Source organism: Cytobacillus purgationiresistens (assembly GCF_030813235.1).
In the GTDB taxonomy this organism is placed as follows: domain Bacteria; phylum Bacillota; class Bacilli; order Bacillales; family Cytobacillaceae; genus Cytobacillus; species Cytobacillus purgationiresistens.
This window is the reverse complement of record NZ_JAUSUB010000007.1, coordinates 115,344-230,686: the sequence shown is the minus strand read 5'-3', so window position 1 is coordinate 230,686 and position 115,343 is coordinate 115,344. Positions and strand designations below refer to the sequence as shown.

The 115,343-nt window shown below is 39.2% G+C and carries 110 protein-coding genes, 1 pseudogene and 1 other annotated feature (2 of these 112 cut by a window edge); of the genes and pseudogenes, 108 read left to right on the top strand and 3 right to left on the bottom strand.

The features are described 5' to 3' along the window. The 33 genes from murG to J2S17_RS10605 all read left to right on the top strand — a co-directional run. A protein-coding gene (gene murG, locus J2S17_RS10765; protein ID WP_307474647.1) for an undecaprenyldiphospho-muramoylpentapeptide beta-N-acetylglucosaminyltransferase crosses the window boundary here: on the top strand, positions 1-1,064 show its 3' portion. It extends 40 nt beyond the left edge of the window; only the last 1,064 of its 1,104 coding nucleotides appear in the window; its start codon lies off the left edge, out of view; it ends in the stop codon at positions 1,062-1,064. Between the two features lie 56 nt (positions 1,065-1,120). Next, positions 1,121-2,029, top strand: a complete 909-nt coding sequence (murB, locus tag J2S17_RS10760) for a UDP-N-acetylmuramate dehydrogenase (RefSeq protein WP_307474645.1) — start codon at positions 1,121-1,123, stop codon at positions 2,027-2,029. Positions 2,030-2,232: 203 nt separating this feature from the next. Further along, on the top strand, positions 2,233-3,024 hold the full coding sequence (locus J2S17_RS10755; protein ID WP_307474643.1) for a cell division protein FtsQ/DivIB: 792 nt from the start codon (positions 2,233-2,235) through the stop codon (positions 3,022-3,024). After that, the gene (locus J2S17_RS10750) at positions 2,996-3,703 is read left to right on the top strand and encodes a DUF881 domain-containing protein (RefSeq protein ID WP_307474641.1); all 708 of its coding nucleotides are present in this window, start codon (positions 2,996-2,998) and stop codon (positions 3,701-3,703) included. The genes J2S17_RS10755 and J2S17_RS10750 overlap by 29 nt, the downstream gene beginning before the upstream one ends. 107 nt (positions 3,704-3,810) lie before the next feature. Next, entirely contained in the window at positions 3,811-4,506 is a 696-nt protein-coding gene (locus tag J2S17_RS10745; protein ID WP_307474687.1) for a DUF881 domain-containing protein, read from the top strand. Further along, positions 4,506-4,874, top strand: a complete 369-nt coding sequence (locus tag J2S17_RS10740; RefSeq protein WP_307474639.1) for a small basic family protein — start codon at positions 4,506-4,508, stop codon at positions 4,872-4,874. Before J2S17_RS10745 ends, J2S17_RS10740 begins: the two co-directional genes overlap by 1 nt. Positions 4,875-5,017: 143 nt before the next feature. Next, a complete protein-coding gene (gene ftsA / locus J2S17_RS10735) occupies positions 5,018-6,301 on the top strand; it encodes a cell division protein FtsA (protein ID WP_307474637.1) in 1,284 nt (427 codons plus the stop codon). A gap of 190 nt (positions 6,302-6,491) precedes the next feature. After that, a complete protein-coding gene (ftsZ, locus tag J2S17_RS10730; RefSeq protein ID WP_307474635.1) occupies positions 6,492-7,652 on the top strand; it encodes a cell division protein FtsZ in 1,161 nt (386 codons plus the stop codon). Between the two features lie 345 nt (positions 7,653-7,997). Continuing rightward, positions 7,998-8,918 carry a sigma-E processing peptidase SpoIIGA gene (gene spoIIGA / locus J2S17_RS10725; protein ID WP_307474633.1) on the top strand — a complete coding sequence of 307 codons (921 nt, stop codon included), beginning with the start codon at positions 7,998-8,000 and terminating at the stop codon, positions 8,916-8,918. A gap of 254 nt (positions 8,919-9,172) precedes the next feature. After that, positions 9,173-9,892 (top strand): RNA polymerase sporulation sigma factor SigE, encoded by a 720-nt coding sequence (gene sigE, locus J2S17_RS10720; protein ID WP_307474631.1) that lies wholly within the window; start codon positions 9,173-9,175, stop codon positions 9,890-9,892. A 178-nt stretch (positions 9,893-10,070) separates the two neighbouring features. Then, positions 10,071-10,850, top strand: a complete 780-nt coding sequence (gene sigG / locus J2S17_RS10715; protein WP_307474629.1) for an RNA polymerase sporulation sigma factor SigG — start codon at positions 10,071-10,073, stop codon at positions 10,848-10,850. Between the two features lie 149 nt (positions 10,851-10,999). Beyond that, entirely contained in the window at positions 11,000-11,275 is a 276-nt protein-coding gene (locus J2S17_RS10710) for a YlmC/YmxH family sporulation protein (protein WP_307474627.1), read from the top strand. Positions 11,276-11,336: 61 nt separating this feature from the next. Then, complete coding sequence (gene pgeF, locus J2S17_RS10705; RefSeq protein ID WP_307474626.1) at positions 11,337-12,161, top strand: peptidoglycan editing factor PgeF; 825 nt, start codon at positions 11,337-11,339, stop codon at positions 12,159-12,161. Next, positions 12,162-12,839 (top strand): YggS family pyridoxal phosphate-dependent enzyme, encoded by a 678-nt coding sequence (locus J2S17_RS10700; RefSeq protein WP_307474624.1) that lies wholly within the window; start codon positions 12,162-12,164, stop codon positions 12,837-12,839. A gap of 16 nt (positions 12,840-12,855) precedes the next feature. Beyond that, positions 12,856-13,302, top strand: a complete 447-nt coding sequence (locus J2S17_RS10695; protein ID WP_307474623.1) for a cell division protein SepF — start codon at positions 12,856-12,858, stop codon at positions 13,300-13,302. Between the two features lie 6 nt (positions 13,303-13,308). Next, positions 13,309-13,572, top strand: a complete 264-nt coding sequence (locus J2S17_RS10690) for a YggT family protein (RefSeq protein ID WP_307474621.1) — start codon at positions 13,309-13,311, stop codon at positions 13,570-13,572. 66 nt (positions 13,573-13,638) lie between these two features. After that, on the top strand, positions 13,639-14,415 hold the full coding sequence (locus J2S17_RS10685) for a YlmH family RNA-binding protein (RefSeq protein ID WP_307474619.1): 777 nt from the start codon (positions 13,639-13,641) through the stop codon (positions 14,413-14,415). Positions 14,416-14,505: 90 nt separating this feature from the next. After that, positions 14,506-15,024, top strand: a complete 519-nt coding sequence (locus tag J2S17_RS10680) for a DivIVA domain-containing protein (RefSeq protein ID WP_307474617.1) — start codon at positions 14,506-14,508, stop codon at positions 15,022-15,024. Positions 15,025-15,069: 45 nt separating this feature from the next. Next, positions 15,070-15,332 (top strand) — a binding site (T-box leader). A gap of 199 nt (positions 15,333-15,531) precedes the next feature. Next, a complete protein-coding gene (gene ileS, locus J2S17_RS10675; RefSeq protein WP_307474615.1) occupies positions 15,532-18,303 on the top strand; it encodes an isoleucine--tRNA ligase in 2,772 nt (923 codons plus the stop codon). A gap of 295 nt (positions 18,304-18,598) precedes the next feature. Further along, a complete protein-coding gene (locus J2S17_RS10670) occupies positions 18,599-18,886 on the top strand; it encodes a hypothetical protein (RefSeq protein WP_307474613.1) in 288 nt (95 codons plus the stop codon). 77 nt (positions 18,887-18,963) lie between these two features. Further along, entirely contained in the window at positions 18,964-19,458 is a 495-nt protein-coding gene (gene lspA, locus J2S17_RS10665) for a signal peptidase II (RefSeq protein WP_307474612.1), read from the top strand. Beyond that, positions 19,430-20,335, top strand: a complete 906-nt coding sequence (locus J2S17_RS10660) for an RluA family pseudouridine synthase (RefSeq protein WP_307474611.1) — start codon at positions 19,430-19,432, stop codon at positions 20,333-20,335. Before lspA ends, J2S17_RS10660 begins: the two co-directional genes overlap by 29 nt. Before the next feature lie 194 nt (positions 20,336-20,529). Next, positions 20,530-21,072: a bifunctional pyr operon transcriptional regulator/uracil phosphoribosyltransferase PyrR gene (gene pyrR / locus J2S17_RS10655; RefSeq protein WP_307474685.1), complete on the top strand. Its 543-nt coding sequence runs from the start codon at positions 20,530-20,532 to the stop codon at positions 21,070-21,072. A 140-nt stretch (positions 21,073-21,212) separates the two neighbouring features. After that, positions 21,213-22,487, top strand: a complete 1,275-nt coding sequence (locus tag J2S17_RS10650) for a solute carrier family 23 protein (protein WP_307474609.1) — start codon at positions 21,213-21,215, stop codon at positions 22,485-22,487. Positions 22,488-22,822: 335 nt separating this feature from the next. Then, the gene (locus J2S17_RS10645) at positions 22,823-23,761 is read left to right on the top strand and encodes an aspartate carbamoyltransferase catalytic subunit (RefSeq protein ID WP_307474607.1); all 939 of its coding nucleotides are present in this window, start codon (positions 22,823-22,825) and stop codon (positions 23,759-23,761) included. Then, positions 23,724-25,010, top strand: coding sequence for a dihydroorotase (gene pyrC, locus J2S17_RS10640; protein ID WP_307474606.1), 1,287 nt, complete (start codon positions 23,724-23,726; stop codon positions 25,008-25,010). Before J2S17_RS10645 ends, pyrC begins: the two co-directional genes overlap by 38 nt. Further along, positions 25,007-26,113, top strand: a complete 1,107-nt coding sequence (locus J2S17_RS10635) for a carbamoyl phosphate synthase small subunit (protein ID WP_307474604.1) — start codon at positions 25,007-25,009, stop codon at positions 26,111-26,113. Before pyrC ends, J2S17_RS10635 begins: the two co-directional genes overlap by 4 nt. Next, positions 26,092-29,304: a carbamoyl-phosphate synthase large subunit gene (gene carB, locus J2S17_RS10630; RefSeq protein ID WP_307474602.1), complete on the top strand. Its 3,213-nt coding sequence runs from the start codon at positions 26,092-26,094 to the stop codon at positions 29,302-29,304. Before J2S17_RS10635 ends, carB begins: the two co-directional genes overlap by 22 nt. Further along, positions 29,301-30,080, top strand: coding sequence for a dihydroorotate dehydrogenase electron transfer subunit (locus J2S17_RS10625; RefSeq protein ID WP_307474600.1), 780 nt, complete (start codon positions 29,301-29,303; stop codon positions 30,078-30,080). Before carB ends, J2S17_RS10625 begins: the two co-directional genes overlap by 4 nt. Next, entirely contained in the window at positions 30,077-31,021 is a 945-nt protein-coding gene (locus J2S17_RS10620; protein ID WP_307474598.1) for a dihydroorotate dehydrogenase, read from the top strand. The genes J2S17_RS10625 and J2S17_RS10620 overlap by 4 nt, the downstream gene beginning before the upstream one ends. Further along, positions 30,993-31,709 carry an orotidine-5'-phosphate decarboxylase gene (gene pyrF, locus J2S17_RS10615; RefSeq protein WP_307474596.1) on the top strand — a complete coding sequence of 239 codons (717 nt, stop codon included), beginning with the start codon at positions 30,993-30,995 and terminating at the stop codon, positions 31,707-31,709. Before J2S17_RS10620 ends, pyrF begins: the two co-directional genes overlap by 29 nt. Continuing rightward, positions 31,706-32,338 carry an orotate phosphoribosyltransferase gene (gene pyrE / locus J2S17_RS10610; protein ID WP_307474594.1) on the top strand — a complete coding sequence of 211 codons (633 nt, stop codon included), beginning with the start codon at positions 31,706-31,708 and terminating at the stop codon, positions 32,336-32,338. Before pyrF ends, pyrE begins: the two co-directional genes overlap by 4 nt. Before the next feature lie 84 nt (positions 32,339-32,422). Continuing rightward, the gene (locus tag J2S17_RS10605; protein WP_307474683.1) at positions 32,423-33,328 is read left to right on the top strand and encodes a nuclease-related domain-containing protein; all 906 of its coding nucleotides are present in this window, start codon (positions 32,423-32,425) and stop codon (positions 33,326-33,328) included. A gap of 456 nt (positions 33,329-33,784) precedes the next feature. On the opposite strand, the gene J2S17_RS10600 is transcribed toward J2S17_RS10605, so the two are convergent. Continuing rightward, complete coding sequence (locus J2S17_RS10600) at positions 33,785-34,183, bottom strand: hypothetical protein (protein ID WP_307474592.1); 399 nt, start codon at positions 34,181-34,183, stop codon at positions 33,785-33,787. Positions 34,184-34,291: 108 nt separating this feature from the next. Continuing rightward, complete coding sequence (locus J2S17_RS10595; RefSeq protein WP_307474590.1) at positions 34,292-36,004, bottom strand: Rqc2 family fibronectin-binding protein; 1,713 nt, start codon at positions 36,002-36,004, stop codon at positions 34,292-34,294. A gap of 207 nt (positions 36,005-36,211) precedes the next feature. Here J2S17_RS10595 and J2S17_RS10590 point away from each other — a divergent pair, with 207 nt between their 5' ends. From J2S17_RS10590 to spoVM, 20 genes are all read left to right on the top strand, one after another. Continuing rightward, on the top strand, positions 36,212-38,890 hold the full coding sequence (locus J2S17_RS10590; protein ID WP_307474587.1) for a cation-translocating P-type ATPase: 2,679 nt from the start codon (positions 36,212-36,214) through the stop codon (positions 38,888-38,890). A gap of 229 nt (positions 38,891-39,119) precedes the next feature. Next, a complete protein-coding gene (locus J2S17_RS10585; protein ID WP_307474681.1) occupies positions 39,120-39,992 on the top strand; it encodes a YicC/YloC family endoribonuclease in 873 nt (290 codons plus the stop codon). A 60-nt stretch (positions 39,993-40,052) separates the two neighbouring features. Then, positions 40,053-40,316, top strand: a complete 264-nt coding sequence (remA, locus tag J2S17_RS10580; RefSeq protein ID WP_066197016.1) for an extracellular matrix/biofilm regulator RemA — start codon at positions 40,053-40,055, stop codon at positions 40,314-40,316. Positions 40,317-40,325: 9 nt separating this feature from the next. Next, positions 40,326-40,940, top strand: coding sequence for a guanylate kinase (gene gmk / locus J2S17_RS10575; protein WP_307474585.1), 615 nt, complete (start codon positions 40,326-40,328; stop codon positions 40,938-40,940). Position 40,941: 1 nt separating this feature from the next. Beyond that, entirely contained in the window at positions 40,942-41,157 is a 216-nt protein-coding gene (rpoZ, locus tag J2S17_RS10570) for a DNA-directed RNA polymerase subunit omega (RefSeq protein WP_307474583.1), read from the top strand. Positions 41,158-41,350: 193 nt separating this feature from the next. Next, entirely contained in the window at positions 41,351-42,562 is a 1,212-nt protein-coding gene (gene coaBC / locus J2S17_RS10565; protein WP_307474581.1) for a bifunctional phosphopantothenoylcysteine decarboxylase/phosphopantothenate--cysteine ligase CoaBC, read from the top strand. Further along, entirely contained in the window at positions 42,559-44,973 is a 2,415-nt protein-coding gene (priA, locus tag J2S17_RS10560; RefSeq protein WP_307474578.1) for a primosomal protein N', read from the top strand. Before coaBC ends, priA begins: the two co-directional genes overlap by 4 nt. Positions 44,974-45,094: 121 nt before the next feature. Further along, positions 45,095-45,580: a peptide deformylase gene (gene def / locus J2S17_RS10555; protein ID WP_307474576.1), complete on the top strand. Its 486-nt coding sequence runs from the start codon at positions 45,095-45,097 to the stop codon at positions 45,578-45,580. Continuing rightward, entirely contained in the window at positions 45,577-46,527 is a 951-nt protein-coding gene (gene fmt / locus J2S17_RS10550; protein WP_307474574.1) for a methionyl-tRNA formyltransferase, read from the top strand. The genes def and fmt overlap by 4 nt, the downstream gene beginning before the upstream one ends. Beyond that, positions 46,524-47,879 (top strand): 16S rRNA (cytosine(967)-C(5))-methyltransferase RsmB, encoded by a 1,356-nt coding sequence (gene rsmB, locus J2S17_RS10545; RefSeq protein ID WP_307474571.1) that lies wholly within the window; start codon positions 46,524-46,526, stop codon positions 47,877-47,879. The genes fmt and rsmB overlap by 4 nt, the downstream gene beginning before the upstream one ends. Next, positions 47,880-48,962 carry a dual-specificity RNA methyltransferase RlmN gene (gene rlmN, locus J2S17_RS10540; RefSeq protein ID WP_307474570.1) on the top strand — a complete coding sequence of 361 codons (1,083 nt, stop codon included), beginning with the start codon at positions 47,880-47,882 and terminating at the stop codon, positions 48,960-48,962. Positions 48,963-48,966: 4 nt separating this feature from the next. Continuing rightward, positions 48,967-49,716, top strand: coding sequence for a Stp1/IreP family PP2C-type Ser/Thr phosphatase (locus tag J2S17_RS10535; protein WP_307474568.1), 750 nt, complete (start codon positions 48,967-48,969; stop codon positions 49,714-49,716). Between the two features lie 9 nt (positions 49,717-49,725). After that, positions 49,726-51,708: a Stk1 family PASTA domain-containing Ser/Thr kinase gene (gene pknB / locus J2S17_RS10530; RefSeq protein WP_307474566.1), complete on the top strand. Its 1,983-nt coding sequence runs from the start codon at positions 49,726-49,728 to the stop codon at positions 51,706-51,708. Between the two features lie 18 nt (positions 51,709-51,726). Continuing rightward, positions 51,727-52,611 (top strand): ribosome small subunit-dependent GTPase A, encoded by an 885-nt coding sequence (rsgA, locus tag J2S17_RS10525; RefSeq protein WP_307474564.1) that lies wholly within the window; start codon positions 51,727-51,729, stop codon positions 52,609-52,611. A 2-nt stretch (positions 52,612-52,613) separates the two neighbouring features. Continuing rightward, positions 52,614-53,258: a ribulose-phosphate 3-epimerase gene (gene rpe / locus J2S17_RS10520; protein WP_307474563.1), complete on the top strand. Its 645-nt coding sequence runs from the start codon at positions 52,614-52,616 to the stop codon at positions 53,256-53,258. 515 nt (positions 53,259-53,773) lie between these two features. Next, complete coding sequence (locus J2S17_RS10515; RefSeq protein WP_307474561.1) at positions 53,774-53,965, top strand: hypothetical protein; 192 nt, start codon at positions 53,774-53,776, stop codon at positions 53,963-53,965. Between the two features lie 26 nt (positions 53,966-53,991). Continuing rightward, positions 53,992-54,333, top strand: a complete 342-nt coding sequence (locus J2S17_RS10510; RefSeq protein ID WP_307474559.1) for a hypothetical protein — start codon at positions 53,992-53,994, stop codon at positions 54,331-54,333. A 21-nt stretch (positions 54,334-54,354) separates the two neighbouring features. Beyond that, positions 54,355-54,774, top strand: coding sequence for a hypothetical protein (locus J2S17_RS10505; protein WP_307474557.1), 420 nt, complete (start codon positions 54,355-54,357; stop codon positions 54,772-54,774). Between the two features lie 97 nt (positions 54,775-54,871). Next, positions 54,872-55,519, top strand: a complete 648-nt coding sequence (locus tag J2S17_RS10500; RefSeq protein WP_307474555.1) for a thiamine diphosphokinase — start codon at positions 54,872-54,874, stop codon at positions 55,517-55,519. Between the two features lie 97 nt (positions 55,520-55,616). Continuing rightward, a complete protein-coding gene (gene spoVM, locus J2S17_RS10495; protein WP_019381739.1) occupies positions 55,617-55,697 on the top strand; it encodes a stage V sporulation protein SpoVM in 81 nt (26 codons plus the stop codon). Positions 55,698-55,926: 229 nt separating this feature from the next. On the opposite strand, the gene rpmB is transcribed toward spoVM, so the two are convergent. Continuing rightward, positions 55,927-56,115 carry a 50S ribosomal protein L28 gene (gene rpmB, locus J2S17_RS10490; protein WP_307474553.1) on the bottom strand — a complete coding sequence of 63 codons (189 nt, stop codon included), beginning with the start codon at positions 56,113-56,115 and terminating at the stop codon, positions 55,927-55,929. Positions 56,116-56,509: 394 nt separating this feature from the next. Here rpmB and J2S17_RS10485 point away from each other — a divergent pair, with 394 nt between their 5' ends. The 55 genes and pseudogenes from J2S17_RS10485 to J2S17_RS10220 all read left to right on the top strand — a co-directional run. Then, entirely contained in the window at positions 56,510-56,872 is a 363-nt protein-coding gene (locus J2S17_RS10485; protein WP_307474551.1) for an Asp23/Gls24 family envelope stress response protein, read from the top strand. A gap of 16 nt (positions 56,873-56,888) precedes the next feature. Beyond that, the gene (locus tag J2S17_RS10480) at positions 56,889-58,571 is read left to right on the top strand and encodes a DAK2 domain-containing protein (RefSeq protein WP_307474549.1); all 1,683 of its coding nucleotides are present in this window, start codon (positions 56,889-56,891) and stop codon (positions 58,569-58,571) included. Positions 58,572-58,769: 198 nt separating this feature from the next. Then, complete coding sequence (recG, locus tag J2S17_RS10475) at positions 58,770-60,815, top strand: ATP-dependent DNA helicase RecG (protein ID WP_370874994.1); 2,046 nt, start codon at positions 58,770-58,772, stop codon at positions 60,813-60,815. Positions 60,816-60,955: 140 nt separating this feature from the next. Then, positions 60,956-61,522 (top strand): transcription factor FapR, encoded by a 567-nt coding sequence (gene fapR, locus J2S17_RS10470; protein ID WP_307474548.1) that lies wholly within the window; start codon positions 60,956-60,958, stop codon positions 61,520-61,522. A gap of 78 nt (positions 61,523-61,600) precedes the next feature. Further along, entirely contained in the window at positions 61,601-62,581 is a 981-nt protein-coding gene (gene plsX, locus J2S17_RS10465; protein WP_307474546.1) for a phosphate acyltransferase PlsX, read from the top strand. A gap of 44 nt (positions 62,582-62,625) precedes the next feature. Beyond that, entirely contained in the window at positions 62,626-63,573 is a 948-nt protein-coding gene (gene fabD, locus J2S17_RS10460; protein WP_307474544.1) for an ACP S-malonyltransferase, read from the top strand. Continuing rightward, on the top strand, positions 63,570-64,313 hold the full coding sequence (gene fabG, locus J2S17_RS10455) for a 3-oxoacyl-[acyl-carrier-protein] reductase (RefSeq protein ID WP_307474542.1): 744 nt from the start codon (positions 63,570-63,572) through the stop codon (positions 64,311-64,313). The genes fabD and fabG overlap by 4 nt, the downstream gene beginning before the upstream one ends. 58 nt (positions 64,314-64,371) lie before the next feature. After that, the gene (locus tag J2S17_RS10450; RefSeq protein ID WP_307474540.1) at positions 64,372-64,602 is read left to right on the top strand and encodes an acyl carrier protein; all 231 of its coding nucleotides are present in this window, start codon (positions 64,372-64,374) and stop codon (positions 64,600-64,602) included. Positions 64,603-64,926: 324 nt separating this feature from the next. Continuing rightward, positions 64,927-65,670: a ribonuclease III gene (gene rnc, locus J2S17_RS10445; protein WP_307474539.1), complete on the top strand. Its 744-nt coding sequence runs from the start codon at positions 64,927-64,929 to the stop codon at positions 65,668-65,670. A gap of 45 nt (positions 65,671-65,715) precedes the next feature. Further along, complete coding sequence (smc, locus tag J2S17_RS10440) at positions 65,716-69,282, top strand: chromosome segregation protein SMC (protein WP_307474537.1); 3,567 nt, start codon at positions 65,716-65,718, stop codon at positions 69,280-69,282. Positions 69,283-69,365: 83 nt separating this feature from the next. Beyond that, positions 69,366-70,355 carry a signal recognition particle-docking protein FtsY gene (gene ftsY / locus J2S17_RS10435; protein ID WP_307474535.1) on the top strand — a complete coding sequence of 330 codons (990 nt, stop codon included), beginning with the start codon at positions 69,366-69,368 and terminating at the stop codon, positions 70,353-70,355. Between the two features lie 235 nt (positions 70,356-70,590). Then, positions 70,591-72,972: a DUF8725 domain-containing protein gene (locus J2S17_RS10430; RefSeq protein ID WP_307474533.1), complete on the top strand. Its 2,382-nt coding sequence runs from the start codon at positions 70,591-70,593 to the stop codon at positions 72,970-72,972. Further along, positions 72,969-73,904, top strand: coding sequence for an ABC transporter ATP-binding protein (locus J2S17_RS10425; protein ID WP_307474531.1), 936 nt, complete (start codon positions 72,969-72,971; stop codon positions 73,902-73,904). The genes J2S17_RS10430 and J2S17_RS10425 overlap by 4 nt, the downstream gene beginning before the upstream one ends. Then, the gene (locus tag J2S17_RS10420; RefSeq protein ID WP_307474529.1) at positions 73,901-74,755 is read left to right on the top strand and encodes an ABC transporter permease; all 855 of its coding nucleotides are present in this window, start codon (positions 73,901-73,903) and stop codon (positions 74,753-74,755) included. Before J2S17_RS10425 ends, J2S17_RS10420 begins: the two co-directional genes overlap by 4 nt. A gap of 29 nt (positions 74,756-74,784) precedes the next feature. After that, entirely contained in the window at positions 74,785-76,344 is a 1,560-nt protein-coding gene (locus tag J2S17_RS10415) for a DUF8809 domain-containing protein (RefSeq protein WP_307474527.1), read from the top strand. A gap of 4 nt (positions 76,345-76,348) precedes the next feature. Next, the gene (locus J2S17_RS10410; protein WP_307474525.1) at positions 76,349-77,350 is read left to right on the top strand and encodes an AAA family ATPase; all 1,002 of its coding nucleotides are present in this window, start codon (positions 76,349-76,351) and stop codon (positions 77,348-77,350) included. Then, complete coding sequence (locus J2S17_RS10405) at positions 77,347-78,213, top strand: DUF58 domain-containing protein (RefSeq protein ID WP_307474523.1); 867 nt, start codon at positions 77,347-77,349, stop codon at positions 78,211-78,213. Before J2S17_RS10410 ends, J2S17_RS10405 begins: the two co-directional genes overlap by 4 nt. 91 nt (positions 78,214-78,304) lie before the next feature. Next, positions 78,305-80,071, top strand: coding sequence for a vWA domain-containing protein (locus tag J2S17_RS10400; RefSeq protein WP_307474521.1), 1,767 nt, complete (start codon positions 78,305-78,307; stop codon positions 80,069-80,071). Further along, positions 80,055-82,817 carry a VWA domain-containing protein gene (locus J2S17_RS10395; protein ID WP_307474520.1) on the top strand — a complete coding sequence of 921 codons (2,763 nt, stop codon included), beginning with the start codon at positions 80,055-80,057 and terminating at the stop codon, positions 82,815-82,817. The genes J2S17_RS10400 and J2S17_RS10395 overlap by 17 nt, the downstream gene beginning before the upstream one ends. Positions 82,818-82,959: 142 nt before the next feature. Beyond that, positions 82,960-83,289, top strand: coding sequence for a putative DNA-binding protein (locus J2S17_RS10390; protein ID WP_307474518.1), 330 nt, complete (start codon positions 82,960-82,962; stop codon positions 83,287-83,289). 14 nt (positions 83,290-83,303) lie between these two features. Beyond that, positions 83,304-84,656 (top strand): signal recognition particle protein, encoded by a 1,353-nt coding sequence (gene ffh / locus J2S17_RS10385; RefSeq protein ID WP_307474516.1) that lies wholly within the window; start codon positions 83,304-83,306, stop codon positions 84,654-84,656. A 108-nt stretch (positions 84,657-84,764) separates the two neighbouring features. Further along, complete coding sequence (gene rpsP / locus J2S17_RS10380; protein WP_307474514.1) at positions 84,765-85,037, top strand: 30S ribosomal protein S16; 273 nt, start codon at positions 84,765-84,767, stop codon at positions 85,035-85,037. An 11-nt stretch (positions 85,038-85,048) separates the two neighbouring features. Beyond that, positions 85,049-85,276, top strand: a complete 228-nt coding sequence (locus tag J2S17_RS10375; RefSeq protein WP_307474512.1) for a KH domain-containing protein — start codon at positions 85,049-85,051, stop codon at positions 85,274-85,276. A gap of 433 nt (positions 85,277-85,709) precedes the next feature. Then, the gene (locus J2S17_RS10370; RefSeq protein ID WP_307474664.1) at positions 85,710-86,096 is read left to right on the top strand and encodes a YlqD family protein; all 387 of its coding nucleotides are present in this window, start codon (positions 85,710-85,712) and stop codon (positions 86,094-86,096) included. A gap of 12 nt (positions 86,097-86,108) precedes the next feature. Next, complete coding sequence (gene rimM, locus J2S17_RS10365) at positions 86,109-86,627, top strand: ribosome maturation factor RimM (protein WP_307474511.1); 519 nt, start codon at positions 86,109-86,111, stop codon at positions 86,625-86,627. Next, the gene (trmD, locus tag J2S17_RS10360) at positions 86,627-87,364 is read left to right on the top strand and encodes a tRNA (guanosine(37)-N1)-methyltransferase TrmD (RefSeq protein ID WP_307474663.1); all 738 of its coding nucleotides are present in this window, start codon (positions 86,627-86,629) and stop codon (positions 87,362-87,364) included. Before rimM ends, trmD begins: the two co-directional genes overlap by 1 nt. A 136-nt stretch (positions 87,365-87,500) precedes the next feature. Then, a complete protein-coding gene (rplS, locus tag J2S17_RS10355) occupies positions 87,501-87,845 on the top strand; it encodes a 50S ribosomal protein L19 (RefSeq protein WP_307474509.1) in 345 nt (114 codons plus the stop codon). A gap of 377 nt (positions 87,846-88,222) precedes the next feature. Beyond that, positions 88,223-88,774 carry a signal peptidase I gene (gene lepB, locus J2S17_RS10350; protein WP_307474506.1) on the top strand — a complete coding sequence of 184 codons (552 nt, stop codon included), beginning with the start codon at positions 88,223-88,225 and terminating at the stop codon, positions 88,772-88,774. A 604-nt stretch (positions 88,775-89,378) separates the two neighbouring features. Beyond that, positions 89,379-90,257, top strand: a complete 879-nt coding sequence (ylqF, locus tag J2S17_RS10345; RefSeq protein WP_307474504.1) for a ribosome biogenesis GTPase YlqF — start codon at positions 89,379-89,381, stop codon at positions 90,255-90,257. Positions 90,258-90,327: 70 nt separating this feature from the next. Then, positions 90,328-91,095 carry a ribonuclease HII gene (gene rnhB / locus J2S17_RS10340; protein WP_307474502.1) on the top strand — a complete coding sequence of 256 codons (768 nt, stop codon included), beginning with the start codon at positions 90,328-90,330 and terminating at the stop codon, positions 91,093-91,095. Between the two features lie 29 nt (positions 91,096-91,124). Next, positions 91,125-92,975: a TP0910 N-terminal domain-containing protein gene (locus tag J2S17_RS10335; RefSeq protein ID WP_307474500.1), complete on the top strand. Its 1,851-nt coding sequence runs from the start codon at positions 91,125-91,127 to the stop codon at positions 92,973-92,975. Then, entirely contained in the window at positions 92,972-93,253 is a 282-nt protein-coding gene (locus J2S17_RS10330) for an EscU/YscU/HrcU family type III secretion system export apparatus switch protein (RefSeq protein WP_307474498.1), read from the top strand. Before J2S17_RS10335 ends, J2S17_RS10330 begins: the two co-directional genes overlap by 4 nt. Before the next feature lie 245 nt (positions 93,254-93,498). Further along, the gene (sucC, locus tag J2S17_RS10325; protein WP_307474496.1) at positions 93,499-94,659 is read left to right on the top strand and encodes an ADP-forming succinate--CoA ligase subunit beta; all 1,161 of its coding nucleotides are present in this window, start codon (positions 93,499-93,501) and stop codon (positions 94,657-94,659) included. Positions 94,660-94,833: 174 nt separating this feature from the next. Continuing rightward, a complete protein-coding gene (gene sucD, locus J2S17_RS10320) occupies positions 94,834-95,736 on the top strand; it encodes a succinate--CoA ligase subunit alpha (RefSeq protein ID WP_307474494.1) in 903 nt (300 codons plus the stop codon). A gap of 334 nt (positions 95,737-96,070) precedes the next feature. Continuing rightward, complete coding sequence (gene dprA, locus J2S17_RS10315; protein WP_307474493.1) at positions 96,071-96,943, top strand: DNA-processing protein DprA; 873 nt, start codon at positions 96,071-96,073, stop codon at positions 96,941-96,943. 383 nt (positions 96,944-97,326) lie between these two features. Further along, positions 97,327-99,402, top strand: a complete 2,076-nt coding sequence (topA, locus tag J2S17_RS10310; protein ID WP_307474491.1) for a type I DNA topoisomerase — start codon at positions 97,327-97,329, stop codon at positions 99,400-99,402. 452 nt (positions 99,403-99,854) lie between these two features. Continuing rightward, on the top strand, positions 99,855-101,162 hold the full coding sequence (trmFO, locus tag J2S17_RS10305; RefSeq protein WP_307474489.1) for an FADH(2)-oxidizing methylenetetrahydrofolate--tRNA-(uracil(54)-C(5))-methyltransferase TrmFO: 1,308 nt from the start codon (positions 99,855-99,857) through the stop codon (positions 101,160-101,162). Positions 101,163-101,226: 64 nt separating this feature from the next. Further along, complete coding sequence (gene xerC, locus J2S17_RS10300; RefSeq protein WP_307474488.1) at positions 101,227-102,129, top strand: tyrosine recombinase XerC; 903 nt, start codon at positions 101,227-101,229, stop codon at positions 102,127-102,129. A gap of 170 nt (positions 102,130-102,299) precedes the next feature. Continuing rightward, on the top strand, positions 102,300-102,842 hold the full coding sequence (gene hslV, locus J2S17_RS10295; protein WP_307474486.1) for an ATP-dependent protease subunit HslV: 543 nt from the start codon (positions 102,300-102,302) through the stop codon (positions 102,840-102,842). Between the two features lie 16 nt (positions 102,843-102,858). Beyond that, the gene (hslU, locus tag J2S17_RS10290; protein WP_307474484.1) at positions 102,859-104,265 is read left to right on the top strand and encodes an ATP-dependent protease ATPase subunit HslU; all 1,407 of its coding nucleotides are present in this window, start codon (positions 102,859-102,861) and stop codon (positions 104,263-104,265) included. A gap of 127 nt (positions 104,266-104,392) precedes the next feature. Then, positions 104,393-105,172 (top strand): GTP-sensing pleiotropic transcriptional regulator CodY, encoded by a 780-nt coding sequence (gene codY, locus J2S17_RS10285; protein ID WP_307474482.1) that lies wholly within the window; start codon positions 104,393-104,395, stop codon positions 105,170-105,172. Positions 105,173-105,637: 465 nt separating this feature from the next. After that, positions 105,638-106,033 carry a flagellar basal body rod protein FlgB gene (gene flgB / locus J2S17_RS10280; RefSeq protein WP_307474480.1) on the top strand — a complete coding sequence of 132 codons (396 nt, stop codon included), beginning with the start codon at positions 105,638-105,640 and terminating at the stop codon, positions 106,031-106,033. Between the two features lies 1 nt (position 106,034). Then, positions 106,035-106,478 (top strand): flagellar basal body rod protein FlgC, encoded by a 444-nt coding sequence (gene flgC, locus J2S17_RS10275; protein WP_307474478.1) that lies wholly within the window; start codon positions 106,035-106,037, stop codon positions 106,476-106,478. 11 nt (positions 106,479-106,489) lie between these two features. Next, complete coding sequence (fliE, locus tag J2S17_RS10270; protein WP_307474476.1) at positions 106,490-106,798, top strand: flagellar hook-basal body complex protein FliE; 309 nt, start codon at positions 106,490-106,492, stop codon at positions 106,796-106,798. Between the two features lie 207 nt (positions 106,799-107,005). Continuing rightward, on the top strand, positions 107,006-108,598 hold the full coding sequence (gene fliF / locus J2S17_RS10265; protein ID WP_307474474.1) for a flagellar basal-body MS-ring/collar protein FliF: 1,593 nt from the start codon (positions 107,006-107,008) through the stop codon (positions 108,596-108,598). A 13-nt stretch (positions 108,599-108,611) separates the two neighbouring features. Next, positions 108,612-109,628 (top strand): flagellar motor switch protein FliG, encoded by a 1,017-nt coding sequence (gene fliG, locus J2S17_RS10260; protein ID WP_307474472.1) that lies wholly within the window; start codon positions 108,612-108,614, stop codon positions 109,626-109,628. Further along, positions 109,621-110,418 carry a flagellar assembly protein FliH gene (gene fliH / locus J2S17_RS10255; RefSeq protein ID WP_307474470.1) on the top strand — a complete coding sequence of 266 codons (798 nt, stop codon included), beginning with the start codon at positions 109,621-109,623 and terminating at the stop codon, positions 110,416-110,418. The genes fliG and fliH overlap by 8 nt, the downstream gene beginning before the upstream one ends. Then, on the top strand, positions 110,387-111,703 hold the full coding sequence (gene fliI / locus J2S17_RS10250) for a flagellar protein export ATPase FliI (RefSeq protein WP_307474468.1): 1,317 nt from the start codon (positions 110,387-110,389) through the stop codon (positions 111,701-111,703). Before fliH ends, fliI begins: the two co-directional genes overlap by 32 nt. Positions 111,704-111,707: 4 nt before the next feature. Further along, positions 111,708-112,151, top strand: a complete 444-nt coding sequence (fliJ, locus tag J2S17_RS10245) for a flagellar export protein FliJ (protein WP_307474466.1) — start codon at positions 111,708-111,710, stop codon at positions 112,149-112,151. A gap of 12 nt (positions 112,152-112,163) precedes the next feature. Then, positions 112,164-112,775 carry a MotE family protein gene (locus tag J2S17_RS10240; RefSeq protein WP_307474464.1) on the top strand — a complete coding sequence of 204 codons (612 nt, stop codon included), beginning with the start codon at positions 112,164-112,166 and terminating at the stop codon, positions 112,773-112,775. Positions 112,776-112,801: 26 nt separating this feature from the next. After that, on the top strand, positions 112,802-114,097 hold the full coding sequence (locus tag J2S17_RS10235) for a flagellar hook-length control protein FliK (protein ID WP_307474462.1): 1,296 nt from the start codon (positions 112,802-112,804) through the stop codon (positions 114,095-114,097). 11 nt (positions 114,098-114,108) lie between these two features. Further along, positions 114,109-114,753 carry a flagellar hook assembly protein FlgD gene (gene flgD / locus J2S17_RS10230; protein WP_307474460.1) on the top strand — a complete coding sequence of 215 codons (645 nt, stop codon included), beginning with the start codon at positions 114,109-114,111 and terminating at the stop codon, positions 114,751-114,753. A gap of 11 nt (positions 114,754-114,764) precedes the next feature. Then, entirely contained in the window at positions 114,765-115,163 is a 399-nt protein-coding gene (locus J2S17_RS10225; protein WP_307474458.1) for a TIGR02530 family flagellar biosynthesis protein, read from the top strand. Between the two features lie 69 nt (positions 115,164-115,232). Next, positions 115,233-115,304: pseudogene (locus tag J2S17_RS28845) on the top strand (hypothetical protein); the annotation flags it as partial. Then, a protein-coding gene (locus J2S17_RS10220) for a flagellar hook protein FlgE (RefSeq protein WP_370874993.1) crosses the window boundary here: on the top strand, positions 115,305-115,343 show its 5' end (the start). The gene runs 1,413 nt beyond the window's last position; 39 of the gene's 1,452 nt are visible here — the first part of the coding sequence; the start codon lies at positions 115,305-115,307; its stop codon lies beyond the right edge, outside the window.

Here is a 115,343-nt window from a genome sequence, read left to right as displayed (position 1 = left end):
TTTATCCAGCTCTTGCCCTAATTAGAGAGATACAAAAAAATGACAAAAATGCTGAATTTTTATACATAGGTACTGAAAATGGGCTTGAAAGCAGCATTGTTCCAAGAGAGAACATTCCGTTTAGCTCCATTCATATTACTGGTTTCAAGAGAAAACTTTCCTTTGAAAACGTGAAGACAATCATGAGGTTTTTAAAAGGTGTAAAAGATAGCAAAAGATTATTAAAGGAATTTGATGCGGATATAGTTATTGGCACTGGCGGCTATGTATGCGGTCCTGTGGTATATGCTGCTGCAAAGCTCGGCATCCCAACAATTATTCATGAGCAAAACAGTGTTCCTGGGCTTACAAATAAATTTTTAAGCCGATATGTTGATCGAATTGCCGTTTGCTTTGAAGAGGCAGCAAACTTTTTCCCGAAAGATAAAGTCGTTATGACTGGCAATCCAAGGGCAACTGAAGTACTTGGACAGAATGCGGTAAAAGGAAAACTTTCTGCCGGTTTAGATCCAGCGAAGAAATCAGTTCTTATTTTTGGAGGAAGCCGTGGTGCAAAACCGATTAATAACGCGGTTTTACAAACACTTTCTCAACTGTCATCAAAGCCATATGAGATTTTATATGTGACTGGAGAAGTTCATTATGAAGGGGTTAAAAAAGAAGCGGAACTTGCTGGTAATCCAGAAAATATAGTCATTAAGCCATTCATCCACAATATGCCCGAGGTGTTGGCAGGAACAGATCTTGCAGTGACTCGTGCTGGGGCAACTACATTAGCTGAACTAACTTCACTTGGGATACCAAGTATATTAATCCCTAGTCCCTACGTGACAAATAACCATCAAGAAAAAAATGCAAGAGCATTGAGCGATCATGGTGCTGCAAAAATTTTATTAGAGAAAGATTTAACCGGCAGTAAATTAGTGGGTGCAATTGATCGTATTATGACAAATGATGATATCGTAAAAGAAATGAAAGTTGCTGCAAAGAAAATAGGGGTACCAGATTCAGCAGACAGAATGTATACAATGATGAAGGACCTAGTTTCAAAAAAGAATAAGTAGCCCGCCAATAAAAAATTGCATAATATAAGAGAATAGACAGAGAAAGGGCGGTATGTATGACAGAATTAATCAATCAACTAAAGGATTTAAATATAGGGATCGTCAAGGAAGGTGAGCCTCTAGCCAATCATACAACAATGAAAATCGGTGGACCAGCTGATATATTTATTGAACCTTCATCGGTTGAAGGCTTACAAAAAACGATGGAGCTCCTTGTGGATAATCAAGTAGAATGGACTGCAATCGGAAGAGGTTCTAATTTGCTCGTATCTGATGATGGAATTGCGGGAGCTGTGATTAAGCTTGGACGCGGTTTAAACGAGATGGAGCTGGACGATGGACAACTGCGTGTTGGCGGAGGATATCCGCTTGTTGCACTTGCAACTCAAATTAGCCGCAAGGGATTCTCTGGTTTAGAATTTGCCAGCGGGATTCCTGGTTCTGTTGGTGGAGCAGTCTACATGAATGCTGGTGCACATGGATCAGATATTTCAAAGGTGCTGACAAAAGCATACATCTTGTTTCCTAATGGAAAAATGGAATGGCTTGATCACGAAGAGATGGATTTTTCTTATCGCACTTCTGTTTTACAAAAGAAACGGCCGGGCATCGTGGTAGAAGCCATCTTTAAATTGACAGAAGGCGATAAAGATCTTATTTCCGCGGAAATGCAAAAAAATAAGGATTATCGTAAAACTACGCAGCCATATAATTCGCCATGTGCGGGGAGTATATTTAGAAACCCATTACCTGAATATGCGGGACAATTAATCGAATCTGCTGGACTTAAAGGTCATTCGATAGGCGGAGCACAAATTTCAGAAATGCATGGAAACTTCATTGTTAACACAGGAAATGCAACGGCTACAGATGTAGTGGCACTAATTGAGCATGCCAAAGATACTGTTTTTGCAAAATATGATGTGAAAATTGAAACGGAAGTAGAAATAATAGGTCGAAAGTAATGATTAAAACGCATCCGTCATTCCAGTTATTGTGATATAATCATTCATTAGATATACTAATTGGAATTCGTAAAATAGGATGATAGACATAGATGCACCAAACATTTACTTTCCGCTTGGTTTACTTAAATGGCTAATAATTTTTATTGTGGACAGGCTTTTTAGGATAAAGAAATGACCGTGCTTGGTTAGAGGTGATGAGGTTGGAAAAGAGCAAAGTTGTCTCCTTAGAGGATCGTATTCCCAAACTTAAGCAGCAAAGAAAAAAGAAAGCAAATAAGAGGCTTATTTTTCTTCTTTTATTATTTTTTATTTTAATTGTTTTTGTGATATACTTCCAATCGCCTTTAAGTAATATCAAAAAAATAGAGATTCTTGGGAACAATATCTACAGTAAGGAAGAAATAATAAAAATAAGCGGAATAAATGACAGTACGAATATTTGGAAGGTGGATAAGAAGGAAGTAATCAATCAACTGAAAGGGCTTCCTGAAATGCAATCTGCTGAAGTGAAAATTCAATTTCCCAATACTGTCAGTTTAGAGGTTAGTGAATATAAACGAATGGCCTATATTATGAAGGATAAAGGTTATCTTCCCGTTTTGGAGAATGGAAAAGTTTTAGATAATCAAGCAAATGAGGAGATTCCTGCAAATGCACCCATTCTAATTGGTTTTTCTGAAGGGAATCCGCTAGAAACAATGATTCAAGAGCTTGAAAGTTTGCCTGAAGAGGTACAGAATTCCATATCTGAAATTCACCATACGCCAAAGAAAACGGATAAATATCATATTACTCTCTATATGAACGACGGTTTTGAAGTCATTGCTTCTTTAAGAAGTTTTGCTGAGAAAATGACACACTATCCCTCTATCATTGCACAGCTTGATGGAAATCAAAAAGGTGTCATAGATTTGGAAGTAGGCTCTTACTTCAAGCCATATAAAGATGAAGGAGCTGAAAAAGATGAAGAGGGATCAGAAGATGTGGAGTAACCGTGTTTTTTTCTCTCTAGTCTTTATCGGCCTTGGTTTCATTATTGCTTACTCCTATCAAATGGCCAATGAGGAGAATGAGGTTGGGCAGATTACGAGCAATCAATGGGAAAGAGATTTAGCCTTGCGAAACCAGTTAGTTGAGGTGGAAGAGAAAAACCGAGAGCTACAAAATGAATTACATGACAAACAAGAAGACATTCAAGATATTGAAAAGAACCTCGCTCAAGAAGAACAGGTTTATTATAACTTAGCGGAAGATACAGAGAAATACAGGATGTATCTAGGCAAAGTGAAGGTAAAGGGCCAAGGTGTACAAGTCACCTTGGAAGATAGTGATTATAAGCCAGATGAGGACAATGTAAATCAATATATTGTCCACGAGCATCATGTGTTTAATGTTATAAATGAACTATATATTTCCGGAGCTTCTGCAATCTCTATTAATGGTCAAAGGCTGACACATAATTCCTATATTGTTTGTAATGGTCCTGTTATAGAAGTGGACGGTTTTCAACACCCAGCGCCATTTGTTATTTCTGCTATTGGTGATGCGGATGTGATGGCATCGGCACTCAATCTTACGGGTGGAGTGAAAGAATTTTTAGTGAATGATAATGTCCAATTCTCATTGGAAATCAAACCTGAAATTGTAATGGAGCCACTGTTAGGCAGTTAGAGCTGCTTAGCCATATGGATTATGTTCATTATGACCCCTTAAAGAAGTGCTATCGAGGAAAGTAAGGTGGGAATGTGAGCAGAAAACAAATCAGTTTTACTTTTATTATGATAATTATTGGTTTAATGATTGCTATTCAATTCAAAGCAGTGAAAGAACCAATTGTCCGTGATACACGTGATACATGGCAGCTGAGGGAAGACTTGCAAAAAGAAAAGGACTTAGAGCTTAAACTGCTGCGTGAGATTCGCTCAAATGAAGAAAAAATCGTTCAGTATGAAACAGAAAGAAAACATAGCAAAGAAAAAATATTGCGTGATACTTTGGATGAGCTGAAAATGGAAGCTGGGTTAAGTGAAGTCACTGGAGACGGGATAATTATTACCATTACTCCTGTATATGAAAAGTTGCTTCTAGGGCATGCGATTACATCTGTAACACCTGATCTAATAAAGAGACTGCTTAATGAAATTAATCGATATGGAGCACAGTATGTTTCAATTGCTGGTCATCGGGTGATTAATACAACCGTTATCCGTGAGATTAATGATGAAACAAAGATTGATGGTTATCCGTTAAGCCAATTACCGCTAGAAGTCAAAGTGATAGCAGAAAATAATAAAGCTGCAGAATTATTATATAAACGTATGCAAGTGTCTAAATCAGCAGAAGACTTTTTTATTGATAACCTTAGGATTGAAGTGATGAGGCCGGATGAACAAATAACGATTCCTGCCTATGAAGACACAATTCGAATTTTGCATATGAAACCTGTAAAGCCAAAGAATGGAGGCGATTCTTAATGTGGCTTCCTGTATTAGGGTTAATCATTGGGCTTTTCTTTGGCTTTATGACTGATATTAAAATTCCAGAGGAATACTCTAATTATCTATCAATCGCCGTACTTGCCGCTCTTGACACATTATTTGGAGGAATACGTGCTCACCTGCAAGATATATACGATGAGAAAGTATTTGTATCCGGATTCTTTTTTAATATTATTCTAGCAGCAGGTCTTGCTTTTCTAGGGGTACATCTTGGTGTAGACTTATATTTAGCTGCTGTATTTGCATTCGGTGTCAGGTTATTTCAAAATATAGCCGTCATTAGAAGAATATTATTGTCAAAATGGACAAGTAAGAGAGAAAAAATAGAAAAAATTGATATTTAAAAAAGGGAATACTTTATTTTTGACGAATAATTTTATTAATATCAAAAAAAAATTATGTTTACTAATACTTCAAAAATGGGAATGAAGAATTATCGTCTGTTTGTTGTTCAAAAGTCTGATTCGCATAAGGGAGGTGCCAAAGAATGAACAGCAATGAAATATATGTCGGCCTCGACATCGGTACATCCAGTGTAAAAGTAATCATTGGTGAAATGTCCAATGACTCCTTAAACATTATTGGTGTAGGCAATGTGCAGTCTGAAGGCTTGCGAAAAGGCTCCATTGTTGATATAGATGAAACCGTTCATTCTATTAAGAGAGCAATTGAACAAGCTGAAAGAATGATTGGCATGGAGATCAAGAGAGTAATTGTCGGCATTACTGGCAACCATGTCATGCTCCAGCCATCACATGGTGTTGTAGCTGTTTCCAGTGATAATAGGGAAATTACAGATGAAGATGTTGCTAGAGTAATAGATGCAGCACAAGTTGTCTCAATTCCTCCCGAAAGAGATATTATTGACGTCATACCAAAGCAATTTATTGTTGATGGTCTAGATGAAATAAATGACCCGAGAGGCATGATTGGGGTTAGGCTTGAAATGGAAGGCACAATCATTACAGGCTCAAAAACTTTATTACATAATACTTTACGTTGCGTGGAGCGTGCAGGTTTAGAAATTATGGATATTACCTTACAGCCATTGGCTGCCGGGGCTTTCGCATTATCTAAGGATGAGAAGAACCTCGGTGTTGCATTAATAGATATTGGTGGTGGTTCAACGACAATTGCAGTCTTTGAACAAGGGGTTTTAAAAGAAACAACTGTTTTACCAGTAGGTGGGGATCATATTACGAAGGATCTATCTATCGGGCTGAGAACATCTACTGAAGATGCTGAAAAGATTAAAGTGAAATATGGTTACGCGTATTATGATCATGCCTCTGAAGAAGAGGTGTTCAGTGTTCCAATTATAGGAAGTGACCAACATCAACAATTCAACCAATTGGAAATATCAGATATAATCGAAGCGAGAATGGAAGAGATTTTTGACCTCATCCAACATGAAGTAAAACGCTTAGGAGCTGATGACCTTCCAGGAGGATACGTGTTGTGTGGTGGTGTCGCCAATACACAAGGACTGCTGGAACTAGCTCAAGTTGTTTTTCAAAATAGAATTCGAATTGCCGTTCCTGACTATATAGGAGTCAGAGAGCCTCAATATTGTACAGCAGTTGGTCTGATCAAATTTGCATATAAAAATGCAAAAGTACAAGGTCGAAAAATGGAAACGCTTGTTGAACAAACAGATGTAAAGGAAAAACGTGTACAAAAGCAAACACAATCCAAAAAGAAGCCGGAAAAAGAACCGGATGAGAAAATCACATCAAGAGTTAAAAAGTTCCTTGGATACTTTTTCGAGTAACTGAAGATTCGCAGTTAATTTAAGTTAATTCACAATCAAAAGTGCAATCTGCTAAAAAGGGTGAAACAAAAGGTTTACCAAGCGAAAGAGTAAAGATAATCATTCTTTTATTCTTACTTGGCTTATTTGAAAATTTAGCGAATCAGAAAAAGGTGTTCTTAGGAATATCGACGAATTAGGAGGCTTTGTCATGTTAGAATTTGATACTAATTTAGATTCATTAGCAACTATAAAGGTAATTGGTGTCGGTGGTGGTGGTAACAACGCCGTTAACCGAATGATTGAACATGGTGTACAAGGTGTAGAGTTTATTGCGGTAAATACTGATGCACAAGCACTGAATCTTTCCAAAGCAGAAGTGAAAATGCAAATTGGCGGCAAGCTAACAAGGGGTCTTGGTGCAGGAGCAAACCCTGAAGTTGGTAAGAAAGCAGCTGAAGAAAGCAAAGAACAAGTTGAAGAGGCTCTAAAAGGAGCTGATATGGTATTTGTCACTGCTGGAATGGGTGGAGGTACTGGTACAGGTGCTGCTCCTGTCATTGCTCAAATCGCTCGTGATTTAGGTGCTTTAACAGTGGGTGTTGTAACACGTCCATTCACTTTTGAAGGCAGAAAACGCTCAACTCAAGCGGCTGGAGGAATAGCATCTATGAAGGATGCAGTGGATACCCTTATTGTTATCCCCAATGATCGTCTATTGGAGATTGTTGATAAGAGCACACCGATGCTTGAAGCTTTCCGTGAAGCAGACAATGTGCTTAGGCAGGGTGTTCAAGGTATTTCTGACTTAATTGCTACCCCTGGATTAATTAACTTGGACTTTGCTGATGTGAAGACAATCATGTCCAATAAAGGATCTGCTCTTATGGGTATTGGTCTTGCTGCAGGTGAAAATCGTGCAGCAGAAGCAGCAAAGAAAGCTATCTCATCTCCATTATTAGAAAAATCAATAGATGGTGCTCAAGGTGTATTGATGAATATCACTGGAGGATCAAATCTAAGTTTATACGAAGTACAAGAAGCAGCTGATATTGTCGCTTCAGCTTCAGATCAAGATGTTAATATGATTTTCGGATCTGTTATTAACGAGGAACTAAAAGATGAAATTGTAGTAACTGTTATTGCTACAGGCTTCAATGAAGAAGTTGTTCAACCGAAACCAACAAGACCTTCCTTCGGTCAAAGTAAATCTCCGGTTAGCGGAGGAACAGGAAAACGTGAGCAAGTAAGAGAAAGAGAAAGAGAAGAGGCTGCATCACAAGAGCTTCCAACGAGAAGCACAAGTAAAGAACAGCCTGAGGATACCCTCGATATCCCAACATTTCTGCGCAATCGCAATCGCAGAAGATAATAAGTGGAAAAAGCTGATGCTTAAAGGACCTGAACCTTTAAGCGTTAGCTTTTTTTGTTTCTCTACTAAATTATAAAGAGTTTTAAACGCCTGTCTTCTTTTTACCAGCCTCGTAATTTATTTTCCTTCTTTAATTTTGATCAAGTCTGCTTCAGTATAGGCAGATTTTTTTCCCTTACAAGAAATATTGACAAAATCCGAATAGAATAGTGAAAATTTCTGCTGTTTTACCAACAGGAAGTGACATCTTTATCTAGCAGGTTGAGCTATACTCTTTTTAACAGAATTTATAAGCAGGATCACAAGTAATGGAATTAATTAGTTCTAACACAAGGGGGAAGAGGGTTGGCCATTTATTTGGATATAATCTGGGCTTTAAACTTTTTGTTTGATAGCCTTCTCCTTTATTTAACAGCCATTCTTCTTAAAAGAGAAATTCGCTTTTGGAGAATTTTAACAGGGGGTTTGATAGGCTCAGTAATTATCATATTATCGATTACGCCAGTTCATTCTTATTCCAGTCATCCCGCGATAAAATTATTATTTTCAATCTTGATGGTGTTATGTGCTTTTGGCTATAAAAGATTGACTTTTTTTTTAAAAGGATTGATGACGTTTTATTTAACGACCTTTTTAATTGGAGGATCTTTAATCGGTGTCCATTACTTTTTGAAATTTGATTATGAACTTACTAGTTCAGTAATGATTGCAAGTGTAAAGGGTTTTGGTGATCCGATTAGCTGGTTGTTTGTTATTATAGGTTTTCCGATTGCCTGGCATCTTTCCAAAAGAAATTTGGAATCAATGGAAATGACAAAAATTCAATATGATTCACTCATAAATGTGGCAATTAAAATAAACGGTGTATCCTATCGCTTTAAAGGGCTTGTCGATAGTGGCAATCAACTATACGATCCCATTTCAAGAATGCCTGTCATGTTTGTTTCAATCAAGAATCATGTGCAGGAGTTTCCCGAAGGCTTGGTGAAAATTGCCTCCAATCCAGATGAAGCGATCCTTGGAAATGACAAAATTCCGCGTGAATGGGAACAGCATATACGGGTCATTCCTTCAAAGGTTGTTGGAAGTGATCATCAACTCATACTAGCGTTAAAGCCTGAAAGCATTCATTTGGAAAAGGGGGATGAAGTGATTCAAGTAGATAAAGGCCTTGTATCACTATCCATGCAGCAATTATCAGCTGATGATGCATTTCAATGTATTGTCCATCCTAAAATGCTCATTGGAACAAAGAAAGTCAGTTAATTAAGTAAGAAAAGCGTAAGCGTCTTGCTCATCGCCGTACAGACGCAGAAGGGCTTGTTCCATCGATAAAGGCAACAAGGTGAGCGTGACCCGAACCGATGTTGACTAATCTTGGTGAATAGACCTGAAGTTTGAAGGGCTATAGGCGCTGGAGCTGGATATTTTTCTAATTGAAAATTTATACTTTCTTATTTTTAAAAAAAGACTTAATAACACTATACTCACTTTAATAAAAATTAGAAGGAGGACATATGTTGAAAAAACTTAAACTTCGCTTATCTTATTATTGGTATAAATTATTAATAAAGCTGGGCTTGAAAACAGACGAGATATACTATATTGGTGGAAGCGAAGCACTACCTCCTCCATTAAGCAAAGAAGAAGAGGAATTATTATTAGTCAAACTGCCAAAAGGTGACAAAGCAGCCCGCTCAATCTTAATTGAAAGAAATTTAAGATTAGTCGTTTATATCGCACGAAAATTTGAGAATACAGGGATAAATATTGAAGATTTAATTAGTATTGGCACGATTGGTTTAATAAAGGCAGTAAATACCTTTAATCCTGAGAAGAAAATTAAACTGGCTACATATGCCTCTCGTTGTATCGAGAATGAAATATTGATGTATTTAAGAAGGAATAATAAAATTCGTTCTGAAGTTTCATTTGATGAACCGCTGAATATTGACTGGGATGGCAATGAGCTGTTGTTATCCGATGTTTTAGGAACAGAGGATGACATCATAACAAAGGATCTCGAGGCAAATGTGGATAAAAAGTTATTGCTCAAGGCTTTACATCAACTATCTGATCGAGAGAAACAGATTATGGAATTACGTTTTGGCCTTGGAGTAGATGAAGAAAAAACACAAAAGGATGTAGCTGATATGTTAGGGATTTCCCAATCATATATATCTCGCCTTGAAAAAAGAATTATTAAAAGATTAAAGAAAGAGTTTAATAAAATGGTGTAATTCTATTCAGGGAAATATTTTTATAAAAAAATATTTTTCTATAAAAAAATCGCTCTATTCCAGTATTCATCATTCTTTATTCTTATAGATGATTTTAGTCATCCAAAGTCATGCATATTTTTCCTCCTGGGGGAGATACTGTTTTTTGTACAGCAGCTCCTGTGAGGAGGGAAATGAATTGACTCGTAATAAAGTTGAAATTTGCGGTGTAGACACATCAAAGCTTCCAGTATTAAAGAACGAAGAAATGAGAGAACTCTTCAAGCAAATGCATAAGGGCGATATATCCGCAAGAGAGAGTCTTGTTAACGGTAATCTTCGACTTGTGTTAAGCGTAATTCAGCGTTTTAACAATAGAGGAGAATTTGTGGATGATCTATTTCAGGTTGGCTGTATCGGTCTCATGAAATCTATTGATAATTTTGATTTAAGTCAAAACGTGAAGTTCTCCACTTATGCTGTTCCGATGATTATTGGCGAAATCAGAAGGTATTTGCGTGATAATAATCCGATAAGAGTTTCGCGGTCGCTGAGGGATATTGCATACAAAGCATTGCAAGTAAGAGAACGCCTTATGAGTAAAACTTCAAAGGAACCTACAGCAGAGGAAATTGCAAAAGAGCTGGATATTCCTCACGAGGAAATTGTCTTTGCCCTAGACGCCATTCAAGATCCAGTCTCTTTATTTGAGCCAATTTATAATGATGGCGGGGACCCGATATTTGTTATGGATCAATTGAGTGATGAGAAAAATAAAGACATTCAATGGATCGAAGAACTTGCTTTAAAAGAAGGTATGAGAAGATTAAATGATCGTGAAAAGCTTATACTCAGAAAGCGCTTCTTCCAAGGTAAAACACAAATGGAGGTAGCTGAGGAAATTGGCATTTCACAAGCGCAAGTTTCACGTCTGGAAAAAGCTGCAATCAAACAAATGAATAAGAATATTCAAAGCTAAGCTGCCATTTATTGGCGGCTTTTTATTATTTATAGCGATTACTTTCATCTCATTATGATTTTTTCTTAAGATTAGTTGTAAACTAACATTTTTACCCCATCTCCTCTCATATATTTTATTAGACTAATTCTAGTGGGAGTGGATGAAATTTGATTCGTATATCTGATTTTCAGATGAAAGATGTAGTCAATGTAGCCGATGGGAAAAAATTAGGAAATGTAGGAGATATAGATATTAATTTAAATAATGGGAAGATTGATGCTGTTATAATCGGGGGTCCTGGAAAAGTGTTGGGCTTCTTTGGTAAGGAAGAAGAGGTAGTCATACCATGGGGGAATATTTTGAAAATTGGCGAAGATGTCATATTGGTCAGATTTAAAGAGCAATCTTTTGAGAAATTTGAAGAAGAGGAAACGGATTCATAGTTATAGCTGTAAACGTCAACATCAATATGGTAAACTAAAGAAAAAAATGGGGATAGAAGAAATGGAACCTTTTGTTTTACAACAGGAAGAATTTTTCACCATTAAGGATTGGCACCAGATACCTGGATTAGTGGCTGGTTTTACAACAAAGCTTGGTGGATCTAGTCAAGGGGTATTCTCCTCTTTGAACATGGGTTTACATGTGCATGATTCCAGTGAGGCTGTATTGAAGAATCGCAGGCAGATTGCAAAGCAGTTAGGCTTTCCTGTAGAGCATTGGGCTGGTGCTGAACAAACCCATGAAATTCATATTGAAAATGTAACAAAGCAGCAAAGAGGAAAAGGCGCGCTGAAATACGAAGAATCCTATAAAGGGACCGATGGTTTTTTTACGCAAGAAAAGGGTATTATGTTGACAATGTGTTATGCTGATTGTATCCCTTTATATTTTTTTCATCCACAATCTAAATCAATTGGTGTGGTTCATGCTGGCTGGAAGGGGTCAGTGAATGGAATTGCTATGAAAATGGTTGACAAATTTAAAGCGGTGCATGTTCCATTAAATGAGATACAGGTAGTCATTGGGCCTGGTATTTGTGAACAATGCTATGTGGTAGATGACAGAGTGATAACACATGTAGATAAACTACTGGAAGATGTCGATGAAAAGCCATATAATTTAAGAGAAGATGGTCAATATCATTTGAACTTAAAGGAACTGAACAGACAAATTCTAATACATGCTGGATTGAATGAAGATAATCTGAAAATGACAAATTATTGCACCAGCTGTCATCATGAATATTTTTTCTCTCATCGCAGAGATGCAGGGAAAACAGGCAGAATGATGAGTTTTATTGGCTGGAAGGAGGATTCATTAAGCTAGATGAGAGTGCAAGAAAACCTAAATATGATAAAAGCAAATATAGACAGCGCATGTGAGAAGGTAAAAAGGGATCCAAAGGATATTAGGATCATTGCAGTGACAAAATACGTATCTATTGATAGAGCTGCTGAAGCGGTTGAAGCTGGGATTTTAGATTTAGGTGAAAACCGGGATGAAGGTCTACAGGCAAAGTGGGATGTGCTAAAGGACAAGCCTACATGGCACTTTATCGGCACTTTGCAGACAAGGAAAGTGAAAAATATCATTGATAAAGTTGATTGTATACATTCACTTGACCGATTGTCATTGGCAAAAGAAATTAATAAAAGAACAGATAAAGTAGTGGATTGCCTCGTCCAGGTAAATGTATCTGGTGAAGAATCCAAACAAGGGATTGATCCAAACGATGCAATAGAGTTTATAAATGCATTGAAACCCTTAACGAATATTCGCGTTATCGGTTTAATGACCATGGCACCTTTTACTTCTGATGAAGAAATCCTGCGTTCAAGCTTCAAAAGGCTCAAAGGATTACAAGAACAAGTGCAATTCTTACGTCTTGCCCACGCTCCATGTAATGAGCTCTCAATGGGGATGTCAAATGATTTCATCATTGCGATTGAAGAAGGAGCAACTATGGTTCGAATCGGTACAGCATTGGTAGGAAATGAGTCGTGAGGAGGCCAGTAATTATATGAGCATTAAATCGAAGTTTAAGACATTCTTCTTTTTGGATGACGAATATGATGATAGAGATGATGAATACATTAAAGAAGAAGAAACATCATCTGAAAAACAGTCCCAAAAACAGCAGCCTGCTCAAAAGCAAAATGTGGTCAGTCTTCAAAGTGTTCAAAAATCTTCAAAGGTTGTTTTGGTTGAACCAAGAGTCTATGCCGAAGCACAGGATATTGCTGATCAGTTGAAGAACAGGAAGGCTGTAGTAGTGAATCTGCAGAGAATTGAAAAGGATCAAGCGAAAAGAATCGTCGACTTTTTAAGTGGAACCGTCTATGCAATCGGTGGGGACATTCAAAAGATTGGCACAGATATTTTCTTATGCACTCCTGAAAATGTCGAGGTTTCAGGGAATATTTCTCAGCTTCTTCAAGATCAGGATATCGAAAACACGAGGTGGTAGTATTTTATGGTAATTATTTTTAATGTAATATTGAATTTGGTTGAGTTTTATTCCTGGGCCCTGATTATTTACATATTATTATCATGGTTTCCGAATGCAAGAGAATCCTCCATTGGCCAATTTTTAGCAAGAATTTGTGAACCTTATTTGGAACCATTTAGAAAGATTGTTCCGCCGCTTGGAATGATTGATATTTCCCCAATCGTAGCAATATTGGTTCTCCGCCTTGCTTCATATGGATTAATTCAAGTGTTTCAATGGCTGGTATAACGGATAAATGGGCTTTAGAAGAGCCCTTTTTTCTATATAGCGCAGGTGAAATGAAAGGGTTATGATATGACAACGATTTATCAGCATTTCAGGTCAGAGGAGAAGGGCTTTATTGATCAAGTTCTAAATTGGAAGGAACAAGTCGAGCAAACCTATGCCCCAAAATTAACTGATTTCCTTGACCCTAGGGAGCAGGAAATTTTGAAGGTGATAATCGGGAAAAATACTGAAGTAAGATGTCAGCTATTTGGCGGTTATCAGGGTGCTGAAAGACAAAGAGCTTTGGTTTATCCTGATTATTATATCCCTGAGGAAGAAGACTATCAGTTAACGTTGTTTGAAGTGGATTATCCGAAGAAGTTTATCAAAATAGAGCATCCGCAAGTATTAGGCAGCCTTATGTCACTTGGCTTAAAACGCAGTAAATTTGGCGACCTTCTTTTCAAAGAAGCGGATATCCAAATGATTGTTTCAAGCGAGATTGCTGACTACTTAAGCATGCAATTAGAATCAATTGGACGAGCTTCAGTGAAGTTAAAGGTGCTTCCTTTGAACGACGCTAGTAGCGTATCAGATCAATGGCAAGAGAGGGTAATCACAGCCACATCTCTGCGCCTAGATACAATAGTTGCTTCGATTTATAATCTTTCCCGACAAAAAGCGCAGACATATATCCAGTCAAAGCTTGTCAAAGTAAATTGGTCGTCGCTTGAAAACCCTGCTTTTGAATGCAGAGAAGGCGATATGATAAGTGTGCGTGGCCAAGGGAGATCCAAAATCATTGTCATAGAAGGGAAAACAAAAAAAGCAAAGTGGAAGGTTGTCGCTGGACTGCAAAAATAATTTACTCTTTGCAGGAATTTAAGAGAACATGTCGAATATATGTTTAACAGAGTACATATTTAAGAACAACTGATCTGGGAGGTGGCATATATGCCATTAACACCGTTAGATATCCATAACAAAGAATTCAGCAAGGGATTCCGCGGCTATGATGAAGATGAAGTCAATGAATTTCTTGACCAGGTAATTAAGGATTATGAAATTATAATCCGTGAAAAAAAGGAATTGGAAGAGCGGCTGAGTGATTTGAATGAAAGAATCAGCCATTTTAATACGATTGAGGAAACATTAAATAAATCCATTGTGGTTGCCCAAGAAGCAGCTGAAGAAGTAAAACGCAACGCGCAAAAAGAAGCAAAGCTTATTATCCGCGAGGCGGAGAAAAATGCCGACCGTATTGTGAATGAATCACTATCAAAGGCACGTAAAATTGCCATAGATATTGAAGATTTGAAGAAGCAATCAAAAGTATTCAGAACTCGGTTTAAAATGCTGATCGAAGCACAACTAGACATGTTAAACAATGATGATTGGGATCATCTTATGGAGTATGAGCTTGATTCAACAGAATTGAAATCTTCTAAAGAAGAAGAGGACTCACTTGCTTGACGAATAGTATTTATATCGCATATAATTTTAAAATAATAATAAATGTATGAAACGTTGATAGGGACAGTAAAATTCTATTTTTACTTATTGACGGATGGATCAATCCAGTCTGTCATTAGCGATTCAGGGATGGTGAAAGCCTGATATAAGTGAAGGATTTGAAAATCACCCTTTAGTTCCTTGATTGAACACCTTTTAGGTTTATAGGTCAAGGCGAGTCATTCACGTTAAGAATGCTTGAGCGGATAGGATTATTTTCTATCTACAAGGGTGGTACCGCGGGAAAATATAAACCTCTCGTCCCTTTTTGGGATGAGAGGTTTTTTATTTTGTATAAAAACAACATATTTTAGGTCATGTCAGGTTCTTTTAATAGGCTGTAATATCATGGATAAATCATATGCTTCTCAGGAATATCTCGAGCGGCTGGTGAACGCCATGTTCTGCCTTATGGATAAGTAGCAACTTGGCTATAATGATAGTGATTTGTAACAGGAGGAATTAGGAATGGATTTTAAAGACACATTATTGATGCCAAAAACAGATTTCCCAATGCGTGGCAATCTCCCAAAAAGAGAGCCAGAGCTTCAAGCGGAGTGGGAAGAAAACAATATGTATGAGAAAGTTCTAAAGCATACAGAAGGACGTCCGAAGTTTATACTTCATGATGGGCCTCCATATGCCAATGGAGATCTTCATATTGGACATGCGTTGAACAAAATCTTAAAGGATTTTATCGGCCGCTATAAATCCATGAGCGGCTATCAAGCACCATATGTCCCAGGCTGGGATACACATGGTCTTCCAATTGAACAAGCACTGACTAATAAAGGGGTAAAACGTAAAGAAATGACTGTTGCTGAATTCCGTAAGCTTTGCGAAGAGTATGCTTATGGGCAAATTGACAGTCAGCGAACACAATTTAAGCGTTTAGGTGTGCGTGGAGATTGGGACAACCCATACATTACATTAAAGCCAGAGTATGAAGCACAGCAAATTAAAGTATTCGGAGAAATGGCGAAAAAAGGTTATATTTACAAAGGTAAAAAACCTGTCTACTGGTCTCCATCATCAGAATCTGCATTAGCTGAGGCTGAAATTGAATATAAAGATAAACGCTCTGCATCTATTTATGTAGGTTTTAAGGTTAAGGACGGAAAAGATGTTCTTGATACCGATGTGCAAATCGTCATTTGGACGACAACACCTTGGACAATGCCGGCTAATATGGGGATTTCCGTACATCCAAAACTAAGCTATGTAGTTGTGAAAGTCGAAGATCACCAGTATCTAATTGCAGAGGATTTACTATCTGCAGTCGCTGAGGAGATCGGCTGGAGCAATCCTGAAATTGTCAAAACAATCAAAGGAAGCGAACTAGAATACGTAGTGGCGGAACATCCGATTTACGGTCGAGATTCACTCGTGATGTTAGGAGAGCATGTAACAACTGATGCGGGGACTGGCTGTGTACATACTGCTCCAGGACATGGGGAAGATGACTTCTATGTTGGCAGCAAATATGGTCTTGACATCCTTTGCCCAGTTGATGATAAAGGAGTCATGACAGATGAGGCACCTGGCTTCGAGGGTCTGTTCTATGATGCGGCTAACAAGCCAATTACTGAGAAGCTGGAAGAAGCTGGAGCCTTATTGAAGCTTTCATTTATCTCTCACTCATACCCACATGATTGGAGAACAAAGAAGCCTGTCATTTTCCGTGCAACGGCTCAATGGTTTGCTTCCATTAAAGATTTCCGTGCAGATTTATTGCAAGCTATTAATGATACAGCGTTTACTCCTGCTTGGGGTGAAACTCGATTATATAATATGGTGCGCGATCGTGGCGATTGGTGTATTTCGCGTCAGCGTGCGTGGGGAGTGCCAATTCCGGTGTTCTACGCAGAAAATGGCGAAGAAATCATCACAGATGAAACAATCAACCATATTTCATCTGTTTTCCGCGAGAATGGTTCAAACATTTGGTTTGAAAGGGAAGCAAAGGAACTTCTACCTGAAGGCTTCACACATCCTGGCAGCCCGAATGGCGAGTTTACAAAGGAAACTGATATTATGGACGTATGGTTCGATTCAGGTTCTTCTCATCAGGCTGTTTTACTTGAAAGAGACGATTTACAACGCCCGGCTGACCTATATTTGGAAGGCTCTGACCAATACAGAGGCTGGTTTAATTCATCACTTTCAACTGGTGTGGCTGTCACAGGCAAAGCACCTTATAAAGGTATTTTAAGTCATGGATTTGTATTAGACGGCGAAGGCAGAAAAATGAGTAAATCAATTGGAAACGTGATTGTTCCTGCTAAAGTAATGAATCAGCTTGGAGCGGATATTCTTCGTCTTTGGGTATCATCTGTCGATTATCAAGCAGACGTTCGTGTCTCAGATGCAATCCTAAAACAAGTAGCAGAAGTATATCGTAAAATCCGCAATACATTCCGATTCTTACTCGGAAACCTTGCAGACTTCAATCCTGCTACAGATGCTGTATCGTTTGATAATTTACGTGAAGTCGATCAATTTATGCTTGTTAAGCTGAATCAATTAATTAAGACATCGCGCAATGCCTATGATAACTATGAGTTTGCAGGAATTTATCATGCAGTAAATAATTTCTGTACTTTAGATTTAAGTTCTTTCTATCTCGATTTTGCAAAAGATATTCTTTATATTGAAGCCAAGGATCATGAGGATCGTCGCGCGATTCAAACGGTTTTATATGAAAGCTTGGTAACATTAACGAAACTTGTTTCACCAATTCTTTCACATACAGCAGATGAAGTATGGCGTTTCATTCCAAATGTGGACGAAGAAAGCGTTCAGCTTACTGATATGCCTGAATTTCAAGAGTTGGCAAATGAGGAAGCACTAGAGGAAAAATGGACAGCATTTATGAAACTTCGCGATAATGTGTTAAAAGCATTAGAAGAAGCAAGGAATGCAAAGGTTATCGGGAAATCCTTAACTGCCAAAGTCACACTTTATGTGGATGACAGTTCTAAGGAGTTACTGGACTCAATTTCTGAAAATCTTCATCAGCTCTTTATTGTTTCTGCATTTGAGGTTGCCGGCAGCCTTAATGAGGCACCAGCAGAAGCGTTAAAATTTGAAAATACAGCAATTGTCGTAACTAAGGCAGAAGGCGACACTTGTGACCGCTGCTGGACTGTTACTCCTGAAGTTGGACAGGTGGATGGCTACGAGAGCCTATGCCCACGCTGTGCGAGCGTAGTAAAGGAAAACTACAGCCACTTAAGCTAATTTAAAAATGAACCTCTCTCATCTCACTGAGAGGGGTTCATTTGTGTTGGATAAGAAAAAAGAAGCAAATCCCTGAAAGAAAATTAATTCTCAAAAAAATAATCATGTACATACGAAGAAGTTATAAAATCAATTTAAATGACGAAGTTATACCCTGTCTCATTATTCATCTTGAAAACAGAAAAATAATTCCTTCTTCACTAAATGTTGTTCTCTCTGTTAAATGTTTGTCCGGGTCATTCAATCGATAAGAGAAATAATAAGGGAAACATCATTTGAAACGGAGGAAAACAACATGGGCGAAAAAGAAATGAAGTTAATTTTCGAGCTCCGTAACACAAGGCAGGAATTACTTGAAAGACTAATGGTGGATAATGGAGATTCGTTCATGAAGGACATTATAATGGCTGAGCTTTTTGATATAGAAGAAACGATTGATAAATTACAAAGTGGTGCATTTGGCACATGTGAAATCTCAGGAGAGTTTCTTCCGCAAGATTTGTTGGAAATGGTTCCGACAATCAAATCTTATGATGACTGTCAGCATCTAAAAAGCTTTTTTAGAAAAGCGATATACCATTAAACTGACCAAAACTATCGTTTTTATTCCGATTATGCTAAAATGCAAAGGTAATCAAATGAATGATGGGGGTTGCCTTTGTGTTTTACTACATAATTGCATTACTAATTATTGCCCTAGACCAATTAACGAAATGGCTGATCGTAAAGAATTATTCTATAGGGGAAAGCGTAACGGTAATTGAAGACTTATTCTATATCACATCCCATCGCAACACTGGAGCAGCATGGGGTATTTTAGAGGGTCAAATGTGGTTTTTTTATATCATTACAGTAGTTGTGATTGTAGGTATTATTTATTACATGCAAACGCAGGCAAAAGGCAAATGGCTTCTTGGTGTGTCGCTGGCATTCGTGCTGGGGGGGGCAATCGGTAATTTTATTGATCGGGTTTTTCGGAAAGAGGTAGTAGATTTCATTAATACTTATCCTTTCGGTTATAATTTCCCAATCTTTAATATTGCAGATTCTGCTCTTTGTATCGGTGTAGCGATGTTGATGATTCAAATGATACTTGAAGAAAGAGAAGCAAAGAAGGAGAAAGTAAATGAACATAGTGGAACAAATCGTCCTTGAAGATCATGCAGGGGATAGAATAGACAAAGTATTAGCTAAAATGAATGCGGAATGGTCCCGTACACAAGCGCAAGCATGGATCAAAGATGGGCATGTCCTTGTTAATGGGCAACCAACTAAGACAAACTATAAGTGTGTTGTGAATGACAAAATTGAGGTCAATATTCCAGAGCCAGAAGAATTAGATGTTGTGGCAGAAGAAATGGATTTGGAAATCTTTTATGAAGATAGCGATGTGCTTGTTGTAAACAAGCCAAAAGGAATGGTGGTTCATCCTGCATCAGGCCATGTGACTGGAACACTTGTAAATGGACTTATGGCTCATTGCAAAGACCTTTCAGGTATAAACGGTGTAATGAGACCTGGAATTGTTCACCGTATTGATAAAGATACTTCTGGCCTATTGATGATCGCCAAAAATGATATGGCGCATGAAAGTCTTGTCAATCAACTCGTGAATAAAACTGTAACAAGAAAATATAAAGCGGTTGTCCATGGGAATATCGCTCATGATTATGGAACAATTGACGCTCCTATCGGGCGTGATCCAAAAGACCGTCAAAGTATGGCAGTCGTGGATAATGGAAAAAACGCCGTTACCCATTTTCATGTTTTGGACAAATTTAAAGATTTCACATTCGTGGAATGTCAACTAGAAACGGGACGCACGCATCAAATTCGCGTTCATATGAAATATATTGGTTTTCCGCTTGCTGGTGATCCAAAATACGGCCCAAGGAAAACGATTGATTTTGGCGGTCAAGCATTACATGCCGGCTTACTTGGGTTTGATCACCCTAGAACTGGAGAGTATATGGAGTTTGAAGCGCCTTTACCACAGGATTTTGAAAGATTAATCACTATTCTGCAAAAATAGGCGTTGACAAAAGCTTTTGCCTGTTTTAAGATTAACTTAGTTGAATAAGTCCTTTAACTACAGTCCCGAGAGGCTGAGAAGGAAACGGTATGAATATTGGTATTTCTATGCCTGTATTCAAAATTAATTACGATCGTTTACCCTCTCATCCATCAGGTGAGAGGGTTTTTTTAGTATATTGCGAGGTGAGAACAATGCCACAAAAAGCCAATGTGTTGGATGAGCAAGCTATACGAAGAGCATTAACTCGAATAGCGCACGAGATTATTGAAAAGAATAAAGGCATTGAGGATTGTGTATTAATTGGAATTAAAACGAGAGGAATTTATTTGGCCAACCGCTTAGCGGAAAAAATCGAGCAAATCGAAGGAGCCCAAGTTGCTGTCGGTGAGATTGATATCACATTATATCGCGATGACCTTACTAAAAAAACGGATAATCAAGAACCATTAGTAAAAGGCTCAGATATCCCAATTGACATTAATGAGAAAAAAGTGATTGTCATTGATGATGTACTTTATACTGGACGAACAGTAAGAGCTGCATTAGATGCTCTAATTGATATCGGGCGACCAGCTTCTATTCAACTGGCAGTGCTTGTTGATCGCGGTCATAGAGAACTGCCGATTCGTGCAGACTTTGTAGGCAAGAACATCCCAACATCCAGCTCTGAAAGAATTGTTGTAGAGCTTAACGAAGTGGATGAATCAGATCAGGTAACAATTTACGAAAAATAGAATAGCCCTTTTTAAATGCAGTCCAGAGAGGCTGACAAAGGGGAGCAGAAGCAATGAGTTGCACCATGCATTGCTGTGCCCTAGCCCCCTTTGTCAACAATGCAAAGAGGGTTTTTTACTTAAAGGGGAGATATACAGCAATGAATAAACCAGTCCTAGACATACATGATCGACCAAATCCGGTCCATTGGCTAACATTAAGCTTGCAGCATTTATTCGCCATGTTTGGCGCAACTATCTTAGTACCATTTTTAGTGGATTTAAGTCCAGCAATCGCATTGATTTCAAGTGGAATCGGAACGCTGGCGTTCCTGATGATTACAAAATGGCAAGTCCCAGCCTATCTGGGCTCATCCTTTGCTTTCATTATACCAATAACAGCAGCGCAAGCAGGCGGCGGTCCTGGTGCAGCAATGATAGGAAGCTTTATCGCAGGTTTGGTATATGGTTTGGTCGCACTAATTATAAAAATGGCAGGCTATCGTTGGATTATGAAACTTCTTCCACCTATCGTCGTCGGACCAGTCATCATCGTCATCGGGTTGGCGCTGTCAGGTACAGCAGTCGGTATGGCAATGAATGACCCGGTGTCAGGAGAATATAGCATGATCCATTTCTCAGCGGCCCTTGTAACATTAGCATCAACGATTCTCTTCTCGGTGTACGCTAGAGGAATGCTTGGAATGGTCCCAATCCTAGCCGGCATCATTATAGGGTATGTTTACTCCCTGTCGATTGGCATTGTCGATTTCTCAATTGTAGCAGCTGCATCCTGGTTTGAAATGCCGGAATTTATCTTCCCTTTCTTAGACTACGATGTACGGGTAACATTGGATTTAGCCCTGTTGATGATTCCGGTCGCAGTGGTTACACTTTCAGAACATATCGGTCATCAGCTTGTCCTTGGTAAGGTAGTTGGCAGAGATTATGTGAAAAACCCTGGTCTTCACCGCTCAATCCTTGGAGACGGTACTGCAACAATGATATCAGCATTAATCGGTGGTCCTCCAAAGACAACATACGGTGAAAACATCGGTGTACTGGCCATCACAAAAATATATAGTGTGTATGTATTAGCTGGAGCAGCAGTTATTGCCATCATTTTCGGCTTTGTTGGTAAAATCACAGCGTTAATCAGCTCGATCCCAACTCCCGTGATGGGAGGCGTATCAATCCTCTTATTCGGAATCATCGCTTCATCTGGATTAAGAATGCTTGTAGATAGCCAGGTGGATTTTGGCAATAACAGAAATTTAGCCATTGCTGCGGTCATCCTTGTTATCGGAATTGGCGGTGCACATATAGAAATTTGGAGATTTAATCTTGAAGGTATGGCACTGGCAGCTATTGCAGGTGTGTTTCTAAACTTAATCCTTCCAGGAAAAGAAGCAAATGAGGATATGATTGAATCTTAATAAAAAAGAATAAAGATAAACGCCTTTTAAAATAAATCCAGAGAGGTTTACAAGGGTGTTGAAGATATAATTAATAAGGGGGCTCTATTCCTCTTATCTAATTATGAAGATTCTAACTTCGACACCTTGGCGGTTTTGCCAAGGTGTTTTTAACATAAGAAAGATAAGTTTTTCAATTAGAGTAATGTCTAGCTCCAGCGCCTACCCCTACCCCCTTGAGGATCTAAGGGCAATCCTCCCAGAAAGGTAAAAAACACCTTTCCGTGAGACTTGTCTTACGCTTGTCGGGGGTAAGCAAGGCGCTTGCGCTTTTCATACAAAGGAGGCGTTTAAGTATGAAGCATTTGCTAACGACAACTGATCTCGCTATAAATGAAATCAACGAAATATTAACAGATGCACAGCATTTCATCGAAGGCGGAACTTGGAATCCTGATAAGAAGATCTTTATTGCGAACCTGTTTTTTGAAAATAGCACACGAACAAAATGCAGCTTTGAAGTAGCAGAAAGACGGCTAGGTCTGGATATCATCCCATTTGAAGTGAGCACGTCCAGTGTATCAAAGGGTGAAACCCTGTACGACACAGTTAAAACGCTAGAGGCCATTGGCGTAAATGCGGTTGTCATCAGACATAGCGAAGATCGTTATTTTGATGAACTGGAAGGGACGACGAACAGTTCAATCATTAATGCAGGTGATGGATGCGGTCATCATCCTACTCAATCCTTGCTTGATCTGCTGACAATTAAACAGGAGTTTGGCCGGTTTGAAGGGTTGAAGATAGCTATAGTTGGGGATATTCGCCACAGTCGCGTTGCGAGGTCAAATGCAGAAGCTCTAACGAGGCTAGGAGCTAAGGTAGTATTCTCGGGGCCGGAAGAGTGGTTTGATAAAGATATGTTGAAAAATGGTGAATATGAACACATCGATCGAGCAGTGAAGTCTGCTGATGTGGTCATGCTTTTACGTATTCAACATGAACGCCACGGAGAGAATAGTGAACATTCAGCAGACCAATATCATCAAGCCTTTGGGTTAACAGAACAAAGGGAAAAAACCATGAAGAAGGATAGCATTATTATGCACCCCGCCCCAGTAAACAGGGGAGTTGAAATTGCGGATAGTTTAGTAGAGTGTGATCGGTCAAGAATATTCAAACAAATGCAAAATGGTGTATTTATTAGAATGGCAGTACTTAAGAGAATATTCAAACATACTGAAGGGAGCGGTAAAGATGTCAATACTCATCAAAAATGGCCAATTGCTTACTAATGAAGGTGAATTGCAGCAAAACGATATTTATATAGAAAAAGGTAAAATCATTGAGATTAGTAAAGAAATCAGCAAGCAAGCAGATGAAGTCATCGATGCGAAGGGATTGCTTATAGCTCCAGGATTGATTGATCTCCACGTTCATTTGCGTGAACCTGGCGGAGAAAAGAAAGAAACCATTGCTACAGGTACATTAGCAGCAGCAAAAGGCGGATTTACAACCGTTGCAGCAATGCCTAATACACGACCGGTGCCAGACACGCAGGAACAGATGGAAAAGTTACATAATCGAATTAATGAAACAGGCGTGGTTAAGGTGCTTCCATATGCCTCAATAACCGTACGTGAAGCAGGTAAAGAACTAACAGATTTTAAAGCTTTAAAAGAAGCGGGTGCATTTGCATTCACAGATGATGGCGTAGGCGTGCAATCAGCAGATATGATGCTGCAAGCGATGAGAAGAGCAGCAGAGGCTGATATGGCCATTGTCGCTCATTGTGAGGAAAACACATTGATTAATAAAGGCTCTGTCCATGAGGGGAAGTTTTCACAAGTGAATGGCATTGGTGGTATTCCGTCCGTTTGTGAATCCGTCCATATAGCTAGAGATGTGTTATTAGCTGAGGCTGCGAACTGCCACTATCATGTATGTCATATTAGTACAAAGGAATCTGTGAGGGTCGTCAGAGACGCGAAGCGTGCAGGCATCAAAGTTACAGCTGAGGTCACTCCACATCATCTGCTGTTATGTGAAGATGACATTCCAGGAATGGATACTAATTATAAAATGAATCCGCCGCTTAGAGGTGCTTCTGATAAAGCTGCTTTAATTGAAGGGCTGCTTGATGGAACGATCGATTTTATTGCAACAGACCACGCGCCACATACTGCAGAAGATAAGAGTGAAGGTATGCAGCTCTCACCTTTCGGAATTGTAGGATTAGAAACAGCGTTCCCGCTCCTTTATACACACTTTGTTGATACAGGCATCATTTCATTAAAGCAGTTGATTGATTACTTAACAATCAAACCTGCACAAGCCTTCGGACTTTCAAATGGAGTGATTGAAGCAGGAGCAGACGCAGATATCGTCTTAATAGATTTGAAGCAACAGGAAAAAATTGATCCGCAAAACTTCTTATCAAAGGGTAAAAATACTCCATTTACGAGTTGGGAATGTAAAGGCTGGCCAGTTCTTACGATAGTAGATGGAAAGATTGCATGGCATAAAGGGAGTGTGACAGCATGAAAAAACAATTGATTCTTGAAGATGGAACAGTGTTTATTGGTGAAGGATTTGGCAGTGACAAATATTCAATTGGTGAAGTCGTGTTTAATACAGGGATGACAGGCTATCAGGAAATCCTGTCTGATCCTTCTTACTGCGGACAAATCGTCACACTGACCTATCCGCTCGTAGGAAACTATGGGATTAACCGAGATGATTTTGAATCAATCAAACCGGCAATTCAAGGGTTCATTGTTAAGGAAGCGGCAGAATTTCCTTCTAACTGGAGAAGTGAACAATCACTTCATGATTACTTCCAAATTCATAATATTCCTGGAATTGCAGGAATCGACACAAGAAAATTAACAAGGATCATTCGCCAGCATGGAACTTTAAAAGGTGCCATTTGCAGCATTGAAGAGAATGTGGATGACATCTTAGAAAAATTACGCGCAACAAAGCTGCGGAATGATCAAGTCAAACAAGTCTCAACAAAAACCCCTTATCCAAGCCCAGGCAGAGGTCGGAGAGTGGTGCTGGTAGACTTCGGTATGAAACATGGCATTTTGAGAGAGCTCAATAAAAGAGACTGCGACGTAATTGTGGTGCCTTACAATACAAGTGCGCAAGAAATATTGAATTTAAGCCCTGATGGTGTCATGTTATCAAATGGTCCTGGGGATCCAAAGGATGTATCGGAAGCCATTGAAATGATTAAAGAATTACTCGGGAAAGTGCCTTTGTTCGGAATTTGCCTTGGTCATCAGCTCTTTGCCCTTGCATGTGGGGCCAATACAGAAAGACTAAAGTTCGGTCATAGGGGATCCAACCATCCAGTAAAGGATTTACAAATAGGAAAAGTGGCAATAACTTCACAAAATCATGGTTATTCAGTGGAAGAGGCATCAATTAAAAATACTAGTCTTGAAGTGACTCATATCGCATTAAATGATGGAACAATTGAAGGATTAAAGCATAAAGAGTATCCAGCTTTTACTGTACAGTATCATCCAGAAGCTTCACCCGGACCAGAAGACGCTAACGGATTATTTGAGCAATTTTTACAGCTGATTGAATCTCATGAACAGGAAGGTGCATGCACATGTCAAAACGTACAGATATAAAAAGTATTTTAGTCATCGGTTCCGGTCCCATTGTAATCGGTCAGGCAGCAGAATTTGATTATGCAGGAACACAGGCATGCATCGCGTTAAAAGAAGAAGGATACCGCGTTGTTCTTATTAACTCGAACCCAGCAACCATCATGACAGATACAGAAATTGCTGATGCAGTGTATATAGAGCCGCTAACATTAGAATTTGTAAGTAAAATCATTAGAAAAGAACGCCCAGATGCACTTGTGCCAACCTTGGGAGGGCAAACAGGACTCAATCTAGCGGTGGAGCTTGCAAAGTCAGGTGTTCTGGAAGAATGTGGTGTTGAAATACTGGGAACAAAGCTATCAGCAATAGAACAGGCTGAGGATCGTGACCTTTTCAGAAACTTAATGAATGAGCTTGGAGAACCTGTCCCGGATAGTGAAATCATCCATAATATAGAAGAGGCAGAAGCTTTCGTTCAATTGGTAGGCTACCCAGTCATTGTACGTCCAGCCTTCACTTTAGGCGGAACAGGTGGAGGGATTTGCAACGATGAAGAAGAATTACTCGAGATCGTAACGAGCGGATTAAAGCATAGTCCAGTCACACAATGCTTGCTTGAAAAAAGCATTGCTGGTTTCAAAGAGATAGAATACGAGGTTATGAGAGATTCGAATGACAATGCAATTGTAGTATGTAACATGGAAAATATCGATCCTGTCGGAGTTCATACGGGTGATTCCATCGTAGTTGCTCCAAGCCAAACTTTGAGTGACCGTGAATATCAAATGTTAAGAAATACATCTTTGAAAATCATTCGTGCATTGGGAATTGAAGGTGGATGTAATGTCCAGTTAGCCCTTGATCCTGATAGCTTCCAATACTATATCATCGAGGTCAACCCTCGTGTTAGCCGTTCGTCTGCGCTTGCATCAAAAGCGACTGGCTATCCAATTGCTAAGCTTGCAGCTAAAATCGCTGTTGGATTGACGCTTGATGAAATGATGAACCCTGTAACGGGAAAAACCTATGCAAGCTTCGAACCAGCCCTTGACTATATCGTAACGAAAATTCCTCGCTGGCCGTTCGATAAATTTGAGTCTGCCAATCGTTCTCTAGGAACACAAATGAAGGCGACTGGTGAAGTAATGGCCATCGGAAGAACATTTGAAGAATCAATCTTAAAAGCGGTACGATCACTTGAAGCGAATGTTTATCATTTATCCTTACAGGATGCTAATGAAATCGATGATGCACTACTGGAAAAAAGAATACGAAAAGCGGGCGATGAGCGCTTGTTCTACATCGGTGAGGCATTAAGAAGAGGAATCACAATTGAAACCATTCATGAATGGAGCAAAATCGACCTTTTCTTCCTTTACAAGTTTAATAAAATCGTAGCCTTAGAAAATGAGATAAAGGAAAATACCTTCTGTGCAGAAACAGTCAAAAAAGCAAAGCAATTTGGTTACGCAGATTCAACTTTAGCAAATCTTTGGAATACAACGGAATCAAAGGTATACGACTTTAGAAAAGAAAACAGCATTGTCCCAGTTTATAAAATGGTTGATACATGCGCTGCAGAATTTGAATCAGAAACACCATATTATTATGGTACGTATGAAGAGGAAAATGAATCAATCGTAACCGATATAAAAAGTGTGGTTGTCCTAGGGTCTGGTCCAATTAGAATTGGGCAAGGAGTAGAATTTGATTATTCTACAGTTCATGCAGTGTGGGCAATTAAAGAAGCAGGTTATGAAGCAATCATCATCAATAATAACCCTGAAACAGTGTCAACAGACTTCAGCATTTCTGACAAGCTTTATTTTGAACCATTAACGATTGAAGATGTGATGCATATTATCGACTTGGAAAAGCCTGAAGGGGTTGTCGTACAGTTCGGTGGGCAAACAGCGATTAACTTAGCAAGTGCCCTTGTTGAAAAAGGCGTAAAGATCCTTGGGACATCGCTGGAAAATCTAGATCGAGCAGAGGATAGGGATAAATTTGAACATGCGTTGCATGATCTTGATATCCCGATGCCGAAAGGGAAAACAGCTTTATCTGTAGAACAAGCGGTGAAAATTGCTAGTAATATCGGCTACCCGGTTCTTGTTCGGCCGTCCTATGTCCTTGGCGGAAGAGCAATGGAAATCGTTTATAAAGAAGATGAGCTTCTTCACTACATGAAAAATGCGGTAAAAGTAAATCCAGAACATCCAGTCTTAATTGACCGCTACTTAACAGGTAAAGAAATTGAAGTCGACGCGATCTGCGATGGAGAAACAGTTGTCATTCCGGGAATAATGGAGCATATCGAAAGGGCTGGAGTCCATTCCGGGGATTCAATTGCAGTGTACCCACCACAAAATATTAGCGAACAAGTGAAAGAGAAGCTGATTGAATATACAGAGAAAATGGCAAAGGGCTTAGGTATTATTGGATTGTTGAATATCCAATATGTTGTTGCTAAAGGAGATGTCTTTGTTCTCGAAGTGAATCCAAGATCAAGTCGTACAGTACCATTCTTGAGTAAAATTACGAATGTGCCCATGGCGAAAATTGCAACAAAAGTCATTCTTGGCCAGTCTCTTAAGGAGCAAGGCTATGAATCAGGCTTGGTTCCCGAAAAGAAAGGTGTTTTCGTAAAGGTCCCAGTCTTCTCCTTCGCCAAGCTAAGAAGAGTGGATATTACACTCGGACCAGAAATGAAATCAACTGGAGAAGTGATGGGCAAGGATACCACATTGGAAAAGGCGCTATATAAAGGTCTTGTTGCATCTGGCATTACCATCCATAAATTCGGTACTGTGTTAATGACGGTTGCAGACAAGGATAAGGAAGAAGCATTGGAGCTTGCTAAAAGATTCGTATCAATCGGATACCGTCTAATGGCAACAAGCGGTACTGCTGAATTCCTTCAAGCAGCAGGCATACCAGTAGAGGTGACAAATAAAATCGGGTCTGAAGGTCCAAACCTGATTGACGTCATTCGCAACGGCCAAGCACAAATCGTCATCAATACTCTAACTAAAGGCAAACAACCGGCAAGGGATGGTTTCAGAATACGTCGTGAATCTGTTGAGAATGGTGTACCATGCCTTACTTCATTAGATACAGCAGCAGCGATTCTGCAAGTGATTGAATCAATGAACTTCTCAGCAGATGCAATGGAGAAATCAGCATATGTCGAGGAGGAGGTATTCGCATGATCAAACAAGAAATGTGTGAGGTCATCTCACAATCACAAATTGCATCTCATATATACAAGCTCACCCTTAGAGGCGGGCTTGTCCATGAGATGGATGAACCCGGCCAATTTGTTCACTTGAAAATTGCTGAACAAATGGATCCCATTTTGAGAAGACCGATCAGCATTGCTGAAATTGATCATAAGCATAGCGAATTTACAATGATTTATCGAGCGGAAGGCAAAGGAACGAAACTTTTGGCTAACAAAAAGCAAGGTGATGTCATTGATGTGCTTGGTCCGCTAGGACATGGATTCCCGATTGCAGCGACAGAGAAAGGCGAGACCGCTCTCTTAGTCGGAGGCGGAATTGGCGTACCCCCATTATTTGAACTATCAAAACAGCTTGTAAAAAAAGGAGTAAAGGTCGTTCATGTTTTAGGGTTTCAAGCAAGTGAAGCCGTATTTTATGAAAAAGAGTTTACTACCCTTGGAACAACGTATGTAGCGACAGTTGATGGCAGTTATGGCTCAAAAGGGTTTGTGACTGACATCATCGGCGATAATAAGCTTTCATTTGATGTACTTTATACATGTGGACCTACACCAATGTTAAAAGCACTTGAACAGAAATATATTGATAAGGAAGTTTATTTGTCACTTGAGGAACGGATGGGTTGCGGAATTGGGGCATGCTTTGCATGTGTATGCCATACAGGTGATGATCCGCAAGGCCATTCATACAAAAAAGTATGCAGTGATGGGCCAGTCTTTAGAGCGGGGGAGGTAGTATTATGAGCCATTCATTAGAAATTAGCCTTCCTGGGTTAAATTTAAAAAATCCAATCATGCCAGCTTCCGGTTGCTTTGGCTTCGGAAGAGAATTCAGCCAACTTTACGATTTAAGTGAGTTGGGTGCAATCATGATAAAAGCGACCACTTTAGAACCGCGATTTGGCAACCCAACACCCCGAGTAGCAGAGACGACAGCAGGGATGCTGAATGCAATTGGGTTGCAGAACCCTGGTCTTGATAAAGTCATGAGCGAAGAGCTAGCATGGTTGGAACAATATGATGTACCGGTCATTGCCAATGTCGCAGGCTCGATCGAAGAGGATTATATCGCAGTTGCGAAGGAGCTATCTAAAGCAAAAAATGTTCATGCATTAGAGCTGAATATCTCATGTCCAAATGTAAAAACAGGCGGAATAGCTTTTGGTACCATTCCTGAAGTGGCAAAGGACTTAACTAGAAAAGTTAAAAATGTTTCTGAAGTCCCTGTCTATGTGAAGCTTTCACCGAATGTGACTAATATCGTCGAAATGGCTAAAGCGGTAGAGGACGGCGGAGCAGACGGCTTAACGATGATCAACACGCTTGTTGGCATGCGCATCGACATCAATACAGGTGTACCGGTGATAGCGAATAAAACTGGTGGCTTGTCAGGTCCAGCAATCAAGCCGGTGGCAATTAGGATGATTCATGAAGTCAGTCAGCAAGTGTCGATTCCCATTATCGGGATGGGCGGGGTCCAGTCAGCTGAGGATGTAATTGAGTATTATTACGCTGGTGCAAGTGCGGTAGCAGTAGGTACAGCGAACTTCGTCGATCCATTTATCTGTCCAAAAATCATCAAAGAGCTTCCAGATTTGCTTAATCGCTTAGGATTTGATCACATTTCTGAATGTACAGGAAGGAGCTGGAAGAAGCATGAACAACTCGTTCATCATCGCGCTTGATTTTCCCGACAAAAAAGGTGTTACTCAATTTTTACAGCCATTTGAGAATGAAAAGTTATTTTTAAAAGTAGGGATGGAGTTATATTATCAAGAAGGACCGCAAATGATTCTAGACTTAAAGTCACAAGGTCATCAAATTTTTCTTGATTTGAAACTCCACGATATACCAAACACAGTAAAGAGTGCAATGAAAGGTCTTGCTCGCTTGGAATGTGACCTCGTTAATGTTCATGCAGCAGGTGGAGCGGAGATGATGTCTGCAGCCCTTGAAGGACTGGAGCAAGGAACGGCAACTGGGAAGAAGCGTCCTTTATGTATCGGTGTCACTCAACTGACAAGTACATCTGAAGAGCAAATGCAAGCAGAGCAGCTGATTCAAGTGCCTCTGCAGGAATCGGTATTGCACTATGCATCATTGTCGAAACAGGCTGGCCTTGATGGGGTTGTATGTTCACCTTTTGAAGCAAGAGATATTCGTGAGCAGTGTGGTTCCTCATTCTTAACAGTCACTCCGGGTATCAGGCTATCCACAGATGATATACAAGATCAAAAAAGAGCAGCAACACCAGATTTTGCAAGAGAAGAAGGCGTTTCAGCTATCGTTGTCGGACGCTCAATTACCAGAGCTGAGGATTCTGCAGTTGCCTATCACCATATTAAACAACTTTGGGAGGGTGTAAGATTATGAGAAAAAGAATTGCAGAGAGTCTATTAAATATACAAGCTGTTGCCTTAAACCCGAAAGATCCGTTTACTTGGTCTTCTGGTTTGCGCTCTCCGATTTATTGTGATAATCGTTTAACACTGTCATTCCCTGCTGTAAGAAAGGACATTGCAGCTGGGTTGAAAACATTGATTGAGGAGCATTATCCAGAGGCGGAGATTATCGCTGGTACTGCAACAGCAGGGATCCCGCACGCAGCTTGGGTGAGTGACTTATTGGAATTGCCGATGTGCTATGTACGCTCAAAAGCGAAGGGCCATGGTAAAGGGAAACAAATCGAAGGCAAGGCTGATAAAGGGAAAAAGGTAGTAATTGTAGAAGATCTCATCTCTACCGGCGGAAGTGCCATCACAGCCGCTAAAGCATTAAGGGAAGCAGGATGTGAAGTGCTCGGCGTTGTGGCTATCTTTACCTACCAACTAGAAAAAGGGCAAAAGATGCTTGAAGAAGCTCAAGTATGCGCACATGCCTTATCTGATTTTGATGCCTTAACAGAAGTAGCTAAAGAAAAAGGTTTCATTGAAGAGTCTGATATTGCAGCATTGACCGAATGGCGAAAGGACCCGGCTGATTGGGGAAAGTCATTTGTATAAAGAGAAAAGATTAATTTTACATACCACAGTGATTGATTCTGTGGTATTTTTTGTATATAGAAAAGAAAGGATGATATGTATTTGATGATTGTAAAACCTCGATCTCCTGCCCCTCAGCTGACTTTTATGGAATGCCTGAACAACCATCTGGATTTATCTCTTAAAGAAAAGCAATACTTAGAGAATTTGCGAAAAGGAGAAGTAGGTGAACGCGCCTGGGAAAAACAATTGAACACGCTAAGCGCTGAAGTGCTTATTCTCTATGATTTAACCCTAGAAATAAATCACACACTCTTTCAAATTGATGCTTTATGCATTTTTCAAAATGAAATTATCGCCTTTGAAGTAAAAAATTATCAAGGGGAATTCCACATCAAAAATAATCTATGGTACAGCTCGTCCTTAAATGAAATAAAAAATCCTCTTCTGCAGGTCAGACGGAATGAATCACTTTTAAGACAGATTGCAAAAAGACATAAAATAAGGCTGCCCATTAAATATCCACTCATATTCGTCCATCCCGAGTTCATGCTTTATGAGATTCCTCCCAATGAAAACATAATCTTAATTCCGCAGATCAGACGCTTTATAGAAACATTAAACAAAAAACCGTCTATTCTAAATAAATCACACCATCAAATCGCAGAAATGCTTATTTCAATGAATATTCAAAGAGATGATTATTCATTGAAATTTAATTATTGTTTTGAAGGGATGCGGAAGGGGATATGGTGCAACAAGTGTAATGGAAAGATAGTACGCTGGGGCAAAAGCAATTTATTTTGTGAACAATGCCAAACAGAAGAATCTATCGCGACCGGGGTTTTAAGAAGCATACAAAACTTAAAAATCCTCTTTCCAAGCCAAAAAATCTCAACCGCATTAGTCCATGAATGGTGCGGTGAACTAGCTTCTAAAATAACCATCCAAAGAATCCTGAAAAGAGATCTGAATAAGATGGGAGGCTCTAAAAATATTTATTATGTTTAATAGTGCATGCTGTTAAGGATATTTTTTGGTTTCAGGCAGAGAAACCATCTGAAAGCCCGAGTTCATGCGATATGAGATAAGAATCCCTCATATTCTCAGCTAAAAAACGGATTTTACATGATTTGAGATAAGAATCCCTCGCATTCTCATCTGAAAAACGGAATTCACATGATTTGAGATAAGAATCCCCCGCATTCTCATCTAAAAAACGGATTTCACATGATTTGAGATAAGAATCCCCCGTATTCTCATCTAAAAAACGGAATTCACATGATTTGAGATAAGAATCCCCCGCATTCTCATCTAAAAAACGGAATTCACATGATTTGAGATAAGAATCCCCCGCATTCTCATCTGAAAAACGGAATTCACGTGATTTGAGATAAGAATCCCCCGCATTCTCATCTAAAAAACGGATTTCACATGATTTGAGATAAGAATCCCCCGCATTCTCATCTAAAAAACGGATTCACATGATTTGAGATAAGAATCCCCCGCATTCTCATCTAAAAAACGGAAATCACATGATTTGAGATAAGAATCCCTCGCATTCTCATCTAAAAAACGGATATCACATGATTTGAGATAAGAATCCCCCACATTCTCATCTGAAAAACGGAATTCACATGATTTGAGATAAGAATCCCTCGCATTCTCATCTAAAAAACGGATATCACATGATTTGAGATAAGAATCCCCCGCATTCTCATCTAAAAAACGGATATCACATGATTTGAGATAAGAATCCCCCGCATTCTCATCTAAAAAACGGATATCGCTTGATTTGAGATAAGAATCCATCCCATCTTCATCTAAAAAACGGAATTCACATAATCTCAGATAAGAATCCCCCACATGAGTCTAGGACAGTATTAAAGATTACATCCTAACAAGATTACTTAAAAAAACTCCCGAACCTGTTCATAATGGGAACAGCGGGAGTTTTTTTATACATTATTAATATTATTTTGCCGCCAGCCTCAATACAATGTCTTCATCAGGCGTGACATATACAGTCTGCTGGTTGTCGTATATAACGAATCCTGGTTTTGCTCCGTTTGGTTTCTTTACATGTCTGACGAGTGTAAAATCGACAGGTACAGAACTCGAACTTCTTGCTTTGCTATAATAGGCAGCCAGACTAGCAGCCTCAAGAATTGTATCCTCATGTGGCTCTCGGCTTCGAATGACAACATGTGAGCCTGGTATATCCTTCGTATGCAGCCATATTTCATCTCTAGCGGCTAATTTATTCGTTAGATAATCATTTTGTTTATTGTTTTTACCTACGATGATTTCGGTTCCATCAGAGGCAATAAAGTGATCTAAAACCGGTTTATGATTTTGCGCTTTTTTCGATTGTTTCTTTTGTCGCTCTTTCAAATAGCCTCCTTCAACTAATTCCTCTCTAATTTCCCGAATATCTTTTGGGGAAGCTGTTTGCACCTGTTGCAGCAGTGAATCAAAGTATGATACTTCTTCATTTGCTTTCTCCATCTGTTCTTGAACAATCGTTCGCGCATTTTTGGCTTTTTGATAGCGAGTGAAATATTTTTGTGCATTTTCAGAAGGCGTTTTTTGCGGATTTAATGGAATAAGGACGGTCCCGCCGTTTTCATCATAATAATTGCTTACCTCGATCTCCTTCATACCCTTTTGAATCGCATAAATATTTGCTGTGATGAGCTCACCAAAGAGTTGATGTGCATTTGCTTGTTCCGCCTCTTTGAGGGTTGCTTGCAGCTTAACAATCTTCTTCTCATTTTTCTCTTTTTCATTGATGATGTAGCGCTCTAGATCATTCGCCTGCTGTTTGACGCGATCTCGTTCTGCTTTGCCAAAGTAAAAGCGATCAAGCATCTCACTCAAGCTAGGGAAAGTCTTTGCTAGTCCTTTTATATGGTCAAGAGGATAAAGATAGAAATATTCTTTATCTGAGCCAAGTGTAATCGCCGGATTGATTTCTCCTTTTCTAACGCGCTCAATATGATCAATGAAGGTGGCTGGTACTGTGGATCTGTTTGCCAGACCTGCATGGAAAAGTACTTCCTTAGCAAACAACGGCGAAACTCCTGCGAAATTTGCGACAAGCTGCTTATCCATTTTTCCGCTATTAAAGTCTAATTTTCTTAAAATCTCTGTTTCATCAGCAGTGAATGGATCTTCTTTATTTTGCTTTGGTGGAGCTATATATTCTTGTCCAGGAAGAATCGCCCGGTGGCTGTTAACAGCATAAGATACATGCTTCACACTATCTAAAATAATATTGCGGGATTTATCGACAAGTGTGATATTGCTATGTCTGCCCATAATCTCCACAATCAGTTGCTTGTATGAAATATCGCCAATTTCATTTCTGCCTTTTACATCAAAGATGATGATGCGGTCAAGCCCGTCCTGACGTATGTCCTCTAAGATGAAGCCCTCAAGATGCTTTCTTAGCAACATGCAGAACATCGGCGCCTCTAAAGGGTTGTCATAGCTTTCATTCGTTAATTGGACCCGTGCATAGCTTGGGTGAACGGACAGCAATAATTTATGATTTTTTCCATTTGCTCTTATAACTAAAATGATTTCATTTTTATAAGGCTGGTGAATTTTATTAATTCTGCCCCCTTTAAGTGTTTCGGAGAGCTCTTCTGACATTGCTTTTGTAAATAAACCATCAAATGACATATGGAACATCCTTTTCTAGACTGAGTGTCTTTTCATTTTTCTTTTTAATGATAGCATAGCATTTTTTTGGACGAGACTGAATAAGCTTTCTGTAGAGTGATGAATGTAGGACAACTCTGCACAAGTATTATAGCAGTTGAAGCAGGTTGGTTCGCTAATCTATTAGTGAATTCTCTTAAAATGAAAAGGAGGAAGTGTGATGTCTGAATGAATTTCCATGAAATGGATACAAGAGAGGTTGAGGAAACGCTCAATGCCAATCGACATGATGGAATGACTGAAGAGGATGCGCAAAAGCGTTTAAAACAATTTGGCTATAATGAATTAGAAGAAGGGGAAAAGCAATCTGCTTTACTCTTATTTTTTAGTCAATTTAAAGATTTTATGACACTCGTGCTATTAGCAGCGACCCTGATATCTGGGCTGCTTGGTGAATATATCGACGCGATTGCAATTATTGCCATTGTATTGATCAATGGCTTGTTAGGGTTTTTTCAAGAAAGAAAAGCGGAGAAATCATTAAGTGCTTTAAAAGAGCTTTCCGCTCCGCAAGTCATTGCGCTAAGGGATGGAGAATGGAAAAAGATTTCATCTAAGGAAGTCGTAGTTGGAGACCTGCTTAAATTTATTTCAGGTGATCGAATCGGTGCAGATGTTAGAATAATGGAATCTAATAATCTTGAAATTGAAGAATCAGCATTGACTGGTGAATCTCTTCCTGTGTCAAAAACGGCCTCCCCGATCAAAACGGAAAACCCGGGGATAGGCGATATGGAGAATATGGCCTTCATGGGTACGATGGTTACTAGGGGAAATGGAGTAGGAATTGTTGTAGGTACAGGTATGAAAACGGCTATGGGACAAATCGCTGATCTTCTGCAAAGTGCAGAATCAATGACCACACCGCTGCAAAGACGTCTTGAACAATTAGGAAAGATCCTTATTGTCGTCGCCTTATTGCTGACTGTTTTGGTTGTTGCCATTGGGGTACTTCAAGGGCAGGAGCTTTATACGATGTTTCTTGCTGGCGTTTCTTTAGCCGTTGCAGCCATTCCTGAAGGACTGCCGGCTATCGTTACTGTCGCCCTCTCGCTTGGTGTTCAACGGATGATTAAACAAAAGGCAATTGTAAGAAAACTTCCTGCTGTCGAAACACTCGGCTGTGCTTCTGTCATTTGTTCTGATAAGACGGGTACTTTAACTCAAAATAAAATGACAGTCACTCATATTTGGAGCGGTGGGTCAGAATGGACCATTGATGGGGTAGGTTATGCACCAAAGGGCCACTTTTATAAACGAGAAAATCGCATTGAACCTAAAAATGATAAGGCACTGCAGCAAATGCTTATTTTTGGGATGCTATGTAATAATGCCGAAATCAAACAGAAAAAAGACGAAATCATTATTGATGGGGATCCAACGGAAGGCGCTCTATTAGTTGCTGGGATGAAAGCCGGTTATGATCGGACTCATTTGCTGAATCAATATGAAATCATAAATGAGTTCCCATTTGATTCAACAAGAAAAATGATGAGTATCATCGTCAAGGACCATACGGGCAGACGTTTTATCGTCACTAAAGGCGCCCCAGATATCCTTGCAAATATAAGCGATACAATTTTGTGGAACGGAAAGCGGCAAATCGTGTCAAAGGAATCCACTGCTCATATTCAGGGAGCGATAGAAGACTTGGCGTCACAAGCGTTAAGGACCATTGCCATTGGGTATAAAGAGATCTCTGCCAGTACTGTCATATTAGATGAAAAAGAGGCGGAGAAAAACCTTACATTCATTGGCTTACAAGGGATGATTGACCCTCCTCGTTCTGAAGTGAGATCTGCGGTGAAGGAATGCAAGGCTGCTGGAATCAAAACAGTAATGATCACAGGAGATCATGTCATCACAGCTAAAGCAATCGCAAAACAGCTAGGGATTTTAACGAAATCATCTAAAGTAATGGATGGGAAAACATTATCTGGAATGGATATGGAAGAGTTGGAGGCTCATGTTGAAGAGGTTTCCGTTTTTGCAAGGGTTTCACCTGAGCATAAACTAAAAATCGTTAAGGCTTTGCAAAATCGCGGCCATATCGTTGCAATGACCGGGGATGGAATTAATGATGCACCAGCGATTAAGGCAGCTGATATTGGGATTGCAATGGGGATTACTGGAACGGATGTCGCTAAAGAAGCGTCATCATTAATTCTATTAGATGATAATTTTGCGACAATCAAGTCAGCGATTAAAGAAGGCAGAAATATATATGAGAATATTAGAAAGTTTGTTCGTTACTTGCTTGCTTCAAATGTCGGAGAAATTCTCGTCATGCTGTTTGCGATGATTATGGCATTACCACTGCCATTAGTTCCTATTCAAATATTATGGGTAAACTTAGTTACAGATGGATTGCCAGCGATGGCCCTTGGATTGGACCGGCCAGAGGAAGATGTGATGAAGAGAAAACCTCGAAATCCAAAAGAAGGCATCTTTTCAAGAGGGTTGGGCTGGAAAGTAGTCTCACGCGGTTTCTTAATTGGAATTGTAACATTACTCGCCTTCATTTTTGCTTATGATGGTGATCCAGAAAAATTGGCCTATGCTCAAACCGTTGCTTTTGCAACGCTCGTATTAGCTCAGCTCATCCATGTCTTTGATTGCCGCAGCGAAAAATCTGTCTTTGCCCGCAATCCTTTTGGGAATAAATATTTAGTTGGAGCTGTTATTTCCTCTCTCCTCCTCATGCTTGTTGTCATCTACTGGGAGCCGTTGCAGCCTATTTTTCACACGATTCCAATCGTGCCTAGAGACTGGTTAATGATTGTCGGACTATCTGCTGTGCCAACATTTTTACTGGGCTTCACATATTTGGCAAGAAAAACGAAATAAAATATGATATAATCCTTAAGGTAGTAGAGCTTACTCTATTACCTTTTATTTTTTCGAGGCCCATAAATAAACCATTTTGAACTGATACATAATGTTTAATATAAATGACAACATTGCTTGTAGAAAGCAGGTTGCACAGTTCTTAATAACGATGATCAAGAGTGCCAGCATCATTTGTAAACAGAGAATACGGCACTTCACGCTTTTGCGAAAGGAAGTGTTAACAGCTATGGTGGCAAGCATGACAGGGTATGGACAAGGAAAAAAAGAAAATAAATACTTTTCCATTACAATTGAAGTGAAAACGGTCAATCATCGTTTTACCGAATATTTTTTGCGTATGCCAAAGCAGTTTCTTAAACTCGAGGATCAAATTAAGAAAAAGCTCGGCCAATATATAAAACGTGGAAGAATTGAAGTGTATGCAACGATTGAAGGAAGAGGCATGAATCGCCGAAAGGTCAGTATTGACTGGGAGCTGTTGGAAGAGTACTATCAATCCATTACACAAGTTAAAAAAAAGTATCAGCTAAACAGCGAGCCAGCCATCCAAGACTTTCTCAGGGATGATTTAATTAGCATCATTGAGGTGGAAGAAGGCAGTGAAGAGATTGATCAGATCATTCTGTCTGCTGTTGCGGAGGCAGCTGAAAAGCTGAAAAATATGCGATTAGATGAGGGATTGGAGCTTGAAAAGGATTTGCGGCACCAGCTTGATCTACTAGGTAGTTGTACTAAACGGCTATATGAGCTTGCGGATGCAGTCGTTAACCAGTATGAGGATCGATTGAAAAAGCGTATGCAAGAGTATTCTTCGGGTATGATCGATGAATCGCGCATTATCACGGAAGTAGCGATTTTCGCCGATAAGGCCGATATCAATGAAGAGTTAACAAGGTTAACCAGTCACCGTAACCAGTTCGCGAAAGCATTAGACCTTCAGGAACCGGTTGGAAGGAAACTGGACTTCATGATTCAAGAGATGAATCGGGAAGTCAATACGATTGGCTCTAAGGCTAATAATTCTACTATTGCTTCAGAAGTGGTTGAGATGAAAGGTTTATTAGAGAAGATGAAGGAGCAAGTGCAAAATATTGAATAGACGCGGTTTAGAACAGTGCATTAAAGGTCAAAATAGTAAACTGATGACGGGAGGACGCATATGTCAATAAAATTAATCAATATTGGCTTCGGTAATATCGTTTCTGCTAATAGAATCATATCCATTGTAAGTCCGGAATCTGCGCCAATAAAGAGAATCATCCAAGATGCCAGAGATCGAGGGGTATTAATAGATGCAACATACGGCAGAAGAACGAGGGCAGTCATCGTGATGGATAGTGATCATGTGATACTATCTGCGGTACAACCTGAAACAGTAGCAGCACGTTTAAATGACCGCGATGATATCATCGATGAAGGGTAGGATTTTTGAATGAAGGAAAAAGGATTATTAATTGTTTTATCCGGGCCCTCTGGTGTTGGAAAAGGAACAGTGAGGAAACAGATTTTTTCACATCCAGAGACGGCATTTGAATACTCTATTTCTATGACAACACGAAACCCGCGTGAGGGTGAAGTGGATGGTGTGGATTATTTCTTTAAGAGCCGCGAAGATTTTGAAGCTTTAATACAGCAAGATAAACTCCTTGAATACGCTGAATTTGTAGGGAATTATTACGGGACACCTGTGGACTATGTAAAAGAAACGCTTGAAAGCGGCAAAGATGTTTTCTTGGAGATAGAAGTACAGGGAGCAAGACAAGTAAGAGAAAAGTTCCCTGATGGCTTATTTATTTTCCTTGTACCACCAAGTCTTTCTGAGCTTAAAAACCGAATTGTGACAAGAGGAACAGAGTCAGAAGATGTCATTAATAATCGGATGACAGTGGCGAAGGAAGAAATTGAAATGATGAACCTGTATGATTATGTTGTAGAAAACGACCAGGTTGAATTGGCATGTGATAGAATTAATGCAATTGTTGTTGCTGAACATTGCCGAAGAGAACGAGTAGAGCCAAGATATATTAAAATGCTGGAGGTTGAATAAAATGCTATATCCTTCTATTGATTCATTAATGACGAAGATTGACTCAAAATATTCACTTGTATCAGTTGCGGCTAAGCGAGCGCGCAAAATGCAGGTGCATGCAAAACCGCTTCTTACTGATTATGTATCCCACAAAAATGTTGGTAAGGCACTTGAAGAAATTAATGCAAATGAACTTTTTTATCGTTTAGGTGAAAAAACTGATAACGGAGCGTAATGGATGAAGTACATCCACTCTGAAATAATAAAAATAACAACCTCTCAAGCAGGTTGTTATTTTTGTTATGGCTGGTAATTGCAGCACATAAATAGACAAAATCAAACTTTTCAACGTTTATTTGATGAAAAAATATATCTATTCTTGCATAATAAAAGATAGTATTGAAGAGTGAAGATGGAGGTACTAAAAAATGCTGAACGGTCAAAATATCCTGCTGTGTGTTACTGGCGGAATAGCGGTATATAAGGCAGCGGCTTTAACGAGCAAATTAACACAAACAGGTGCCAATGTAAAAGTCATCATGAGTGAATCAGCGATGCAGTTTGTCACACCATTAACTTTTCAGGCGCTATCCAGAAATGATGTGTTTACTGATACATTTGATGAGAAGGACTCAAAAGTGATTGCTCATATTGATCTAGCTGATTGGGCAGACCTTATATTAATTGCACCAGCCACAGCGAATATCATTGGCAAGCTGGCAAATGGTATTGCGGACGATATGATTTCTACTACATTACTTGCAGCAACTGCACCCGTTTGGATTGCACCTGCAATGAATGTTCATATGTATAGCCATCCAGCAGTAATGAATAATATCGAGACATTATATAAATTTGGTTATCGCTTTATTGAACCAGGCGAAGGCTATCTTGCTTGCGGTTATGTCGGTAAAGGAAGGCTGGAGGAGCCTGAAAAAATCATTGGTCATATTGCGCGATTTTTTGGAAGTCCAGAACCATTATTATTACAAGGGAAAAATGTGATTGTTACAGCTGGACCAACAAGAGAGAAAATCGACCCCGTCCGCTACTTGACTAACCATTCCTCGGGGAAAATGGGTTATGCGATTGCTGAAGAAGCGGCTTCCCTAGGTGCGAATGTACTGTTGGTTTCCGGTCCTGTTTCTCTTGATGCGCCTAAAGGTGTAAAGCTTGTGAAGGTGGAAAGTGCTGAAGAGATGTATGGTGCTGTTCTTGATAACTATGAAAATGCGGATGTGGTGATTAAAACAGCAGCCGTTGCAGACTATAAACCGAAAATAGCCTACGATCATAAAGTGAAAAAGCAGCCTGGAGAGCAGGTATTAGAACTTGCAAGAACAAAAGATATTTTATTAGAGTTAGGAAAAAGAAAAACCAAACAAGTACTCATCGGTTTTGCCGCAGAAACAGAACGTTTGGATGTTTATGCCAAAGGCAAGCTAGAAAAGAAAAATGCGGATATGATTGTGGCAAACAATGTAACGAATGAAGGCGCCGGTTTCGGTACAGATACAAATGTTGTGACTTTTTATAAGCGAGATGGGAGTGCAACTGAATTACCCATCATGTCCAAACGAGAAGTTGCAGCAAAGATATTGAAGGAAGCCTCTAAGTTATTAAAGGATGATCAAAAATGAACATAGCCAGCGTCATCGTTGATGTTCCAGCAAAACAAACAGATCGTCCATTTGACTATCTCATACCTGAGCATCTTATCGACGTCATCAAGCCTGGAATGAGGGTCTCTGTCCCATTTGGTCCTCGTAAAATTCAAGGGTTTGTCGTTGGATTAAAAAGCGAATCTCAATTTAATAAGTTGAAGAAAATTAGTGAACCACTAGACTTATCCCCGGTACTAAATCCGGATTTGCTTTCACTTGGAAATTGGCTGTCAGAACAGACTTTAAGCTATAAAATTTCAGCGTATCAAGCCATGCTTCCAGCTGCGTTAAAAGCAAAATATGAAAAAAAACTCAAGCTTGCAAGAGATATCGCAAAGGATCAGCTCCTAGAAGAATTGCAGCCGCTCTATGAAAAGATAGATACCATTACATGGGAGGAAGCCAAACAATCAGGGATGCTCTCCATGTTGCAGAAGGAAGCTGCAAAAGGTCAAATTGATATCGTGTATGAAGTGAAGGATAGAGTAAAGAAAAAGAAGCTGAAATCCGTTCATTCAATCATGTCTGCATCAGAGCTTGAGCACTACCGAAAATCTTTGTCTCCGCAAGCGAGTAAGCAGCTGAAGGTGATCAATTACTTTATCGAAAATCAGCAGCCAATTATCCTCCGTGAGCTTGCCAATCTGCTTAATATCTCAACATCGGTTATTAAAGAATTGGTGAAAAAAGGGGTATTAGCAGAACAAAACATGGAAGTATACAGAGATCCATTTGAGGATCGCGATTTTGCAAGAACACAGCCACTCCAACTAACTGACGAACAGGGCAAAGCTATTGCACCTATTCTTTCTTCAATAGAAGAATGGCGACATGAGGTTTTTCTTTTATATGGCGTAACAGGCAGCGGAAAGACGGAAGTCTATTTACAATCCATCCAAAACGTATTAGAGGCTGGAAAAGAGGCGATTGTGCTTGTGCCGGAAATTTCCTTAACCCCACAGATGGTTAAGCGGTTTAAAGGCAGATTCGGCGATCAAGTGGCTGTGATGCACAGCGGTTTATCTGCCGGAGAAAAGTATGATGAATGGAGAAAAATCCAAAGAAAAGAAGTGAAAGTGGTTGTCGGGGCAAGGTCGGCCGTTTTTGCACCATTTGAAAATCTGGGGATAGTCATTATTGATGAAGAGCATGAAACAAGCTATAAGCAAGAAGAAAATCCTAAATACCATGCAAGGGATGTTGCGATTGAAAGAGCGTTTCAAAACAACTGCCCTGTCATTTTAGGAAGTGCCACGCCTTCATTAGAAACGTTTGCAAGGGCAAAAAAGGGAGTTTATCAGCTTTTATCCTTGCCAAAACGAATGAATAATCAAGAGATGCCAGCTGTCGAGATTATTGATATGCGTGAAGAGCTTCGTTCCGGCAATCGTTCGATGTTTTCAAGTGCTTTGCTTGAAAAGCTGAAAGACCGACTGGAGAAAAAGGAGCAAACCGTATTATTTTTAAATAAACGAGGGCATTCTTCCTTTGTGATGTGCCGAGATTGCGGCTTTGTAATGAATTGTCCTAACTGTGATATCTCCCTTACGTACCATCGATACAGCCAGCAAATGAAATGTCATTATTGCGGGCATGAAGCAGGTGTTCCATCGGTCTGTCCTGAATGTCAAAGCGAGCATATTCGCTATTTTGGAACGGGTACGCAAAAGGTGGAGGAAGAGCTTGTTAAAGTCCTTCCAGAAGCCAGAGTTATTCGCATGGACGTGGATACTACAAGCAGAAAAGGTTCTCATGAGAAGTTATTGGATCAATTCGAAGAAGGTCAAGCCGATATTTTGTTGGGCACACAGATGATTGCGAAGGGACTTGATTTCCCTAATATCACCTTGGTTGGTGTATTGTCTGCCGATACAATGCTACATTTGCCAGATTTCAGGTCTTCTGAAAAGACCTTTCAATTATTAACGCAGGTGAGTGGAAGAGCAGGCCGTCATGAGTTGCCGGGAGAGGTCATCATTCAAACATATAGCCCTGAGCATTATAGTATTGAATTGGCTTCACTTCAGGATTTTGACCGTTTTTATGAACATGAAATGACGATGAGGAAACTGCATAAGTATACACCATTCTATTATATATCTCTTATTACTGTGAGTCATGAGCAATTAATGAAGGCAGTTTCTGTTACAGAAACCATCACCTCCTATGTTCGTTCGAAACTGACATCAAGTGCAATCGTTTTAGGTCCAGTCGCTTCACCGATTCCCAGAATCAATAATAGATATCGGTACCAATGTTTGATAAAATACAAACGGGAGCCTGAGCTAAATCAGGCGTTAAAAACGGTTTTGGATCAATATCAGCAAGAGATGTCTTCGGGAGGGCTTCAAATCGCAGTGGATGTGAACCCATTTATTTTAATGTAATCCTGCAATTTGATTCGAAACAATGTTATGAAGTTAGTGGAAATAGTTGAGACTATATAAAAAGTGGTGAAATCTAACCCACATCAATTTTGATTAATCAGCTTAGCTTGGAGGAAGTATTTTGACAGTGAGAAAAATTGTAATGTACCCAGCCGATATTTTAGAGGAACAGTGTGAGCTTGTGTCAGTGTTCGATAAAAAGCTGGTGAAATTATTAGATGATATGTACGATACAATGATTGAATTTGATGGCGTCGGTCTTGCTGCCCCGCAAATAGGAATTAATCAGCAAATCGCAATCGTTGATATAGATGATGATTATGGAACAATTGAAATGATTAATCCTGAAATTCTTGAAACAAAGGGTGAGCAAACGGATCCTGAAGGATGTTTGAGCTTTCCTGGTATTTATGGTGTAGTAACTAGGCCAAGCTATGTGAAAATTAAAGCGCAGAATCGAAAAGGAAAAGTTTTTACATTTGAAGCGGAAGATTTTCTAGCAAGAGCAATACAACATGAGATCGATCATTTAGAGGGTGTGCTATTCACATCTAAAGTGAGTAGATATCTTGAGGAAGATGAGTTGGAAGGATTGAGTGAGGAATGACAAATATTATTTTTATGGGGACACCGGATTTTTCTGTACCGGTACTGCAGCAGGTGCTTGCTGATGGATATAAGGTGATTGCAGTGGTCACTCAGCCAGATCGTCCTGTTGGCCGAAAACGAGTGATGACACCACCACCAGTAAAGGTAGAGGCTGTAAAAAGGAATATACCTGTTTATCAGCCTGAGAAAATACGCCAGCCTGAAGAACTGCAGGAAATTCTTGATTTAAAACCAGACCTCATTATTACCGCTGCATTTGGCCAAATTCTGCCCAACGAATTGTTAGAGGCACCAAAGTATGGCTGTATCAATGTTCATGCATCGCTGTTACCTGAATTGCGCGGGGGAGCACCGATTCATTATTCTATTATCCAAGGTAAAGAGAAAACGGGCATTACTATTATGTATATGGCAGAAAAGCTGGATGCAGGGGATATCCTTACACAAGTTGAAGTCGCGATTGATAGGAAGGATAATGTGGGAAGCCTTCATGATAAATTAAGTGAAGCGGGAAGCAAGCTGCTAAAAGACACATTGCCGAAACTATTGAATGGTGAATTGAAGCCGATTCCTCAAGATGACAGCAAAGCAACTTTCGCCTCTAATATCAAAAGAGAACAGGAAAAAATTGATTGGAATAAACCGGGCGAAGAAATCTACAATCATATAAGGGGATTGAACCCATGGCCAGTTGCTTACACAACATTGGATGGTGCAGTGATGAAGGTTTGGTCTGCTGAGACGGCCACTTTCAATACAGCGGAAAAACCAGGAACAGTTCTTGCACTGGATGACGAAGGTTTAACGGTTTCGACTGGAGATAATACGGCAGTTAAAATCACCCTGCTTCAGCCTTCAGGTAAGAAAAAAATGTCGGCTGGTCAATATTTAAGAGGTGCAGGTGCACATATTACAATGGGTAACCGTTTAGGGGAAATAGAATGAAAAAGACAGAAAAGAAAAATGTGCGGGAGACCGTTTTAGAGCTTTTGGAGATGATTGAAAAAAATCAATCTTACAGTAATATTCTTCTTAATCATGCAATTAATAAAAATAAAATCAATTCCAAAGATATAGGATTGCTGACTGAATTGACTTACGGTACCTTACAAAGGCGCATGAACCTAGATTATTACTTACAGCCATTTTTAAAAAATCCCAAGAAAATCGAAGGCTGGGTCGTGCATTTGCTTAGATTGACATTATATCAGATGATCTTTCTAGATAAGATTCCTGACCACGCTGCATTAAATGAAGCAGTTGAAATAGCAAAAAAGCGTGGGCATAAAGGGATTTCTTCTATGGTTAATGGTGTATTGCGCAACGTTCAAAGACAGGGTGTCCCTTCTCTGGAAGACATAAAGGATCCTATTGAACGTTTATCCATTAAAACAAGTCATCCATTATGGCTAGTAAAGCGATGGGTTGAGCAATTTGGCTTTGAAGAGACGGAAAAAATGTGTGAGTTAAATTTAACTGCCCCGACCCAAACTGCAAGAGTCAACACAATTAAAGCAACTCGTGAGCATGTCTTGGCTATGTTGGAGGAAGAAGGGATTGAGGCGAAGCCAAGTCCAGTCATTCCTGAAGGGATTCATTTTTTACGAGGGAATATTGCAAATGCGCAAGCGTTTAAAGAGGGCTTACTGACTATCCAAGATGAAAGTTCAATGCTCGCTGCTTATGCACTCGGACCAGAAAAGAATGAAACTATTCTTGACGCTTGCGCTGCACCGGGAGGAAAAACCACTCATATTGGTGAAAAGTTAGGTAATAGCGGTAAAGTCATCGCGCTTGATTTGCACGAGCATAAGGTGAAGCTGATATCTGATAATGCTGACCGTCTAGGTATCTCAAACCTTGATACACGTGCAATGGATAGCAGGAAAGTACAGGAAGTTTTTGATGATGAGAGCTTTGATCGAATCTTGCTTGATGCACCTTGTTCAGGCTTAGGTGTCATGCGAAGAAAGCCGGATATGAAATATACAAAAAAAGAAGAAGATTTACTTCATCTGCAGTCCGTACAGACGAATTTATTAAAAGCAGTTTCGCCATTGTTGAAAAAAGGTGGTATTCTAGTCTATAGTACGTGTACCGTTGATAAAGTGGAAAATCAAGAAGTGGTTTCAGCATTTTTAAATGAGCAGATTGACTTTGAAGGCGATCGTTCGATTAAAGAACGCATGCCAGAGGCTATCCAGCCATTAGTCGATGGTTTCCAATTACAAATTTTACCTCAACATATAGGGTCTGATGGGTTTTATATTGCCTGTCTAAGAAAGAAGGTGCAATAAATGGTACAAACAACGAAGAAAAAAACAGAAACAGATCATAAACCTTCCATTTATTCCTTACAGCTTCATGATGTAAAGGAATGGCTGAAGGAGAATAATGAAAAAGCTTTCCGTGCAGAGCAGATTTTTGACTGGTTGTATACGAAGAGAGTAACCACTTTTGATGATATGTCGAATTTATCAAAAGGATTAAGAGAAAAGTTAGAGAACCAGTTTACTTTAACTACTTTAAAAACAATCATCCAACAGCAATCTGCAGATGGAACAATTAAGTTTTTATTTGAACTCCATGATGGTTACTCTATCGAAACGGTTTTAATGAGACATGATTATGGCAATTCTGTATGTGTAACTACTCAAGTAGGCTGCCGAATTGGCTGTACGTTTTGTGCTTCCACATTAGGGGGATTAAAGCGTCATCTAGAAGCAGGAGAAATTGTAGCTCAAGTTGTAAAATGCCAGCAAGCACTTGATGAAACAGATGAGCGTGTGAGTTCAGTCGTGATCATGGGTATTGGCGAACCATTTGATAACTACGATCAAATGATGCCATTCTTGAAAATCATCAATCATGATAATGGACTAAATATTGGTGCGCGTCATATTACGGTTTCAACAAGTGGAATCATTCCAAAGATTTATAAGTTTGCCGATGAAGATATGCAAATCAATTTTGCGGTGTCCTTACATGCTCCAAATAATGAGATAAGAAGCAGATTGATGCCTATCAATCGTGCCTACAAATTACCTGATTTAATGGAAGCCATTCGCTATTATATCGATAAAACGGGTAGACGTGTCAGCTTTGAATATGGTTTATTCGGTGGAGTGAATGATCAGGAAGAGCATGCTGAAGAGCTTGCTGAACTTGTGAAGGATATTAAATGTCATATCAATTTAATTCCTGTCAATTATGTACCTGAAAGAGATTATGTAAGAACTCCAAGAGATCAAATCTTTGACTTTGAAAAAACATTGAAAAAACATGGTGTGAATGTAACTATTCGCAGAGAGCACGGTCATGATATTGATGCAGCATGTGGACAACTTCGTGCAAAGGAGCGAAAAGAGGAGACGAGGTGACAGTATGAAGGCTGTTTTTATGACTGATGTAGGCAGAATTCGTCAACGTAATGAAGATAATGGCGGAATCTTCATCAACCTAAGTGGAGATCGCCTTGCCATCGTAGCAGATGGCATGGGCGGTCACCGTGCAGGTGATGTTGCGAGTGAAATGGCGAAAAAGAATTTAGAAGATCTTTGGATGAAGTCAGAAAAAATTCAAACCGCAGAGCAAGCAGAAGAATGGCTAACACATAATATTAAAGACGTAAATAAAGTATTGTTTGAACATGCAAAAAAAGAACCTGAGTGCGAAGGTATGGGTACAACAGTTGTAGCGGCTATTACTACAGACCGCTTTGCCACTATTGCGAATCTTGGCGACAGTCGTGGCTATATTCATAACGAATCAGGATTTCAACAACTTACTGATGACCATTCACTGGTAAATGAGTTGGTTCGTTCAGGGCAGATTTCCAAGGAAGATGCTGAACATCATCCGATGAAAAATGTTGTTCTAAGAGTTCTAGGTACTGAAGAAGAGGTTAATCTCGACCTTAAAACGATAATATTTGAGGAGGGAGATGTCCTGCTTCTATGCTCAGACGGTCTTTCAAATAAGGTGACTGAAGATGAAATGAAGAAAGTTATTATCAGTGACTCAAATTTGGAAGAAAAGGCTTCTATGCTTATTGAATTAGCCAATAACTATGGAGGCGAGGATAATATCACCCTTGTTATCGTTGAGTTCTTAGATGGCAGTGAAAGAGGGTGATGAGGTGTGATGATTGGAAAGCGCCTGAGCGGACGCTATAAGATTCTAGAAATGATTGGCGGCGGAGGTATGGCCAATGTTTACCTTGCCCATGACATGATTTTGGACAGGGATGTGGCTGTGAAAATGCTACGCCTTGACTTCGCTGAAGATGATGAATTTATCAGAAGATTTCATCGGGAAGCCCAATCAGCTACAAGCTTGGCTCATCAGAATATAGTTAGTATTTACGACGTGGGTGAAGAAGATACACTTTACTATATTGTTATGGAATATGTTGAAGGTCAAACCTTAAAGCAATACATACAAAAAAACAGCCCTGTACCAATTGAAACAGCGCTTAATATTATGAAGCAACTAACTTCAGCGATCTCACATGCACATCACAATCAAATCATTCACCGCGATATTAAACCGCATAATATCTTAGTTGACCCTGATGGTAATATTAAGATTACAGATTTTGGGATTGCAATGGCGCTGAGTGCAACGAGCATTACACAAACGAATTCTGTTCTTGGATCTGTCCATTATTTATCACCGGAGCAGGCTAGAGGCGGAATGGCGAATAGAAAATCAGATATATACTCTCTGGGTATAGTCATGTTTGAATTATTAACAGGTCGATTGCCGTTTTCTGGTGAGTCGGCTGTTGCAATCGCTTTAAAGCATCTGCAGTCAGAAACCCCTTCTTTACGGAGATGGAATCCAGAAATTCCGCAAAGTGTGGAAAACATCGTTTTGAAAGCAACGGCAAAGGATTCTTTTCATCGTTATAATAATGCGGATGAAATGGGAGAGGATATATCCTCTGCTCTTGATTCAGATCGCCAAAACGAACGAAAATTTTCCATACCGGATGATGATGATGCTACTAAGGCAATTCCGATTATAACTGGTGATGAAGCCTTTCCTGTTAGCGATGAAACAATTGTTCATAGTAACGAGGTAAAATCAGATAGTCCGAATCAAGTGAAAACTAAGAAGGAGAAAAAGAAGAAGGATAAGAAATCAACGGATAAAAAGAAGAAGAAAAAATGGTCGGTTATCCTCGTTGCTGTCTTTGTTTTACTTCTAATTATTGGTGTACTGGCTATAACAGTTGTCCCAGATTTGCTGTCTCCAAAAGATATTGTCGTACCTGATGTAACTGGAGAAGAAGTCGAGAAAGCGGTATCTGAGTTGGTAGAGGCTGGGTTTACAGTGGGTGAAATTCATGAAATCAACGATGAAGAAATTGTTGAGGGCTCAGTAGTACGCACAACTCCCAAAGCCGGAAAAACACAGAAAGAAGGGGCAACAATCGATATCTACCAAAGTATGGGCAAGGATAAATATGAGTTAGATGACTACAGTGGCCTCTCCTTTGATGATGTTGAAAGCGAGTTAAGGGACGAAGGGTTTAAATCTATTGAAACAGAAGAAGTTTATGATGATGAAATAGCTGAGGGTAAGATTGTTGATCAAAATATCAATCCAGGAACCTATGTTGTTCCAGAGGATGAAGAGATCGTATTTAAGGTTAGCCTCGGACCAACGCCAGTCGTACTAGAGGACTTAAGAGAATATAACGAAAAAGGTTTGGATGTATATGCTTCTTCAACAGGACTGAAAATTGATATCGATAAAGTTCATGATGATGAAATTACTAAGGGCTTGGTTATCTCCCAAGACCCCGAAGCTGGTGCAGAGTTAACTAAAGGTTCAACTGTTAAGGTTACCCTCTCTTTAGGCAAAGAAGAGCTTCCGCAAGAAGTTGAAAAGTCAGTAGAAATTCCGTATGAGCCGATCAATGAAGGGGAGCCTCAAGAGATTCAAATATATGTTGATGATATGGATTCAAATATGTCTGAGCCGTTTGATACGTTTACTATAACGGAAAATACCAAGTATGACATAAAAATGCGAATCCAGCCTGGAGGGGAAGCGGTTTATCTAATAAGACGTGATAATACTGTCCTTGATGAGCAAACGGTTCCATATTCAGAATAAAGTCTAAGGAGGGCTGCTATGCCTGAAGGCAAAATTATAAAAGCTTTAAGCGGTTTTTATTATGTTCTAAGTGAAAAGGATGAAATCACTCAATGCCGTGGAAGAGGAGTATTCCGCAAAAAAAAAATTACACCTCTTGTCGGGGATGAGGTTGTCTTTCAAGCAGAAAATGATAAAGAAGGCTATATCCTGGAAATAAAGGATAGAAAGAATGAGCTTGTTCGTCCGCCGATTGCAAATGTCGATCAAGCCATTCTCGTTTTTTCCAGTGTTGAGCCAACTTTTAGCACCGCTTTATTGGATCGCTTTTTAGTGTTAGTAGAATTTAATCAAATAACACCGATTATTTGTATCACAAAAATGGATTTAGCCAACCCGGAGCAACAAATAAAAATCCGCGGTTATGCGGAGGATTACCGCAAAGCTGGTTATGAAGTGATTCTAACTTCCTCAGAGACAGAGGAAGGAATCAACGAATTATTCCCTTTTTTAGATAATGCGATTTCTGTATTTGCTGGACAATCTGGTGTAGGTAAATCTTCGCTGTTGAATGTTCTCCGTCCAGATTTGGATATAAAAACAGATGATATTTCCTCCCACTTAGGGAGAGGAAAGCATACAACAAGGCATGTAGAATTAATAGCAATTAATGAAGGTCTTGTTGCAGATACACCTGGATTTAGCTCGTTAGAGTTCACAGATATTGAACTGGAAGATTTAAATTCATGCTTTCCCGACATTCAGGCGAAAAGTGAAGAATGCAAATTCCGCGGCTGCCTGCATTTAAAAGAGCCTAAGTGCGCAGTAAAGGCTGCTAATGAGTCAGGAGAAATCCCAGCTTACAGATATGAGCATTACATCGCATTTCTACAAGAGATTAAAGAGAGAAAGCCGAGGTATTGAAAATGGTAAAGATCGCACCATCGATATTATCTGCAGATTTTTCCAGATTGGGAGAGGAAATAAAGGATGTTGAGCGTGGCGGAGCAGATTATATCCATGTCGATGTCATGGATGGCCACTTTGTACCGAATATCACGATTGGTCCACTGATCGTTGATGCCATTCGTCCAGTCACTAATCTTCCGTTGGATGTACATCTAATGATTGAAAACCCGGATAACTATATTGAAGCCTTCGCCAAGGCAGGGGCAGATTATATTACTGTGCATGTTGAAGCGTGCCGCCATCTGCATCGAACTATTCAACACATAAAATCCTACGGTGTGAAAGCCGGTGTTGTTTTAAATCCTGCCACTCCAGTAGATTCGATTTTGCATGTGATAGGTGATGTAGATATGGTTTTACTGATGACTGTAAATCCTGGGTTTGGTGGACAGAAATTCATTCATAATGTTCTACCTAAAATAGCAGATGTGAAAAAAATGATAGACGATAGAAACCTGGATGTCGAAATTGAAGTAGATGGCGGAGTAAATGAAGACACGGCTAAGCTTTGCATAGAAGCAGGGGCCGATGTACTTGTAGCGGGTTCTGCTGTCTATAATAAGAAAGACCGTGCCCAAGCTATTTCTGTCCTTCGTGGATAATAAAAAAAGAATAAGTATATCATCGCTGATTTCAAAGGTAATTTTGAAATCAGCTTTTTTTTAGGAAAATAAAATGTGATTGCACCTTCTACCACTCTTAAGTCATTTGAACTAACTTCGAAAATCCATCCTTTGCGGTTTTCGATTAAATTCCAGCATCAGTATACTTATAAAAAGTATAGGAAATGGGGGCTAAAAGAGGGGATAGAGCGATTGTGATAGGTGGAAGTATAGCTAGCAGGTTAAAATCATAGCAAAAGCATTGTCACACTTTTATCGTCATGTACGAATCATAGAGTCAGGTCCTAAATGGGATGAAAGGGCTCCGCGAAAAGTGTACCGCAAACATTTCATCCTCATGTCGTATTAAAAGGCGGGCATAATGACCTTAATAAATTATTTCCAAGAATTCATGAAAGCTTGATAGAAGATGGTGCACTAGTAAATAATTTCACCAGAGATTTAAGGTGGTATCATTACGGCAGTGGAAAGAACGGTTTACAGTGAATTAACTGGTGCAGCAAAGTCGTCCATTGCTAGAATGGCATATTCAACAATTCATAGTTGATACGCCTAATATTGGATTTGAATATGAATCTGAAGTAAAAGGCTATTTGCATGATAAAAGTCCACGGAAAATCACTGGTGTATCAGTCCATAATAAGCAAAGTGGTAAGGAAGAAGAAAATTTGCTGATATTGTTGTAGACACTAGCGGTTTCGGCTCTAATAGTGTGCAATGGCTGAAAAGTCATGATATCGATATCAAAGAAGAAAAAATAGGCTTTTATGCAACACAATATTTTCACCGAAAGGACCATAAAAAGGTTGATTGGACCAATCTGTTAGTTTCACCAAGTTTTGCAGACCATCCTTATGGGGCTTTTATTCAAAGTGTTGAAAGAGGTCGATATTCAGTCACTTTTAGCGGTTATGCAAAGGAAACACCTCCAGATGATGAGGAAGCTTTTCGAAGCTATGCAGAAAAATTTCCAGTAACGGATGTAAACCAATTTTTTGAGTTAGCAGAACCGATTTCAGATATTTATGTCTTTAAAATACCGCAGCAAGTGTAGAGAAGGTATGATTTAGCCAGTTTGCCTGATGGACTATTAATTGTGGGTGATGCTCATTGCCGGTTCGATCCTGTCTTTGGTCAAGGGATATCAGTCGCTGCTATGGAAGCAACTGCATTAATGGGAATGCTGGACGAGAGCAAACATACTAAACCAGGATTTAATCAGAGGTTCCATACGAAAGCGAGCAGAATAATCGCAACACCTTGGAAAATGTCATCAACAGCGGTATTCAGACATCCAAAAGTAATCGGCAATAGAAAATGGACGGTCCCATTATTACAAAGGTACAGCAAAAGGGTCTATGAGCGCTCAAGTGATAATCGTGATACCTATACACGTCTAATAAAAGTGATGAACCTCCTTCAGCCATCAACCCATTTACTCCATCCAAAAGTGGCAAAAGATATTTTATTAAAGAGCCATGTACAAATCACATGAATTTTTACTCCTCTAATAGTAAAATGAAGGTTATCAAACGGTAGCTGGGTGGATGAGCCGGCTCTTATACTGACAATAATAAATGAGGTGTATAAAAATGATTATTAATATTCTAGCTGCAGGTCCAACTGAAAACCTGGCCGACTTAGAAAATTATCAGACAGAAGATGATAGATGGGTAGGAGTGGACAAAGGGGCTATGATTTTATTATCCAAAGATATACAACCAATCATGGCTTTCGGAGATTTTGATTCCGTTTCTAAAAACGAGATGGATAAGATTAAGCAAGGGGTTTCACAGCTCAATCGATTTAAGCCCGAGAAGGATGAGACCGATATGGAACTCGCACTAAACTGGGCGCTGCAACAGGAGCCGGATTTGATTCGTTTATTTGGTGCTACAGGAGGAAGGCTGGATCATTTCTTTGCCAATGTACAGCTTTTAGTTAAGCCTGTTCTTCAACAGCAAGCCATCCCGATTGAAATCATTGACGATAAAAATATTCTTTACATAAAAAATCCAGGAGAATATTCAATCGGGAAAAATAGCCTTCATCCCTATATTTCATTCATTCCCATGACAATGGCGGTTGAAGCTTTAACATTAACAGGTTTTAAATATCCATTAACCAATCGTCATATTCCGTTCGGATCTACATTATGTATAAGTAATGAACTTCTTGATGATTGTGGTACTTTTTCTTTTACAGAAGGCATATTATTGGTGATAAGGAGCAAGGATTAAGAAAGAAAACTTGTTGCAAGTACTTATTTCTTTAATATGAATAGGATAAAAGGGGTGCCAAACAGCCCGATGCGTGAGATTTTGAGGAGGGACATGAATGAGATTCTATACAATTAAATTGCCCAAATTTTTAGGCGGCATCGTCCGCGCCATGCTGGGAACCTTTAAAAAGGGATAAAAATAATAATGATCATCGCAATGGGATTTTTACTTTTTAGCACCTTTTTTAGGTGCTTTTATTTTTCTTCACAGATATTTCTACACATCTAAAGCAGCAAAATAAAAAAATAAATGCTGCGAAAGAAAGCAAATGAATCAAAGTTTCTTAAAAGCCTTTTATTTTTGTAAGTAAAAAAAGTAATAGTGATAAAAAAGAGGGTGTCCGATTAGGGACACCCTCTTATGCTTTATACGCGTTCTACTTTACCTGATCTAAGCGCTCTTGCAGAAACCCAAACACGTTTAGGTTTACCGTCAACAAGGATACGCACCTTTTGAAGGTTTGCTCCCCAAGTACGTTTATTAGCGTTCATTGCGTGTGAACGAGCGTTACCTGAAGATGTTTTTCTTCCAGTTACAACACATTTACGTGGCATGTATATTCCCTCCTTACTAAAACATGACATTAAACTATTTTCATGCTTTCGTTTACAATTGTCAGATACATCTGTTAATAAGAAAACAATTCGCACTGCTTTCATATTAAAAAGATACTTTAATAATTTATCATACAACCTAATACAATGCAATAGTTGTAAATAAATCTATCAAGAAAAAATCCTTGACATATGATAGGCTAATATAAGCTATAATAACATGAGGTAAGTATGGCTTTTAAAATCTTTACTCGTATAGTAAAATGTTCTTTATGAAATGCAGTAAAGTGTGTATTATAGAAACACGAATAGGTATGACTGTCTAATTCTCGTGCATTTTATAAAGACAGACATGCTATACTAAGCAGCAATTTTCCAAAAGGGGGAACGAAAAATGTCCATTGAATTAAAAAATAATTACGGGCAAATCGATATCTCAAATGATGTTATCGCAACAATTGCGGGCGGAGCAGCTATTGACTGCTATGGAATTGTTGGCATGGCATCCAAAAATCAAATCAAGGATGGCCTGACCGATATTTTACGTAAAGAGAACTTTACTAGAGGAGTCGTCGTTCGCCAGGAAAATGATGAAGTACATATCGATATGTACATTATTGTTAGCTATGGAACAAAAATATCCGAAGTTGCCCATAATGTGCAATCAAAAGTAAAGTATACCTTGGATCAAACAGTCGGGCTCAGTACTGACTCGGTTAATATTTATGTTCAAGGAGTTCGAGTAACGAACCCGTAATGAGGAGGAAAGGTCTGTGTCAATTAAAGTTTTAGATGGGAAACAATTTGCGCGCATGGTTGTGCAGGGTGCCAACCATTTGTCGGCAAATGCCAATTATGTCGACGCATTAAATGTTTTCCCTGTTCCAGATGGTGATACTGGAACAAATATGAATCTGTCAATGACTTCCGGAGCAAAGGAAGTAAAGAACAATGTAAATCCACATATCGGTAAAGTAGGGATTGCGCTTTCCAAGGGCTTACTTATGGGAGCACGAGGGAACTCAGGCGTTATCCTTTCCCAGCTTTTCCGAGGCTTCTCAAAAGCGATTGAGCATAAAGAGAGCTTGAATGGTAGTGAATTTGCTGCTGCATTTGAAGCAGGTGTTGAAACGGCGTATAAGGCTGTAATGAAGCCAGTCGAAGGTACCATTCTTACGGTCGCGAAGGATGCGGCGAAGAAGGCTGTCCAGGCGGCAAAAAAAGAGGATGACCTCATTGTCATAATGGAAGCGATCGTAAAAGAGGCTAAAGCTTCTTTACAACGTACACCAGACCTACTCCCTGTACTAAAAGAAGTCGGAGTTGTCGATAGTGGCGGCCAAGGTTTGTTATTCGTATATGAAGGTTTCTTAAGCGAGTTAAAAGGTGAGGAATTGCCTGATTCAACGCAAACGCTTCCAAAAATGGATGACCTTGTCAATGCAGAACATCATAAAAGCGTACAAAGCCATATGAATACTGCAGATATCGTTTTTGGATATTGCACAGAGTTCATGGTGAGATTCGAGCCAGAAAAAATTGCTGAGCAAGCCTTCTCTGAAGAGCAATTTCGTCAAGATCTAAGCGAGCTTGGAGACTCCTTGCTTGTTATCGCAGATGAAGACCTCGTTAAGGTTCATATTCACTCTGAACAGCCTGGTGATTGCTTATCATACGCTCAGCGCTATGGCAGTTTAATCAATATGAAGATTGAAAATATGCGTCAGCAACATACAGATATTTTAGATGATGATACTCGTCCAGTTGCTGAAACAAAGATGGCAAAACCAGCTGAGAAGCTAGAATATGGGATTGTTACTGTTTCTATGGGCAAGGGTGTGGCTGATTTATTCAAAAGCATTGGTGCTCATGCAGTGATTGAGGGCGGACAAACGATGAATCCAAGCACTGAGGATATCGTTAAGGCAATCAAAGATGTAAATGCAAAGAAAGTAATCATCTTGCCTAATAATAAGAACATTATTATGGCTGCGCAGCAGGCTGCGGAAGTTACGGAGGAGGAAGTGGTTGTCATTCCTACTAAAACCGTTCCTCAAGGGATGTCTGCACTGCTTGCGTTTAACCCAGGTGCAGCATTATCCGAGAATGAAGGAAGCATGTCTGAGGCATTGTCACATGTGAAATCTGGCCAAATCACCTATGCTGTTCGCGATACAAGCATTGATGGCCTTGAAATCGAAAAAGATGATTTCATGGGTATTGAAGAGGGTAAAATAATTGTAAAGAACAAGGATAAAGTGCAATCTGCCAAAGATTTATTATCTTCAATGATGGATGAGGATTCTGAAATTCTTACCATTTTAAAAGGTGAAGATGCAAGTGATGAAGAGGTTGAATTACTAGTTTCCTTTATTGAAGAGAATTATGAAGATGTAGAGGTTGAAGTTCATGATGGAAAACAGCCTTTATATGCATTTATCTTTTCAGTTGAATAATATAATTGATTGCTAAAAACCATGAGGGGCGGATAATGATTGCTCCTCATGGTTTTTTGTTGGCTGAATAGGCTTTAAATGGAATTGGCTCAAGAAAGTATGGTAGGATGAGTTAGAATAAAGGCAAATACATACAAATCAATATATAGGAGGAGGTTGGCGGTTTTAGAAATAGGAATCAATAAGCCGCTAAACAAAGTGAATATGTTAAATCAGTCAATTACTGCCGTAAAAGGTATAGGCGGAGAAACAGCTGAAGCGCTAGCTGAAATGAATCTATTGACCGTAAAGGATTTACTGGAACACTTTCCATATAGATATGAGGATTATCGCTTAAAGGACCTTGCTGAAATCAAACACGACGAGAGAGTGACTGTAGAAGGGAAGGTTCATAGCGAGCCTTCTCTTGTCTATTATGGTAGAAAAAGGTCTAGGCTTACGCTAAGAGTGCTGGTTGACCGCTATTTAATTCAGGCGGTCGTTTTTAATCAACCGTATTTAAAAAATAAAGTCAATCTAAATGAGACAGTGACGATTACTGGCAAATGGGATCAGCATCGGCAAACCATTACAGTTAATCAACTGTATACAGGAGAATCAGCTCAGAATAAAGATTTTGAACCAGTATACGCCGTAAAAGGAAAAATAACTGTGAAAGGCATCCGCAGATTTATCAAGCTTGCTTTCTCGCAATTTGGAAATGAAATAGCAGAAACTTTACCAGATCATTACATGACAGCCTATCGGTTAATGAATCGCAGAGATGCGTTGCAAATCATGCATTTTCCGTCTGGACCTAATGATATGAAACAAGCAAGGCGTAGATTCGTATATGAGGAATTCTTTTATTTTCAGTTGAAAATGCAGGCTCTGCGAAAAATAGAAAGAGAAAATTCGCACGGAATCGGCCAGCATTATGAGTTAGCGCGATTAATGAAGTTTATTGACAGCTTACCTTTTTCTTTAACTGATGCACAGAAAAGGGTAGTCAATGAAATACTCGCAGATATGAAATCTCCCTACCGAATGAATCGCTTGCTCCAAGGTGATGTCGGCTCCGGGAAAACGGCTGTTGCCTCCATTGCTTTATTTGCAGCAAAAACAGCAGGATATCAAGGAGCACTCATGGTGCCAACCGAAATCCTAGCTGAACAGCATGCCCAATCTTTAACATCTTTGCTGGAACCTTTCAATATTCGCTGCGAGTTATTAACAAGCTCTGTAAAAGGGAAAAGAAGAAAGCAATTATTAGCAGCCTTACAGAGTGGTGAAATTGATATATTAATTGGGACTCATGCACTCATTCAGGAAGAAGTGGAATTTAAGAAGCTAGGACTTGTCATTACAGATGAACAGCATCGATTTGGCGTCGGCCAAAGAAGGATATTGAGGGAGAAGGGTGAAAGTCCAGACGTTCTCTTTATGACAGCTACACCAATCCCTAGGACACTTGCTATCACTGTGTTTGGAGAAATGGATGTATCCATTATTGATGAAATGCCAGCAGGAAGAAAAGCGATTGAAACTTATTGGACAAAACCAGACACCCTCGATCGTGTGTTAGGGTTTATGGAGAAGGAACTTTCTGCAGGTCAGCAGGTTTATGTCATCTGTCCGTTAATAGAAGAGTCAGATAAGCTCGATGTTCAGAATGCGATTGATGTACATGCAGTCATGTCACATCATTTTCACGGGCGCTATGAGGCAGGTCTGATGCATGGCAGATTGAATTCAGAAGAAAAAGAAAAGGTAATGACCGACTTTAGCCAGAATAAGGTACAGCTTCTCGTTTCTACTACAGTTGTTGAGGTGGGTGTAAATGTACCTAACGCGACGATGATGGTGATTTATGATGCAGAAAGGTTTGGACTCGCTCAATTACATCAGCTGAGAGGCCGTGTAGGACGGGGGGACAAGCAATCCTATTGTATCCTCTTAGCAGATCCTAAATCTGAGGTCGGTAAAGAACGAATGAAGATTATGACTGAAACAAATGATGGCTTTGTGCTAAGTGAAAAAGACTTGGAGCTTCGAGGACCTGGGGATTTCTTCGGAAGAAAACAAAGCGGCTTGCCTGAGTTTAAAGTTGCAGACATGGTTCATGATTACCGCGCATTAGAGACGGCTCGAAATGATGCGGCGCTGTTAATTCAATCAGAGGAATTTTGGACGAAGGAGGAATACTTGCCTCTAAGAGTTTATTTGCAGGAACAAGGTGTATTAGAAGGAGAAAAACTAGACTGAAAAAGATGAATGGGCATTGAGGAAAGGTGAATGATCTAAAAAGTTCTTATATAAATAAGCGAATCTTTCTTGCAATATGATTTTATAGATTATATACTACTATTAGTACCTAGTCTTAATTATTGTGGACGGTGGAAATGATGAAAAGAAATAAAAAAGAACGGCAAACATTATTAATTGAAACGATAAAGGAAAATCCCTTCATCACAGATGAAGACCTTGCTGATCATTTTTCAGTAAGTGTACAGACGATTCGCCTTGATAGATTAGAGCTCTCTATTCCAGAGCTTCGCGAAAGAATTAAGAATGTGGCGGAAAAAACCTTTGAGGATGAAGTTCGCTCATTACCTATAGATGAAGTCATCGGAGAGATGATTGATATACAGCTTGATCAAACAGCCATTTCAATTTTTGATGTGAAGGCTGACCATGTTTTTAAACGAAATCAAATTGCCCGCGGACATCATTTGTTTGCCCAGGCCAATTCTTTAGCAGTAGCTGTTATTAATGATGAACTAGCATTAACAGCAAAGGCAAATATCCACTTCACACGCTCGGTCAAACAAGGGGAGCGTGTGATTGCTAAGGCAAGAGTGGTTTCAATTGAAAAAGATCGCACAAGGGTTGAAGTGCAAAGCTATGTGAATAATGAGTGTGTATTTAAAGGTGAGTTTGATATGTATCGCTCACATATGATGGAACAATAACCTACCTGTTTAGTGCATCAATGTCTCAGTTAGCGTGCAGGTGTAAAAAATAATTCCACTGTAAAAGGATGAAGCAACATGAAAATAGCAATAGATGCCATGGGCGGTGATCATGCGCCTAAGGAAATTGTACTTGGAGCAATGAAAGCAATCGAGGACTTTAAAGATTTGGAAATTCTCCTTGTCGGAAATGAAGAGCAAATCAAACAACACTTAACTGCAGAACAAAGAATATCTATCCTACATACAGATGAAGTCATATTGGGAACGGATGAGCCGGTTAGAGCGGTGCGAAGAAAGAAGACAGCTTCAATGGTATTAGCCGCGCAGCAAGTAGCGGATGGCGTTGCGGATGCATGCATTTCTGCAGGAAATACAGGTGCTTTAATGGCTGCAGGCCTTTTTGTTGTTGGAAGAATAGACGGGATCGAACGCCCGGCATTAACGCCTACTTTGCCAACAATTGATGGTCAAGGTTTTCTCCTTCTAGATGTTGGTGCGAATGTAGATGCCAAACCTGAGCATCTTCTGCAGTATGCGTTGATGGGCTCTATTTACGCAGAAAAAGTTCGTGGCATTCAAAATCCAAGGGTAGGGCTGTTGAATATTGGCACCGAAGAAAAGAAGGGGAATGAGTTGGCGAAAAATACATTCTCCCTATTGAAAGAAGCAAATATTAATTTCATCGGAAACGTAGAGGCTAGAGATTTGCTTGATGGTGCAGCAGATGTTGTGGTAACAGACGGCTTTACAGGGAATATGGTTTTAAAAACGATAGAAGGCACTGCCATGTCTGTTTTTAAGATGCTTAAAGGCGCTTTGACCAGCAGCATGAAAAGCAAGCTGGCAGCTGCGGTATTAAAACCGGATTTAAAAGAGCTAAAAGGAAAAATGGACTATAGCGAATATGGTGGTGCAGGGTTATTTGGACTGAAAGCGCCAGTCATTAAAGCTCATGGGTCTTCCAATGCAAATGCATTATACAACGCTATTAAACAAACGAAGAACATGGTCGAAAATAACGTTTCTGAAAAAATAAAAGAAGCGGTTAAAAAGTAGCTTGGCACTTTACTTTTTAATATTCAAAACTAGGGGGAAGCTTTATGAGGAAAATTGCTTTTATGTTTCCAGGGCAAGGTTCGCAAATAGTCGGAATGGGGAAACAGCTGGCTGACGCGGATGAGAATATAAAGTCCTACTTTGAAAGGGCAGATCAACGACTTGGTTATTCGCTTTCAAATCTTATTTTTGAAGGTCCTCAAAGTGATCTCACCTTAACAACAAATACTCAGCCTGCTTTATTAACAACAAGTATGGCTATTTTATCCTATTTTAAACGGTCTGGTATAGAGCCTGATTATGTAGCAGGTCACAGCCTAGGAGAATATACCGCTTTAGTTGCTGCAAAAGCGATTTCTTTTGAAGATGCTGTGTATGCAGTTCGAAAAAGAGGCGAGTTTATGGAGGCAGCTGTTCCGCATGGTGAGGGAACAATGGCGGCTATTCTTGGGTTAGATCGTGAAAAATTAGGTGTAGTGACGGCAAACGTAACCGATGAAGGACACTCTGTTCAGCTGGCTAATTTAAACTGCCCTGGTCAAATCGTCATTTCCGGAACAAAAAAGGGTGTTGAGTTAGCAGGGATTCAGGCGAAGGAAGCTGGTGCCAAACGTGTACTGCCTTTAGAAGTAAGCGGTCCCTTTCACTCTCAACTAATGAAGCCTGCTGCTGAAAAACTCCAAGCGGTATTAGATGATATTACGCTGCAAGATGCAGCTGTTCCTGTCATTGCTAATGTAACAGCTGAAGAAATGATTGCTGCTTCAGAGATAAAAACAAGATTGATTGAGCAATTATATTCTCCAGTGTTATGGGAAGATACGGTTCGGAAAATGCTTGAAAATGGTGTGGACACTTTTATTGAAATTGGTCCAGGTAAAGTACTGTCCGGGCTAGTAAAGAAAATTGATCGTTCCGCCACCATTTTTGCTATATCAGATGAAGATTCAATTAACAAAGCAATAGAAGGATTAAAGGAGGCAAGCCGATGAATTTTGCAGGAAAAACAGCAATTGTAACAGGTGCATCACGCGGTATCGGTAAAGAGATTGCATTGAAGCTTGCAAGTCTGGGTGCTAGTGTAGCCGTCAATTATGCTGGAAGTGAAGCGAGAGCGAATGAAGTGGTTGACGAAATCAAAGCGATTGGTATGGATGCCTTTGCAGTTCAATGTGACGTGTCTAATAGTGATTCTGTCACTGCTATGATTAAAGAAGTGATGGAGAAGTTCGGTAAAATTGATATTCTCGTTAATAATGCGGGTATAACTAAAGATAACCTGCTTATGCGTATGAAAGAGGATGAGTGGGACGATGTTATCAATACCAATTTAAAAGGTGTTTTCCTTTGCACAAAAGGTGTCACTAGACAAATGATGAAGCAGAGAAGTGGAAGAATCATCAATATTTCTTCTATCGTGGGTGTAAGCGGCAACCCTGGACAAGCTAATTATGTAGCAGCTAAATCAGGTGTAATTGGTTTAACAAAAACGACTGCGAAGGAGCTTGCTTCGCGCGGAATTACAGTCAATGCAATTGCACCAGGATTTATCACTACTGATATGACGGATCAACTAAATGATGATCTAAGAGAGCAAATGCTGAAACAAATACCGCTAGCAAAATTTGGGGAGCCGGAAGATATTGCGAACGTTGTTGCTTTCTTGGCATCTGATGAGAGTAAATATATGACGGGGCAAACGCTTCATGTTGATGGCGGAATGGTAATGTGATTTTTCTTTATTAATAATGAATAATCATCTATAATATCTTGAGGGGAGGTGAACAAGCATGGCAGAAGTATTAGAACGTGTAACTAAAATTATCGTTGACCGTCTTGGTGTTGAAGAGTCCGAAGTGAAAATGGAGGCTTCTTTCAAAGATGATCTTGGCGCTGATTCCCTTGATGTCGTTGAACTAGTAATGGAATTGGAAGATGAATTTGACATGGAAATCTCTGACGATGATGCTGAAAAAATTGCAACAGTCGGTGACGCTGTTAATTACATAAAAGCTCTATAATCGTTGGACACAAATGTTTCAGCCAGTGAGGGCACTGCTCTCACTGGAATAAAAATGAATACTAGCTTCTTTGTTTTAAAAGGTGAGCTGAATAAGAATTAGGCTATGTGTGTATTTTTTGTCCGATGTTACTTGGGTGCATGGCTTCAGGTGATTACGGACAGTAAGTACACCGTTAAATTTTCCTCTCACTCGTAAGTAAACTTGGCATGGATTTAAAATCTGCCAAGTTTCTTTGTGTTTTTCAGTGAAATTACGTAAACTTATGGAAGACAGACAAACGATGTATTATTGAAATTACAAATGAACAAGGTGGATGTAAACATGCGCAATTATAAGGATAAAGACAAGGAAAAAAAAGGCCGCGCGCTTGAAAAGAAATTTAAAGACTTTCAACAGAGACTTGGTGTTGAATTTCATAATGATAAATTGTTGAAGCAAGCTTTTACCCATTCATCTTATGTGAATGAGCATAGAAGAAAGCCATATGAAGATAATGAGCGTCTTGAATTTCTTGGCGATGCTGTCTTGGAATTAACCGTATCAAAATTTTTGTATATCAAATACCCAATGATGAGTGAAGGAGAACTAACCAAGCTGAGAGCAGCTGTTGTTTGTGAGCCATCATTAGTCGCATTCGCGAATGAACTTTCATTTGGTGAGCTTGTATTACTCGGTAAAGGCGAGGAGATGACAGGCGGAAGAATGAGACCTGCATTGCTTGCTGATGTGTTCGAAGCATTTATAGGTGCGCTTTATTTAGATCTCGGCATAGACCCGGTTGTTACCTTTTTAGAAAATGTCGTATATCCTAAAATTGACTCAGGTGCTTTCGCGCACGTGATGGATTTTAAAAGCCAGTTACAGGAGCTTGTGCAAAGGGATGGAGCAGGAGTTATTGAGTATAAAATACTTCATGAAAAAGGGCCTGCGCATAATCGTGAATTTGTTTCGATCGTCTCTCTTAGCGGCAAGGAATTAGGAACTGGTACCGGACGCTCTAAAAAGCAAGCAGAACAACACGCTGCTCAAATGGCTCTAGAAGTTTTGAAGAACCATGTTAAATAACCCTGACAACAAGAATGAACATGAGTAGATAAGGGAGGCAGGAATTTGTTTCTAAAACAGCTTGATTTAGTTGGATTTAAATCCTTTGCTGAACGGGTAACAGTGGATTTTGTTACTGGAGTTACAGCGGTTGTAGGACCGAACGGAAGCGGAAAGAGCAATATAACTGATGCCATCCGCTGGGTGCTTGGAGAGCAATCAGCAAAATCTCTCAGAGGAGTAAAAATGGGAGATATCATTTTTGCTGGAAGTGATTCAAGAAAGGCATTAAACTTTGCAGAAGTAACTTTGACATTAGATAACAACGATCAATTTTTACCTGTTGATTATAATGAAGTCAGTGTGACAAGACGTGTCTATCGTTCGGGTGATAGTGAATATTTAATAAATAAACAACAATGCAGACTTAAAGATATCGTCGATTTGTTTATGGATTCAGGGCTTGGCAGAGAAGCGTTCTCTATCATAAGCCAAGGCAGAGTGGAAGAAATACTTAATAGTAAACCAGAAGAGCGCAGAACAATCTTTGAAGAAGCTGCTGGAGTACTAAAATATAAAACGAGGAAGAAAAAAGCTGAAGTGAAATTGACTGAGACGAGAGATAATTTGAATCGGGTTAATGATATTTTATTTGAGCTAGAAACACAGGTTGAACCATTAAAGGTGCAAGCTTCTATTGCGAAAGATTATTTACAGCAAAAAGAGGAGCTTGAAAAAATCGAGGTAGCGCTCACTGTGTTTGAAATTGAAGACCTCCATAAACAATGGGAACAGCTGTCACAGCTTTTCGAAAGCCATCAAAAGGGAGAATTGGAGCTTTCAACGATTCTTCAAGGAAAAGAAGCGAAGATTGTCGAAGTACGGGATCATGTCACTGCTCTGGATGAATCAGTTAATGATCTCCAAAATGTCCTTCTTCATGCAAGTGAGGAATTAGAAAAGCTTGAAGGAAGAAAAGAAGTTTTGAAGGAAAGAAAAAAGAATGCCTCGCAAAATAAGGAGCAGCTGAGAAAAAATCTTGATGAGCTTTCATCAAGAGAAGTGGAATTGAAAGAGCAAAAGATTACACAACAAGCAGCGAAAGAGATTTTAGAAGATGCTGCTAAGGCACTTCAGCTGGCATTGAATGAAAAGCAAGAACAGCTAAAGCTTTATAGTGAAAACACAGAAGCACAAATTGAACGCTTAAAAAGCGAGTATATTGATATGCTCAACAGCCAGGCTGCAGCAAAAAATGAGCGACAAATGATTGACCGTCAAGTACAGCAGCATGAAGTCCGCCATGTTAAATTGGATTCTGATAATGAAAAATATTTACAAGAGCGTAAAGAAATTGCAGAGAAAAAGCAATCTTTACAAACCATGCTAGCAAAAATGGAACAAGACATCGAAACACATACCCACCTCTATCGTAAAGAAGAGAGAAAGTTAGAAACATTAAAGAACACCTATGATAAACAAGAAAAAACGCTTTATCAAGCATATCAATATATCCAACAGGCAAAATCTCGCCAGGAAATGCTGGCAGAGCTGGAAGAGGATTATTCTGGGTTTTTCCAAGGTGTAAAAGAAGTATTAAAGGCTAGAAATTCTAAACTTCAAGGGATTGAGGGTGCGGTTGCTGAATTGATTCATGTGCCTAAGGAGTATGAAACGGCAATTGAAATTGCACTTGGCGGAGCGATGCAGCATGTTGTTGTACAATCAGAGACTGATGGAAGACAAGCTATCCAATATTTAAAGAACAATTCATTTGGTCGTGCAACTTTTCTCCCGTTACATATTCTTAAACGGAAATATTTGAATGAGGGACAGCTCCATTTGATTCAAAGCCACCATGCTTTTATCGGTGTTGGAGCGAAGCTTATTCAATTTAATGAGAAATATAGCCCTGCGATAGAAAGCTTGCTTGGGAATGTCGTGATAGCCCATGATTTAAAAGGTGCCAATGAACTGGCTAAGCTGCTGCAATATCGTGTTCGAATCGTCACGCTAGACGGCGATGTGGTCAATCCAGGCGGCTCAATGACTGGCGGAGCAGTTAAACAAAGTAAATCATCCATATTAAGTAGAAAAAGTGAATTGGAAGAGCTTAAAGCTAGAATATCAGATATGGATACGAAAACTGGCAGCATGGAAGTACAAGTAAAGCAATTGAAAAGCGATGTTCAAAAGCAAACTGCATTAATAGAAGAACTGAAAACAACAAGCAATTCTTTAAGAACAAAAGAGCAAGGGATAAACAATGATTTTCGAGAAATAGAATATGAGGAAAAACGCGTGAATGAACGCTTATCTTTATATGATATGGATAAAGTGCAGTATTCTGAGGAGAATGAGCGGCTGCTTAAAAGAAGGGTGGAACTTGAAGCCCTTTTAACAACGCATCAGTCAGAAATTGGCACTCTTGATCAGAAAATCAAAGAGTTAACTGAAATGAAAAACTCTCAACAAACTTCGAAAGAAGAAGTGCTTGATGAGATTAATGAACTCAAAATTAGCCTTGCTTCAAAGAATGAACAGCTTAACTATGCGACGGATAAATACAATGAAATCACATCAGAAATAGAAGAAAATGGTGATCGTCTAAACTTGGTCAAGGAAGACCTCCAGTTATTATCCTCTGAAATGACCAATAACTCATCAGGTGAGCATCATTTAGAAGAAGCAGCTAAACGGAAGCTTCAGGATAAAAATGAAACACTAAACTTAATTTCAACTAGGCGCGAAGAACGCTTAAAGCTTCAAACAGTACTTGAAGACCTTGAGCGTGAGGTGAAAGAGTTAAATCGTCAGCATAAAGGGATGATAGAGGGACTGAAGGATGAAGAGGTGAAGATCAATCGTCTGGATGTTGAACTAGAGACAAGGCTAACTCACCTTCGTGAAGAGTATTTGTTATCGTATGAGGCTGCAAAGGAAGAATATCCTTTAGCCATTGAAGTCGATGTGGCACGAAAGAGAGTAAAACTGATTAAGTTAGCGATAGAAGAGCTTGGCACGGTTAATCTTGGTGCGATTGAAGAATACGAGAGAGTTTCTGAACGCTATGAATTTTTACTAGAACAAAAAAATGATCTTCAAGAAGCAAAGGATACACTTTTCCAAGTGATTGATGAAATGGATGTGGAAATGAAACGCAGATTTCAAGAAACATTTGAAGGGATTCGCTTTCATTTTGAATCAGTATTCCAATCCTTATTTGGAGGAGGCCGAGCGGATTTGAGATTTACAGATCCGGATGATCTTTTAAATACCGGGATAGATATCGTTGCCCAGCCACCGGGGAAAAAATTGCAAAACCTTGGACTGCTATCTGGAGGGGAACGGGCATTGACCGCAATCGCCTTATTATTCTCCATTTTGAAGGTAAGACCTGTTCCTTTTTGCATCTTGGATGAAGTAGAGGCGGCACTGGATGAAGCCAATGTTCATCGATATGCGCAATATTTAAAACGCTACAGCCACGAAACTCAATTTATTGTGATTACACACCGTAAAGGTACAATGGAGGAAGCCGATGTCCTCTACGGAGTAACCATGCAAGAATCTGGCGTATCGAAAATGGTATCAGTCAGATTAGAAGAATCGAAAGAATTGGTTCTTGGCTAAAAACATAAAGCTTAATATGTGGGGTGTGTAAACGCACCTCCGATACATATATTTTGAAAAAATGAAAAATAGGAAGTGAAGAGATGAGCTTTTTTAAAAAGTTAAAAGAACGAATTACGCTACAGACTGATACGGTAACGGAAAAATTTAAAGACGGATTATCAAAAACAAGAGATAATTTCTCAGGTAAGGTAAATGACCTCGTTGCTCGCTATCGAAAAGTCGATGAGGACTTTTTTGAAGAACTTGAGGAAATACTTATCCAGGCGGATGTTGGATTTGACACAGTCATGACGCTTATTGAAGAGCTGAAAATGGAAGTGAAAAGAAAGAACATCCAGGATCCTGCAGAAGTTCATGCTGTCATCTCAGAAAAGCTGGTTGATATTTATGAAAAGGGCGGAAACGCTTCGTCTGCTTTGAATATTCAAGCTGACGGATTAACTGTCATATTGTTTGTCGGAGTAAATGGCGTCGGAAAAACGACAACGATTGGCAAGCTGGCCCATAAGTTTAAAGGCGAAGGAAAAAAAGTAGTGCTTGCTGCAGGTGATACATTCCGCGCAGGTGCAATTGAACAGCTGGAAGTATGGGGAGAAAGAGTAGGCGTTGATGTAATTAAGCAAGGAGCAGGCTCAGATCCAGCCGCGGTGATGTTTGACGCTGTTCAGGCTGCAAAAGCACGGCAAGCAGACATTCTCATTTGCGATACGGCTGGTCGCCTGCAAAACAAAGTAAATTTGATGAAGGAGCTTGAAAAGGTAAAGCGTGTCATCGAGAGAGAAATACCAGGTGCACCTCACGAAGTCCTGCTGGCATTAGATGCAACAACAGGACAGAATGCGATGGTACAAGCCAAAACCTTTAAAGAAGCGACAAATGTAAGCGGCATTGTACTTACTAAGCTCGATGGGACAGCTAAAGGCGGCATTGTCTTAGCGATTCGCAATGAACTAGACATCCCGGTTAAGTTCGTTGGACTGGGAGAGAAAATGGATGATTTACAAGAATTTAATGCTGAGCAATATGTTTATGGATTGTTTTCAGACACGATAGAAGCGGAAGAAAAATAGAATATTTGATGCGACAGGGTGAGCCTTAATTGGCTCACCCTTTTTGTATGGAGGATCTTTTCATAATAAAGGAATTTATATAAGAAAATCGAACTCTAATAAAGATATTTAGCTTATGTGTAGGGGACAAGGGAAATATAATCGTCCAATATATAGAAATATTTTTTAAAATGCAGAACTTTTTAAATTGTTTTTTCGTCAATGAATATGTGGAATGAAAACAGGGGGAGATTTTGTGCAGAAAAGAGTAAAAATATCCATTATAATATTATTTACAGTCCTGCTATGCTTCAATTGGACACACCCTGCAACGGCAGCGGCAGAAAAAATAAAAATATCTGTCGAAGCTGGATTTGATGGAAAAGTAAAAAGTGGGGAAGGTTTTCCGTTAAGAGTTGTAGCGGAAAATTCAGGGGGGGACTTCAGCGGCTATTTACTAGTTGAGTTTTATCCTACATATAATGCCGGTGGATCCGTACCGGTTAAAATAGAGCTGCCTGCCAACAGTTCTAAATCGTTTGAAGTAGCATTGCCTGGTGTGACAGAGGATTATCAATCCTATAATCAAAATGAGCCAACGATTCATTTATTTAAAGGCGACTGGAGGGATGGAAAGGCAGTTCCCTATAAGGGCGACAAAACAATTAAACCGAAGTTTATTGACATTGATGATCATATAATTGGCGTATTAAGCGAACAATACGATCGTTTAAAAGAGTTGAGGGTTCTTCCAAAAACACAGACGCAATTGGTGCAAATGAAAGAAGAGCATGTTCCGAAACATGCATTAAGCTTAGAAACGCTTGATGTTTTGCTTATTGATAAGTTTGCTGTTTCTGCTTTATCAGAAGAACAACAAGCAGCTATAAGCGAATGGATTGCAGGAGGGGGCGTATTTATTGCAGGCGGTACACCAAATGCCAGTCAATTTTATGGGCCGCTTTATTCATTATTGCCGCTACAAACAACTAATGAAACAAAGGGTGATGCATCATTTTTAAATACGAATAAAGATAAAGACTTTCCGATAAAAGAACTGCAATTATTTACAGGGGAGCTTGAAAAGGATGCGACCGTGCTGGCAAAGAGCGGGGAAACCCCTGCAGTCGTCAAGAAATCCTATGGCCAAGGTATCATTCTCCAAACCGCATTTTCACTAGGTGATGAGCCTTTATCTTCGTGGTCGAATTATAGTGATTGGTTTGAGCAGCTTTTAAAACACGCTGATATAAGCAATATTACAAGCGGTTATTATGGATCTGACATGTTGGATCAGCTTTATTGGGATTTTGCAGAAGTAAATGAATATTTTCCGTCGTCCAGCTTTTCAATTGGCCAGTTGATTGCGCTGTTGGCCGGATACATTATTCTTGTTGTCCCTATTTTGTATTTTATTCTTCGTAAGTTAGATAAACGGGAGCAAGCATGGTGGATTATTCCATCGATTTCGATTCTCATGGCCGTTGTCATTTTCACAATCGGTGCGAAGGACAGATTGGGTAATCCGCAATTGAATCAAATGGGATTCTATATTCAGGATGGGCAACAGCTGAAAGGCTATCAAGCTGCGACAACTCTTGCAAATAATAAGGGGTCCTATACGGTTAGCTATCCTAAAAATGAATTTACGCCAGTAATGAGCACAATGAACTCAGCAAGTGTTGATCCTTTAAGAGGCGCCGTAATGGAGAAAAAGGCAAAGCGGGATAGTGTGGTATTCCCGAGCATCGAATATTGGTCTGCTAAAACAGTATATGGACCTGCCCAGCACGATTCTGCCGGTTCATATAAAAGTGATTTAACCTTTAAGAACGGCGTATTGACAGGTACGATTGAAAACCTTTATGACTATGATTTTGCCGAGCTTTATCTTTGGACAGGAAACCGCCAAGTTAAACTCGGACCAGTGAAAAAGGGAGAAACAATATCTGTAAAAGCCGAAGTGAAATCCAGCTTTCTAACCCGTCCATATTCAAATGGGTACGGAGGTTCTAATCAACAGGGTATTAATGAGATGAAGCAAGAAAGGTTATTTTCTGCTGCATCCAACTTTCTCCTGGATTATTACTATAAAGATAACCAGCCAGTGCTCGCAGGGATCTTAACAGATTCAGTCATTGATATAAAAATGGAGGATAAGGAAGAAAAACAGCATAATCTGAACCTCATAATTGAAAAAACGGAAGCAAAACAAGAAATTACCGGAAAGTTCACTTTAAAAAATGACCATTTAAATGCCCGCTTTAAAATCATTGAAGGTCAGATACATGAGGATTGGTACAGCACTGCTAATAATGAAGCTTTATTAGAAGACGGAGAATATGATTATATTTATCAATTACCAGCTGATATGATTGGCAAGAATTATAGTATTAATGAATTAAAGCTTGTGATAAATAGTCATGGTGTGAATTATTCGATTTATCATCAGACTAAAAATGAATGGATTGAGATTGACTTAAGTAAAAACAATACATTCCAACTGACAGAAAAAGATTCGATTGATGAATATATATCTGACAAAGGTGAAGTGATGATCAAATTTAACAAAAACACAAACGGAGATCCTTATACCCAATTGCCTAATATAACAATTAAAGGGGAATTGTCACCATGATAGAAATCATAGATTTAACAAAAAGATATGGAAAATTTACTGCGCTTGATTCATTAAATTTAAAAATAGAAAAAGGAACCGTGTTTGGGTTTGTTGGACAAAATGGAGCTGGTAAATCGACCACCTTTTCCATCTTATCCACTTTGCTTGCCCCTACAGCTGGTACAGCCTTTGTCAATGGCTATAATGTGCAAAAGGAAGCGAAGATGGTGCGCAGGCAAATAGGTTATATGCCAGACTTTTTTGGGGTATATGACCAGCTGAAGGCAAACGAATACCTGCATTTCTATGGAGCAAGCTACGGTATACCTTTGTCAGAAAGAGAAAAATTAATTCCTCAACTCCTTGATTTAGTGAATTTGACTCATAAGCGCGATGCATATGTGGATTTGCTTTCACGGGGTATGAAGCAGCGTCTTTGTTTAGCGCGTAGCTTAATCCATGATCCGGAGGTGCTGATTTTAGATGAACCTGCGTCTGGATTAGATCCACGAGCAAGAATTGAAATGCGTGAAATTTTAAAAGAATTAAAGGAAATGGGGAAAACCATCTTAATTTCCTCACACATCTTACCTGAGCTTGCAGAGATGTGTGATCGCATCGGGATAATTGATCAAGGGAAGCTCGTTGCTGAAGGCGGGGTAGCTGAGATTCAAGCTCAGCTAAAAGGTGAAAAAGTCATAACGGTCATGCTTGCAGGACATGCGGAAAATGCGATTGCCTTTTTTGAAGATGAACCGCTAGTGGCAAGACTTCAATATCAGCCTGAAAGTCACACAATTGAGTTTACTTTTAAAGGGACTGATCAAGAGCAGGTGGAGCTCCTGCGCAGTGCAATTAAATACGGTCTTGCCATTAGAAGCTTTGCAGAAGCGCAGGTTGATCTTGAAGATATCTTTATGGAAATTACGAAAGGGGTGGAGCTGTCTTGAAGCATTTCGTCATCAACCCGGTATTAAATAAAGAGTTTAAGTTAAGGTTCCGCTCATTTAAAAGCTTTCTTGGCCTTTTGTTTTATTTATTGGCGCTCGCCATTTTAATCATTGGTTTTGTCTTTATTGAATCTTTAACCAGTTCACAAGGTTTCTTTAAACCTGAACAAAGCAGAATGATGTTTATGATGCTTTCCATTCTGCAGCTGATTCTTATTCTTTTCATTACTCCAGGACTGACAGCGGGTGTAATTTCAAGTGAGAGAGAAAGACAAACGTTGAACATTATGCTAACGACAGCCCAGAGCTCAGCAAGTATTGTTCTGTCGAAACTTATTTCGTCCATTTCTTATTTAATGTTATTGATTATCGCAAGTCTGCCTCTATATAGCTTTGTGTTTTTATATGGAGGAATTTCACCGATACAAGTACTAACTACTGTTGTATATTATTCTTTTACAATATTAGCGTTTGGAAGTTTAGGCGTACTTTTTTCCACCTTAATTAGGAAAACGATTGTTTCGATGGTAACTACGTATGCGGTCACACTATTTCTTGTAGGTGGAACGGCCTTTTTGACATTGATATCGCTGCAATTCGGTCAAGGCTATTATCATATGTCTTCATCAGGGACGCCGCCTACAACGCCATATGCCTATTTTATGGCTATGCTGAATCCAGTCATCGTCTTGGCGGGTTCATTTGAGCCAGAAATTCATGATGAAATTCATCGAATAACAGGGATTAAAACACCTCTGTGGGTGTCATATGTTATTTCATATACTATCATTTTTGTCGGTGCAATCCTGTTAAGTATTAAAAAGCTCCGTCCGAATATGAAAAAGGGATAATTTATTTAATCCGAAAAGGAATGAATGTGATGACTAATTGGAATAGATTCATTAAGCTATTAAAACCGGTCAAGCGCCAGCTATTTTTAGAAGTCATCTTGAAAGAGTTTCAGTTGTTCCTCCTCATAAGCGGGGCAGCTACTCTTTTTCTTCTGCTACTTTCAAGATTTGTAGTAACGCCATATTTGATTAATTATGTCATTGGCATTTTTTCAGTTACTACAGTTTTGTTTATTATTCGTATATGGAGGGCAAGGCCTACATTGAAACAGGCTGCCCTTATTTATAATCGCTATGTTTCAGATGATCGGGTGATAACCGCTGCCACATTTATGGATGATGATGGCTTAATGGCACAGTTGCAGCTCGGTGATGCTGTTCATTTTATGAAACAAGAATCAGAAAGAGTGTTAAAAAGAAAAAAGAAATGTTTCCATCCAAGGTTACTTCTTTTATTTGCAGCCTTTGCGCTTGGAGGAGTTCTCTTATACAGTTTCCCTAATGAAACGATGAAGCTCGCTAGTCAGCTGGAAAAGGAAAAAGAGCTTATTGAAGAAGCAGAAAAAAAGCTTGCTGAGAAAATAAAAGAAGAGAAAAATCCTGTTGTGAAGAAGAAAATTGAAGAAGCGAAGGAAAAAATAGCACAGCAGAAAACGGCTGAAAAGGCCCTCGAGGAATTGGCAAAAGAGATGAAGAACATAGAGCTTCAGCAAATGAAGGAAAAAGAAAAACTAGATGTCTTGGAACAGTGGAAGAAAGAGCTGGATGACCAGAAAATGGAAGAGTTAGCGAAACTTCTTGATGAGAAGCAGCTGGATGATTTCAAAGAGGAGCTGGCAGCCTTAAATGAGGATTGGGATAAATTAACCGAGGAGCAAAAAGAACTGTTGAGCCAAATGACAGAATCTGATGGTCAATTAACCGAAGAAGATATGGAAAAGCTGGTTGCGCAAATAGAGGAAGCGTTAAATTCTGAAGAGTTATTAAAACAATTAGCTGCGGCACAAAATGCAATGCAAAGCACTGGGAATTCAATGCAAGGTCAAATGGCTGCTAGCGGCATGCCTCCAAAAAATATAGCTTTTGCACCGTCTTCCGGTTCGAATAATCAAGGAAACCAATCCAATCAGTCATCATCGAACACATCAGATGAAAGTAGTGATGAGGATAGTGATAGCGATAATGGTGACGGATCAGGAAATGGATCAGGATCAGGAAATGGATCAGGATCCGGTTCGGGTTCAGGAAATGGTTCAGGGTCTGGCGGCTCTGGCGGTGGTGGATCAGGTAGCGGCTCAGGGAACGGTGCTGGTGTTGGCCAGGGATCTAGAGAGTTGCTGACCATTCCAGAACGCATCCAAGGAAAGGAAAATGTAGAAACGGAGAAAGGTGAGCTCGGAAACGGTAAATCTGCAGAATCGTATGAAAGCGAAGGTCCAGTAATGAAAGGCAATAGCAGACCTTACGAAGAAGTGTATCGAGAGTATGAAAAAGCTTATCGTCAAAGTACAGAGCGTTACCGTTTACCTGCAGATTTAGAAGAAATCGTGCAATTATATTTCACAAATATTGACCCGAATAAGGAGTGACAAAATGTCTGTTATAGAAGAGAAAGCGCAGGAGTTTTCACAAGCAGCTGAATTAATAGTAAAGGTAAAGGAAGAGGTGCAGTCCTTTATAGTCGGTCAGGAGGAGGTAATCGATCAAGTATTGTGGAGTATGTTTGCTTGCGGACATGTACTGTTAGAAGGGCTGCCTGGACTCGGAAAGACAATGCTAATTAAAACGATATCTGAGTGTCTCGATTTAAAGTTTTCCCGTATTCAATTCACCCCGGATATTATGCCTTCTGATATTACAGGAACGATGCTTTTGCAGCCAGATGATAAAGGGAAACAAAGCTTTATTTTTCATGAAGGTCCATTGTTTGCCAACATGGTATTAGCTGATGAAATCAATCGGGCCACCCCGAAAACACAAAGTGCATTGCTTGAAGCGATGGGTGAAAAGACGGTAACCATTATGGGGGAAACGAAAATAATGGCAAAGCCTTTCTTTGTATTGGCAACCCAAAACCCTATTGATATGGAGGGGACGTATCCCTTGCCAGAAGCGCAGACGGATCGGTTTATTTGCAAAGTAGATGTTAATTATCCGACAAAAGCTGAGTTAAAAGAAATTGTAAAGAGAACAACAGGAGCCTCAGAAAGGTCATTGGAAAAAGTGGCAAGCGTAGATGATGTTGTATTTTTGCAAAAGCTGGCAAAAGAAATTCTCATTTCTGAAGACTTGATAGAATATGCAGTGGATCTTATCTCAAGTACTCACCCTGGTGCGAGTGATGCGCCAGAGATTGTGAAGCAATATGTTCAATATGGCAGTGGACCACGCGGATTGCAAAGTTTAATTAGTATGGCGAAGTCACGTGCGTTATGCCTAGGCCGATATCATGTTTCCGTTGGAGATTTAAAGCAAACAGTAAAAGCGGTTTTAAGACATCGTCTTCTTTTAAACTTTGAAGCTGAAGCAAACGGAATGACAACAGATATGATCATCGATCGATTGATTGAGGAAGTGGGTGCATTGAATAAATGAATCGGTCGGAGGGATATTTGCGGAAGTTACAGCAAAAACGGCTGGTCGTGCGCTCGAAAAAAAGAGGGCTTCATAACGGGACGAGGCAATCAAGTAAATTCGGATCCTCATTGGAGTTTTCAGATTATCGTGTCTATCAGCCTGGTGATGATGTCAGGCAGATTGATTGGAATGTATATGGAAGAACACAGAAGCATTATATTAAACGATTTTTAGATGAGCAGGAAATTTCTATTGCAATCTATCTTGATGGAACCACTTCGATGAGACATATAGCGACAAAGTGGCATTTAGCAAAAGAGTTGGCAGCTGCATTAAGCTACCTTGTACTTAAAGAAGAAGATCGTTTGTTTTTTTCATTAATACCAACAAGCGGCACCCGCCCACTGAAGAAAAAAGGATCTATTTATAGCAAAAAAACTTTTTTGGATATTATCAATCTCGATACAAAAGCAAAAACGGGTGAATTTGTAAAACTACTTGAACAATCGCTTGTCAAAAAGCATCAATTGTCCATTCTCATTACAGATGGAATGGAGGATATTAGCCTTCTTGACTCTGTATTTAAAAAAATGAAAGCATTTAAACAGGAAATTTGGTTGTTTCAGGTGTTATCAACAGAAGAGGTGTCACCGTCATATAGTGGAGATATGAAATTAATAGATAGCGAGCGGGAAACGGCTGTGAATGTAAGCATGAACGATGCTATTTTAATAGATTATCAAAAGCGTATGGAGCGGCATACAGAGGAGTTAGAACGGTTATGCCGCCGCTATGGAGGAGCTTTTATGCAATTGACGGAGGAGAGAGATCTGTCCACCTTCCTATTAAGAGATATGGTTAAAAAAAGGTTGATTCAATAACTAAATCGTATCAACAATATTGGATCAAGAAGCGTATTAGACAAACGGGGGTGAGATTCCCTTTGAATGTTAAGTGAACAGAGGTGGAGCGATGCAGTTTTTAAATCCCTATTTTTTCTTTTTCGGCATCTTTATTGCAGCTGTTATCCTGTTTTATTTTTTTCGCAAACAGTATAAGGAGCAATCGGTTGCTTCAAATATGCTTTGGCAGCAAGTATTAAATGAATGGCAGGCTTCGCCATGGCTTAAGAAGCTGCAGCAAAACTTGATTTTTTGGCTGCAAATTTTGGCGTTGCTGTTACTGATGCTCGCGCTTGTTCGTCCATTTTTTATGGGACAGCAAATAAAGGGAGAGCATTTAATCTTTATAGTGGATACTTCTGCCTCCATGGCGGCAGTTGATGATGGTGATACAAGGTTTGACAAGGCAAAAGCAATGATGGGTGAATTAATTAAAAAAACGAATGGACAGCCTGTAACACTCATCCAAGCAGGTGATAAGCCATCCATTCTTTTGAATCAGGAAGCTGACAAGGCGATTATCAACGAAAAGATTCAAAGTCTTGAACTTACTTATAATCACGAAAACATCGCGAAAACATTAAACCTTGCTGCTTCCCTTGCAGATAACAGGGATACAGCCATACATATTTTTTCTGATGCAGTCAAAAAGAAAGAAGTGGCAGAAATTCTTGATGATCAATATGCAGAAGTGCATAACATCGGCGGCGAAATTCAAAATATATCCCTGCAATCTTTTGGTGTTGCTCCTATCGAGGGGAAGATTGCCGGCGTTGCAGTAATAGCTAATCAAACTGATGCGGAGAAAAAAGCAATCTTATCCGTACGAACTGAAAACAATGAATGGTTCAAGGAAGAGGTATCAATTCCCAGCAATGACCAAGTCATTGTCAATATTGCCGATCTTCCTAAGGAGACATATTATGAGGCAGTACTTGATGCAAATGATGGCTACCAAGTCGATAATGCTGCGATAGCCATTTATAGTGAGAATAATCCTTCAGTGTATGCATTGAATAAAATCAACCCTTTTACAATTAAAGGGTTCCAAATTATTGGAACAGATATCATTCAGGTAAAAGAGAAGCGTGATAACATGAATGGAATTATGATCGCGGAAGGAGAGTCGTTACAAGACTTGCCCATGCAGCCAGCTATCTTTTTTCGGACAAATGGAGAAAAACAAAAAATAACAGAGCAGCTTATTACAAAAGATGAACAGCTACTTCAATACGTAGACGCTAAAAATATTTATATTGATTCAGTTGTGACATCGTCAGAAGGGAACCTTGAACCAGTGCTTATGAGTGGTGATGTCCCGGTCATTCAAAAGGGTATGAATAATGGCTATCCTATTATTGTCATTAACTTTTCTCTTACTGATTCCGATTGGCCACTGCAGCCAGGCTTCCCTATCTTTTTATATAATGCTTATCAATATTTGTCACAAACAAATGAGTTTTTAGGATACTTTAGTGCAAACGAAGAAAGATGGATTAGCATGGGTGAAGGTGAAGATGCGCAAATAGTGGAGATTTTTAATCAGGCGGATGAAAATCTATATTCTCTTAATTTGGCAGAAGAGAGCTTTACAGCCCCTGCTACGCCAGGTATTTATCAAGCAGTTATTGATGAGCGAATCTATTATTTCTCAGTTTTGCTAGATGAAAGAGAGAAGCATGCTTCTTTAGAAGATGCATTTACAATCAATGAGAAATCATTAAGTGAAGTTGGGGTACAAAGGCCAGTGGGACATATTTGGTATTGGCTCACATTCATTGCTCTATGTCTTTGTTTCGTGGAATGGGAGGTATACCGACGTGGGCATCGAATTTAAATACCCTCTGCTATTGCTATTATTACTTCCTGCCTTCTTTGTCGTATTTTTATATTTAAAGAATGGGAACAGTTTTAAAAAAGGAGAAGCGCGAATCATCTCAGCAATTAGAATCACCGTCTTTACTTTACTCATTCTTGCACTATCGATTCCGCAATTGTATCTGCCTATAAAAGGTGAAAGGGTGGTTTTTTTAGTGGACCGTTCAGCAAGTGTGACTGGAACAGAAGCGGAATCACTTGCTTGGATTGAAGAAAGTGTGAAACATAAGGGGGCCAAAGATGAATTTGCTATTGCCTCATTTGCTGAAAATATTGTGTTAGACCAAAATTTAGGGAATCAATCAGAATCGCTAACGGAATTTAATGGGGCTATTAATGAAACAGAGACGAACATGGAATCAGGTCTTCAGTTTGCGTCTTCGCTTATCCCTCAAAATTCAAGCGGAAGAATCGTTGCATTCACCGATGGAAATGAGACGATAGGCAATAGTACGGAGGCGGCGAAGCTATTAAAAAATAGAGGAATTGAGCTGGACTATGTTCAAGTCAACAGCAAAGTTGGAGAAGACATGGCACTATCTGACTTAAAAGTTTCCCCTTCTCTATATGAAGGGGAGGAGGCATCTGTCTCTTTAAGTGTTAATAGCAATATTAATCAGACCGCACAAATTCGTTTGTTTTTGAATAATAAAGAAATTCTCCAGCAAAAGATTGACGTGAAGGAAGGAAAGAATGAATACGCATTTAGTTACGAAGCGCTAGGCAGCGGTCTGCAAGTATTGAAGGCTGAAATAGAATCTGAGGGCGATACTTTTATCGAAAATAACGCCTTACAAGCAATTACGAATATAAAAGGAAAACCAAAGGTGCTTATCGTGCAAAGTGATGAGTCTGATCATTTGCAAAAAGCTTTGCAAAGTTCCGATTTAGAAATGAACACGGTGATGCCTGAAAAAATGCCAACGAATTTATCTGGCTACCTTCAGTACCAATCCATCATTTTTAACAATGTCCAGGCAACAGGAATCACTGAGAAACAGATGGAGCTGATTGAACAGGCAGTCAGGGAGTTTGGTGTAGGGTTTATGATGGCTGGCGGTGAAGAGAGCTTCGGTCTAGGCGGGTATTTTAAAACACCGATAGAAAAGCTCCTTCCAGTTGAAATGGAGATAAAAGGCAAGGAAGAAATGCCTTCACTCGGTTTGATGATTGTGTTAGACAGGTCAGGCAGCATGGATGGACAGAAGCTGGAATTAGCGAAGGAAGCAGCTGCCAGATCTGTAGAATTATTAAGGGAAGAGGATACTTTAGGATTTATTGCCTTCGATGATCGGCCATGGGTGATCGTCGAAACAGGCCCTTTAAAGGATAAAGAAGATGCGGTAGAAAAAATTCTCTCTGTTACGCCAGGCGGGGGAACAGAAATTTTCACTTCACTGGAAAAAGCTTATTCGGAATTAGAAGATTTAAAGCTGCAGCGTAAACATATTATTCTTCTGACTGATGGACAATCTTCGGGCGGTGGTGATTATGATGCCATTATCGAGAACGGAAAGGAAAAAAATATCACTTTATCTACAGTAGCAATTGGCCAAGATGCCGATCGAGCACTGCTTGAAGATTTGGCGGAACAAGGTTCAGGGAGATATTATGATGTGACTGATGCTTCAGTGATTCCGAGTATATTATCCAGGGAGACAGTGATGGCTACAAGAACGTATATAGAGGATAATCCTTTTTACCCGCTCGTTCAAAATGATCCAGAATGGTCAAGCCTATTTAAAGACGGCATCCCGCAGATGAATGCCTATATTGCGGTTACAGCCAAACCGAGAGCGAAAATTCCTCTCTTAAGTGAAAAGGAGGATCCAATTCTAGCTCAATGGCAATATGGAATTGGGCGCACAATCGCGTTCACATCCGACTTCTCTGGCAAATGGTCTGGCGATTGGGCAAGATGGAATAAGTGGTCTGATTTTATTAATCAGCTTGTAACTGCCACACTACCACAATATGACAGCGAACCTTTTCGAGTATCCGTTTCAAAGGGGTCGGAGCAAACGACTGTTAATCTTGAATCCTTAACAAATCAATCTTTGCCTATTGAAACGACCGTCCTAACTGAAGATGGCGGCGAAGTGAAAACGAATGCTAAGCTCGTAGCGCCCGGCAAATATGAAGTGATGGTTCCGGAAAAGGAAGGGATGTACTTTTTAAGTATTAAACAAGCGAATGAGCATGGCGAAATGATTAATTATCAAACAGGGTTCGCGATTCCCTATTCAGATGAATATTTACTGGAAGGGACAAACCACGATTTGCTTGGAGAACTTGCTTCAATAACAACTGGAAAAAAACTTGATAAAGAAGCGGATGCCTTTCGTCCGCTCCAACAAAAGGCATTTAGCCAACAAGACTTTAGTATTGTGTTAGTTGCCTTCGCATTTTTACTTTATTTTGTGGAGATTGCTATAAGGCGATTTGGTTTACCTTCATTCTTAAGAAAAAGACAGCAGGCATACGCAACGGAGGAATCGAATGGAGTAAATGCTCACAAGGTTATTCAAACAAATCCATCTGCCCAATATAAGACAACAGAAAGCAATATAAAAGTTGTAAAAGAAAAAACGGCTAATAAGAAGAAGGCTGTTAAGAAACAGAAAATAAGAGAGAATCCAATAACGGATGAGGAGCGAGAAGAAAGAATGAGACGGCTGCTGGAAGCGAAAAAGCGGAGGAGTTAGGTTTTTTCTTGCAATTTTTAACATAAAATGGACGGATGTAAATCTACACTCGGTTATGAAAGGATATTTCCTTGACATGCACACAGCATATAGGTAAACTTACTTTTGTAAAGGCTTTTCACTTAACAAGGGGGAATAGTGGATGCTTGAAAAGACAACGAGGATGAATTACCTCTATGACTTTTATCAATCTTTGTTAACACCAAAACAAAGCAGCTATATGTCCCTGTACTACCTCGATGACTTTTCGCTTGGAGAAATTGCCGAAGAGTATGGAGTAAGCCGACAAGCGGTCTATGATAACATCAAGCGTACAGAAGCAATGCTTGAAGAATATGAAGAAAAGCTGTTATTATTTCATAAATTTAAAGAGCGCTGTAAGATGATTGAGCATATGAAAGAACTTCTAAAAACAGATTCCCCACATGCGGAGATCAGTGAATTACTTGAAGAACTTGAGAAATTAGATTAGGAGGCGGCACTACTATGGCATTTGAAGGATTAGCCGACCGACTGCAAAGTACCATCCAAAAAATTCGCGGCAAAGGTAAAATTAATGAAGCTGATGTAAAGGAAATGATGCGTGAAGTCCGTCTGGCTCTGTTAGAGGCCGATGTTAACTTTAAAGTCGTCAAGGAATTTGTTAAAAAGGTCAGCGAACGTGCTGTAGGTCAGGAAGTAATGAAAAGCCTGACACCAGGACAGCAGGTCATTAAGGTTGTTAAAGAAGAACTGACAGAATTAATGGGTGGTGAGCAAAGTAAAATTGCTGTAGCAAACCGTCCCCCAACCGTTATTATGATGGTTGGCTTACAAGGTGCTGGTAAGACAACAACTACAGGAAAGCTTGCTAACCTGCTAAGAAAAAAATACAATCGCAACCCGATGCTTGTTGCTGCAGATATTTATCGTCCAGCAGCGATTAAGCAGCTGGAAACATTGGGCAAGCAGTTAAGCATGCCTGTGTTCTCTTTAGGCGATCAAGTAAGCCCTGTAGAGATTGCTAAGCAAGCGATCGCAAAGGCGAAGGAAGATCATAATGATTATGTCCTAATTGATACAGCAGGCCGATTGCATGTTGATGAAGCTTTAATGGATGAGTTGAAACAAATAAAAGAATTGTCTAGTCCAGATGAGATTTTCCTTGTTGTAGATGCAATGACAGGACAAGATGCAGTTAATGTAGCCCAAAGCTTTAATGAACAGCTAGGCTTGACTGGCGTCGTTTTAACTAAACTTGATGGCGATACACGTGGTGGGGCAGCTCTATCTATTCGCTCTGTTACTCAAACACCGATTAAGTTTGTTGGGCTCGGTGAAAAGCTTGATGCACTCGAAGCATTCCATCCAGAAAGAATGGCTTCCCGTATTTTAGGTATGGGTGATGTCTTATCGCTTATAGAAAAGGCACAAGCAAATGTTGATGAAGAAAAAGCAAAAGAACTGGAGCAGAAAATGCGCACGGCTTCTTTCACTTTGGATGACTTCTTAGAGCAGCTTGGCCAAGTGAAAACGATGGGGCCGCTGGATGAACTTTTAAAAATGATGCCCGGCGCCAATAAAATGAAGGGTCTTAATAATCTTAAGATCGATGATAAGCAAATTACGCATGTAGAGGCGATCATTCAATCGATGACAAAAGATGAAAAAATTCATCCTGAAACGATTAATGCAAATCGTCGAAAAAGAATTGCGAAAGGCAGCGGAACATCTGTACCTGAGGTTAACCGTCTGTTGAAACAATTTGAAGAAATGAAAAAAATGATGAAGCAGATGACAGGCACGCAGCAAAAAGGCAAGAAAAAAGGTGGCTTTAAGCTGCCATTTAACCCCTTTTAAAGGGTTGAAACAGTTTTTTGAAGTATGTAAAGAAAAAAACCTTTACAAACTAACTAACTATTGATATTATACTATCTTGTGTGAAACTATTCGGAGGTGCTTTTTAAAATGGCAGTAAAAATTCGTTTAAAACGTATGGGAGCAAAAAAATCTCCTTTTTATCGTATCGTAGTAGCTGATTCTCGTTCACCACGTGATGGACGTTACATCGAAGTAGTTGGAACTTACAACCCAGTTGCAAATCCAGCAATTGTTGATATTAATGAAGAATTAGCTCTTAAATGGTTACAAACAGGTGCGAAACCATCTGATACAGTACGTAACCTATTCTCAAACGAAGGCATTATGGAAAAATTCCATAACGCTAAACACGGTAAGTAATTCATAATCCTATGAAAAAGCTTATCGAAACGATTGTGAAGCCCCTCGTTGATTTTCCGGAAGATATTCGAGTGAATGTTCAAGAAGAAGACAACACAGTGACCTATTTGCTCTCAGTCAACAAGAGTGACATGGGGAAGGTAATTGGGAAGCAAGGGCGCGTTGCGAAAGCGATCAGAACAGTTGTTTATGCAGCAGGAACATCTCAAGAAAAGAAAATTTTCTTAGAGATTAAATGAAAAGCGAAGGCGACTGATCAGGGGCGACAAGCATAATACGCAAAGGAAATGAAGGTTGAACTTTACCTTCAATTCCTATGTGGCTTAAGACCTCGAGCCCCTAGGAGCCGCAGCTAGACAAAATGAAAAGCGAAGGCGACTGATCAGGGGCGACAAGCTTAAGCCGCAAAGGAAATGAAGGTTGAACTTTACCTTCAATTCCTATGTGGCTTAAGACCTCGAGCCCCTAGGAGCCGCAGCTAGACATCGATAAGGGTCACCATCTCCTTATCCTTAATTAGACGGTGACCCTTAGTCAATTCATAGCTTAATAAACAACAATGAAAAGGAGGGGAAACCCCTCCTTTTTTTACCATTTTTCCATTATCTAAAATTCAAATCAGTAGCTGATTTATGAGGTCAATACACCCAAGTACAATGGAGGGCTGTCATGATGCAAATTATTCAAACGGTAACAGTTAAACAAGTGTTAACGGAAAACAGCAAAAAAGAATTGCTGTCTAATTATGAATTGAAAAAACAGCAGCTTCAAAAGGAATGTGATCAATTTAGATTTGAGATGAAGAAATGGGAAAAAAATAAAAAGTCGCAATTGAGTAATTTAAAAACTTATTTTGATAAAGAAATTCAATCGAGAAATGAAAAAATCAAATTACTCGATTTTCAAATAGAACAATTACATATGCTACCATTAGGAAGCGAACTGAAAGAAAAAGAAGTTCAAGCGATTATTCAATTGGAAAAAGGGGATCGCTGGGAAGACATAGAGAATGGAAGAACAATTATTGTAAAAGACGGGATCATCGATGAGATCCGCTAGAGGTGAATAGATATGGAAAAGTGGTTTAATGTAGGTAAAGTTGTTAATACGCATGGAGTAAAGGGCGAGGCAAGGGTTGTTTCAAGAACTGACTTTGCTGACGAGCGGTATTTGCCAGGAAATAAGTTGTATTTATTTATGCCAGATGCCAAAGAGCCAATTGAATTGACTGTAGCTTCACATCGCACTCATAAATCATTTAACCTTCTTACTTTTGAAGGACTTAATAATATGAACGATATTGAAAAGATGAAAGGCGGTATTTTAAAAATACCTGAAACCCAGCTTTCAGAACTTGAAGAAGATGAGTTTTATTATCATGAAATTATTGGGTGTTTAGTGAAAACGGTAAACGGTGAAGAGGTTGGGGAAATAAAAGAAATTCTTTCACCAGGTGCCAATGATGTTTGGGTCATTACAGGAAAAAAAGGGAAGGATATTTTAATCCCTTATATAGAGCAGGTTGTTAAGGAAGTAGATATAGATGAGAAAACAATTATTATTGAACCGATGGAAGGGTTACTTTCATGATGAAAATTGATGTATTGACCCTTTTTCCAGAAATGTTTGAAGGTGTCCTAGGTCATTCTATCTTAAGGAAGGCAGCTGACCAGAATGCTGTTAACTACAATATAGTTAACTTCAGGGATTACGCGGATAACAAGCATCTAACAGTAGATGATTATCCGTATGGCGGCGGAGCGGGAATGGTATTGAAACCTCAGCCAATCTTTGACGCTGTTGAAGCATTGAAGGAAAACACGAATACTTCTCCAAGAGTTGTCCTTTTGTGCCCGCAGGGGGAAAGATTAACCCAAAGGAAATCGGAGGAACTCTCGACACATGATCATCTAATCTTTATTTGTGGTCATTATGAAGGCTATGACGAAAGAATAAGAGAGCATGTTGTAACAGATGAAATATCGATTGGTGATTATGTTTTAACAGGCGGAGAGCTCGGTGCAATGGTGGTCATTGACAGTGTTGTTCGCTTGCTCCCTGACGTTTTAGGGAATGCCGAATCTCATATGAAGGATTCATTTAGTACGGGGCTGCTTGAACATCCCCATTATACGAGGCCAGCCGATTTTCGGGGAATGAAGGTGCCTGATGTACTGGTATCTGGAAATCATCGTTTAATTGATGACTGGAGAGAAAAGGAATCGTTAAAAAGGACATATATGAGACGTCCGGATTTGCTTGAAAACATGCAGTTGACAGATATACAGAAGAAATGGCTTGATGATATAAAAAAAGAGTGTAAATAACATTGAAGTCAACCGCTTATTATGGTATGATATTTTTTGTGACTTGTGCTAACTATGTTTAGCTCATTGTCTTATAACGGTGTTCCGCTGCAATCTATCATGTTGTGCAAGAGCATCTTGGGAGGAGTTGAAAACGATGCAAAAATTAATTCAAGAAATCACTCAAGATCAACTTCGTACTGATCTTCCTGCGTTCCGTCCTGGTGATACTGTACGTGTACACGTAAGTATTGTTGAGGGAACTCGTGAACGTGTTCAGGTATACGAAGGTGTTGTGATTAAGCGTCGTGGTGGTGGAATTAGCGAAACTTTTACAGTACGTAAGATTTCTTACGGTGTAGGCGTTGAGCGTACATTCCCTGTACACACACCTAAAATTGCGAAGCTTGAAGTAATCCGCCGCGGTAAAGTACGCCGTGCGAAACTTTATTACCTACGTAATCTTCGTGGTAAAAAAGCTCGTATTAAAGAAATTCGATAAAAATAGCATAACCGCTTTTTTAAGGGATGAGAGTTTTAAAGCAAGCTAGTAATAGCGGACTTTAAATCTCTTTTTCCTAGCGATAAAGCTAATGATGAATTGCCGGAGGAGCTTGTATATACAAGCTCCTTTTCTATGACATATGAACTTTTCTTTTGCATTTCCAATTATTTGCTTGTAATATTACATAATAATTAAATAATATATAAAATAACCATCCCATCGTGTTTATTAGGCAAAATTTATGTAAAATAAGTAGTAGAGTCATTTCTTATTAAAGTATAGTGGAAGATAAGAGATGGATACTCATATCACATATAAAAGGATGCAGTAAAAATAGCTTGTTTCACTTTTTACAGAAGAATGGTGGGGAAACGATGGCAAAAAAGAAAAATGAATTATGGGAATGGACAAAAGCGCTAGTCATCGCAGTTCTATTAGCTGCAGTAATCAGGTACTTTCTATTTGCGCCGATTGTTGTTGATGGACTATCAATGATGCCAACACTGCAAGATCAGGATCGAATGATTGTTAATAAATTCAGCTATACAATCGGAGAGCCGGATCGATTTGATATTATCGTTTTCCATGCACCGGAAAATAAGGATTATATTAAAAGGATTATTGGTTTACCCGGGGATAGAATCGAATATAAAGATGATATTTTATATGTAAACGGTGAAGCGTTTGAAGAGCCCTACCTTGATGAATATAAACAACAAGTAGTAGATGGTCCTTTAACAGAGCCGTTTACGCTAGAAGAGAAGATTGGGCAGGAAACAGTTCCGGAAGGGCATCTTTTTGTTATGGGCGATAATCGCCGCTTTAGCAAGGATAGCCGCCATATAGGTCCTGTGCCAATGGAAGAAGTATTAGGAAGCGCTGGTGTTATTTACTGGCCGCTTGAAGATATACGCTTTGTTAAATAAGGTAGAATAAAAAGAAATCACAGGTTGTGGTGATTTCTTTTTATTTGTCCAGGACCTATGCCTCCGCTCAAGCTTAAGCTTGAGGCCCACAGGAATGTGGGTTATATGGGCGTTGCCATAGGACGTGGCCCTTTTAGCTTGTGTTCCAGGTGAGCGAGGCGGTTGCACATTTCGATTTGTCTAGTTTCACCGCCTAGCCCCTCGAGGTCTTAAGCCACATAGGAATTGAAGGTAAAGTTCAACCTTCATTTCCTATGCGTCTTAAGCTTGTCGGGGCTGAACGAGGCGGTTGCACATTTCGATTTGTCTAGTTTCACTGCCTAGCCCCTCGAGGTCTTAAGCCACATAGGAATTGAAGGTAAAGTTCAACCTTCATTTCCTATGCGTCTTAAGCTTGTCGGGGCTGAGCGAGGCGGTTGCACATTTCGATTTGTCTAGTTTCACCGCCTAGCCCCTCGAGGTCTTAAGCCACATAGGAATTGAAGGTAAAGTTCAACCTTCATTTCCTATGCGTCTTAAGCTTGTCGGGGCTGAGCGAGGCGGTTGCACATTTCGATTTAGAATGAAAAATAGAATAAAATAAAATAAAAGCGAGGTGGGGACCTTGACGATACAATGGTTTCCTGGCCATATGGCCAAAGCGCGCAGGCAAGTGACAGAAAAGCTAAAACTGGTAGACATTATTTTTGAGCTGATCGACGCAAGAATTCCCTATTCATCAAGAAATCCAATGATAGAGGAAATCATTCAACAAAAGCCAAGGATTGTCCTTTTAAATAAAGCAGATATGGCTGATCCGGAAATGACCAAAAAGTGGATCGCTTATTTTGGTAAACAAGGAATTAGAGCAATCGCTATTAATTCTCAAGCCGGACAAGGAATGAAAGATATAGTAGCAACAGCTAAGGATCTGCTTTCAGAGAAGTTTGACAGAATGAAGGCAAAAGGAGTTAAACCTAGGGCGATTAGAGCGATGATTGTTGGTATTCCAAACGCGGGTAAGTCCACATTGATTAATCGTTTAGCAAAAAAGAATATTGCAAAGACTGGGAATACGCCCGGGGTAACGAAAGCGCAAGCTTGGATTAAAGTCGGCAAGGAACTCGAGCTTCTGGACACCCCGGGGATTCTATGGCCAAAATTTGAAGATCAAGAAGTCGGTATGAAGTTAGCCTTAACTGGTGCGATTAAAGATACGATTCTCAATTTACAGGATGTTGCCGTGTATGCACTTCGGTTTTTAATAGCCAATTATCCAAATAAGTTAAAAGAGCGTTTTAGTTTAACGGAAATACCTGAAGATATTGTTCAGCTCTTTGATGAAATTGGCAAACGAAGAGGATGTTTAATGGGCGGTGGTGAGGTAGACTATGATAAGGTAACTGAGCTTGTCATAAGAGAATTTCGTTCAGAAAAATTCGGCCGCATCTCTTTAGAGAATCCTGCTGACCTAATCACTGCAGAAGAAGATATAGTTAAATAAAGGTCTTTCACATGAAGACCTTTATTTTTTTTGAACTAAGTCGATATTATTCTAAATAGGAGAAACTGAAATGGCAAAACAATCAATTAAAGAAATCGAAAAAAAGTTGCAGCAGTTGAATGAGAAAGATGAATTTATTAATGAGCTCATGAAGGATGATAGAAAAGGAGTTCAAGCCGCATTAAAAAAATGGCATCGCAAACAAGATCAATATAATCAATTAATTCAAAAATACGAGAATATGATGATGTTTGAAAAAAAGTATAGAGCAGAAGGCTTTAAATACATAGCCGGTGTGGATGAAGTAGGAAGAGGTCCGCTGGCAGGCCCTGTCGTGGCAGCTGCTGTGATTCTTCCAGCAAATTTTTATTTGCCTGGAATAGATGATTCCAAGAAGCTAACAGAGAGAAAGCGAAATGATTTTTATGAGTATATCCTTCAAGAAGCTGTCGCTTTTGGTGTAGGAATCATTGAAGCGGACGAAATCGACCGAATAAACATTTTAGAAGCTTCAAAGAAAGCGATGCTGTCTGCCGTTGCCGGTTTAGATGCTATTCCGGATTTTTTATTGATCGATGCAGTAAAGCTAAATACACCTTACCCATATGAAGCATTGATCAAAGGGGATGCACGAAGCATTTCCATTGCAGCCGCTTCTATTGTTGCAAAAGTGACAAGAGACAGGCTGATGTTAAAGCTCAGTGAGCACTATCCTCAATATCGTTTTTCAAAAAATATGGGCTATGGAACGAAAGACCATTTAGATGCATTAGAGGCATTCGGAATCACATCGATTCACCGCAAGAGCTTTGCACCTGTTAAAGCATATAGTGATTAATTGTGACCAGAGGTGAAGGGATTGGGATTATGAAAATATTAACAGATCAGCTAATAAAAGTAGAAAAACCGGAACAAACGCCAGTAGCTTTACGTTCAGGGCAAATTTTAAGTGGTACAATCAAACGTTACTTTCCTAACGAAACAGCTGAAGTCCAAATAGGCAAACAATCTTTTATTGCACGTATCAGTATACCGCTGTCTGTCGGTGAGAGCTATTGGCTCCAGGTCCAAAAGGAAGATGGGCTTGTGCAATTAAAAGTTTTAGAAACAATTGTTCATGGGAAACAGGCAATAGCTTCAGCAGAAAGTTTACTGCATCAACTCAACATCCCTGTTACAAAGGAAAATATTTCACTGGTCCAATTTTTTCTAAAAGAGCAATTGCCTTTATCGAAGGAAGTGTTAGAAAGATCCTTGGAATGGGTCAAATCCTCGCCGTCCATTGAAACAAGCCAAAAGGCTATGCAAATGATGATTGAGCGGAATTGGCCTTTTAAAGCTGAAGTATTTCAAGCTGTTTTATCTATTATCTCCGAAGGACCAATCACTCCCCAATTAAACAAGCTTCAGTTAGAACTAAAAAACTATCAGGGGCTGCAATCAGCCAGAGAACTATCTTATAGACTCCAGCAGCTGACTGAAGCTGATTCTCTTCAATTAATCAATAAACTTGTCCAAGCATGGGTAAAGAATAGCTCTCCCCAATCCCTCGCTGCCTTCAGTATGTTGAAGAACATAGGGATACATTCTGGAACTGGAAATGAAGGGGAAGCATTAGCAAAAACGCTGGAGAAATTATTTAACGGAGAACGGACTTCATTGCCAATATCTAAAGTCCTCTCAGAAGTCTTAACCAATAACCAGACAGGCAACAAGCCGGCATTTATTCTAAGTTTAGCTAAATTGGATACTGTCCTGCGCCAAATGGGGTTATCACATCAACACTTGGATGTTCAACACCTAATAAATGAGGTAAGGACAAAAGAAAACCAATTCCCAGTTTCTGAACAGCGGATTATTGCGATCTTGAAGGATGCACTCTCACCATATATAACTAAACAGGGAAACGATTCAAATTTAATTAGTTCCATGATAATAAATAGCGAACGTAGTCCGGCATTTGTGATGGAACAAGTGAAGAATTTAATGGATCATCCTGCTTTAATTCATCCAAAAATGCAATCAAACCAAGAGCGATTGTTGCTTTCCTCACTAAGGGGGGAAATGTCTCTGGAGCTACAGTCAATAGAGACACCGCAAATAAAAGATTTATTAAAAATGGCTATTAAAACACTTGGACTGTCACATGAACAACATCTTATTCAGTATCTTCAGAGTGACGACAACCAAGATGCTTTTAAGCAAGACATGCTCAAACCTCTGTTGTTGCGTCTATTAGCTGAAGAATTGCCGATTGGGATAAAAGATACTGCGAAAGAGCTATTGAATAAATTGACGGGCTTCCAGCTGCTCTCGCAAGAGGTGGGTCCTATCCAGCAATATGCCTATCAAATTCCGTTGCCATTCTTAAAAAAGTCAACTGATTTGTCGATTCAGTGGAGTGGGAAAAAGACTTCAAACGGAGAAATTGACCCTGATCATTGCCGAATTTTATTTTACTTGAATTTGCAGTCTTTAGACGAAACAATAGTAGACTTGCTCATCCAAAAGCGTGTGATGAATATCACAGTTATTAATAAGCATGATTGGATTGATAGAGCTGCTAGACCCTTTATAGATCAATTAAAGCACAACTTAGAGGCGCAGGACTATATGGTATCATCCATCCGTTTTATTAAAGAACAAAAAGTGATAAAACCTGCTCGTTCAACCTTGAACATAACAAAACCATTCAATGGGGTGGACATAAGAGTATGAAGAAACTAGATAATAAGAGAAGAGAAGCTGTTGCGCTTACATATGAACCATTCAAACCTTCTCCGCGGGTGGCAGCTAAAGGAAAAGGGCTGGTTGCAGATCAAATTGTCGAAAAAGCGAAGGAGCATGGCATTCCGATCCAAGAGGATGCTTCCTTAGTTGAGCTTTTAGGTAATCTTGATCTAAATGAAAATATACCCGAGGAATTATATCAAGCAGTCGCTGAAGTATTTGCCTTTATTTACAAGATTGACCAAGCAGAAATAGGGAAAAAATAGGATTTAATCTCTTTGAAATTAGAAAATGTGGAATTTGGTGGGAAATGAACAGCTTCCTTTGTAATAAAATTAAAATTATTTTGTCACTAGTCAAAATCCCATGAGATAAGGGTATTCTATCATTTTTTCTATTAAATCTATTTAGATTAATCCAATATTTCTTTTATTACAGTAGACAACTAATGTGTCATTTAATAAAATGGAAACGCAGTCTATTTTTGAAGACTAAGATAGGAGGATGGGAAATGAATATACATGAGTATCAAGGAAAAGAAGTCCTCAGACAATACGGGGTATTAGTTCCAAATGGTAAAGTTGCTTTCACAGTAGAAGAAGCTGTAGAAGCTGCAAAGGAATTAGGCACAGACGTATGTGTTGTTAAGGCGCAAATCCATGCAGGTGGCCGCGGTAAAGCAGGCGGGGTAAAGGTTGCCAAAAACTTGGATGAAGTACGTACATATGCAGAAGAAATCTTAGGTAAAACACTTGTTACCCACCAAACAGGTCCAGAAGGCAAAGAAGTTAAGCGCCTTTTGATTGAAGAAGGCTGTGACATCCAAAAAGAATACTATGTAGGTTTAGTATTGGATCGTGCAACTTCTCGTGTAACGCTAATGGCGTCAGAAGAAGGTGGAACTGAAATTGAAGAAGTAGCAGAAAAAACTCCGGAAAAAATCTTCAAAGAAGAAATTGATCCGGTTGTTGGTCTAACGGCATTCCAAGCTCGTCGTGTTGCTTTCAATATCAATATTCCTACAAAATTGGTCAATCAAGCAGTTAAATTTATGATGGGCCTATATAATGCATATATAGAAAAGGATTGCTCTATCGCTGAAATCAACCCTCTTGTTGTAACAGGAGACGGGAAAGTTATGGCTTTAGATGCAAAGTTAAACTTTGATGGAAGTGCTCTTTATCGTCAAAAGGAAATCGTCGATATGCGCGACCTTGAAGAAGAAGATACTAAAGAAATTGAAGCATCTAAATATGACCTTAGCTACATCGCGTTAGATGGAAATATCGGCTGTATGGTTAATGGTGCCGGACTTGCCATGGCAACGATGGATATTGTTAAACATTATGGCGGAGACCCCGCTAACTTCCTGGATGTTGGGGGCGGTGCTACAGCTGAGAAAGTTACAGAAGCATTCAAAATCATCCTTTCTGATGAACATGTAAAAGGAATCTTTGTAAATATTTTTGGCGGAATCATGAAATGTGACGTCATTGCAACTGGTGTTGTAGAAGCTGCGAAGCAAGTAGGCTTAAAAGTTCCTTTAGTCGTTCGTTTAGAAGGAACAAACGTTGAACTTGGCAAGCAAATTCTTGCTGAATCAGATGTGGAAATCGTAGCTGCAAGCTCTATGGCAGATGGTGCAGAAAAAATCGTTTCTTTAGTAGGCTAAAAATAATATAGGATAACTTCCTATTTGCAGAGAAACTTTGCAGAACGATGTTTGCATGTACAAATGTTTATGCAGACGTAATGAAAGTAAGAACCTCAACCTTAAGGTCATACCTGATTTGTATGATTTATCAGGGATTGTTGGCATATTTGGAATTCAGGAAGGAGAATGAACGTGAGCGTATTTATCAATAAAGATACAAAGGTTATTGTACAAGGGATCACTGGTTCAACAGCCCTTTTCCATACAAAGCAGATGCTTGAATACGGTACAAAAATTGTCGGCGGAGTAACACCTGGTAAAGGTGGAATGGAAGTGGAAGGTGTACCTGTTTTCAATACTGTTCAAGAAGCAGTAGAAGCTACAGGAGCAACTGCATCAGTTATTTATGTTCCAGCAGCATTTGCAGCAGATTCTATCCTTGAAGCGGTGGATGCAGAGCTTGATCTTGCAATTTGTATTACTGAACATATTCCAGTATTGGATATGGTTAAAGTGAAACGCTATATGGAAGGCAAAAAGACTCGTCTAGTAGGTCCAAACTGCCCAGGTGTTATCACTGCTGATGAATGTAAAATTGGTATTATGCCAGGTTATATTCATACAAAAGGCCATGTAGGTGTGGTTTCCCGTTCAGGAACTTTAACATATGAAGCGGTTCATCAATTAACTCAAGCTGGAATTGGTCAAACAACAGCTGTTGGTATTGGTGGAGACCCTGTTAATGGAACAAACTTCATTGATGTGTTACAAGCATTCAATGAAGATCCAGAAACATATGCTGTAATCATGATCGGTGAAATTGGCGGTACAGCTGAAGAAGAAGCTGCAGAATGGGTGAAAGCAAATATGACTAAACCTGTTGTTGGCTTCATCGGCGGTCGTACAGCACCTCCAGGGAAGCGTATGGGCCATGCTGGTGCCATTATTTCTGGCGGTAAAGGCACAGCTGACGAGAAAATTCGTGTAATGAATGAGTGTGGAATTGAAGTGGCTGACACTCCATCTGTAATGGGAGAAACTTTAATTAAAGTGCTTAAAGAAGAAGGACTTTATGACAAGTGTAAAACACACTAAGACTACATTCTCAATAAATAGTCCCCTAACAAGGGGATTATTTATTGATTTGAATTTATCGAAAATTCCAAATATCATCATTCGATGAGAAAATGAGTTTTCTTGTTGTTTTCGACAAAATCGCTTTAGAAATTGAATTAATTTTCCCGCAAGAAACCCGCTAAAATTCGTAAAAATTGACACCATATTTAAGCTGCTTTCCTCGAAAAAACGAAGGCGCTGGAACCCCGTATTTACAATGAAAAACACTCCATTTCTTATACCATTCCACTCTAAAACAAATCAAATTCGCTCATCCCCATTGTTGATTATCATTCCGAAAAGGAGGTTGAATATGGACGATTTAACCATGCGTCTTGCCCTGCTTCACCATTGCCGAGGTATTGGCTGGAAGACAAACTATCATATATTAAAAAAAGACCCCTCATTGCAATCACTCTACACCCCTTCCAAAGACCTTTTAATTCAGGAGCTTCCCTTAAAGCAACAATCCATTAAGATGATTTTGGAGGATTTACAGTCAAAAAATATACAGAATGAGATTCGACAATATGAGTTGAATGAGATCAAAATGATAAGTATTTTTGATGATACCTATCCTCAACTGTTGAAAGAAACTTATGAACCGCCATGGATGCTGTATGCAAAGGGAAATCTTTCATTGCTAAACAAAAAGAAATTATCAGTAGTTGGTTCAAGACAAGCAACTGAATACGGCCACCATGTAATTGAACGCCTTTTTCCAAAGTTGATTGACAATGGAATCGTCATTGTCAGTGGTTTAGCCAAAGGAATAGATACGTTGGCTCATAGAGAAGCTATGTATTCAGGAGGCAACACAATCGCTATTATAGGCGGAGGATTCTATCATATTTATCCACAATCTAATAATCAGCTAGCTGTTGAGATGATGAAAAACCATTTGATATTGTCTGAGTACCCGCCCAATACGAGGCCTGCCAGATGGCATTTTCCAATGAGGAACCGTATTATTAGCGGTATAAGTCGGGGGACATTAATTATACAAGCCAAAAGCAAGAGTGGTTCGTTAATAACAGCAAATTCAGCTTTGCAGGAAGGACGAGAGGTATTTGCAGTTCCAGGAAATATATTCAGCCCACATGCCGAAGGAACGAATGATCTCATTAAACAAGGAGCAAAACTTGTACAAACTGCTGAAGATATTCTAGAGGAATTGGTATATTAGGGACAAATATCATAAATTTTACAGGAATTTTAACAAAAAGGTTGAAATTCAGTAAAAACTGTTATACATTTTGCATCAGAAGTGTGAAAACAATAAACTGGCCAAGTGGGAAGCGATGGTTCATTAATGACCTTTCCTAAAGCTCATATTTGACAAACTTCAATTAATTGATTAATAATAGTGGATATTTCATGAGAATAAATATTTCTAAAAATCACAAGTGAAATTAATCTAAAAAAATTGGCTTAAACAAGGGGAGCGAGTATGCTTCGCTCCCTTTTAGATAGAATGAAACATAATGACGAATGTGGAAAAGTGAGAACAGAATCTAACCTAGTAAAGATTTTGTTACTAATTAATTCCCTCTTAAGGAGGACTAATGGATGTCAGAATTTCTAGTAATTGTTGAATCCCCCGCAAAAGCGAAGACGATAGAGCGCTACTTGGGGAAGAAATATAAAGTAAAAGCATCCATGGGGCATGTTAGGGACCTACCTAAAAGCCAAATGGGCGTAGATGTCGAGAATAACTATGAACCAAAGTATATAACGATACGCGGGAAAGGCCCTGTTTTAAAAGAATTGAAAACGGCCGCCAAAAAAGCAAAGAAAATCTATCTCGCAGCTGACCCCGACAGAGAAGGGGAAGCAATCGCCTGGCACTTAGCGCATAGTTTGGATATAGACTTAACTTCAGAATGCAGAGTCGTGTTTAATGAGATTACGAAGGATGCAATAAAAGAATCTTTTAAGCACCCCCGAGCGATTAATATGGATCTTGTAGATGCTCAACAGGCAAGAAGGTTACTCGATCGCCTCGTTGGATACAATATCAGCCCGTTGCTTTGGAAAAAAGTTAAAAAGGGCTTAAGTGCTGGCCGGGTTCAATCCGTTGCAGTCAGGTTAATAATTGAACGCGAAAAAGAAATAGAAGCATTTATTCCAGAAGAATATTGGAGCATTGATGGAGAGTTCTTAAAAGGGAAATCAAGCTTTGAGGCGAGTTTTTTCGGCCTTGAAAAAGAAAAAATCAGCTTGAAGTCTGAAAAGGATGTTAAAAATATTTTAAAGCAATTGAAAGATGATAAGTTCCTTGTGAACTCAGTGACGAAAAAAGAAAGACGCCGCAACCCAGCAGTACCTTTTACGACTTCATCTCTTCAACAGGAAGCCGCAAGAAAATTAAACTTCCGCGCGAAGAAGACCATGATGCTTGCTCAGCAATTATATGAAGGAATCGATCTTGGTAAAGAAGGAACAGTTGGTTTAATTACTTATATGAGAACTGATTCCACTAGAATTTCTGATGTCGCATTAAATGAGGCTGCACAGTATATTGAAAGCAGTTATGGAAAAGAGTACTTATCTGGAGAAAAGAAAAAAGAGAAAAAGAACACAAATAGCCAAGATGCTCATGAAGCGGTTCGACCTACAAGTATTATGCGTGAGCCTACATCATTAAAAGAGTATCTATCAAGAGATCAATTAAGGCTATATAGATTAATTTGGGAGCGTTTTACGTCTAGCCAGATGGCTCCGGCGGTCATGGATACGATGAGTGTTGACTTGAAAAATGGCCCTGTCATTTTTAGAGCCAATGGATCTAAAGTTAAATTTCCTGGGTTTATGAAGGTATATGTTGAAGGGTCTGATGACCAGACTGAAGAAAAGAATAATATGCTTCCTAACCTAAAAGAAGGCGATGAAGTGTTGAAAAAGGATATTGAGCCGAAACAACATTTCACTCAGCCGCCGCCAAGGTATACTGAGGCTCGACTTGTGAAAACGCTGGAAGAGCGGGGGATTGGGAGACCTTCAACATTTGCTCCAACGCTTGATACCATTCAAAAGCGTGGCTATGTATCCCTTGATAATAAACGCTTTATTCCTACTGAACTTGGTGGAATCGTCTTGGAACTCATTTTGGAATTCTTCCCTGAAATTCTTGATGTGGAATTTACAGCTAAGATGGAAAAAGACTTAGACCATATTGAAGATGGCAAAGAGAACTGGGTAAAAATCATTGACGACTTTTACGTTGGTTTTGAGAAAAATCTCGAAAAAGCTGAAAAGGAAATGCAAGAGGTTGAGATCAAGGATGAGCCAGCAGGTGAAGATTGTGAACAATGCGGCAGCCCGATGGTCTTTAAGATGGGACGTTATGGAAAATTCATGGCTTGCAGTAATTTCCCTGAATGTCGTAATACAAAAGCGATTGTAAAAGATATTGGAGTCAAATGTCCAACTTGTAAAGAAGGCAATATTATAGAGAGAAAAAGTAAGAAACGTCGAATTTTTTATGGCTGTGACCGTTTTCCAGAATGCGAATTTATCTCTTGGGATAAACCATTGGCGCGGAACTGTCCGAAATGTGATAAAATTCTTGTTGAGAAAAAACTCAAAAAAGGCGTTCAAGTCCAGTGTGTGGAATGTGACTATAAAGAAGAAAAGCAAAGTTAAGAGTGAGCGCAAGGCTCACTCTTTTCTAATGCCATTCTAATGGTATGATGACTAGCTGATGCTGTTTAGCTAGCGCCTTAAATTATTTGAATAGAGGTAATTATCGATAAAATGAAAAGAAAAGTCGATAAGTCAATTTTTTTGCCGATATATTCATTGGTGCGGCTGATTAGTCTGTTACCTTAGGCATTAAAATACGAACTCGTTTTTACTCCGGGTCTAAAGCTACATATGAATTGAAGGAAAGGTCAACCCTCATTTCGCATAGATCTTATGCATATAGCACCTGAGCAAGCCACCTCCGCTTTTTTTGCTAATACATAAAGCTTTCTTATTTTTTTGTTGTATTGTACAATGCAGGATGGGTAAGGTTCATTTAATAAGTAATATGTTTAGTTAACATATACAAATAGTAGTTTTTTCTGATAATTTTTCCATTTGGGGGTTTAGTTATGAGTGAAATGACAGTTAATGTTGTTGGTGCAGGTTTGGCGGGCAGTGAGGCTGCTTGGCAAATTGCGAAACGCGGGATAAAGGTAAGACTTTATGAAATGAGACCAGTCAGACAAACGCCTGCACATCATACAGATAAATTCGCGGAGCTTGTTTGCAGTAATTCACTTCGGGCGAATACACTTACAAATGCAGTAGGTGTTTTAAAAGAAGAGATGAGAAAATTGGATTCAGTTATTATTCAATCTGCAGATGAGAGCTCAGTACCTGCTGGCGGTGCATTAGCTGTGGATCGTCATGAGTTTGCTGGGAAAGTTACAGATATGGTTAAAAATCACCCGAATGTAACCGTTATAAATGAAGAGGTTAGCGAGATTCCCGAAGGACCTACTGTAATTGCGACTGGTCCGTTAACGAGTGAAGCGTTATCAGTTAAATTAAAGGAGCTATCAGGAGAAGATTACTTATACTTTTACGACGCCGCAGCACCAATAATTGAAAAAGATTCGATTAATATGGAGAAAGTTTATTTAAAATCACGCTACGATAAAGGCGAGGCAGCTTATTTAAATTGTCCGCTGACAGAAGAGGAATTTAATCGTTTCCATGAAGCTTTAATAGAAGCTGAAACTGTCCCTTTGAAAGAGTTTGAAAAGGAAGTCTTTTTTGAGGGCTGCATGCCAATTGAAGTCATGGCTTCCCGCGGCAGAAAAACAATGCTATTTGGACCAATGAAACCAGTGGGGCTTGAAGACCCAAGAACAGGCAAAAGACCTTACGCGGTCGTACAGCTTCGTCAAGATGATGCTGCGGGTACCCTTTTCAATATTGTTGGATTTCAGACACATTTAAAATGGGGACCGCAAAAGGAAGTTCTACGCATGATACCTGGACTTGAAAATGCGGAAATTGTTCGCTATGGAGTGATGCATCGCAATACATTTATCAACTCTCCCAAAGTATTGCGTGCAACCTATCAGTTTAAAAATCGTGACGATCTATTCTTCGCTGGGCAAATGACAGGAGTGGAAGGATATGTTGAGTCTGCAGCTAGTGGACTTATAGCGGGGATAAATGCGGCTCGTCTAGTTAATGGACAAGAGCTGCTTGAATTTCCACATGAAACGGCAATTGGCAGTATGGCTCGTTATATCTCATCAGCTAATCCGAAGAATTTTCAGCCTATGAACGCAAATTTTGGTCTATTTCCTGATTTGCCGTTAAAGATTAAGGGTAAAAAGGAACGAAGTGAAAAGCACGCGGAACGAGCGTTGAAAACAATTCAGAACTTTGTGAAAAATTTGTAAATTTTATTGCGTGGGCTACTTTAATATGATAATATTTAGTAGCCCTTGTGAGGTGAGTATAAATTTGGACGAAAATGTGAACATTTCTTTAAATTTATTTATTGAATATTTACAAATAGAGAAAAATTATTCACAATATACAATTGAGCATTATCAGCAAGATATAAAAGGGTTTTTTATGTTCATGTCTGAACAAGGTATAAAAAGCTTGGATAAAGTCGAATATTTTGATATCAGGATTTTTTTAACCAAGCTTTATGACCAAGGATATGCAAGAAGGACTGCAGCAAGGAAAATTTCATGTTTACGTAGTTTTTACAAGCTGCTTGTCAGAGAAGATGTTGTTAAAGAGAATCCTTTCTCTTTAGTTTCCATGCCAAAGGGAGAAAAGAAGCTTCCAAACTTTTTTTATGAAGAGGAACTTTCTCAGCTTTTTGAAGCGTGTGAAACTGTTAGTCCTCTTGGGCAGCGGAACAAAGCGTTATTAGAGCTATTGTATGCAACAGGTATGCGTGTGGGGGAATGTTCACAGATAAAAATGAAGGATCTGGATATGGATGTTTCAATTGTTCTAGTACATGGGAAAGGGAATAAAGAGCGTTATATTCCTTTTGGAAGCTTTGCACATGATGCATTGAAATTGTACATACAGAACGGTAGGCAGGAATTGATTAAGGACGAAAAAAGTCACTACCATTTATTTGTTAATCATCGAGGAGGCCCTTTAACAGCAAGAGGAATTAGAGGGATACTAAATAAATTAATAGACCAATCTTCGTTATCTGGAAGTATACATCCACATATGATCAGGCATTCGTTTGCTACACATCTAATGGCGAACGGGGCTGATATGAGAACTGTTCAAGAACTGCTCGGTCACGCTTTTTTATCTTCCACACAAGTTTATACACATGTGACCAATGAATATTTAAGAAAGACGTATATGAATCATCATCCTAGAGCATGAGCGCATAGAACGTTTTACTCTTAAGGGAAATGAAGCTTGATGACTATTGAATGTTGTTGTGATTCATACACATTGAATAAACCAATTTGCTACAATGAAGTAATGAGAAAATGTTCATGTTTCATATATAGTCAGTAAATGTAAAATGACTCCAAAAGGAGGAAATGAAAATGTCTCAATTTCATGCGACTACTATTTTTGCAGTACAGCATAATGGCCAATCTGCCATGGCAGGTGATGGGCAGGTAACTTTCGGAAACTCAGTAGTAATGAAACATACCGCAAGGAAGGTTAGAAAGCTATTTAACGGAAAAGTTATAGCTGGATTTGCAGGATCAGTTGCAGATGCATTTACCTTATTTGAAATGTTTGAAGGTAAGCTGGAAGAGTTTAACGGAAATATACAGCGTTCAGCTGTAGAACTTGCTAAGCAATGGCGAAGTGATAAGGTCCTTCGTAAGCTGGAAGCAATGCTAATTGTCATGAATGACGATAATTTATTATTAATATCTGGCACCGGAGAAGTAATTGAACCAGATGATGGCATTTTAGCGATTGGCTCAGGAGGAAACTATGCATTAGCAGCGGGACGTTCATTGAAAAGATTCGCAGGTGAACATTTAACTGCCAATGACATTGCAAAAGCATCACTCGAAATGGCCGCAGAAATTTGTGTATATACAAACCACAATATTATTGTGGAAGAACTGTAAAAAGGAGTGCTGAATAATGGTCAATAGTACAAATTTAACTCCCCGTCAAATAGTTGAGCGCCTTGACCAATTCATAATCGGTCAAAAGGATGCAAAAAAAGCAGTAGCTGTTGCCTTAAGGAATCGATATCGTCGCAGCCTGCTTGATGAAAAACTTCGTGACGAAATCAATCCTAAGAATATACTTATGATTGGACCTACTGGGGTGGGTAAAACTGAAATTGCAAGAAGGATTGCCAAGCTTGTTGCTGCGCCATTCGTGAAAGTAGAGGCAACTAAATTTACAGAGGTTGGGTATGTTGGCCGCGATGTTGAGTCAATGGTAAGAGATTTAGTTGAGACATCTGTTCGTCTTGTCAAAGAAGATAAGCTGGCTAGTGTAAAGGATTTGGCTGAAAAGAATGCCAACCGAAGAATGGTTGAATTGCTCGTTCCCAGCAATAAAAAATCTGCAAATTATAAAAACCCTCTTGAAATGCTTTTTGGCGGCGGAAATGAACAATCTGAGCAGGAAAATAGCACAAATGAGGATATGAATATACAAGAAAAGCGAAAAGTGATACAATCAAAGCTTGAGCTTGGAGAACTTGAGAATGAAGTAATTACTGTCGAGGTAGAGGAACAACAGCCATCGATGTTTGATATGCTCCAAGGTTCGGGTATGGAACAAATGGGAATGAACATGCAAGATGCTCTGGGAGGGCTCATGCCTAAAAAGAGAAAGAAAAGAAAACTGACAGTCCGTGAAGCGAGAAAAGTGCTGACAAGTGAAGAGGCAGGTAAACTTATTGACATGGATGAAGTAAGCCAGGAGGCTGTTTTCCGAGCTGAACAATCTGGAATCATCTTCATCGATGAGATTGATAAAATTGCCAGTAAAAATACTGGAGGCTCTTCTGCCGATGTTTCCCGCGAAGGTGTGCAGCGGGATATCCTACCGGTTGTTGAAGGTTCAACAGTTGTCACTAAGCATGGTACAGTTAAAACGGATCATGTATTGTTTATTGCAGCCGGCGCGTTTCATATTGCTAAACCGTCGGATCTAATACCTGAATTACAAGGACGTTTTCCAATTAGGGTGGAACTGACAAAACTAACAGTTGATGATTTTGTAAAAATATTAATTGAACCGGATAATGCATTAATTAAACAATATCAAGCATTATTGGAAACAGAGGGTATACAAATAGAATTTTCTGACGATGCTATTCGTAGGATTGCAGAATTTGCTTTTGAAGTAAACCAAAACACAGATAATATTGGCGCAAGGCGTCTCCATACGATAATGGAAAAAATGTTAGAAGATTTATCTTTTGAAGCACCTGAAGTAACACTGGAGAAAATTACAATCACTCCTCAATATGTTGAAGAAAAATTAGGAGCCATCTCAAAGAATAAAGATTTGAGTCAGTTTATTCTTTAAGGATAGTTAGTGATTATCGATGAGGAAGACGGTTTTTCTCCTGTCGCAGTAATGATCTGCTCAAGAAAAGTATTCATAGTAGAAATAGGAAAAAGTATATTGTTTAAGCAAATAGGAGGAAGAAATAATGGATTTATTAACAAAAACAAGAAAAATTAACGCAATGCTTCAAAAAGCAGCTGGGAAGCCAGTTAACTTTAAAGAAATGGCTGAAACTTTAAGCGGTGTAATTGAAGCGAACATCTATGTAGTTAGCCGCAGAGGTAAACTTCTTGGATATGCAGCAAATCAGCAAATTGAAAATGAAAGAATGAAAAAAATGCTTGAGGATCGTCAATTCCCTGAAGAATATACGAAAAACCTCTTCAATATTCAAGAAACGTCTTCAAACTTAGATGTAAACAGTGAATACTCTGCTTTCCCCGTGGAAAATAAAGAACTATTCGTTGAAGGGTTAACTACAATTGTACCAATCATCGGCGGAGGCGAACGTTTAGGAACATTGATTCTAGCTCGTGTTCAGGACCAATTCCATGATGATGATCTAATCCTTGCTGAATATGGCGCTACGGTTGTTGGAATGGAAATCCTTCGTGAGAAAGCGGAAGAGATTGAAGAAGAAGCAAGAAGCAAAGCGGTTGTTCAAATGGCGATTAGCTCGCTATCTTATAGTGAACTTGAAGCAATCGAACATATCTTTGAAGAATTAGACGGCAAAGAAGGTTTACTTGTTGCTTCTAAGATCGCAGACCGTGTAGGAATCACTCGTTCAGTAATTGTTAATGCACTTAGAAAGCTTGAGAGTGCTGGAGTTATTGAATCTAGATCTCTCGGGATGAAAGGTACTTATATAAAAGTCCTTAATGATAAGTTTTTAAATGAATTAGAAAAGTTGAAATCAAACTAATCTTGTTTCTTAAATAGTTTGGATTTAAGGAAACTGATACGATTTGGGCCGTTTTAAAAACGGCTTAATTGTATCAGTTTTTTTTTGTGGAGTATTTTAGATATCGCTTATTATTACAAAAGGGTTACATATTATTGGTTGATAATTAATTTAGATTTAAATAGTAAATTATACTCATTTTATTTTAGAGGAATAATGCATAGTCCTAAAGAACTAATAATTTTTAAATGTCGGATCCCGCACTTCATGCGTTTATCTGCTTATTATTTAATAGAGTTTTTAGTTATCGATGAAAACCAAACTTATCTCCTGTGTTCGAAAATTGTCGAAAATAGGTCGAAAGGATTATTAAAATTAACCTAATGGACATAGACTTATTATTTCATATTCTTTACAATAATGTTAGATTAATTTTATTGTAGCAAATATGTGTGCCATAAGAAAAAAGAGAATGAGGTGGTTGTTGTGAAAATCTTCTCGCAATCCATGTCAACAATTGAGAGTGCATTAAACCAAGCGTCATTAAAACAGAAAGTCATTTCACAAAATGTAGCAAATGTCGATACACCAGGATATAAAGCGAAGGATGTAACATTTAAAGAGACATTTCAATCTGCAATGAATCAGTCAATACAGGCCAACAGGACGAATTTGAGGCATTTTGAGTTTAGTCGAAATGAAGGGAAGCAGACAGGGGTCATTACAAGACAAGGTGTATCATTTAATGAAAGTGGCAATAGCGTTGATATGGACCAGGAGATGTCAGAGCTGGCAGCTAATCAAATACAGTATAATGCCTTGATTGATCGGATGAATGGAAAGTTTTCCAGCTTGCAGAATGTGATAAAAGGAGGAAGGTAGGTTGTCTATTTTTCATAGTATGAACACTACAGCTTCAGCACTTACCGCCGGACGTTTGAGAATGGATGTCATTTCTTCAAATATGGCGAATGTTGATTCTACAAGAGGTGTAACTGGTGCAGATCCATATAGAAGAAAATCGGTCGTAATGGAGCCTAAAGAAGGGCAATTTTCTTCTTTTCTAAATACAGCCATGAACCGATCGGATAGTGCTGGAAGTGGAGTAAAGGTGTCTAGAATTGTGGCAGACGAAACTCCTTTCAAAATGGTATTTGATCCTTCCCACCCTGATGCAAATGGAGAAGGATATGTGGAGATGTCTAATGTAGACCCTTTGCGCGAAATGGTTGATCTGATAAGCGCCACAAGATCATATGAAGCAAACGTAACAGTGTTTAACGCAAATAAAGGTATGTTAATGAAGGCGTTAGAAATCGGTAAGTAAGGAGGGAACTCATGAATAACTTAACATTTTCACCCGTATCGCAAACTTTAAAGCCTAATATTCAAACAAATGTAAAGACGGTTTCACCGAATGAAGTACACCAAAGTTTTGCTGAGATGTTAAAGCATTCGATTGATACTGTCAATGATGGGCAAATTCAATCAGATCAAATGACTGAAAAGCTAGCTCGTGGCGAGAAGGTAGATCTTCATGATGTGATGATTGCGTCTCAGAAGGCGAGTGTTTCCATGCAACTGACTTTAGAAGTAAGAAATAAAGCTGTTGAAGCGTATCAAGAGATAATGAGAATGCAAGTATAATACATAAGCAAACTTCGAAATCTTGCATTTATATTAAAAAGAAAAATGAAAAAGACCAAATTTATTAAATAACAGAAAATCATACTTTTTTAGATTAATAAATTCCTTATTTTGTTTCGATCCATCTATCTTTTAAGAAAGGTATTAGCCGATACACTTTCCTGTGATATGGATGATCACTTAACCGCAAATCATCGGGGGATTAAGATGAAAGAACCTTTGCAAACCTATGTAAATAAAACGAAAGAATTTTGGGGAAGCCGAACAAGAAACCAAAAATTTTCACTTATTGGCTTACCGATATTATTAATTATTATATTATCAGTTATTGTTGCAACAGCAACTAAGACGACGCTAGTACCCTTATACAGCAATCTTACTCCATCTGAGACTGGTACCATTAAAGAGAATCTTGATGCAAGAGCAATCAAGTCAGAGATTGCTGATGGCGGTACAACGATAAAAGTACCTGAGCAATCCGTTGATACTCTGAAAGTAGAGCTTGCTGCAGAGGGGATACCGAATTCGGGAAATATCGATTATTCATTCTTTAGTCAAAATGCGGGCATTGGAATGACTGAAAACGAATTTAATGTACTTAAATTAGATGCGATGCAGTCTGAACTTGCCAATTTGATGAAAGGAATCGATGGGATCAATGATGCAAAGGTTATGATTAACCTTCCAAAGCAAGGTATCTTTGTGAGTGATGAGGCTGAAACTGCAACTGCTTCAATTGTTTTAAACACCAAACCGGGTTATCAGTTTAAAGAACAGCAAATTCAAGCACTCTATCATTTGGTTTCCAAAAGTGTGCCAAATCTTCCTACGGATAATATCGTCATAACCAATCAAAACTTTGAGTATTTTGACATAAATAATCATGAAAATTTTTCAGCTTCCAGTCAATTCGCTGCTCAACATGAAATCAAAAAAGAAATTGAGCGTGATGTTCAGCGTCAAGTTCAAACGATGCTGGGGACATTGATGGGGCAAGATAAGGTTGTTGCAACTGTAACTGCTGATATTGACTTTACCCAGGAAAATAGAGAAGAAAACCTCATAGAGCCTGTTGATGAAGACAATATGGAAGGAATTGCAATCAGCGCGCAGAAGTTGACAGAAACATTTACAGGCAATGCAGACCAGGCAGGCGGCATACCCCAAGGAGAGGATACATCCGATGCACTTGGTTCTTCTTATTTAGAAGGAAACAATGCCAATGGTGATTACGAAAGAATTGAAGAAACAATCAATAATGAAGTCAATAGGATTCGTAAAGAAATTGTAGAGAGTCCTTATAAAATAAGAGACTTAGGGATTCAAGTAATGGTAGAACCACCTGTAGCTGATAATCCTAATTCCCTTCCACAGGAGAGAATTAATGATATTTCGCAAATCTTAGGTACAATCGTGAGAACCTCCATTGATAAAGGAACACTGGATGAAGAACTTACGAATGAAGCGATTCAGGATAAAATAGTCGTGTCTGTTCAGCCGTTTAATGGAAAAGTCGAATTTACGGACGACCAGCCGTCAAGTCTCCCTTGGTGGATATACTTGATAGGAGCAATTTTACTCATCATTATCGCGATTCTCATCTTCTTATTTATACGAGCGAGAAAGCCTGTCGTGGAAGAAGAAGAGTATATTAAAGTTGAAGAATCCTATCCGCTACCAGATGTAAATGTGGAAAAGGAAACAGAAAGCACAGTTAGAATGAAACAATTGGAAAAAATGGCAAAAGATAAACCTGAAGACTTTGCAAAACTCCTAAGGACATGGATTACGGAAGACTAGGGGGTCATTGATTATGGCTAAAAGGGAACAAAAGGGATTAACGGGAAAGCAAAAGGCAGCCATCTTGCTTATATCACTAGGACCGGATGTAGCATCAAACGTATATAAGCATTTAAGCGAAGATGAAATCGAAAAATTAACGCTTGAAATTTCAGGTGTGAGAAAAGTAGAATCAGCTGAAAAAGAGGGTATTCTCGAAGAATTTCATCAAATTGCCCTAGCGCAAGATTATATTTCTCAAGGTGGAATTGGCTATGCAAAGACTGTGTTAGAAAAAGCTTTAGGTTCGGACCAAGCAGCAATGATCATCAATCGTCTTACGACTTCTTTACAAGTGAGGCCGTTTGATTTTGCCAGAAAAGCAGACCCTGCGCAAATTTTGAATTTTATTCAAAATGAACATCCGCAAACAATAGCTCTGATCCTTTCTTATTTAGATCCACCACAGGCTGGGCAAATATTATCTGAGCTGCCCCATGAAATGCAAGCGGATATCGCAAAGAGAATTGCTGTAATGGAAAGTACATCACCGGAGATTATCAATGATGTCGAACAAATCTTAGAAAGAAAGCTTTCTACGACAGTAACCCAAGATTATACTCAAACGGGTGGCGTTGAAGCAGTTGTAGAAGTCTTGAATGGGGTCGATCGTTCAACTGAAAGAACCATACTAGATGCACTTGAGATTCAGGATCCTGAATTAGCAGAGGAAATTAAGAAGCGAATGTTTGTATTTGAAGACATTGTTACATTGGATAGCCGTGCAATTCAGAGAGTCATCAGAGAATGTGAAAGTGATGATCTCATGCTTTCTCTTAAGGTTTCCAGCGATGAAGTCAAAGAGATTATATATAAAAATATGTCATTGAGAACGGTTGAGGCATTTAAGGAAGAAATGGAATTCATGGGACCAGTACGTCTGCGTGAAGTGGAAGAAGCTCAGTCTAGAATTGTTGCTATCGTCCGCAGACTAGAGGAATCTGGTGAAATTATCGTGGCACGTGGTGGAGGGGATGACATCATTGTCTAGATTATATAAAGTTCAACAGCCATTATCCCATGAGCAAGCTAAAATGAAAGTGATTTCTGTTAAGCAATTATCTGACAGCAGCGGGAGCTTGGATAAGGAAACACCCATTCCTAATCTCAAACAAATGGAGAAAATGATCAAGGATGCGGAAGCTAAGGCAGATCAAATCATCATCACTGCCAGACAGGAAGCAGACAAATTGAGAGAAGCACTAGTAGCTGAAAGACAAGCTCTGCAGATTGAGCGGGAGCAAGTGTTAGAACAGGCAATCCAAGAAGGGCATCAGTCGGGTTTGGAAAGTGGCAGAACAACAGGCTATGAAGAATACATTGCAATAATTAACGAAGCTAAAGGTATCGTTCATTCTGCTAAGGTGGACCATGATGATCATATTCAATCAGCTGAACAAACCATTTTATTACTTGGAATGAAGGTTGCTGAAAAAATCACAGGCAATGTTATTCATCAGCAGGACAATCACTTCTTATCTTATGTGAAAAGAAGCTTAAAGGAAGCACGCCAATATCGCGATATTCAGCTTCATGTTCATCCTGAACGATATGAGTATATACTTTCCTTTAAAGATGAACTTCTTTCATTATTTCCAAATGAAATATCCTTGTATGTTTTCCCGAATGAAGAGATAACCAAGGATAATTGTCTCATTGAGTCGGATAATGGAAGAATTGATGCGAGTGTTAAAAGTCAAATTGAAGAAATAAAACTCAAGCTTTTAGAAGTATTGGAGACTGGCGGGCATGAATCTAGAGCAGCTTTTGGAAGAAATTGATCATATAGATAGCTTTAAGCGTTATGGAAGAGTGAAACGTGTAGTAGGGCTAATGATTGAATCACAAGGCCCAGTAAGCTCCATTGGTGATGTTTGCTATATTCACCTTAATAATAAGCGAAAAAAAACCATTCAGGCGGAAGTTGTAGGTTTCAAGGATGAAAAGGTTATTTTGATGCCTTATACTTCAGTAACAGATATATCACCTGGGAGTTTAGTAGAAACAACTTCTAAGCCGCTGGAGATAAAAGTCGGTCCTTCACTGGTTGGAAAGGTGGTTGATTCACTTGGCCAGCCGCTGGATGGGACGCCATTGCCAAAAGGGCTTACGTCAGTATTGACTGAAGAAGAACCGCCTAATCCACTAAGCCGCCCGCCAATCTCACAGCCGATTGAAGTAGGTGTAAGGCTAATAGATAGTTTACTAACGGTTGGCAATGGTCAGCGAGTAGGGATATTTGCAGGAAGTGGTGTGGGTAAAAGCACTTTGCTGGGAATGATTGCTAGGAATACGAAAGCCGATATCAATGTGATTGCGCTAATAGGAGAGAGGGGCAGGGAGGTCCGGGAATTTATTGAAAGAGATCTTGGACCTGAAGGCTTGGAACGATCAATTGTGATTGTAGCCACCTCAGATCAGCCTCCTTTAATGAGAATTAAAGGTGCATATACAGCAACAGCCATTGCTGAATACTTTCGCAACAAAGGATTAAACGTAATGATGTTGATGGACTCTGTCACTCGGGTAGCGATGGCGCAGCGGGAGGTAGGACTAGCAATAGGTGAGCCTCCAACCACAAAAGGATATACTCCATCTGTTTTTTCCACACTGCCTAAGTTATTAGAACGAACAGGGACAAATGAAAATGGATCGATTACAGCTTTTTATACCGTCCTGGTTGATGGGGATGACATGAATGAGCCGATTGCGGATACAGTCAGAGGTATATTGGACGGGCACTTCGTACTCGATCGAAATCTAGCGAATAAAGGTCAATATCCTGCAGTGGATGTTTTGAAAAGTGTCAGTCGTGTTATGAATCATATTTCTGTAAAAGAACATGTTAAAGCAGCAGAGAAATTGCGAGAAATGCTAAGCACTTATATTCAATCAGAAGACTTAATTAACATTGGAGCCTATAAAAAAGGGTCTTCAGCAGAAATAGATGAAGCCATTGCCTTATACCCTAAAATTACATCATTTTTAAAGCAAAGGACAGATGAAAAAGCTTCTATGGAAGAAAGCATTCAGAAACTATATAGGCTAATTGGTAAAGGGGAGTAAAGGGATGGCTTATCATTTCAAATTTAAAAAAGTGCTGACTGTTAAGGAAAGAGAAAAAGACGAAGCGCTTGATATGTACAATCAATCAGTAAAAAGGTTTGAGGAGACAGCGAATGAGCTATACAGCCTAATGAAGAAAAAAGAAGATCTCGAGACCTATCAATCCGAAAGGCTCGTTGTCGGTCTACCTGTACTTGAAATCAGACATCATCAGCATTTTGTACATAATTTAGAAAAGTCTATAGATCATTTCCAGAAGGTGGTTATCAATGCACGTAACCAAATGAGCTATTATCAAGAAAGGTTAATGGAAAAGAATACTGAAGTGAAGAAGTTCGAAATTATGAAAGAAAAAAGTGAGTTAGCATTTTTAACAGAGATGAAACAGGCAGAAGGGAAGCAAATGGACGATATCTCAATTCAGCAATTCATGAATAGAGAAAATTAGGTGGTTTAAATGATGAAAGTAAAAGAAGAACAAGAAAAGAAAAAAGGGAATCTTCTTCAAAAAACATTGATGATTGGCATCTTCTCTTTGTTCGGTATCATTGCGATCGTACTCCTTATCTCAACAATACTTGGCTTTAATATTTTTGAAGCAACTAAGAAATATGGACAAAACATTCCGATTATTTCTGCCATCTTCCAAGAGGATCAGACAAAGGTAATTGCAGCTATGGAAGAGCAAATGCTTGAGTTAGAAGCGGAAGTAAAGGATCGTGAAGCTTTTATTTCTCAGTTAGAAGGTCAGCTGGAAAATAAGGACAAGGATCTAAAAAGGTCGCAACTGGAGAAGGATCGACTAGATGGGGAAATAAATGAATTGCTTGCAATCAAGAATGACAATAAGAGAGCCTTTAAAGATATTGTGAAAACCTATGAAGCAATGTCTCCAAAAAAAGCTGCACCGATTCTCGCGGGAATGAATGAAGAAGACGCTATACGTATTTTGTCTGAAATAAAACCGAACACACTTGCAGGTATACTAGAGAAAATGGATCCGAATGTTGCTGCTAAATATACCAATCTATTAACTGCGAGCTTAGAAAATAACCAAACGGCTAACGAGTAAACCGCTCGTTGAAAGGAGGTGAAAAATTGGAGATTACTGGCCGAATTGCCTTAGTACAACCATTAGCAAGTGACATGACAACAAATGGGGAAACGAAAAATGGGTTTTCTGACCTTTTTGGACAGCTGTTGGGCAAGTCGTTAGATGACACAGCGGAGATCGTACATAAAACAGATGGCTTAACAAAAGAAGAAATAACAGAACTCATAAATTTTTTACAGCAAGAAACTCCATTTGAACTGGAAGAAGGATTACAATTCCTTACTGGTATTGATTTGCGTGAAGAAGAACAGGTTATCAAGGGCTTTGCGGAAGAAATGAATATGAATGTAGCAGATGTAAAACAATCTATCTTTCATTTATTTGAGGCGATGCAGTCTATGATTGCAACCGAAACGGAAGAAAGCAATAACATCCCTGATCAAATTAAATTGCTTGACGAGCAAATTTCATTAGAGGATGTATCATTATCGCAAGTGATTCAAATGATTACGGCATTAAATGCGGATGAGGCGTTTTCTCCGACTGAACAGACAAAAGCAGCGATTCAATTGTTTAAGCTGTTTGAGTTAATGAATGCCAATCAACAAAGTCAATTTGTTGATGGACAAAAACTGAAAGACTTCTTGCAGAAAATTGGAGAAAAATTAGTAAAAATGGGAGAAGATCAGACTGATGCCGTTTTAGACAAACCATTTAATAAAATGGAATTTTTACAAAAAACATTTGCACCAGTTGCTGTGAACTTTAACCAAAATTCCGAACGTTCGAATATTGTGGTTTCTGAAGTGAATGGTAAAGCTGATTTGATTACACCTCCTGGAGTGATTCCTTTGCAGCAGATGTCCAAAGTCGAACAGTTGACTATTATGTTGAATCCAAATGGGAAATTAGTATCTACTGAGCAGCTGATACAACAATTTGAAAATATTCTTTCCAGAAGTCAATTTTCTAAAAATGGACAGACTCAAAGATTATTAATTAGGTTGGCACCTGAACATTTAGGCTCATTAAGGGTAGAAATCGTTCAAAAGGATTCGATGATTATCGCACGAATCCTAACGTCCTCTGCAATGGCCAAGGACATTCTGGATACCAATATAAATGGCTTACGTCAGGCGTTTGTCGGACAAAATTTACAGGTGGAGCGCATCGAAGTTGCACAGCAAATGCACTCTCAGCAGGATAAACCACTTTCTAAAGAACAGCAAAATCAACAGGAACAAGGACATCATCCCGACGAGCAAAACAAAGAGAATAACCAGGAACGCAATTCTTTTTTACAAAATTTTGAAGAAGAATTACTCAATATAGAAATATAGGTGAGGATAATATGGCAAACATGATAGATCCATCATTGATGTTAAAAAACTATCAAAATGAACAGCGTAAGACCGGGTCAGATGTGTTAGGCAAGGACGACTTTCTTAAATTACTAATGGTTCAGCTCCAAAATCAAGACCCTACAAGCCCCATGGATGACAAAGAGTTTATATCGCAAATGGCTCAGTTTTCCACTTTGGAGCAAATGACAAATATTGGTTCGAGTATGAATAAAATGATTAGCTTACAGGAGCAGAATCAATTAATCTCATATAATCAATTTGTTGGGAAAGAAATCGTCTGGCATAAACTAAAGGAATCAAGTGATGGGAATTTCGAAATAGAAGAGGGTACAGGCACCATTGCATCAATTCAGTTTAAGGATCAAAGTGTTTTATTTATTCTAGACGACGGTACTAAACTAGAACCTGGAAATATATCACAGGTGAAAGAATCAGGTTCAAGTGAAAATTATATGATTCAGGCAAGCATGATGATTGGAAAGAAAGTGACTTATATGGATGAAGAAAAAGCGGAACACTCTGCCATCATTCAATCCGTTTCCTTTAAGGATGGAAAGGCATTATTTCAACTGGATAATGAGGAAGGAACAAAGGTATCTTCATCCCAAATCATCAAAATAGAAACAAAATAAGGGTTGATTTCATGAATGATTTGACCATTCAATCGTTACACTCACGTCCTATCGTTCATACAAAGCTGTCTCCTAAATTCACTGGAGAAAAGGTTGCGCTATCAGGCAGCAAGTTTGCGCAACACTTTCAGTCTGCGTTGCAGCCTGAAACAAGCTTAACGATAAGCAAGCATGCGAAGGACCGGATGGAAAAAAGAGGTATAGAAATAGATAGCGAACGGTGGGAACAAATCACCAATAAAGTAAAACAAGCAAAGAACTTGGGTGTAAATGACTCGCTCGTGCTTTTATCGGACGCGGCATTGGTTGTCAGTGCAAAGAATCAGACAGTTATTACAGCCATGAATAGAGCTGAGGCGGCAACACAAATATTCACCAATATAAATGGGACAATCATTATCGATCAATAATAGCTGGACCTAATAAAAGGAAGCTATGGCAAGCCGAATGACAGAAGCTGCCAAAAATCGAAAGGGGAAATGAGCATTATGCTACGTTCAATGTATTCTGGAATTAGCGGGATGAAGAATTTTCAAACCAAGTTAGATGTAATCGGGAACAATATTGCAAATGTAAATACAGCAGGTTTT

Coding starts and splice junctions, on each gene's coding strand:
- murB (WP_307474645.1), top strand. CDS start 1,121: ATGACAGAATTAATCAATCAACTAAAGGATTTAAATATAGGGATCGTC.
- J2S17_RS10750 (WP_307474641.1), top strand. CDS start 2,996: ATGAAGAGGGATCAGAAGATGTGGAGTAACCGTGTTTTTTTCTCTCTA.
- J2S17_RS10745 (WP_307474687.1), top strand. CDS start 3,811: ATGATAATTATTGGTTTAATGATTGCTATTCAATTCAAAGCAGTGAAA.
- J2S17_RS10740 (WP_307474639.1), top strand. CDS start 4,506: ATGTGGCTTCCTGTATTAGGGTTAATCATTGGGCTTTTCTTTGGCTTT.
- ftsA (WP_307474637.1), top strand. CDS start 5,018: ATGAACAGCAATGAAATATATGTCGGCCTCGACATCGGTACATCCAGT.
- ftsZ (WP_307474635.1), top strand. CDS start 6,492: ATGTTAGAATTTGATACTAATTTAGATTCATTAGCAACTATAAAGGTA.
- pgeF (WP_307474626.1), top strand. CDS start 11,337: ATGGAACCTTTTGTTTTACAACAGGAAGAATTTTTCACCATTAAGGAT.
- J2S17_RS10700 (WP_307474624.1), top strand. CDS start 12,162: ATGAGAGTGCAAGAAAACCTAAATATGATAAAAGCAAATATAGACAGC.
- J2S17_RS10695 (WP_307474623.1), top strand. CDS start 12,856: ATGAGCATTAAATCGAAGTTTAAGACATTCTTCTTTTTGGATGACGAA.
- J2S17_RS10690 (WP_307474621.1), top strand. CDS start 13,309: ATGGTAATTATTTTTAATGTAATATTGAATTTGGTTGAGTTTTATTCC.
- J2S17_RS10685 (WP_307474619.1), top strand. CDS start 13,639: ATGACAACGATTTATCAGCATTTCAGGTCAGAGGAGAAGGGCTTTATT.
- J2S17_RS10680 (WP_307474617.1), top strand. CDS start 14,506: ATGCCATTAACACCGTTAGATATCCATAACAAAGAATTCAGCAAGGGA.
- ileS (WP_307474615.1), top strand. CDS start 15,532: ATGGATTTTAAAGACACATTATTGATGCCAAAAACAGATTTCCCAATG.
- J2S17_RS10670 (WP_307474613.1), top strand. CDS start 18,599: ATGGGCGAAAAAGAAATGAAGTTAATTTTCGAGCTCCGTAACACAAGG.
- J2S17_RS10660 (WP_307474611.1), top strand. CDS start 19,430: ATGAACATAGTGGAACAAATCGTCCTTGAAGATCATGCAGGGGATAGA.
- pyrR (WP_307474685.1), top strand. CDS start 20,530: ATGCCACAAAAAGCCAATGTGTTGGATGAGCAAGCTATACGAAGAGCA.
- J2S17_RS10650 (WP_307474609.1), top strand. CDS start 21,213: ATGAATAAACCAGTCCTAGACATACATGATCGACCAAATCCGGTCCAT.
- J2S17_RS10645 (WP_307474607.1), top strand. CDS start 22,823: ATGAAGCATTTGCTAACGACAACTGATCTCGCTATAAATGAAATCAAC.
- pyrC (WP_307474606.1), top strand. CDS start 23,724: ATGTCAATACTCATCAAAAATGGCCAATTGCTTACTAATGAAGGTGAA.
- J2S17_RS10635 (WP_307474604.1), top strand. CDS start 25,007: ATGAAAAAACAATTGATTCTTGAAGATGGAACAGTGTTTATTGGTGAA.
- carB (WP_307474602.1), top strand. CDS start 26,092: ATGTCAAAACGTACAGATATAAAAAGTATTTTAGTCATCGGTTCCGGT.
- J2S17_RS10625 (WP_307474600.1), top strand. CDS start 29,301: ATGATCAAACAAGAAATGTGTGAGGTCATCTCACAATCACAAATTGCA.
- J2S17_RS10620 (WP_307474598.1), top strand. CDS start 30,077: ATGAGCCATTCATTAGAAATTAGCCTTCCTGGGTTAAATTTAAAAAAT.
- pyrF (WP_307474596.1), top strand. CDS start 30,993: ATGAACAACTCGTTCATCATCGCGCTTGATTTTCCCGACAAAAAAGGT.
- pyrE (WP_307474594.1), top strand. CDS start 31,706: ATGAGAAAAAGAATTGCAGAGAGTCTATTAAATATACAAGCTGTTGCC.
- J2S17_RS10605 (WP_307474683.1), top strand. CDS start 32,423: ATGATTGTAAAACCTCGATCTCCTGCCCCTCAGCTGACTTTTATGGAA.
- J2S17_RS10595 (WP_307474590.1), bottom strand. CDS start 36,004: ATGTCATTTGATGGTTTATTTACAAAAGCAATGTCAGAAGAGCTCTCC.
- J2S17_RS10590 (WP_307474587.1), top strand. CDS start 36,212: ATGAATTTCCATGAAATGGATACAAGAGAGGTTGAGGAAACGCTCAAT.
- J2S17_RS10585 (WP_307474681.1), top strand. CDS start 39,120: ATGGTGGCAAGCATGACAGGGTATGGACAAGGAAAAAAAGAAAATAAA.
- remA (WP_066197016.1), top strand. CDS start 40,053: ATGTCAATAAAATTAATCAATATTGGCTTCGGTAATATCGTTTCTGCT.
- gmk (WP_307474585.1), top strand. CDS start 40,326: ATGAAGGAAAAAGGATTATTAATTGTTTTATCCGGGCCCTCTGGTGTT.
- rpoZ (WP_307474583.1), top strand. CDS start 40,942: ATGCTATATCCTTCTATTGATTCATTAATGACGAAGATTGACTCAAAA.
- coaBC (WP_307474581.1), top strand. CDS start 41,351: ATGCTGAACGGTCAAAATATCCTGCTGTGTGTTACTGGCGGAATAGCG.
- priA (WP_307474578.1), top strand. CDS start 42,559: ATGAACATAGCCAGCGTCATCGTTGATGTTCCAGCAAAACAAACAGAT.
- fmt (WP_307474574.1), top strand. CDS start 45,577: ATGACAAATATTATTTTTATGGGGACACCGGATTTTTCTGTACCGGTA.
- rsmB (WP_307474571.1), top strand. CDS start 46,524: ATGAAAAAGACAGAAAAGAAAAATGTGCGGGAGACCGTTTTAGAGCTT.
- rlmN (WP_307474570.1), top strand. CDS start 47,880: ATGGTACAAACAACGAAGAAAAAAACAGAAACAGATCATAAACCTTCC.
- J2S17_RS10535 (WP_307474568.1), top strand. CDS start 48,967: ATGAAGGCTGTTTTTATGACTGATGTAGGCAGAATTCGTCAACGTAAT.
- pknB (WP_307474566.1), top strand. CDS start 49,726: ATGATTGGAAAGCGCCTGAGCGGACGCTATAAGATTCTAGAAATGATT.
- rsgA (WP_307474564.1), top strand. CDS start 51,727: ATGCCTGAAGGCAAAATTATAAAAGCTTTAAGCGGTTTTTATTATGTT.
- rpe (WP_307474563.1), top strand. CDS start 52,614: ATGGTAAAGATCGCACCATCGATATTATCTGCAGATTTTTCCAGATTG.
- J2S17_RS10500 (WP_307474555.1), top strand. CDS start 54,872: ATGATTATTAATATTCTAGCTGCAGGTCCAACTGAAAACCTGGCCGAC.
- spoVM (WP_019381739.1), top strand. CDS start 55,617: ATGAGATTCTATACAATTAAATTGCCCAAATTTTTAGGCGGCATCGTC.
- rpmB (WP_307474553.1), bottom strand. CDS start 56,115: ATGCCACGTAAATGTGTTGTAACTGGAAGAAAAACATCTTCAGGTAAC.
- J2S17_RS10485 (WP_307474551.1), top strand. CDS start 56,510: ATGTCCATTGAATTAAAAAATAATTACGGGCAAATCGATATCTCAAAT.
- fapR (WP_307474548.1), top strand. CDS start 60,956: ATGAAAAGAAATAAAAAAGAACGGCAAACATTATTAATTGAAACGATA.
- plsX (WP_307474546.1), top strand. CDS start 61,601: ATGAAAATAGCAATAGATGCCATGGGCGGTGATCATGCGCCTAAGGAA.
- fabD (WP_307474544.1), top strand. CDS start 62,626: ATGAGGAAAATTGCTTTTATGTTTCCAGGGCAAGGTTCGCAAATAGTC.
- fabG (WP_307474542.1), top strand. CDS start 63,570: ATGAATTTTGCAGGAAAAACAGCAATTGTAACAGGTGCATCACGCGGT.
- J2S17_RS10450 (WP_307474540.1), top strand. CDS start 64,372: ATGGCAGAAGTATTAGAACGTGTAACTAAAATTATCGTTGACCGTCTT.
- rnc (WP_307474539.1), top strand. CDS start 64,927: ATGCGCAATTATAAGGATAAAGACAAGGAAAAAAAAGGCCGCGCGCTT.
- ftsY (WP_307474535.1), top strand. CDS start 69,366: ATGAGCTTTTTTAAAAAGTTAAAAGAACGAATTACGCTACAGACTGAT.
- J2S17_RS10425 (WP_307474531.1), top strand. CDS start 72,969: ATGATAGAAATCATAGATTTAACAAAAAGATATGGAAAATTTACTGCG.
- J2S17_RS10415 (WP_307474527.1), top strand. CDS start 74,785: ATGACTAATTGGAATAGATTCATTAAGCTATTAAAACCGGTCAAGCGC.
- J2S17_RS10410 (WP_307474525.1), top strand. CDS start 76,349: ATGTCTGTTATAGAAGAGAAAGCGCAGGAGTTTTCACAAGCAGCTGAA.
- J2S17_RS10405 (WP_307474523.1), top strand. CDS start 77,347: ATGAATCGGTCGGAGGGATATTTGCGGAAGTTACAGCAAAAACGGCTG.
- J2S17_RS10400 (WP_307474521.1), top strand. CDS start 78,305: ATGCAGTTTTTAAATCCCTATTTTTTCTTTTTCGGCATCTTTATTGCA.
- J2S17_RS10390 (WP_307474518.1), top strand. CDS start 82,960: ATGCTTGAAAAGACAACGAGGATGAATTACCTCTATGACTTTTATCAA.
- ffh (WP_307474516.1), top strand. CDS start 83,304: ATGGCATTTGAAGGATTAGCCGACCGACTGCAAAGTACCATCCAAAAA.
- rpsP (WP_307474514.1), top strand. CDS start 84,765: ATGGCAGTAAAAATTCGTTTAAAACGTATGGGAGCAAAAAAATCTCCT.
- J2S17_RS10375 (WP_307474512.1), top strand. CDS start 85,049: ATGAAAAAGCTTATCGAAACGATTGTGAAGCCCCTCGTTGATTTTCCG.
- J2S17_RS10370 (WP_307474664.1), top strand. CDS start 85,710: ATGCAAATTATTCAAACGGTAACAGTTAAACAAGTGTTAACGGAAAAC.
- rimM (WP_307474511.1), top strand. CDS start 86,109: ATGGAAAAGTGGTTTAATGTAGGTAAAGTTGTTAATACGCATGGAGTA.
- trmD (WP_307474663.1), top strand. CDS start 86,627: ATGAAAATTGATGTATTGACCCTTTTTCCAGAAATGTTTGAAGGTGTC.
- rplS (WP_307474509.1), top strand. CDS start 87,501: ATGCAAAAATTAATTCAAGAAATCACTCAAGATCAACTTCGTACTGAT.
- lepB (WP_307474506.1), top strand. CDS start 88,223: ATGGCAAAAAAGAAAAATGAATTATGGGAATGGACAAAAGCGCTAGTC.
- rnhB (WP_307474502.1), top strand. CDS start 90,328: ATGGCAAAACAATCAATTAAAGAAATCGAAAAAAAGTTGCAGCAGTTG.
- J2S17_RS10335 (WP_307474500.1), top strand. CDS start 91,125: ATGAAAATATTAACAGATCAGCTAATAAAAGTAGAAAAACCGGAACAA.
- J2S17_RS10330 (WP_307474498.1), top strand. CDS start 92,972: ATGAAGAAACTAGATAATAAGAGAAGAGAAGCTGTTGCGCTTACATAT.
- sucC (WP_307474496.1), top strand. CDS start 93,499: ATGAATATACATGAGTATCAAGGAAAAGAAGTCCTCAGACAATACGGG.
- dprA (WP_307474493.1), top strand. CDS start 96,071: ATGGACGATTTAACCATGCGTCTTGCCCTGCTTCACCATTGCCGAGGT.
- topA (WP_307474491.1), top strand. CDS start 97,327: ATGTCAGAATTTCTAGTAATTGTTGAATCCCCCGCAAAAGCGAAGACG.
- trmFO (WP_307474489.1), top strand. CDS start 99,855: ATGAGTGAAATGACAGTTAATGTTGTTGGTGCAGGTTTGGCGGGCAGT.
- hslV (WP_307474486.1), top strand. CDS start 102,300: ATGTCTCAATTTCATGCGACTACTATTTTTGCAGTACAGCATAATGGC.
- hslU (WP_307474484.1), top strand. CDS start 102,859: ATGGTCAATAGTACAAATTTAACTCCCCGTCAAATAGTTGAGCGCCTT.
- codY (WP_307474482.1), top strand. CDS start 104,393: ATGGATTTATTAACAAAAACAAGAAAAATTAACGCAATGCTTCAAAAA.
- fliE (WP_307474476.1), top strand. CDS start 106,490: ATGAATAACTTAACATTTTCACCCGTATCGCAAACTTTAAAGCCTAAT.
- fliF (WP_307474474.1), top strand. CDS start 107,006: ATGAAAGAACCTTTGCAAACCTATGTAAATAAAACGAAAGAATTTTGG.
- fliG (WP_307474472.1), top strand. CDS start 108,612: ATGGCTAAAAGGGAACAAAAGGGATTAACGGGAAAGCAAAAGGCAGCC.
- fliI (WP_307474468.1), top strand. CDS start 110,387: ATGAATCTAGAGCAGCTTTTGGAAGAAATTGATCATATAGATAGCTTT.
- fliJ (WP_307474466.1), top strand. CDS start 111,708: ATGGCTTATCATTTCAAATTTAAAAAAGTGCTGACTGTTAAGGAAAGA.
- J2S17_RS10240 (WP_307474464.1), top strand. CDS start 112,164: ATGAAAGTAAAAGAAGAACAAGAAAAGAAAAAAGGGAATCTTCTTCAA.
- flgD (WP_307474460.1), top strand. CDS start 114,109: ATGGCAAACATGATAGATCCATCATTGATGTTAAAAAACTATCAAAAT.
- J2S17_RS10225 (WP_307474458.1), top strand. CDS start 114,765: ATGAATGATTTGACCATTCAATCGTTACACTCACGTCCTATCGTTCAT.